The organism is Pseudomonas fragi (assembly GCF_002269505.1).
GTDB lineage: Bacteria > Pseudomonadota > Gammaproteobacteria > Pseudomonadales > Pseudomonadaceae > Aquipseudomonas > Aquipseudomonas fragi_D.
Map to the genome: position 1 here is coordinate 1 of NZ_NQKQ01000023.1, position 83,539 is coordinate 83,539.

Genomic DNA, 83,539 nt, shown 5'->3' on the forward strand with positions numbered 1-83,539 from the left:
CATGATTAATACCTGTAAACGATGTACCCGGTCTTAAACGTAAACGATGTACCCGGTTTCTACCCACCCTGGCCCTCCCCCATAGGGGGAGGGTTGGGGTAAGGGCCAGGCCAGACACCCTATGTAAATCCCGGGCAAAACCGTCTTTACCAAACCTTTACCCACGATTGACAGCGATTGACCTTGATCTCCCTAAACTGGGCGCATCCGGAATTACCGGAATCCAAATTCAAAGGAGACACACCATGCGTAAGACTCTTATTGCTTTGATGTTTGCTGCAGCACTGCCAACCGTCGCAATGGCCATGCCTGGTGGTGACGGCCAGATGGGCCCTCGTCACGGCGGCGAGCACCACGGTCGCGGCGACGCCCCTTATAGCCAGCTGGACCTCACCCGCGAGCAGCGCCAGCAGATCGGCAAGCTGATGGGCGAGCAAATGCATGATCGCAAGCAACTGGTCGAGAAATACCTGGAAAAACTGCCAGCAGCCGATCAGAAAGCGCTGAAAGACGAGATGAAGGCCAAGCACGACAAAACCCAGAGCGATATCCGTGCCTTGCTCAAACCTGATCAGCAAAAACGCTTCGACGAAATGCAAAAGAAACGCGCCGAGCGTCAGGCCGAGATGAAAGAGTTCAAAGACTGGAAAGCACAGCAAGCGCCAAAAGCGCAATAATCTGCGCACCCGCCAAGCCCAACGGTTAACGCCGTTGGGCTTGGCTCGTTTCTCTTCATTACCAGCGAGGAATTACCGTGCGATCACTGTTTTGGCGCATTCTGGCCAGCTTCTGGCTGGCCATAGCCTTGGTCGCAGGGCTGTCGATCCTGCTGGGGCACATGCTCAATCAGGACGCATGGATTCTCAGCCGTCATCCCGGCATCGCCAATCTGGCGCAGCAGTGGACCGAACGCTACGAAACCCAGGGCGCCGATGCGGCGCAGGATTTCCTTGAACGGCGCAAGCGCCGTTATCACATCGACGTGCAAGTGCTCAACGAAAGTGGCGACCCGCTGGTACGCGGCACCTTCCCGCGCCGCGCCGCCGCCTGGGAGGCCCGCCAGCAACCCGGCCAGCAGGACCTGCCCTGGCGCCGCCTGACGGTCGAATACACCAGCCCGAAAACCGCCGAAACCTATTTGCTGATCTACCGCATCCCTAACCCCGAGCTGGAGGCCTGGCACCGCCAGAGCCTGATCTGGCCGCTGAGTGCACTGGGGATTGCGCTGGTGGTGCTGACGCTGTTCAGCTTGCTGGTGACACTCTCGATTACCCGTCCGCTCAAGCGCCTGCGGGTCGCGGTGCATGATCTGGGTCAAACCACTTATCAACAAAACAGCCTGGCGCGGCTGGCGTCGCGGCGTGATGAATTTGGCGTGCTGGCCACCGACTTCAACCGCATGGGCGCACGCCTGCAAAGCTTGATCGGCAGCCAGCGCCAGTTACTGCGCGATGTGTCCCACGAGCTGCGCTCGCCCCTCGCCCGCCTCAAGATCGCCCTGGCCCTGGCTGAACGCGCCGGACCTGAAGAGCGTGAAAAATTGTGGCCACGCCTGACCCGTGAGTGTGACCGGCTGGAATCGCTGATCAGCGAGATCCTGGCCCTGGCCCGGGTCGATGCTGATCAGGCCAGCGCTGAACAGGTCAATCTCAATGCGCTGCTCAACACCGTGCAAAAAGACGCCTCGCTGGCAGCCCCCGAACAGCCTGTAGTCTTGCAAGATGAACCGGGGCTGAGCCTCAATGGCTGGCCGACGATGATCGAGCGCGCCGTGGACAACCTGTTGCGCAACGCGCAGCGCTTCAACCCGGCGGGTGAACCGATCGAGCTGAGCGCGGTGCGCGAAGGCGAACACATCACCATCAAGGTTCGCGACCACGGCCCCGGGGTCGCTGAAGAGTACCTGGCGCAACTGGGGGAGCCGTTTTTCCGCGCACCGGGCCAAACAGCGGCCGGGCATGGGCTGGGGTTGGCCATTGCCCGCCGGGCGGCAGAGCGCCATGGCGGCCGGCTGGTGCTGGGCAACCACCCGGATGGCGGATTTGTTGCCACCCTGGAGTTGCCGCTGGAGCCCAATGGAGCGCTGTAGATACTCTTTTGCCGGTCACCCCTCCCTGTGGGAGCGAGCCTGCTCGCGAACAACCTTCGCGAGCAGGCTCGCTCCCACAGTCGATGTTTCCTTCAGACCTTATGGCCGCTGAGGAGCGAAGCGAGGCTGCGATCGGCGGCTACAGACGTACTCAGTTAACCGGCCACGCCTGCACAAACTCGGCGCTATCAACCTTGGGTGCGACCCGCAATTCGTTCTGCGCCGTGCCCAGGTACAAAAACGCCACGACCTCTTCACCCTCACCCAGCCCCAAACCCTTGGCCACATGCGGCGCATACGACAGCTCACCTGTGCGCCATACCGCACCAATGCCCTGGGCATAAGCCGCCAGTTCAATGGCATGGGCCGCGCAACCTGCGGTAATCAGCTGCTCAGCCTTCGGCACCTTGAAGTGGTCCTGCAAACGGGCAATCACTACCACCACCAAAGGGGCACGCAAAGGCATGGCGCGGGCCTTGTCCAGGGCTGCCTGGGTCACATCGCCGCCCTGGGCCTGCACGGCCTCGGCGAGGATTTCGCCCAGTTGGTTACGCGCTTCGCCTTCGACCGTCAAAAACCGATAAGGGCGCAGTTGGCCGTGGTCCGGCGCACGCAAGGCGGCGGCGAAAAGTACTTCACGTTGCTCAGCCGTTGGCGCCGGATCGAGCAGGCGCGGGGCAGAAACACGGTTGAGCAAAGCGTCGAGAGCCTCCATTGGCCACCTCCTGAAGAAAATGTGCGGCTATTCTAACGGTATCTCCCGAAGACCTGGCGGTTTACATAACCCGGACCACAGGTAGAATGGCGCCCCTCTTTCATCCCCGAGCTGACTTCATGGCGTTGCCGACCTTACGCATCATCGGTTTTATTATCGGCATCTTCCTGATTACGCTCGCGATCAGCATGGCCGTGCCCATGCTGACCCTGGTGATTTACGACCACCTGGGCGACCTGCCGTCCTTTTTGTGGGCCAGCCTGATTACCTTTATCGCCGGCCTGGCGCTGGTCATCCCGGGCCGCCCCGAGCAGGTACACCTGCGCCCCCGGGACATGTATCTGCTGACCGTGTCCAGCTGGGTGGTGGTGTGCATCTTCGCAGCCCTGCCGTTCTTGCTGACCCAGCACATCAGCTACACCGATTCGTTTTTCGAAAGCATGTCCGGCATTACCGCCACCGGCTCCACCGTGCTGAGCGGCCTGGACACCATGTCCCCCGGCATTCTGATGTGGCGCTCGATGCTGCACTGGCTAGGCGGCATCGGCTTTATCGGTATGGCGGTGGCGATTTTGCCCTTGCTGCGCATCGGTGGCATGCGCCTGTTCCAGACCGAGTCTTCCGACCGCTCCGAAAAAGTCATGCCGCGCTCGCACATGGTGGCCCGCCTGATTGTCGCCACTTACGTCGGCATCACCATTCTGGGCAGCCTGGCATTCTGGTGGGCGGGCATGAGCGTGTTTGATGCGATCAACCATGCCATGTCAGCCATTTCCACTGGCGGTTTCTCGACCTCCGACCAGTCGCTGGCCAAGTGGTCGCAACCGGCGGTGCACTGGGTCGCCATTGCCGTGATGATCATGGGCAGCCTGCCATTCACCCTGTATGTAGCCACCCTGCGCGGCCATCGCAAAGCCCTGATCAAGGATCAGCAGGTGCAAGGATTGCTCGGGTTGCTGGTCGTCACCTGGTTCGTGCTCAGCATCTGGCTGTGGTGGACCACCAACATGCCGTGGTGGGACGCCTTTCGCCATGTCGCGCTCAACGTGACCTCAGTGGTCACGACCACGGGCTTTGCCCTGGGTGACTACAGCTTGTGGGGCAACTTCTCGCTGATGCTGTTCTTCTATCTGGGCTTTATCGGCGGCTGCTCGGGCTCGACTGCAGGCGGGATCAAGATTTTCCGCTTTCAGGTTGCCTATATCCTGCTCAAGGCCAACCTTAATCAACTGATCCACCCGCGAGCGGTGATCAAGCAGAAGTACAACGGCCACCGCCTTGATGAAGAAATCGTACGTTCAATCCTGACCTTTTCGTTCTTCTTCGCCATCACCATCTGCGTGATCGCGCTGGCCCTGTCGCTGCTGGGGCTGGACTGGATGACCGCCCTCACCGGCGCTGCCAGTACGGTGTCCGGCGTTGGGCCGGGCCTGGGCGAGACCATCGGGCCGTCCGGCAACTTCGCCAGCCTGCCGGATGCGGCCAAGTGGATTTTGTCATTGGGTATGTTGCTTGGGCGCCTGGAGATCATTACCGTGTTCGTACTGTGCATTCCGGCATTCTGGCGCCACTGATCCAGGCACACCTCTAATCAACTGCGGGAGCCTCATGGAGCAAATTCTGTCACTGCGCCATTACCGCCACGACCTGATTGCCCATAGCCATGAGCATGCGCAAGTGGTGATCAGCCTGTCGGGCAAGCTCGATTTCGAAGTCGAGGGCCGGCCCAGCCTGCTGCGCCAGCAACAGTTGATGGTTGTGCCCGCAGGCGCGCACCACACCTGCGGCAGCCCGCAAGGCAGCCACTGCCTGGTGCTGGATGTGCCCGGTGACAACTGGCTGGGGCAGTCCTTGGGCGAGCATGCCGATGCCAGCCGCCGACTGCTGGACAGCGCCGGGCACGTGCCCCTTGATCCGAAACAGCAGCAATTGGTGAACTGGCTGGCGACCAGCCCGGTGAGTGACCCGCTGATTGCCCGCCAGGGTGCGATTCTGCTGCTGGCCAGCCTGAACAACATAAGCCCGGAACGCACTCAACCCCGGCGCCTGCCTTATGCCGCGATGGATACCCATATCGATCGCAACGCTGCCTACCCTTTGCAGGTTGCGGATCTGGCGCAAATTGCTGGTTTGTCCTGCGCCCGCCTGCACAGCCGGTTTATCAGTGAGTGTGCGCAAACACCGATGGACTACATCCGCCAACGGCGTTTGCGCAGTGCCCTGAGGCTGTTGCGCAACAGCCGTCTGCCCATCGGCGAAATCGCCAGCCGCGTTGGCTACAGTTCGCAAAGCGCATTTGCCGCAGCCATGTTGCGCGAATTCGGCGCCTCACCGTCGGTATTGCGCCGCGAGCCTGGCGACAATTGACGCCAGCCTCTCGACAGACAACCCCGACTCAAGCCCCGTAGACTGCATCCCTTGCCCGTATTGACTCAAGGATTGCAATGACTCCGCGTACCGCTTTGGGCGCCCTGCATATTGGCGCTTTAATGTTTGGCCTGACCGGAGTGTTCGGCAAGCTCGCAGCCGCTTCGGCCTCAATCATCGTGTTTGGCCGTGCCGCCTTCGCGGTACTGGCACTGCTGTGCTTCGCGGGGCTGGCCAAACGCAGCAGCTGGTACCGCTTGACCCTGCGCGACGCCCGCAACCTGCTGATGAGCGGCTTGCTGCTGGCCGGGCACTGGGTGAGTTTTTTTGTCTCGGTAAAAATCGCCGGGGTCGCGATCGCAACCCTGGGTTTTGCCAGCTTTCCGGCGTTCACGGTCATTCTAGAGGGGCTGATTTTTCGCGAGCGCATTCGCCTCAACGAAATCGTCCTGGTGGTTCTGGTCAGTGTCGGACTGATCCTGGTCACCCCAAGCTTTGATCTGGCCAGCCAGGCCACCGAAGGGCTGTTGTGGTCAGTTGCTTCCGGGTTGCTGTTTTCGCTGCTGTCGCTGAACAACCGCGCCAACTCGGGCCGGGTGCCTGCGGTGCAGGCGGCCATGTGGCAAAACACCGTGGTCGCATTGTGCCTGCTGCCGTTTGCCGCACCTGGGCTTGTCTCGGTGCGCCCGCTGGACTGGCTGTGGATCGGCCTGCTCGGGGTATTTTGCACCGGCGTGGCGCACAGCCTGTTTGTCGCCAGCCTGGCCGTGATCAAGGCGCGCACGGCTGCGGTGGTGTTTGCCCTGGAGCCGGTCTACGGCATCACCCTGGCCTGGCTGCTGTTTCACGAAACGCCGTCGCTGCGCATGTTGCTGGGCGGTGTACTGATCATTGTCGCCATTGTGGTGTCGAGCCGCATGGCCAGCGGCCCGACACCGCGCAAGACGACACTGGACGCCGCCGCTCACTGAACCCGGTCGTTGTGCCCCAGATCACGCTGCGGGTCGATCTGGTCGCGAACCCGCTGCTTGAGCACCTTGGCCTCGGGAAAACCGCCATCAGCCTTGCGCTCCCAGATCTGCACACCGTTACAGGTGATGCGAAACACCCCGCCGGTACCCGGCTCCAGCGCGACCCGACCCAGGTCTTCGGCAAAAGTACTGAGCAGCTCCTGGGCCAGCCAGGCGGCGCGCAGCAGCCACTGGCATTGAGTGCAATAAGTGATGACAATTTCTGGTTTGCTGGACGACATGATTTCAAAGGCTCTTGAAAGGAAGGCGCCGCTATAATAGCCGCCTTTCTCGCTTGCCCAGAGATTCATGATGCGCCGCCTGCTCAGTTGTTTGTTCCTGTGTCTTTGCCCCCTGATGCTGTTTGCCGCCGAAGCCGCCAAACCCAAAGTCGGCCTGGTGCTGTCCGGCGGTGCGGCCCGTGGCCTGGCCCATGTGGGCGTACTCAAGGCCCTGGAAGAACAGGGCATCCATATCGATGCCATTGCAGGCACCAGCATGGGTGCGGTGATTGGCGGCCTGTATGCCTCCGGCTACAAGATCGATGAGCTGGAAAAACTCGCGCTGGGCATCGACTGGCAAGAGGCCTTGTCCGACGCGCCGGAGCGTGAAGACGTACCGTTCCGGCGCAAGCAGGATGACCGCGACTTTCTGGTCAAGCAACAACTCAGTTTCCGCGACGATGGCAGCCTGGGCCTGCCATTGGGCGTTATTCAGGGCCAGAACCTGGCATTGTTGCTCGAAAGCCTGCTGGCCCACAGCAGCGATATCCGCGACTTCGACAAACTGCCAATCCCGTTCCGCGCCGTGGCCACCGATATCGTCAACGGCGAAAAAGTGGTGTTTCGCAAGGGCCACCTGCCCCAGGTGATCCGCGCCAGCATGTCGATCCCGGCGGTATTCGCCCCGGTCGAGATCAACGGCCAACTGTTGGTCGATGGCGGTATGGTCGACAACATTCCGGTAGATGTGGCCCGCGAAATGGGCGTGGACATCGTCATCGTGGTGGACATCGGCACGCCGCTGCGCGGGCGCAAGCAACTCAATACCGTGTTCGACATCCTCAACCAGTCAATCACCCTGATGACCCGCAGCAACTCCGAGGTGCAACTGGCGTCGTTAAAGCCTGACGATATCTTGATCCAGCCCGCCCTGGCCAGTTATGGCGCGGCCGATTTTGGCCGCTCACTCGACATCATCAATGCCGGCTACCGGGCCACCCAAGTGCTTGAAAAACGCCTGGCCGTCCTGCGCCAGCCTACGGATGTGCAGTTGGCCGAAGCCCGCACCGCCGAAGAACGAACCCCGGTGATTACCGCGATCAAGATCGAAAACGACTCCAAAATCGGCGATTCGGTGATCCGCTACTACATTCGCCAACCTATCGGCGAGCCCCTGGATCTGGGCCGCCTGCAACGGGACATGGGCACCCTGTACGGCCTGGATTACTTCGACCAGGTGCAATACCGCGTGGCACACAAAGGCAAGGAGCGCACGCTGGTGATCAGCGCCCGGGGCAAGCGCAGTGGTACCGACTACCTGCGCCTGGGGCTGAACCTGTCGGACGACATGCGCGGCGACAGCGCATTCAACATCGGCGCCAGTTATCGCATCAACGGCATCAACCAACTGGGCGCCGAGTGGTTGACGCGGGTGCAACTGGGCGACAAGCAAGAGCTGTACAGCGAGTTTTACCAGCCACTGGATGCCGGCTCGCGCTACTTCGTCGCGCCCTATATCAATGCCCGTTCACAAAACGTGGAAGCCATTCTCGATAACGATCCGATTGCGGAGTACCGCCTGGAACGTTACGGTTTTGGCCTCAATTTTGGTCGTCAAATCGGTAACAGTGGTGAGATTCGTGTAGGCGTTGGTGAGGCCTGGGGTGAGGCCAATGTAAGAATTGGCGATCAGAATCTGCCAAGCACCAGCTTCAATGAAGGCTTCTACGACATCAAATACTCGTTCGACTCACTGGATAATGTGTACTTCCCCCATTCGGGCGAGGACATCGCCCTGAGCGTGCGTCAGTTCGAACCAGGGCTGGGCTCGGACGAGCGCTATCGTCAATGGGAATTCAAACTGGACAAGGCCCTGAGTTCGGGCCCCGACACCTGGATTCTGGGCGGACGCTACGGGCGCACGCTGGACACGGCCAATGTGGTGACATCGAGCTTCCTGCTGGGCGGCGCACGGCAGTTGTCGGGGTTCCGGGAAGACGCGATTTCGGGGCAGAACATCAGCCTGATGCGCGCCGTGTACTACCGCCGACTGACCCCGCGCTCGTACCTGCCATTTGACTTCCCGCTGTATGCCGGCGCCTCGCTGGAACGAGGGCGGGCGTGGAACAACGACAACGAATTCGACAGCGGCTATATCAATGCGGCGAGCATTTTTATCGGCTTTGACACCCCGCTAGGCCCGCTGAACTTCAGTTACGGCTTCAACGATGATGACCAGAAGGCGCTGTACCTGAACCTGGGCCAGACGTTCTGACGGCTAAAAACAGACTACTGTGGGAGCGAGCCTGCTCGCGATGCTGGCAGCGTGGTCTTTTAGACAGGCCGCAGTGATGCCATCGCGAGCAGGCTCGCTCCCACAACAGGGATGTGTGAGATCAGTTCTTTTCGAGGTTATCCAGAATAAGCTTGTGCACCCGCAGGCAAATACGCGCTTCTTCTTCGTCAATGCCTACAAACAGCTCCTGGCGCAACGCAGTGGCGATGGCTTCAATCTGTTCAATCAGGGGGCGGGCGGAATCACTCAGCACGATCTTTTTGGCGCGCCGGTCTTCGACCACCGAATGACGCTGCACCAGTCCCTGAGCCTCAAGGCTGTCAAGCAGACGGGCCAGGGTCGGACCTTCAACGCCAACGCTTTGCGCCAGTTCGCGCTGTGTGGGCGCTTCGTCAAAACGGGCCAGATGCAACAGCACCAGCCAGCGCGCCTGGGACAACCCCAGACCCGCAAGACGACGATCCAGCTCGGCACGCCAGCCACGCGACATTTGGGCCAGTTGCATACCAAAACGGTGTTGATCGGTTAACGGCATAAAAAACTCAATGTTTAGACTGAAAATAGAGTGCAACCAATTATTAGTCAGCTAAGCATGCCGCTTGCTCATAGGCAAGGCCTATAAGTCAATCAATCGTTACATAATCCCCGACCTGGCTAGATTTCAAACTCCGACTGCAACGCCGCGCGTACGCAATACAGCACACCTTCAGGCACCCGGCCCTTGAACTGTTCAGCGATGCTGGCCACGCTCGGCAGCTCGCCTTCACCATCCAGGAAAGCGTCCTGCACTTCTTCCATCAGCTCTTCAGGCAAGTCCAGCGCCTGCTCCAGCGACAGTTCCTGGCGACCTATGGCTTCGGCAAGCATGGTGTAGACGTTCTTTTCCGAGCATTGCAATTGCCCGCTGATCTGCAGCGGGGTCATGCCGGCACGGGCCAGACTGATCAGCTCGTGACGGATATCGGCCACCACTTTCGGGGTTTCGCCCTGCCCGCCCAGCACTTCGAGGAAGGCTTCGCCGTAACGCTCCAGCTTGCGCGCGCCGACACCGCTGACCTTGGCCATCTCGGACATCGAGGTGGGTTGGCTGCGCAGCATTTCGAGCAAGGTGGAATCGGGGAAGATGACATATGGCGGCACACCGTGCTCTTCGGCCAGTTTGCGCCGCAGGGCACGCAGGGCTTCCCACTGTTCGCGCTCTTCGCCGCGCACCAATTGGCTGGCCGGGCTTGCGGAGCTGCTCTTCACCGAGGTCTGCGGCTTGAGCTCGCGGCGCAGTTCCAGCGTCACTTCGCCGCGCAACAACGGCCGGCAGCTGTCGCTCAGGCGCAGGCCGCCGTAGCCTTCGATATCGATGTCAGCCAGACCACGGGCCACCAGTTGGCGGAACAGCGTGCGCCACTCACCTTCGGCGCGAGCTTTACCCACACCAAAAACGGACAGATGTTGATGGCCAAAGCTGCGGACCTTTTCGTTTTCGCGGCCCAGCAACACGTCGATCAAGTGCCCGGTGCCATAACGCTGCCCCGTACGATAAATGGCTGACAGCGCCTGGCGGGCCGGTTCGGTGGCGTCCCAGGTCTGCACGCCGTCCACGCAGTTGTCGCAATGCCCGCAAGGTTGCGGCATTTCTTCATCGAAGTAAGCGAGAAGCGTCTGACGGCGGCAGCGAGTTTCTTCGCACAGCGACAGCATGGCGTCGAGCTTGTGGTGCTCCAGACGCTTGTGTCGCTCATCGCCTTCGGAGTTTTGCAGCATTTGCTTGAGCATCACCACATCTTGCAGGCCGTAGGCCATCCAGGCGTCCGCCGGCAGACCGTCACGGCCTGCGCGGCCGGTTTCCTGGTAATACGCCTCAAGGGATTTGGGCAAATCCAGATGCGCAACGAAGCGCACGTTGGACTTGTCGATGCCCATGCCGAAGGCGATGGTGGCCACCATGATCAGGCCTTCCTCGTTGAGGAAGCGCTTCTGGTTGGCGGCCCGGGTGTCGCTTGGCAAACCGGCGTGATACGGCAAGGCCGGGAAGCCCTGGTCGCAAAGGAACTGCGCCACTTCATCGACTTTTTTACGCGACAGGCAATACACGATGCCTGCGTCGCTGCGCCGCTCCGACAAGAACGCCAGCAACTGCTTGCGTGGCTGCTCTTTGGGCACGATGCGATAAAAGATATTGGGACGGTCGAAGCTCGACAAAAAGCGCTCGGCGTTCTGCAAATGCAGGCGCGTAACGATTTCTTCGCGGGTGCGCTTGTCAGCCGTGGCCGTCAGGGCGATACGCGGCACATTGGGAAACACTTCGGCCAACTGGCCCAGTTGCAGGTATTCCGGGCGGAAGTCGTGGCCCCATTGCGATACGCAGTGAGCTTCGTCGATGGCAAACAGGGCGATATCCAGGCTCTGCAAAAACGCCATCATGCGCGGCTGCACCAGACGCTCGGGGGCCAGATAGAGCATTTTGACCTCACCGCGCTTGATGCGGTTGGCCAGATCACGCTGCTGCTCGGCGCTGAGGGTCGAGTTCAACGCCGCTGCGGCAACCCCGAGCTCTTCAAGGGTCGCAACCTGATCGTCCATCAAGGCAATCAGCGGTGACACCACTACGGCCAGGCCATCGCGCAGCAATGCCGGCACCTGGAAGCACAGGGACTTGCCGCCGCCGGTGGGCATCAGCACCAGGGCGTCGCCACCACTGGCCACGCGCTCAATAATGTCACCCTGGCGGCCACGGAAACTGTCGTAGCCGAAGATGTCTTTGAGTACGCGTTGAGCCTGTTCGAGCATAGAAACTCCAGAAATCGCCGAAACACCCCTGCGCCAGCGCGATCCGCCGCGCCCGCAAGCCTTTCACAGGCTCGGGCACAGGCCACCGGTACGCTACAATTAACGCAGGGCATCACAAAACGCGGCAGTATACCCGAGCACTCCCCTGCTGCGGGGGGTGTAATTGCAACACCGATAACCGGGAACTGATGGCAAATGTGCCCTGCGACTGGCTTGGAAGCTCAAGAAAGCCTAGAATTCACTATCGTTTATTTACTAGGTAACACTTAATGTCCTTCGCTGAGCAACTAACCCGCCTGCAAGCCTTCCTCGACGCCGACGAGCTGCATGACGAGGCGCTGGACTACGTGGCCACCCACGGTTATCTGACGGCCCTGTCCATCTGCTCCGAGGAAGTGCCTGAGCGCGAGTGGATCGACGCGATCTTCTCTGAAGCTCCGCATTACAAGGATGACGCACAACGTGCCGAAATCGAAGGCACGCTGATCCAGCTCAAGGCTCACATCGCCCGTCAACTGGCGTCCGATGAAGAGTTCGAACTGCCATGCGACCTGGACCTGGGTGACGAGCCGGATGATTCCGACCTGCGCGGCTGGTGTGTAGGCTTTATGGAAGGCGTATTCATGCGCGAAGCTGCCTGGTTCGAAACCGCAGAAGAAGAAGTCAGCGAAATGCTCCTGCCAATCATGGTGGGTTCGGGTCTGTTTGATGATCAGCCTGAGTTCGAAGACATCGCTAAAGATGCCAACCTGATGGACGACATGATCGTTCAGATCCCGGAAGCGCTGACTGCCCTGTACCTGCTGTGCCAGGCACCGGACGAGAAGCCTGCGATCCTCAAGCCGCGCCACCACTGATCCTTTAGTGGTTCCGCCCTCTCTCGGCAACCGCCCGCGGTTGCTGCGCTACGCACTGTTTGCCATCGGCTGGCTGAGCGTAGCGCTGGGGGTGGTCGGCATATTCCTGCCGGTACTGCCTACAACCCCCTTTCTGCTATTGGCTGGCGCATGCTTTGCGCGCAGTTCGCCGCGTTTTTATCAATGGCTGGTCGAGCACCCGCAGCTCGGGCCGTGGATACGCGACTATCTGGACGGTAATGGCATTCCGCTCAAGGGCAAGGTCTACGCCATTGGCCTGATGTGGCTGAGCATTGGCGTGTCCTGTTACCTGGTGCCTTTGCCGTGGGCCAGGGGCTTTATGCTGACCAGTGCCGTGCTGGTGAGCATTTACATCCTGCGGCAAAAAACCCTCGAAAAACCCTGAACCCCTTGTGGGAGCGGGCTCGCTCGCGATCGCATCAACTCGGTTTCCCTGACATACCCCGCCGACTGCATCACGAGCAAGCCCGCTCCCACAGATTACGACTTGTCCCCGTGATTTTTCAGATAGGTATCGGCGCCCATCGCTTCGATCTGCCCTTCGATCAACGCCTCGAACGGGCGCAGCAGCGCCGTGAACGAAGTCGCAGGCTCCAGAATTTCCAGCGCCTGCACAATCGCTTCCAAAGTAGACAGGGCTCCCGGCCCCGGCGCCTTGCGCAACCGGTAACGTGACACTGCCCCCTCGGGCAACGTCACCCGCGGCAATTGCGCCAGCAACGGATTAAGGTGCAGCAACTTGCGCGCCTTGCGCCAGGTACCGTCCGGCACCACCAACAGCAACGGCAGCTGTTGATCGCCAACAGTGTCAGCCTCGATCAATTGCGCATCGTCACCGGGAAACAGCAACCGCGCCCGATACCCCGGCGGGTTGAGCAAGGTCGCCAAATCTTCGAACACCTCGCCCACCACCAATTGGGCATTGGTCAGCCCCAGGGCTGCAAGACGAGCGGTGTTCAGTGCGTGATTGACCTCACTGGGGTGCTGCAACAGCAACACGCGGGTATGGCTTGCAAGTTGCGGGATAAGTTCGCACAGGCAGTGGGTTTGCGGGCGCATGCAGCGCGAGCATTGGGCTCGGGACATAGAGTAAACAGGCTCGTTCAAGGTTTATGAAGCTGTGCTTTGAGCAGGTCGCGAAAAGTCTGGATCAAGGGTTCGCGGCTGCGACCACGGCGCACGATCATCGAGAACGGCGCCTGATAACCAAAGGTCGCGGGCAGCAGCACGCGCAGGTCGCCCTTCTCCACCCAGGGCTCGGCATAGTGCTCGGGCAAGTAACCGATATAGGCACCCGATAGCACCAGAATCAGTTGTGCCTCCATGCTGTCCACCGTCGCCGCGCTGTGCTTGAAGCCGTGGCGCGCCAGCTCGGCCTGGCTCCAGTAACCGCGCCCGACCATGCGTTGCTGGGTAATCACCGGCCCGGGGATGCGCCGCTCGCTAAACAACGGATGGCGGCTGCTGCAATACAGCCAGTGCTGCTCGCGGTACAACGGCTGATAGACCAGCCCGCTCATACGCGTGGAAAACGCACCGATGGCCAGGTCCAGGCGGTTGTCCTGCACCCCGAGCTGCAGTTCATACGGGCTCATCACCGATAAATGCAGGTGCACCGCCGGGTGCTCCTGGCTATAGGCACCAATGGCCTCGGCAAAGGGCAAAGCCTTGTCGTTGACCGTCGAGTCGATCACGCCCAGGTTCAGGGTACCGCGCAGCTCACCCTTGAGCGCCGCCGCGTATTGTTCGAAACCCTCCAGTTCGCCCAACAGGCGCAAGGTTTCCTGATGGAACAACTCACCCTTGCTGGTCAGGCTGAATCCGCCACGACCGCGATGGCACAGCACCAACCCCAGATTGGCTTCGAGCTGGCTCATATAGGTGCTGATGGCCGAGGTCGAGAGGTTAAGCGCCTGCTGGGCATTGGCGAACCCCTGGTGTCTGACCACACTGGCAAAGATTCGCAATAGTTTCAGGTCGGGTAAAGCGTTGGCCATGAGGGTTCCGAGTTTCTGGTCGGTCGATGGTGGCGCGAGCCCTCACCCCAACCCTCTCCCGGAGGGAGAGGGAGCTGATCTGCGCAGATTTCAAGTTCCCGCACGGTCCATGGCCAGGGTGAGGGCCTGGGGGCACAGTCTATCTCTAGCCCGCCCATTAGTTTAGAAAAACCTGAACTAAGTATTTGCCCGCAGCGATTCTTCCCGCCTCGCACCTTTCGCAGAATCGAGCGCCATAACCACAACAAACGACGAGGCCTTACCCGTGGACAAAATTCTTCATCAACCACTGGGCGGTAATGAAATGCCGCGCTTCGCCGGCATCGCCACCATGATGCGCCTGCCGCACCTGCAATCGGCCGCTGGCCTGGACGCCGCTTTTGTCGGCGTACCCCTGGACATCGGCACCTCGCTGCGGGCCGGCACCCGTTTCGGGCCCCGCGAGATTCGCGCCGAATCGGTGATGATCCGCCCTTACAACATGGCCACCGGCGCCGCGCCCTTTGATTCACTGTCGGTTGCCGATATCGGCGATGTGGCGATCAACACCTTCAACCTGCTGGACGCCGTGCGCATCATCGAAGAGGCCTACGATGAAATCCTCGAACACAACGTGATCCCCATGACTCTGGGCGGTGATCACACCATCACCCTGCCGATCCTGCGGGCCATCCACAAAAAGCACGGCAAGGTCGGCCTGGTGCATATCGATGCCCATGCCGATGTAAACGATCATATGTTCGGTGAGAAAATCGCCCACGGCACCACCTTCCGCCGTGCCGTCGAAGAAGGCCTGCTGGACTGTGATCGCGTGGTGCAGATCGGTCTGCGCGCCCAGGGTTACACCGCCGAAGACTTCAACTGGAGCCGCAAGCAGGGGTTTCGAGTGGTGCAGGCCGAAGAGTGCTGGCATAAATCCCTGACGCCCTTGATGGCCGAAGTGCGCGAGAAAGTCGGTAACGGCCCGGTGTACCTGAGCTTTGATATCGACGGCATCGACCCGGCCTGGGCGCCGGGCACCGGCACCCCGGAAATCGGCGGCCTGACCACCATCCAGGCCATGGAAGTGATCCGCGGCTGCCAGGGTCTCGACCTGGTCGGCTGCGATCTGGTAGAAGTCTCGCCGCCGTACGACACCACCGGCAACACCTCGTTGCTGGGCGCGAACCTGCTGTACGAAATGCTGTGCGTGCTGCCCGGTGTTGTACACCGATAAGGACATCTCTGCGGTGCCAGCAAGCCTTGTGCTTATGGCACCAAGCCACCGTGCTTTAGCTGCATCCATAAAAAAAATAATCGGAGATTCGCCATCATGGCTCTAGATCTACTGGTCGTCCTTATCTACGCAGCGGCAATGCTGGTGCTCGGTTACTACGGCATGCGCAAGGCCAAAACCCACGAAGACTATCTGGTTGCCGGGCGCAACCTGGGCCCCACGTTGTACATGGGCACAATGGCCGCCACCGTACTGGGCGGCGCATCCACCGTGGGCACCGTCCGCCTGGGCTATGTGCACGGGATTTCCGGCTTCTGGCTGTGTGCCGCACTGGGTTGCGGAATCATCGCGCTAAACCTGTTTTTGGCCAAGCCGCTACTCAAGCTGAAAATTTTCACCGTCACTCAGGTGCTGGAAAAGCGCTACAACCCGATGGCCCGCCAGGCCAGTGCGGTGATCATGTTGGCCTACGCGCTGATGATCGGCGTGACCTCGATCCTGGCCATCGGCACCGTTCTGGAAGTGCTGTTCGGCCTGCCGTTCTGGATCTCGGTACTGGTCGGCGGCGGCGTGGTAGTGATCTACTCCACCGTAGGCGGCATGTGGTCGCTGACCCTGACCGATATCGTGCAGTTCGTGATCAAGACCGTCGGCCTGATGTTCGTGTTGCTGCCCATCTGCCTGTACCGCGTAGGTGGCTGGGACGAACTGGTGAGCAAATTGCCGGCCTCGAACTTCAGTTTCACCAGCATTGGCTGGGACACGATCATTACCTACTTCATGATCTACTTCTTCGGCATCCTCATCGGCCAGGACATCTGGCAACGGGTGTTCACCGCTAAAACCGCCAAAGTGGCCAAGTATGCCGGCACCTTCGCCGGGTTCTACTGCATCCTCTACGGTCTGACCTGTGCATTGATCGGCATGGCCGCCCATGTGCTGATTCCTGACCTGGACAACGTCAACAACGCCTTTGCCGCCATCGTCAAAGTGTCGTTGCCAGATGGTATTCGCGGGCTGGTGATTGCCGCAGCGCTGGCAGCCATGATGTCCACCGCCAGTGCCGGCTTGCTGGCAGCCTCCACCGTACTGACCGAAGACCTGCTGCCAAGGCTGCGCGGCGGCAAGCAGTCGAGCCTGCGGATCAACCGCCTGTTTACCCTGCTGACGGGCATTGCCGTACTGGGCATCGCACTGGTGGTGTCTGATGTAATCAGCGCCCTGACCCTGGCCTATAACCTGCTGGTGGGGGGCATGCTGGTGCCATTGATCGGGGCGATTTTCTGGAAACGCGCCACCACTGCGGGCGCCATAACCAGCATGAGCCTGGGGTTTGTCACTGCACTGGCATTTATGATCAAGGACGGCCTGGATGCCAACACGCCGATCTACTACAGCCTGGGTGTGGCACTGGTCAGCTTTGTTGTGGTCAGCCTGCTCGACCGACGCCCGGTTGCGGTAGCCAGCGTCGCCTGACAAAGGTTGTCTTCAGCGGGTACGACGTCGCAGGTCGTGCCCGCTTTTTCTTCCGATCCATTTTCCTACGATAGCGAACACCAATACCCCGCCGATACAGCGCCTTGTCGCTGCCAGCCCATGAATCAGCCCAACTACGCTTGAAAAGCGGCGACACGGGATGTTGCCGCACAACTTCATGCAATCCGTGACTGATTAAATGGACTTAACATCATGACCCTCTTCAGCAAGTACCTGATCACCGCCATTGCGGCCGTCACCGCGACGCTAACCGGCGTAAACGCTCACGCAGATGTCACCACACTGACATTCGAAATCGTCAACAACACCTCGGGACCACTCAAACTCAACCGTTCGAACTGGAACCTGGCACTGGCCGAGCCGGGGTTCTTTGATGTGGATGCGTATAGCAAACACTCATATGAAGCGAACTATAAAACCAACTTCGGTTACCCACGCAAAACCCCTGCGACACTGCGCGAAGTCATTTCATATGCCAATGGCAATCGGGAGTGCACCTTTACTACAGTGCTGCGGGTTACCCAGTCATTCGGCGTATTCAGGCCAACGCTCGAAGCCACGCGTTCAGCCAGTGCAACCTCAACGGGTATGGATGATGTGAAATGTGAAGCGCGGGTCACAGCCAAAACAGACGAAGCGCCGCTGGATTACAGCGTGCGCTTTACCATGGGCTGAAAAGCCCTGAAGGGAGGGGGCAGCTCACACTGCCCTTTGCATACTTGCAGCCCTTGGCCCTGTGCCGGGCGAACCGCAAGCACAAGGCAATCAACCTGCCAGCAGTACTGACGCGCCCTTAGCGGCGGCGTTGCGGACGGCGGCGCGGATCCTCGACGGGAATCGGCACGGGTTGCATTGGCGGCTCGATCAGGCCGAGAGCCACACCAAGGTCATGGAGCCAGGTTTGCAGTTTGTCTTTCATATATCCCCCTTGGGGTCACTCTGGCGACGGGAATTCAGTGGTCGCTTCGTACAGATAATAGTCCTAACTCCTACAAGATGCTTGCTTAAGGTCAATGAACTTTAGGCTAAGCCCTGCACCTGTATGATTCAGGCCGGCACTGGAAGTTGCAGCGATAATTCAGAAATGTGCGGCGAATGGGCCTGTTGCAGCTCTATCCAGGCATTCAGGTTTGCCCCCGTCATGCCTTTTCGCCACATCAACCATGTTGTGGCACTGGCAAAAGGTTGTTTCAAGGGGTGTACGCTTACATTTTCTCGCCCCGGCAAACTGGCCAACATCGACGCAGGCATCAACGCGACCCCCGAACCGGCCACCACACACGCCAGCATCCCTTGATAGGACTCGATCTCCATCACCCGCCCCATAGCCGCCCGATCACTGGCGTACCAGGCTTCCAGCCGCGCCCGGTATGAACAGCCCTGACGAAAGGTGAACACTTCACGACCCTGAACATCCCTGGCGCGGGTTATCGGTGGATGATCCAGATCACTGATCAGCACCAGACGCTCTTCGCAGAACTCCACGCCATCCAGTCCGGCCAGCTCCAGCGGGCCATCCACCAGCGCAGCGTCCAGGCGCCCGGTCAACAGGCCTTCGAGCAGTTCCCCACTGGGGGCCGATTGCACATGCAGATTCACTGCCGGATAAGCGCGGTGATAGCGAGCCAACAGACTCGGCAAATGAATCGCCGCTGTGCTGTACATCGTCCCCAGCGTGAACTTGCCCGCAGGTACCCCGCCTTGCACTGCGCCCAGCGCTTCATCATGCAGGGCGAATAGACGTGCGGTGTAGTCCAGCAGCACCTGCCCTGCCGGAGATAGCTGCAAGCGCTGGCGCTCGCGCATAAACAACTCAACTCCCATCTGCTCTTCCAGCTGTTTCAGGCGGGTCGACAAGTTGGAGGGCACGCGATGCAAACGTTCAGCCGCACGGGTAATCGAACCCTCTTCGGCCACGGCCTGAAAAATACGCAACTGACTGAACTCCACAACATTCTCCAAAACAGAACAAGTAGCTCACTATTATTCATTTTTAAGGAAAGTCAATTCACTCTAGCCTGACGGTCATTGTTCTCCCTCAGGAATCCGCAACATGTCGCCCCTGATCCGCATTCTCGCCAGCTTTATCGCGCTCATGATGGCAATGGGCATAGGTCGTTTCTCCCTGACCCCGCAACTGCCGCACTTGATCAGCGAAGGCCAGATCGACCTGACGGGTGCCGGCCTGATCGCCGCCGCCAACTATCTGGGTTATCTACTAGGCGCACTGGACGCCATGCGCGCCAGACGCCCCGAGCAGGTGCGCGCCCGCTTGCACACCGGCCTGTGGCTGTGCGTTGTACTGACCCTGATTTCGTATTGGGCCTACGGGTTCTGGCCGCACCTGCTGCTGCGCTTTGGTGCGGGTATCGCCAGTGCCTGGGTGATGGTGATGATTACCGCACTCAGTCAGCACATAGCCATTACGGCCAATCGCCCACGTCTGGGCGCCCTGGTGTTTGCTGGCCCCGGAGCAGGGGTGATGCTGACCGGGCTACTGGCCCTGGCAGCCAATATCAGCGGGCAGGGTTCCGCCACACTGTGGATGATCTATGCTGTGGCGGCACTGCTGATGCTGCTGGTGATTCTGCCTGCCCTGCCGCAACCTGCCCCGCCAGCCACCCGGCCCGCAGGGAACCAGGCCGAAGGCCGCCAACCCGGTATTGCCCGCCTGGGAGCGATTTATGGCCTGTATGGCCTGGGCTACATCATCCCGGCGACGTTTTTGTCACAGATGGCCAGCGCACGCTTCCACGGTCAGTGGCAAGCGGACCTTTTCTGGCCTGCATTCGGGCTGTGCGCGGCGACGGGCGTGGTATTGATCAGCTTTCGCCGCCCCCGGCCCACCACCACAGGCTTCTGGCTGATGGGCGGGTTGTGGATTCAAGCGCTTGGTGTACTGGCCTGCCTGCTGCCCGGCGGTACCGGGCTGGCTCTGGGGGTGATCCTGTGCGGCACGCCGTTTCTGGCCTGCATGCCGCTGGTCATGCAGCGCTCACGGGACCTCGCGCCCCACGCTACAGCGCGCAACGCAGCCTTGCTGACCGCCTGCTTCGCCGTGGGCCAGCTCTGCGGCCCATTGCTGGCAGCATTGAGCAGCCATTTCAGCGGCGGCTTGCAACCGGCATTGATCATCGCGGCCAGCGGGCTGCTGCTGGCCGGGGTACTGGCGTGGCAGTCGGTCAGTTCCCCAGCAGAGCGCGAACTTTGCGCCGCACCCACTGCTCGGCGCTGACAAAGGTAATGCCGCACAGCACCAGCACCGCGCCCACCACAAAGTTGATGCTCAGCGGCTCATGCAGCACCAGCACGCCAAAGGTCACCCCGAAGAGCGGGGTCATGAACGAGAACACCGCCAGGTTGGAAGCCATATAGCGCTTGAGCAGCCAGAACCACACCAGATAACTGAAAAACGACACCACCAGCCCCTGAAACAGCACGCTGGCGACCGCCACGGTGGTCAGGCTGACGTGGCCGATCTGGCCGCTGAAAGCGGCTATCAACAGCAGGCCGACAAAACCGACAATCAATTGATAGAACAGGGTCAGGGTCACCGGTGCTTCTGACAACCGCGAGCCGCGCACCACCACCGTGGTCGCGCCCCAGGCCATACCGGCCAGAATGGCGTAGGCATCGCCCAGCAGCACGTTGCGATCCATATCGGCAAATGACATGCCGCCCGCGAATGAGAAAGCGATCCCGGCAAACGCGAGCAATATCCCCAGCCATTGCAAAGGCCGCAAGCGCTCGCTGGGCAACAGCCAGTTAATCCCCAGCGCGGTAAAAATGGGTGCGGTATAGAGAAATACCGACATATGCGCCGCGCTCGTCAATTGCAGGCCTTCGGAGATAAAGAAAAACTCCAGGCCGAACAGGCTACCCGCCAACAAACCGCCACGCCAGGTGGCAGGCACCTGGCTCCAGCCACCCTTCCAGCAGATCAGCAACCCAACCAACAGAGCTGAAATGCCGGAGCGCATGGCGGCCTGCATAACGGGTGCAATATCTGGCGCCGCAAGCTTGATGATGACCTGTTGTACACCCCAGATCAGGCACAGCCCCAACATGACTTGCAGAGCGAAAGCATCCGTTGCTCGCCGCGAAACACTCATAGTTCACCCGAAAAAAAGCCATGCCAGAAACGGTCAGGAACAGCACAGAGATTGACGTGTTGCAGAAAGAGTCAGGACGCCCGCTTGCGTGCCGTCCAGTAGCCTGACAGCGCGGCAAGGCAGGTCAATAACCCGCCCCACGCCATGTCCATCAACGCCAACTGGGCCGACCAGCCTTGCAGGGTCGCCCAGTTGGTCATGTCATAGGTGCCGTAGGCCACCAGCCCGAAGAACGCGCCGCTCAATGCCGCTCTGCGCGCACTGCCACGGGCCAGTGCCGGCAACACTACAAAAAACACCACGCCCAGCACGTACAACAGATAAAACACGATGGCAGGCCCCCACTTGGGTTGAGCCAGCATCAGCGTACCCAGCAGTTCTTTGTAAGTAGAACTCATGAGCACGCCAAGCCACAGGCCGTCGAGCACCAGAAAAGCCAGTAACGCACCGATATACGCCCACACTGCCTTGCTCATGTCGCCAGCCCCTCGTGTTGGATCAGATCAGTTCGATGCGGTCCGCGTGGATCGCAATCTTGCCTTCCTTGTACAGCGCGCCAATGGCTTTTTTGAAGTTGCCCTTGCTCACGCCAAAATGATTGCTGATGACTTCAGGGGCACTTTTGTCGCTGACCGCGAGCACACCGTTGTTGTCGCGCAACTTGCTGAGGATCTTGGAGTTCAGGCTGCTGGCAGCTTCCTGACCGACCGGTTGCAGGCTGAGGCTGATCTTGCCGTCAGCACGGATTTCCTTGATGTAGCCTTTTTCCTGCTTGCCCGCACGCATGAACTTGAAGATTTCATTCTTGTGGATCAAGCCCCAATGCTTGTTGTTGATCACGGCTTTAAAGCCCATGTCCGTGGCCTCGGCCACCAACAGATCAACTTCCTGGCCGACCTGGTAATTGGCCGGGGTTTTGTCCAGGTAGCGGTCCAGACGGGCAGTCGCGGTGATGCGACGCGTGTGCTTGTCCAGGTAGACGTGCACCACGACATACTCGCCGGCAGTCATCTGACGTTTTTCTTCGGAATACGGCAACAGCAAATCTTTTGGCAAGCCCCAATCGAGGAATACACCAATGCTATTAACTTCAACCACTTTCAGGCTGGCGAATTCGCCAACTTGAACTTTTGGTTTTTCGGTGGTGGCAATTAACTTGTCAGCACTGTCCAAATAAACAAAGACGTTGAGCCAGTCTTCATCTTCGCTGGGAATATCTTTGGGAATATAACGATTGGGCAACAGGATTTCACCGTCGGCCCCGCCGTCCAGATACAAACCGAAGTTTGTATGTTTAACCACTTGCAAACTGTTGTAGCGACCGATTAAAGCCATGTCCAATACCCTCATTACGTAGGCGGCATTCTACCCGAGTTTAGGGGGGCAAATTGGAGCGCCGCAGCCCGGTATCCAAAAAATCTGCGAAAGGTTTGATTTATCAGGATTTTCCGTTACCCCTAGGGTGCCATTCGTCAGCCTGCCGGGGGTAGATCGCCCACCTGCGAACCTCTGAATTCACTTCAAAACCCTACGCTGTTATGAATTAAAACAGCGAGTTAGCGGATCTTTATGCAACTGGCCGAGCCGTATTGCAAAGCGGCCCTATTATTTTACGAAGATATTTAACAAGCAATTGTCAAGTATTTCAGGTACTATCGCTGGCCAAGTTATTTTCTACAGGTCAATAGCCGCCATGCGTGTAAAAGCATCCGCCAGCAAAGCAAAGCCAGCTCCCGCTGTTGAAACCAGTGATTCCATCAATGCTCAAATCGAAGCATTCCTGAAATCCGGCGGCGAGATTCAGCAAATCAACAAAGGCGTTAGCGGCCAAACTTTTGGCCCGTCCAAGCAAATCACGCTCGGCAAAAAGTAACACCCCCTCGCGTCATCTGGTCCTTATGCGCTTTGCCCTTCAAGGCGCTAGGACTATCGATTTATCCCCTTTGTTCCCCTGCTGCTCCCCTGACTCGAATCGATAAATCGACGAACGGAATTTTATTGCCGATTTTCCTGCGTATGCTCCGAAGGCTCTGAATCAAGCCTTTGAGCCCAAATAGGGAGCCGATCATGCTGACACGGGCGGTTTTGCTGGCCGGCACGCTGCTGACCAGCACCATTGCGGACGCACAGGTGTTCTCCCGCGAACTGGGCGACTTCGACCTCAAGCTGGCCACCCAGCCCAGCCGTAGCATGGCCCAGGGCCTGGTCAAACCCACAAGTGCAGGCTCGACCTTTCATGGCGGCCTGGACCTGACCCACGACAGTGGCTGGTATGTCGGCCAATGGGCGCCCACCATGGGCATCAAGCCAGGCAGCAATCTTGAAGTGGATTCGTACCTGGGCTACAAGCACCCCTTCGACCAGACCCTGAGCTATGAGCTGGGAGTCATCCATTACAGCTACCCCAAAGTCGATTCACTGGACAGCCAGCAGATCTTTGCCGGCCTCACCGTGCTGGGCACGCGCTTTGGCGCTGCTTTCAGCAATGACCCGAACCGCCGCGACAGCACCCTGTTTGCCGACCTTGGCGTCAACCAGCCGTTCGGTATCGGCGTGAGCATGAAATACACCACCCACCAATTGGGCACACCGGTGTCGATTGCCGAGGGCGGCAGCGTGCGTGCATTCAATGACTGGTCGATCAAGTTCTCGCGCCCCTGGATGGGCATCGACCTGAACCTGATCTACAGCGACTCCAGCCTGGACGGCACCGACTGTTCCGCCTATTCAGGGCAAAACACCCAGTGTGATGGGTTGCTGACATTTAAAGCCGAGCGGACGTTCTATTGAACGTCCCGCTCCCCCGGCGCATCGAATTTGAGGCAACAAAAAACCCGGCGCAGGCCGGGTTTTTTGTGAGCCATGCCAGCGATTTACTCAGCCGCTGGTGCTTCTGGCTTGCGGCGCTTGAGCGGCGCCATGCCGTCTTTGCTGACCAGCGACAGGGCGTCGGTCTTCGGGCGGTTGGCAATCTTGCGCTTGGTCGGTGCCTTGGCAGCCGACTTCTTCTTGACGCCCTTGGCGTCGGTCTTTTTCTTCTTCACGCCAACAGCCTTACCCGAAGCCTTGACGTTTTTCGGGCCGCCGTAGGTACCTTTGACTTCCTTGATGGTACGGCGCTCGAAGCTTTGCTTCAGGTAGCGCTCGACGCTGGACATCAGGTTCCAGTCGCCGTGGCAGATCAACGAGATGGCCAGGCCATCATTGCCCGCGCGGCCAGTACGGCCAATACGGTGAACGTATTCGTCGCCGCTGCGTGGCATATCGAAGTTGATCACCAGATCCAGGCCGTCAACGTCCAGGCCACGGGCCGCCACGTCGGTAGCTACCAGAATCTTGACGCCGCCCTGCTTCAGCCGATCAATGGCCAGCTTACGGTCCTTCTGGTCTTTTTCACCGTGCAAGACAAACGCTTTGTAGTCCTGAGCCACCAGACGACCGTAGATACGGTCAGCCATAGCGCGGGTATTGGTGAAAACGATCGCTTTTTGATACGTCTCGTTTGCCAGCAGCCAGTTAACTATTTGCTCTTTGTGCTGGTTGTGGTCAGCGGTGATGATTTGCTGACGCGTGGTAGCGTTCAGCTGGCTGACCTGATTGAGCTGCAAGTGCTCGGCATTGTTCAACACCTTGCCGATCATCTCGCGCAGACCCGAACCACCGGTGGTGGCCGAGAACAGCATGGTCTGCTGGCGATTAGGACACTCGTCGACCAGACGCTGGACGTCTTCGGAGAACCCCATGTCGAGCATGCGGTCGGCTTCGTCGAGCACCAGCACTTCAACTTCTTTCAAGTCCAGGTTGCCAGCGTTCAGTTGCTCCAGCAAACGGCCGGGGGTGCCGATCAGAATGTCCGGAACCTTGCGCAGCATGGCGGCCTGGACCTTGAAGTCTTCACCGCCGGTGATCAGACCGGACTTGATGAACGTGAACTGCGAAAAACGCTCAACTTCTTTCAGCGTTTGCTGTGCCAGCTCGCGGGTCGGCAGCAAAATCAACGCTTTGATGCTGACGCGGATTTTAGCTGGACCAATCAGACGATTCAGAATCGGCAGTACGAAAGCGGCAGTCTTGCCACTCCCGGTTTGAGCTGTAACCCGCAGGTCACGCCCTTCGAGCGCGAGCGGGATGGCCGCTGCTTGCACAGGCGTAGGCTCGACAAATTTAAGCTCGGCCACAGCTTTAAGCAGGCGTTCGTGCAGGGCGAAATCGGAAAACACGGGTGCTACCTCGAAGAAATACAAAAAATCAGCGGCATAGAGTAACGGTTTCGAGCGCCAAGGCCGAGATACTTTGCACGAACGGCATGAAACAAATGGTTTTTTAGGGTCTTTAGTCCAATCAAGGCCCACAAATCGCCCTGAAGTGCTCTAATCCCATGGCCATTTATCACTTGGATAACGTTTTAGCTTATGGATACTCAACCTCTCTGGAGCCAAATCCAGGACCTGTGGGCCAACCTGGATCAACATCCGTGGGTCTCGGCCATGCTGGGCCTGATCGTTCTGGTGGGCGTAGCCCTGCTGGCCGGTCACATTGCACGCATTATTGTCCTGCGCGTGACCAAAATGCTCGGTCGCCAACCGGCCCTGCACTGGATCAATGATTTACGCGAACACAAGGTGTTCCATCGCCTGGCGCAACTGACTCCCTCACTGATGGTGCAGTTCGGGCGCAATCTGGTGCCGGACATGAGTGACAACGGTCGCCACTTCCTCGGTAACCTGGCGCTGGCCATTACCATTTTTGTCCTTACCCGCGTCATCAGCTCGCTGCTGGACGCCTTGCTCGATATCTATTCGCGCACCAATTACGCCAAGACCCGGCCGATCAAGGGCTACATCCAGCTGACCAAAATGCTGCTGTATGTGTTTTCAGCCATCATCATTGTCGCCACGCTGATCGACCGTTCACCGATGTTGCTGCTGTCAGGGCTGGGGGCGATGTCGGCGGTGATCCTGTTGGTCTACAAGGACACTCTGCTGTCGTTCGTGGCCAGCGTGCAGTTGACCAGCAACGACTTGCTGCGGGTCGGCGACTGGATCGAGATGCCTCAGGTAGGCGCCGATGGCGATGTAATCGATATCACCCTGCACACCGTCAAGGTGCAGAATTTCGACAAGACCATTGTTTCAATCCCGACCTGGCGCTTGATGTCCGAGTCGTTCAAGAACTGGCGCGGCATGCAGCAGTCCGGCGGCCGCCGGATCAAACGCAGCTTGTTTATTGACGCAAGCGATGTTGCGTTCCTGACCGATGAGCAGGAGCAGCGTCTGGAAGGCGTGCGCTTGCTGAGCGATTACCTGCATCGCAAGAAAGCCGAACTCAAAAGCTGGAATGAAGCCCAGGGCAACGTGGCAGCCATGTCAGCCAACCGTCGGCGCATGACCAACATCGGTACTTTCCGCGCCTATGCCCTCGCCTACCTGAAAAGCCATGCCGATATCCAGCCAAACATGACCTGCATGGTGCGCCAGATGCAAACCACGCCTCAAGGCGTACCACTGGAGGTGTACTGCTTTACCCGGACCACGGTGTGGGACGAATACGAGCGCATTCAGGGCGATATCTTTGACTATCTGCTGTCAGTGCTGCCCGAGTTCGGTTTAAGCGTGTACCAGCAACCCAGCGGCAACGACCTGCGCAAGGGGTTGTTGAGCAGGATACCGATCGAAGAGTGATGTGCCTAGTCGGCGGCTGAAGGGTACGGGATGCGTAGCAAGCTGCCGAAGGCTGCGTTCGGCGTGGTGCGGCACCCCGACGAAGCCGTCGTCAAATCAAGCGACTCGGTGTATCCGCGATATTGAGTGCTCTGGTTTGACGACGGCTTCGCCGCCGGACGCAGCCTCGTTCATACGGCAGCTGCTACGGGCGGCTACAGGCTCAAGCCTGCTTGAACTGCGGGTCGCCAGTGAGTTTGAACAGCAACTCGATGCCCTGCGGCCAGGCGCCGTAGCCACCATCGCCATTGATATGCCCGGCATTCTCCAGCCACACCAGTTCACTGCCCCAGGCCTGGCTGAACGCCTCGGCACGCTCGCGGCTTACGTAAGGATCGTTGGTACTGGCTACGGTGATCGCATCAAAAGGCAGGGGATTGAGCGGCATGGGGCTAAAGCCAGTGGTGCCGGCCGGGTAACTTTCGGCCTCGGTATCACTTGGCGCCACCAGCAGCGCCCCACGTACGCGCCTTGCCTCCTTGGGGTGCTGCTGGGCCCAGCGGGCTATCAGCGTGCACGCCAGGCTATGCCCCACCAGCACCACAGGGCGCTCGCTCTTGGTGATCTTTTTATGCAGGTTCTGCACCCAGTCAATACAGACCGGGGTTTCCCAATCATCCTGCCTGACCCGGTGCAAACCGCTGTAGCGCTGCTCCCAGTGAGATTGCCAATGCTCTGTTCCTGAGTTGAACAGGCCCGGCAAGATCAACACCCTGACTGTCATTCCGACTCTCCCTTAAGGCGATAGATGGACTGAGGTTGACCTTAGACCGTCACAGCCCTGCGGTCTAGCCGGCTTATCCAGACGGCAATCAATATCACCAGCCCGCCCAGGAACAACCGCCCCAGAGGCTCGTGCTGATTCCAGATCAACAGGCTGAAAAACAGCCCCACCGGCACATGCACGTTGTTCATGACCGCCAGGGTAGCGCCACTGACCATGCACGCCCCCTTGTTCCACCAGTACAAGCCAAGCGCAGTGGAAACCAGCCCCAGAAACACCAGTACACCCCACTGCAAGGGGGCTTCAGGCCAGAAATCGGCTTTGCCGAACAGCACAAAAGCAGGCAATACCACAGCCAGCGCACCGAGATAAAAGTAGCCAAAGCGCCGGTAATGCGGCAAGTCGCTTGGGTAGCGTGCAACCAGATGTCGGTACATGACCTGACCGGCGGCATAAGTGAAGTTGCCCAGTTGCAGGAGCAGGAAACCCTTGAAAAAGTCTGGGCTGATGCTGTCAAAGCGAATCACCGCGGCGCCCATTACAGCCACCAGCGCCGCCACCAGCGCCCAGGGGTTGAAGCGACGGTTGATTGCATCTTCGATCAGTGTCACGTGCAGCGGCGTCAGGATGGTGAACAGCAACACCTCCGGCACCGTAAGCACACGAAAACTCAAGTACAGGCAGACGTAAGTGATGCCGAACTGCAGCGCCCCGATCAACAGCATGCCACGCATGAAACCGGGTTCGACCTGGCGCCAGCGCGTCAGTGGAATAAACACCAGCCCCGCCAGCACCACACGCACCAGCACCGCGAAATAGCTGTCGACGTGCCCCGCCAGATACTCGCCGATCAGGCTGAAAGAGAACGCCTGGATCAGGGTGACAAATAACAGATAGCCCATGTATCTCTCGCTCAGAAAACCTTAGTCGCTTGCTCGTTCACGCCGCGGCGAGCCCGATGGAATGCGCGACCTTAGCGGGTTTGTCCTGGAAGTAAAATGCTGGTTTTGTAATCTTGTCTGTGTAAGCGGGATTGAAGGCTTGGTATGCATCGCGCTAGAAATCAGTCAGGCGCTTCCATTCCTGCAACGCATCCGGGCCCAGCGGCCTGAACAACGCGGGATCGTGAAAGAGCGCCTGCTGGATATCGACTTCGCTCATGGTTGCGCTTTGCCCCATAAATGGCACCAACTGCCCGTGCCACAGGGCTCCGTCCGGGGTGAAATAACCACTTTTGTAGGGCCGTCCGGGGTAAATCTGCGCGTAGATTTTCTCGGCAAAATAATCCACCACACTTTCGTCATAATTGACCTCCGCGCCCGATATGGCCTGCAGACCGGCCCTGCGGTGGGAAGCGGCATGGACATACTCATGCACTACCGTCGAGCGCACCTTGTCGGCATCCACAAGACCGTTTACCACATAATCCGGATGATCCGTGGCGATGTGAATCTTGCCTTGTGGCGAGGTCCAGGCAACCGGGCTGGATTTTGCAGAAGTGGCATCGTAGGGAATGCCCATTTTGACCGCCAGATCACTGGCCGTTGTCGATATAACCTCAACCCCTTCCAGTTCGACGTTGAACCGGGTGCGAATTTCCTGCTCAATTCGCTTGAAATCGATGCCACTCGCAACTTTCCAGGGAGTGCTCGCTGGCAGGTTGTTCAGGTTGCGGTAAAGCTGCGGTCCGTCCGGTTCCGGAGTGAACAGGATTTCAGGGGCGGTCTCCCATTTCGATCTTGGCTTGGGTTGCAGGGTGATCTCCGGGGCCAGTTCCCAAACACCCGTGTTCTGGCCCTGAACGGGCCTGTAGGCAACAAAAGGGCCAGCCTGTTCGCCATCTGCATGCAACTGCCAGAATCTGTTTCTGACCCTTACTACCTCATAAAGCTCAGGCGGATCCCCAGCCGCGATATAGGATCTGTTGTCGAAGGTATGGACGCCAGCTGTCGTGTCGGGCTGCCGCCCTTGCAATGACACGTCGCTGCGCCGATAAACAGTCATGTCCTCCAACACCGCCAGCTTCCCTTCGCCATGCAGATTCCAGGTTTGCAGGCTGGCCGTTTCAAACACTTCATTTCCCCCGCCCTTGATCCCTCTTCGTTTCCATAACCCCGCCTCATCTGCTTCAGGCCTGGCGATTATCCCGCTGCTGAGCAGTTGCGAAGGATTGTGAGGATTTTTGACTCGCAACAAATAGTAGCCATCAGGGAGATCAGGGCTGGCAGAAACGAAGAATTGTTGCCGATTGAAATGTACGGCCCGGGCACCAGAAGTCAAACGCGGCCCGTAGGGGAGATTGGATACAGGATCAAGCAGGCGGTAGTCATTGGCAGTGGCGCTACCCATATTACGGACCTGTACACCCTGGACGTCGTTGACCCTGCGAAGCTCATCGCCTTGAACCATCGGTTTCCAGATCTCCGTATCCGTGACAGTCGCCAGCCCATGCTTGATTTCATGGCGCGCCACGCTTGAGAGCCTGGCCGTTTGCCTCAAGTGCTCGAGCCCTTTATCCGCCAGATTAGCACCGCCCTTGAACACTTTGCCGCTAGTCCACTTGAGCAACTGGGGCAGGCCATCCAGGGGGTTAAGCTCCTGGATCAGTGACACCACCAGCGTTCTGGCCAGTTTCCCCAGCCGGGGCAATACCGCTTTGAAACCGATCTTCCCGGCCGTGTTAATCACACGTGCTGCGCCCCCGGCAAATCGTACGACGGGCAAGAAAAACAACAGATCCAGAAGTACTCCAAATTTCCCCGATGCTCGGCGCACCTGATCATCGGAGAGCAAGTCGTCGATAGAACCCCAAAAAGGCGTAATTGCCTTCAAAAATGACAGCCCGGGATGCTCATAGTCGAAAGCTGTTACTCCTCGGGCAGCCGCACGGGCTTGATCCTTGTCGACATAAAGCGGAATCAGTCTGGCGATCTGTTTGCTGCGCGAGGAATTGAACGTATCGGGCAGAAGACGGCTCGTCTCGTCTAACGCAAGCAAACTGCCAAGCTCCTCGACAATTAACCTGGATCGGGAGATACCATTGGGCACGGGCTTCTGCCCGGTCCGGTAAGCATTTTCATCAAGATTCAAAACCGTGCCATGCCGGAAGTTGTGAATCCAGGTATGAATACCGATTTTTTTTGGAGCTATTACTCCCCCTACCAGCAACGGCTTGAGCCTTGGGCTCTCATGTATGTGAAGCGCCCTCGGGAAAATCTCGTAAATATCACAGGTTTGCGCTTTGCATACTTCGAGAATAAACCCCTGACGCAACATCAGTGAGTCCGTGATTTTGGGGGAGTCCTCCCTGACACTGCCCATACTTTCCGCTCTGACGCGCAACACCCTGATAGGACAGCACTCGATGTCCTGGCGCTGTTGCGTGGGCAGACTGTCCAGTAAAAACCTGACCACTGTCTGTTGTGCTGCTATAAGCGCAGCCTCATGAGCATCGTACTGCCGGTTGAACTCGTGCTCGATATCCACCGGCAACTTCTTTAGCCGTGAGAACAGCTCGGCACTTGCACGGATCTCTTCGGCACTTGGCATGGTTGTTGACGTGTGCGGGGGGAAATCAAGCTGCAGATGCTTGCCGGCTGCGTAAAGTTCAAACAGCGGAACGCTGCCCCTCGCAGCCGTGAACTTGCTGATATCGGGGTTCAGGCCGTGTTTGACCAGCTCTTTTTTTGCAATTTCAAGCCTTTCGGGAGCTGGTTTGAACAGGTCATTGGTTGCTTTAAGAATTGCGTGTTCATACGCATCCAGAGCCTTTACTGCTTGCTGAATCTCCACACTGGAATAGGCACCCAGTGCCATTTTTGGCACAACGCCATGCAGAGCAGCCCAGGCCAACAGTGGTGGCAGGCGCAAGGCAAGAATGGCGGCAGACTTTTCGCGAACCCCGGCCTGCTCCTGCCCGGTTGCCTTGGCGGGAAAAATCAGCCCCGGCCCTTGCTGGCCAGGCAACAAGATAACTTCCTGAAAGGTCATGCGCTGTGTCGAGCCTGGCTCGATGGCATGCGCCAGTTCGGCACCATGGCGCAAGTTGACCCAACTGGCCGAGCCGTAAGTCAGTTCGGCGGGAATATCGCGCACACTGAATTCCGCTGGCATGGCCGTTTGCAATAACCGCGCAAGCAGCGCTGCAAATGCTGGCGAAGTGGCTTGTCGTGAAGAGAGCAAATAGCTCTCAAAATCGCTGAGGATCCATGGGTAAGTCCTGCCCCATAGACGTTCCGAGTGCATATCGTAACCGGCGACTTCACCAGCCTGTGAGTAACGAAGCACAAGAGCCTTCCAGACCAGTTGGGTACTAAGCGTCACCAGACTGGACTCGCCATCGCCGGCGCCATACCACCCCAGGGTCTTAATCAATTCACGGCCCAGCCACTGACCGCCTTCTGAAGAGAGTAACTGTTGCAACGCGACTGCAGGTTGGGTGCCTGCGAAACGGGCAGGGTCAAAACCGGGAAAATAATGCGCCAGTACTTCCAGCGGCGGCAGAGCGTTAACACCTTGTGAGGGCTGCCGGGCCGATATAAATGCCTTGACGGCATTCAGGAGCTTTCGCTCCTGAGCGGCATTGAGCAGGCTGTCAATCAAGGGAGTGCCCCGCTCCATGCTCAAATACCGGACTGCATACTGTTCTTCAAGATCGCTCAGTGCATGCAGCCTGTCAGCCGCCGTAGTCGGGTCAGGCGGCATGATACGGTAGTACTTCAGCATTTCCGGGAGGGTTACGGACTCGCCGTAATCAAAAAGATAGGTTGGCCTGTCATTCTGCAAATAAGTTTCCAGATGTCTGCGCAGCCTGCCAGGAAGTGTTCCGGCAAGCGGCAAGCGCTGATACAGCACCTGCACGGCCTCACCACGCCACTCATCCTTGAACAACTGAAACTGGCGGCATACCTCGCTGATGGCGCACTGCAGTGCTGAATGCATGGCTGGCCGCAGCCTGCGCGAAGTAGGCACGTCAGCCTGCTTCAACATTTCGGACATTGCCTGCAAGTCCGCCAGGGTAGCTTCCGCCTGCTGTTTGAACGTATTTATGGGCGCATCGGGCACCGGCTCGGATTTTGTAGGCAATTGGTACTCAACAGCGATGTATCTCAATGGCCGGACAACGGCCTCCATGCTTTGAAGAAACTCCGGCACTGCCAATTCGATGCACTTCTCGCCTGCACATATGTAGAGCAGATCTACTTGAGCAGAAACGCTGAATGCCTCGCGATCAGCGGCCATCTCGCGCAGCACATCGCCGAACGGTCTGGAACTGACCAGTTGCAGATGCTCGGGATTGATCTTCCCGGCTGACAAATCGGTGATATGGCTGTCATCGCGGTAACCATTGAGGCTCAGGCTGTCCAGATCCAGGGGAGAAACCAGCGACTGGATCCGGGGGAATGTCTGCAGCAGTCCTTCAATCAAGGCGGCATCCCTCAACGGTTGCGCGGCGTGTTTTCCCTGCAGTGCCGCCTCACGCACCTGCAACACATGTCCGACACGGAATCTGGCTTTCAGATCAATTGCCTGCTCCAGATATAAGGGCTCTACCGCGCCAGAACGGATCAGGTGTGCACAACTGTCTTGCTGCCAGGCCAACAGCGTTGACATGCAGTGGGTAAAGGCAGCTTCGCTGGCAACGGCCGGATAGTCCGCTAGAGCCCGGGGGCTATGGGCAACAACAGCTTCCCGATGATTCAAGGCGACCCCGGCCAGCAACCAGGGATGGTTTTGCGGCTGATCCAGCCACAGGGTCATGGACTGATTGAACTCACTGCCCGAGGAAAACTCGATCAGCCCCTGACCAGGAATCAGCAGGATGACACCCGCAGAACTGTGAACGGGCGAGTCCCAGGGGCTACTGGTAAGAATCAGACATCCCGCCACCCGGGCCTCGATTCCAGGCACCCGCAGAATCAGTTCATAAACACCGGGGCTGTGCGTATCAACCACATCACCTGAGACTCTGGTTATCTGCTTGAGCATGGCCCCTCCTTCAGCCGTCAAGGTGCCATCGCGCATCCGCATATTGGCTTCAGCGTTCCTTTGTCTGGCCATTGCTTGTACCAGCCACACCTTGAGCGGCTGGTTCATCGGCAAGTCACGGGCGTAGCGATTGTCGGCGTCCTGCAGCAGCCTGCGCAGAGCACCCGGTTTCTCCAGACCGGAGTGACTGCGATAAGGATGGCCCGCAGTGGCCGAAGGGTATGTCCAGGTAGTCATTTGCCCGTCCGTGTTCATGTCTCCCGGATGCGCGGCCAACTTACCGCTCTCCCTGTAGGTCGTGAACAGCTGGGTAATGCTGCGGCTCTCCCACTCATGCCCGGATGCCCCAAGAACACCGAATACGAGTCGCTGCGGATCGACACCTGCCAGCTCATGGGGCGAGGCCAGGGCCATGGCAGACTTGAGCCCATCCAGCGGATTCCCGCTGTAATAAGCCACGATCTGACGCTGGCAGTGCGTGTAAGCCCGCGCCGCCACTTCCTTCAGCAAGGCTGTAAGCTGACTGGCGGTGTTGTCGTCGCCAACAATGCGTGCGCCTAGATCCCCATCGCTTCCTGCCTTGTCGAAAATCCCGACCATCCCCTGATAAACCGGCAGTTCACGGCTCGCCAGATATCGATTCAATTCCTCACTCAGACTCCGGGAACTGGCGGGCCTGGCAATCTGCTCTGTCTGATTCTGGTTCCACGCAAGCCGATAATCGGTGACATGCATCGCATCCAGATCAAACGCTTGCGAAACAAACGCAAATCGCCGGTGTAACGTTGTGCGAAACAGATCTCTGGCGGCAGCCAGAAACGTCGGCTGCCTGTCGAGGTGGCCAGCAATGGCGGCCTCCTCTTTATACAGTTGCTCTTCAGGCCGGGACGAAACAATGGACATGGTGCATCTGCCTCAATCAGTGACGTTTTGCCATGGGATAAGTCCCCGCACAAAACAACCGATGAGCAAACTAGCAGAGCGCGGCGGGATAAAAAGATAGATATGTAAGGCACCCGAGCCATCTCGAAATGCTTGGTGCCTGTACAAAATAGCCGGGCAAAAAAAACCCGATCTAGCGCACGGGCTGATCGGGCATGAGCACTCAAAAAAGTGCAAAGGGAGGTTCGATGCGCGAACCGCTTGCTTGAAGGAGCAATAAAACAATTAAGCCATCGGGCGATTATCTGTCGATTAACAGACTAAGCGATGGCAGTCAGCCTGGCCTTGGCCTGATTCAAGCCTTTCTCCTGGAAGTCACCGCCCAGGTTCAGGCCTTCGGCATGGATAAAGGTCACATCGTGAATGCCGATAAAAGCCAGGACTTGCCGTAGATAGGGTTCCTGATGGTCCGAGGTGCTACCCGCATATAGCCCGCCGCGTGCGGTCAGCACGTATGCTTTCTTGCCGGTCAAAAGCCCCTGCGGCCCGGTTTCGGTGTACTTGAAGGTTACGCCGGCCCGCAACACGTGATCCAGCCAGGCTTTGAGCGTGCTCGGTATCGCGAAGTTGTACATGGGCGCCGCCAGCACCAGCACATCAGCGCCGAGTACCTCATCGGTCAACTCGTCGGAACGCTTCAGGGAAGCTTGTTCGTCTGCACTGCGTTGCGCTTCGGGCTTCATCCAGCCACCCAACAGGTTGGCATCAAGGTGCGGCACCGGGTTCAATGCAAGGTCACGTACGGTGACCTGATCAGCTGGACGGGCCGCTTGCCACTGGCTGATGAACTGCCGGGTCAACTGACGGGAAAAAGAGCCTTGTTGGCGGGCACTGCTTTCAATGATCAGAACATTGGACATGGCGGATAAGCTCCATCTGTAAATGCTGTAAGACGATGGAGCCAAGGTTAGAGAGCATTGCTTCGATAAAAAAGCGCAATTACCTGCTACAACCTATCTATAAACCTGTTTGTTTAGCGGTATCCTGTAGCCACTCCAACACCAGAGGAATTCATCGTGAAAGCGCCCCGCGTGACCCTTGATCAATGGCGCACCTTGCAGGCGGTGGTTGACCACGGTGGCTTCGCCCAAGCCGCTGAAGTACTCCACCGCTCGCAGTCGTCTGTCAGCTACACCGTGGCCCGCATGCAGGATCAGCTCGGCGTGCCGCTGCTACGCATCGACGGGCGCAAGGCGGTGCTGACCGAAGCGGGCGGCGTGTTGCTGCGCCGTTCGCGGCAACTGGTCAAGCAGGCCAGCCAGCTTGAAGACCTCGCCCATCATATGGAGCAAGGCTGGGAGGCCGAGGTGCGCCTGGTCGTCGACGCTGCCTACCCCAACGCCCGGCTGGTGCGTGCCCTGACAGCCTTTATGCCGCAAAGCCGGGGCTGTCGCGTGCGTCTGCGTGAAGAAGTGTTGTCCGGCGTCGAGGAGGTGCTGCTCGAAGGCGTGGCAGATCTGGCCATCAGCAGCTTCAATATTCCCGGCTATCTGGGTACCGAATTGAGCACCGTGGAATTTGTCGCCGTGGCCCACCCCGACCACCCGCTGCATCGCCTGCAGCGCGAGTTGCACTTCCAGGATCTCGAAAGCCAGTTACAAGTGGTGATTCGTGATTCCGGGCGCCAGCAGCCACGCGACGTCGGCTGGCTGGGCTCCGAACAGCGCTGGACCGTGGGCAGCCTGGCCACGGCGGCCGCCTTCGTGAGCAGCGGGCTGGGGTTTGCCTGGTTGCCGCGGCACATGATCGAGCGGGAGCTCAAGGAAGGCGTGCTCAAGCCACTCCCCCTCAACCAGGGCGGCAACCGCCACCCGGTGTTTTTCCTGTACGCCAACAAGGACAAACCATTGGGCCCGGCGACACAGATTCTTGTCGAATTGTTGCAAACTTTCGACACGGCGCCGCTGGATGCGCCTTTCGCCGCGCCGCAGCAAGCGTGAACAGCAGTGGGCAGGAACCTGATTCGAGAATATCCTGTCCAACACCCGCCGCCCGTGAACATCTGCCATTGCAAGATGTGGCACGGGCACTGGTTCAATGCCCCCGGTGTCACTGCCGGTGTGGCATTGAACGGTCACCCAACTTTTCAGGATCACTGAACCATGCTTAAAAAAATTGCTCTTGCCGCTGGCGCCCTGCTGTTCGCTGCCAACCTTATGGCGGCTGACGCTGCCAAAGCGCCTCATGTGGTGCTGGAAACCAGCTTTGGCAAGATCGAAATCGAACTGGATCCGGTCAAGGCTCCAATCAGCACTGAAAACTTTCTCAAGTATGTCGACAGCGGTTTTTACAGCAACACCATTTTTCACCGTGTGATCCCGGGCTTCATGGTGCAGGGTGGCGGTTTTACCTCGCAGATGGTGCAAAAGCAGACCCGCGACCCGATCAAGAACGAAGCCAGCAACGGCTTGCATAACGTTCGCGGGACCCTGTCGATGGCACGCACCTCGAACCCGAACTCGGCCACCAGCCAATTCTTTATCAACGTGGCGGACAATGCGTTTCTGGACCCGGGCCGTGATGCCGGTTACGCCGTATTCGCCAAGGTGGTAAATGGCATGGATGTGGTTGACCAGATCGTCAACTCGCAAACCACCACCAAACAAGGCATGCAAAATGTGCCAATCGATCCGGTATTGATCAAGTCGGCCAAGCGCGTCGACTGACAGTTAGCAGACTGCAGGGAGCCTTGACCGGCGCCCCGTAGCAGCTGCCGAAGGAACGAGGCTGCTCCGCTGCACCGGTCACACCACTAAAGGAGAGCCCGCATTGCGGGCGTCAGTGCCAATGCTTTATCGTCGTTTCGAAAAACTGATCGATATTTTTCGTGAAGCCCCGACTCCGGCCCCTCCAAGCACTGTCTGGGCGTTTTATCTCTACTACCTGCGCCAGGTGTGGCCCGTGTTCGCCGCCTTGCTGGTGGTCGGGCTGATCGCGGCACTGATCGAAGTATCGTTGTTCAGCTACTTGAGCACGCTGATCGACCTGACCCAGGGCACGCCCAACACTGACTTTTTCAAGGTCCACAGCGGTGAGCTGATCTGGATGGCCGTGGTCGCGCTGATCATACGCCCGGTGTTCTTCGGCCTCCATGACCTGCTGGTGCACCAGACCCTGAGCCCAAGCATGACCAGCATGATCCGCTGGCAAAACCACAGTTATGTGCTCAAGCAAAGCCTCAACTTTTTCCAGAACGATTTTGCCGGGCGCATCGCCCAGCGCATCATGCAAACAGGCAACTCCCTGCGAGATTCGGCAGTTCAGGCCGTCGACGCGCTGTGGCACGTCCTGATCTATGCCATCAGTTCGCTGGTGCTGTTTGCCGAAGCCGACTGGCGCCTGATGATCCCTCTGCTGACCTGGATCCTGTGCTACATCGGCGCCTTGTATTACTTCGTGCCAAGGGTCAAGGAGCGCTCGGTGGTGTCTTCCGATGCGCGCTCCAAACTGATGGGGCGCATCGTCGACGGCTACACCAACATCACCACCCTCAAATTGTTCGCCCACACCAACTTCGAGCAGCAGTACGCGCGCGAAGCCATTATCGAGCAAACCGAAAAAACCCGCCTGGCCAGTCGCGTCGTCACCAGCATGGACGTGACAATCACCAGCTTGAATGGCCTGCTGATCGTCAGCACCAGCGGCCTGGCCCTCTGGCTGTGGAGCCAGTCGCTGATCAGCGTCGGCGCCATTGCCCTCGCCACCGGCCTGGTGATCCGTATCGTCAACATGTCCGGCTGGATCATGTGGGTGGTCAACGGCATATTCGAAAACATCGGCATGGTCCAGGATGGCCTGGAGACCATCGCCCAACCTGTCGCCGTAACCGACCGCGATCAGGCCCCGCGCCTGATCGTCAACTGTGGCGAAGTGCGCTTTGAACACGTCGACTTCCACTACGGCAAGCGCAGCGGGATCATCAGCGACCTTAACCTGGTGATTGAACCCGGTGAAAAAATCGGCCTGATCGGCCCCTCGGGTGCCGGCAAGTCAACCCTGGTGAACCTGCTGCTGCGTCTGTATGACCTGCAGGGCGGTCGCATCCTGATCGACAATCAGAACATAGCCGAAGTGACGCAGGAAAGCCTGCGCGAACAGATCGGAATGATTACCCAGGACACCTCGTTGCTGCATCGTTCGATCCGCGACAATTTGCTCTATGGCAAACCGGACGCCACCGACGAAGAACTCTGGGAAGCCGTGCGCAAGGCCCGTGCCGATGAGTTTATCCCGCTACTGTCTGACGCACAGGGCCGCACCGGCTTCGATGCCCACGTGGGCGAGCGCGGCGTCAAGCTGTCCGGCGGGCAACGCCAGCGTATTGCCATTGCTCGCGTGCTGCTCAAGAACGCTCCGATCCTGATCATGGACGAGGCCACCTCGGCACTGGACTCCGAAGTAGAGGCCGCGATCCAGGAAAGCCTGGAAACCCTGATGCAGGGTAAAACCGTGATTGCCATCGCCCACCGCCTTTCCACCATCGCACGCATGGACCGCCTGGTGGTCCTGGAAAACGGCCATATCGCCGAAACCGGCACCCACAACGAACTGCTCGCCAAAGGCGGTTTGTACTCGCGGTTGTGGCAGCACCAGACTGGAGGTTTTGTCGGCATTGACTGAGCGCCTGTAACGCCAGTGAAACTCAACGCCAGCGCCCGGTTTTAAAAGGGTCTGGCGTTTTTTATGGCACTGGCTAAAAATCCGGAGAGTGCTGTACTGAAAATAGGATTCGGGAGAATTCTGCTGTGAACCGCAGGAAGCGACGCTGCTTCAATTGCACGATAGATTTATCTATCCGGGATCGCTTCCATGACCTTATTCAAACGTTCTGTAACTGAGTTGCTGGGTACTTTCTGGTTAGTGCTGGGCGGTTGTGGTAGTGCCGTACTCGCTGCCGCGTTTCCTGATGTCGGCATCGGCCTGCTGGGGGTCGCGCTGGCATTTGGCCTGACCGTGGTGACCATGGCCTTCGCCATCGGCCATATCAGTGGCTGCCATCTCAACCCGGCCGTGTCGTTCGGCTTGTGGGTGGGCGGGCGTTTTCCTGCCAAAGAACTGCCTGCGTATATCATTGCCCAAGTTCTGGGCGGCGTGATTGCGGCCGGGCTCCTGTACATGATTGCCAGCGGCAAGCCCGGCTTTGACCTGGCGGCAAGCGGGCTCGCAGCCAACGGTTATGGCGCGCACTCCCCAGGCGGCTATTCGATGGTTTCGGGGCTCATCTGTGAAATCACCATGAGCGCCATGTTTATCCTGATCATCATGGGCGTCACTGACAAACGGGTGCCTGCTGGGCACGCGCCTCTCGCCATCGGCCTGGCGCTGACGTTGATCCACCTGATCTCGATCCCGGTAACCAACACCTCGGTCAACCCGGCGCGCAGCACAGGCCCGGCGCTGATCGTGGGCGGCTGGGCACTTCAGCAGTTGTGGATGTTCTGGTTGGCGCCGATGGTGGGCGCGGCCATTGGTGCAGTGGTCTATCGCTGGCTGGGCAAAGAAGACAGCTGAACAGCCAGAGTCAGGGGTCAGGCCTGCCGATAAGGCAGCGCCGACCTCGCCTCTTCGGCATACGCCAGCACCCCAACCCGCTCACGCTGCAAAAAGTCACTCACGGCCGCCTTCAGGCCCTGATGGCGCAGGTAATGCCAAGAATGAGTGATCACCGGCTCAAAACCGCGGATCAACTTGTGTTCGCCTTGAGCCCCTGCATCAAAACGCCGGATACCGTGGGCGATGGCGTAATCCATGCCCTGGTAGAAACACGCCTCGAAATGCAGGCGGTCAAACTCGCCAAGGCATCCCCAATACCGACCATAGAAACTGTCGCCACCGATCAGGCTAAAGGCCATAGCAACCGGAGTTGCCCCCTGTTTGGCCAGCACGACGCGAATCGATTCCGGCATACGCTCGGCCAGCAGGCTGAAAAAATCCCGCGTCAGATATGGCGTTTGCCGACGCACAGCGTAGGTGTTGGCATAGCAAGCGTAGACAAAATCCCATTGCGCTTCGCTGACTTGCTGGCCTTCCAGCCATTCAAACTCAAACCCCTGCCCCGCCACTTGCTCGCGCTCTTTGCGCATCTGTTTGCGCTTGCGTGAACTCAAGGCATCGAGGAAATCCTGAAAATCCCGATACCCGCGGTTCTGCCAATGAAACTGACAGCCCAGCCGTTGCATCCAGCCGGGCTGTTGCGCCAACGCCCTATCGGCCAGCGGATCGGTAAAATTGATGTGGGCGCTGGACAGCCCTTCGATCTGCAGATAACCGGGCAAGGCTGCCAGCAGCTCGAGCCCATCCTCGGCACGGGCGGCCAACAGCCGTGGGCCGCTGACCGGGCTGAACGGTACCGCCGTGAGCAACTTGGGGTAGTACTCGATGCCTGCCCGCTCGCAGGCCTGCGCCCACTCATGATCAAACACGTACTCTCCGTAGGAATGCCATTTGCGATAACTGGGCAGCGCCGCCTGCAACTGCCCATTTTCGTAATGCAGCAAATGCTCGGGCTGCCAGCCGGAATGAGGCCCAAGGCTGGCACTGTCTTCCAGGGCACTGAGAAAGGCATGCCGCAAAAAAGGCTGGGCCACCGGCACCAGCGCATCCCATTCATGGGCGGGGATGGCGGACAGGCTGTCGAGTCGTTCAAGCGGCATTAATAGTCCTCAAGGCGCGGCGTAGACGCGATGGTATCACCCAACCAGTGAATCGCTTCACTGTCACAGACTTGCTATCACTCTGCCACTTTTCTGTCATATCCACCCGCGATACTGACGCCGCTTCTTAGAACACGGGGTTATGAGCGACCTGTTTGCCAACACGCTCATGACACACCAAGCCTCGTTAACGTGAGCCCGTAAAGGGCCGATTTTTCTTGGGGTGGCTAGGGCCATCTCAGCACTGGGAGATTCATAATGCGTCTTGTATCTACACGGGTTGCTGCGGGACTGTGTGGCGGCCTGGTATTGGCCATGAGCGTTCCGGCCAGCGCTGCGGTCGATGCCAAACTGCTCGAAATGCTTAAAGCCAACGGCTCCATTTCGCCTGCACAATACTCCGAGCTGCAAACTGAACTCGCCAGTGAGAATCAAGCCAAGCAAGAAGCTGCCGCCGATCAGGTGAAGAAATCCGATCTCAGTGCCTTCGAACAGAAAGTCGCCTGGGCCGCCAAAACCGAACTCAAGGGCGATGTCCGGGTTCGTCAGGAAACCGTCAAAATCGACGGCGAATCCGACGGCAAGAACAAGGACCGTCAGCGTATTCGTGCCCGTCTGGGCGCCTACACCGAAATCAACCCGCAGGTGAACACCGGTATCCGTATCGCTACTGGTGGCGGCGATGATGCACGCTCCACCAACCAGGACCTGGACAACTACTTCGACAAGAAGCAGCTGTGGCTGGACATGGCCTTCATCGACTACCACCCGACCGCCGTCAAGGACCTGCACCTGATTGCCGGCAAGATGCCACAACCGTGGGTCAACATGGGCGATGTGATCTGGGATAGCGATATCAACCCGGAAGGTCTGGCCGCCACTTACAAGCACAACCTGGGCAACAGCGGCGTCGAGATGTTTGGTAGCGCCGGTTACTACACCCTCAAGGACAACGTTGACGGTGAAGGCGTGCAATTCAAACACGACCTGAGCCTGTATGCCGGCCAGTTGGGTGCACGTTTCGCACCAACCGACAGCCTGAAAGTGACCTTGGGCGGTAGCGTTTACAGCTACAACAACGACAAGGACAGCAAGTGCCCGACTACCGGGACCAAGACCACTCCTTGCGCGCTCGCCGTCAACGGCAACAGCACCGACGAGTTCCGTCTGTACGAAGGCTTCGGTCAGGTCGATATCGCCAACCTGCCATTGCCGCTGTCGCTGTACGGCCAATACGTGCACAACGCTGCCACCGACAGCGATCAGGACGATGCCTGGCTGGTGGGTTTCAAATCCAAGCTCAACGCCTTCAGCCTGGACTACAACTACCGCGATATTCAGCGTAACGCCGTGGTCGGCGCGTTCACCGACTCTGACTTCGCCAACGGTACTACCGGTTCTCGCGGTCACAAGTTCAAAGTGGGTTACGAAATCGACAAGAACTTCGGTGTCGGCGTGACGTACTTCCTGACCAAGGCCGACTACGCGACCTCCACCCAGAAAGATGCCAAGGCCAACACCTTGCAACTGGACCTGGAAGCCAAGTTCTAAAAGCAGGTTTCATGCAACAGACAACACGCTGGAGTCGTCCAGCGTTTTGTATCTCAAAAGCACAGCGAGGATGGCGTCGGCCCCCATCACATCCACCGCCGCCTCCTCGCTCATGCCCCGCCTTTAGCGCGACCGCTCGCGCATCATCCACTCGACCGTTTGCTCCAGATCCGCCGGTGGCGGCTCGGGAAGCTTTCTCAAGGTGGCGCTCAGCACACGCATTTGCTTGATAAAACGTCGGCAGTTCGGACAAAACAGCAAATGATGGCGCACTAGCAGGCGCTGACGAAAACTCAGCTGGCCATCCAGATAATCACTTGAACGCGCTACTTGCTGTTTACAGCTCAACATTCGCCGGTTTCCTCGAAATGCTCCACGGTCGCAAAGACTTTAAGTCGGGCGCGATGTATCAGCACCCTGACATTAGAGAGCGATATCTCAAGAATATTACAAATTTCTTCAAGCTCCAGCCCCTGGCGCTCGCGCAACACCAGCACACTGCTCTGCAACTGCGGCAGGCTGAGGAGCGTGTGCTCAAGGCACTCGCGCAGTTCTTCTTCGGTGAGCAAGGCGTCGGGGGTGTCCTGATGCCAGGCAAAAGGCGCCAGCAACCAGTGGCCATCGCTGGAAAACCGGTCATCGTCGACAGTACCGTGAGGCGAGGGTAAATCGTCGAGCAGCACTTCACGACGATTTTGCTTGTAGCGGTTTTTGGCCGAATTGGCGGTGATGGTCAGCAGCCAGGTTTTCAGGCTCGAGCGGCCCTCAAATCCGGACAGGTTACGCACCACTGACAGCCAGGCGTCCTGCACGATTTCGTCGGCATGGCGATTGCCGACGATCGCATAGGCCACGGCGCGCATGGCACTCTGGTAGGTGGTGACCAGCTCGCGAAAAGCCTGCTGATCGCCGGCCAACAGACGCTTGAGCAGTTCTGAGTCGTCGGCAGTTGCCATGCAGGTCTCCGCAACCGGAAAGTGATTTTTCTGTGTGAGAGCGGGCCAGCTATGACCTTAGCGCTTACGCAAAATCACGCTGCCAATCGAGTAGCCGGCACCGAACGAACTGAGCACTGCCAGCGAACCGCTTGGCAAGTCGTCCTGGTACTTATGGAAGGCGATCACCGAACCGGCCGAACTGGTATTGGCATAAGTGTCGAGAATCACCGGGGCTTCTTCGATCGAGGCTTCGCGGCCCAACAACTTGCGCACGATCAGATGGTTCATGCTCAAGTTGGCCTGGTGCAGCCAGAAACGCTTGACCTGGGCCACGTCCAGCTGGCTTTCCTGCAAATGCTGGCCGATCAACTCAGCCACCATCGGGCATACGTCACGGAAGACTTTGCGCCCTTCTTGTACGAACAGTTTGTCCGGGCTGTCAGCCGGCTCGTCAGACGCGCGGTTGAGGAAGCCGAAGTTGTTGCGGATATTGTTCGAGTAAGTGGTCAGCAGTTTGGTGCTGACGATGTCGAACTGGTGTTCGGACGTTGCCAGATCAGCACGTTCAACCACTACCGCGGTTGCCGCATCGCCAAAGATGAAGTGGCTGTCACGGTCACGAAAGTTCAGGTGGCCGGTGCACACTTCAGGGCTGATCAACAGCACTGCGCGGGCCTGGCCCAACTGCACACTGTTACTGGCGGTCTGAATACCGAAAGTCGCCGAGGAGCAGGCTACGTTCATGTCAAAGCCAAAGCCCTGGATGCCCAGCGCGTGCTGCACTTCGATAGCAATGGCAGGGTACGGGCGCTGCAGGTTGGAGCAGGCCACGATCACCCCGTCGATGTCAGCGGCGCTTTTACCCGCACGCTCCAGCGCCTGGTTGGCAGCGCCTACGGCCATTTCGCAGAGCACCGACATTTCGTCGTTGCTACGTTCAGGCAAGCGCGGACGCATGCGCTGAGGGTCAAGGATGCCGTCCTTGTCCATCACAAAGCGGCTTTTGATGCCCGAAGCCTTTTCGATAAAGGCTGCACTGGACTCGGCCAGAGGCTGGATGTCACCTGCCTCGATAGCCGCAGCGTGGTCCGCGTTGAACTGTTGCACATAGGTATTGAAAGACTGCACCAGCTCTTCGTTGGAGATGCTGTTGGCCGGGGTATACAGGCCGGTGCCGCTGATGACGACGTTATGCACGGTCGTTCCTCTATTCTGTTCAAGCAGAAGAAATTGAAATCGTTTCAGGTACTGATAGCCGCGAAGTTTGCCATAAAAGGCAGCATTTGGCGTTATTTACGGATCTTGCAGTGATCCCCCGTGGGAGCGGGCTTGCTCGCGATTGCAGCAACACGGTGCAAATGAAGGACCGCGTCACCTGCATCGCGAGCAAGCCCACGCTCACAGAACTGCAGGCTCAAGCGTCTACCAAACTCCACTGCTTACTCAGGCGTTTGTCCGAAATCGGCACCTTGGTCCCCAATTGCTGGCCGAACAACGACACGCGATATTCTTCCAGCCACCAGCGGTACAACTCAAGTTGCGGATCGCGCTTGCCTTCCTGCGCATGTTTGGTCGCACGCGCCTGGTACTGCGTCCACAAACCACTCAACTCACCACTCCAGACCCGGTCTTTTTGCACCTGGCCCGGCAGTTTTTCAAGGCGCATTTCTATCGCCTTGAGGTAGCGCGGCAGCTCTTTAAGCCACACAGCCGGGGTTTCACGGACAAAACCCGGGTACACCATATGGCTTAACTGCTGCTTGATGTCATTCAAGGCCACCGCCTGAGCCAGATCGATCTTGCCCTTGAAGCGTTTTTGCAGACCATGCCACAGCTTGAGGATGTCCAGGGTCAGCCTGGCCAGCTTTTCGGCGTGCTCGGTCCAGGCTCCGCGCTTGCGCTCGGCAAGCGAGGCCAGCCCGGCGCCATCACGGGGCAGTACCGCCTCGCCTTCCAGGATGCAGCTGTCCAGGCTGGCCAGCAGAATGTCCTCCACCAGACTCTCGACCCGGCCCAGCTCGCGGTACAAAAGGCCAAGCTCAGTCAGCCCTGGCAACTTGCCGCGCAGGAATTTCGCCGGCTCCGCCAGTTGCTGCATCAGCAAACGCTGCAATGCACGGCGATGCTGGTACTCGGCCTCGGCCGGGGTCGAGAAACGACCCTCCTTGACCGTATTGCCCTCTTCCACCAGCGCCGGGTAAACCGTCATCGACAGCCCGGCGATCTTCTGCTGGGTTTTCTCGGCGACCGGGGCAAACACCTTGGCTTCGACCGGCTGCTGGTTTTTCGCCGTTTGCGGCACGGCCAGTGCTGCCTGGCTGGCCTGGGCAAAGCGTGCCGTCAGCTCGGCAAGATCACGTCCCTCGCCGAGGAACTTGCCGTCTGCGTCGACCACCTCGATATTCATCTTCAGGTGACTTTCAACCTGCTGGGCCGCTTCTGCCCACGCCTCATCTCTGACCCTGGCGCCGGTCATGCGCAGCAATTCGCGGCCCAGTGTTTGTGGCAACGAACCTTGAGCAAACTCCATGCGCTGCAAAGCGGCCTTGACGAAGTCCGGCACCGGCACGAAGTTTTTGCGTAACGCTTTAGGCAGGCTGCGCACCAGAGCGATGCACTTGGCTTCGATCATGCCAGGCACCAGCCATTCCAGACGCTCGGGCGGCAACACCGGCAGCAGCGGCGCAGGCACTTTGACTGTCACGCCATCACGGGGATGGTTGGGTTCAAAGTGATAGCTCAGCTCCAGGGTCAAATCCCCCAAGTGCAGCGTATCGGGGTAATGTTTGGCCGTGATTTCGGTCGCTTCGCGGGCCAGCACGTCTTCTTCGCGCATGATCAGCAACTGCGGATCTTTCTGGCTGTTGACCCGATACCAGCTGTCAAATGTCGCGGTTTGGTGAATCTCGGCTGGCAGGCGGGCGTCATAAAACGCGTAAAGGGTTTCTTCATCCGCCAGAATGTCACGGCGCCGAGCCTTGGCCTCAAGCTCGTCGAGTTGTTCCAGCAACTGCGCATTGGCCGTCAGGCACTTGGCCCGCGACTGAATTTCGCCACGCACCAGGCCTTCGCGGATAAACAGCTCGCGTGCCAGCACCGGGTCAATCGGCCCATAATGCACGGCACGGCGCCCGACTACGATCAGACCGAACAGGGTGATCTGCTCATAAGCCACTACCTGGCCGCGCTTCTTCTCCCAATGGGGCTCGAAGTAGTTCTTTTTCACCAGATGCCCGGCCAGCGGTTCGATCCAGTCCGGCTCGATCTTGGCCACCATCCGCGCATACAGCTTGGTCGTTTCTACCAGTTCGGCAGTCATCAGCCATTGTGGGCGCTTTTTGCCAAGCCCCGAGGAAGGATGGATCCAGAACCGGCGCTGGCGCGCGCCCAGGTAGTCGCCCTCCTCGGTTTTTTGCCCGATCTGGCTCAGCAAGCCCGACAACACCGCCTTGTGCAGTTTCGGGTAGTCGGCCGGTTCCTGATTGACCGTAAGCTGCATATCGCGACAGATCAGGCTCAATTGGCGGTGGGAATCGCGCCACTCGCGCAACCGCAGATAGTTGAGGAAGTTCTTGCGGCACCAGTTGCGAAGCGGGCTGGCTGTCAGCGCCTGGCGCTGCTCCTCGAAACCGCGCCAAACGTTGATCAGACCGGCAAAGTCGGAGTCGACATCCTTCCATTGCGCGTGGGCCTGGTCCGCCGCTTGTTGACGCTCGGGCGGACGTTCACGCGGGTCTTGCACCGACATCGCACTGGCGACTATCAATACTTCCTGCAAACTGCCGAGCTTGGCGGCTTCAAGGAGCATGCGGCCCATGCGCGGGTCCACCGGCAAACGCGCCAGCTGGCGACCCAGCGGCGTAAGCTGGTTCTCGCGGTTAACCGCAGACAACTCTTGCAAGAGGTTGAAACCGTCGGTAATGGCCTTGCCATCTGGCGGTTCAATAAACGGAAACGCGGTGATTTCACCCAGACGCAGGTGCAGCATCTGCAAGATTACTGCCGCAAGGTTGGTACGCAAAATCTCGGGATCGGTAAACTCCGGGCGACCGTTAAAGTCTTCTTCGGCATACAGGCGCACGCAGATACCCGGCTCGACCCGGCCACAGCGGCCCTTGCGCTGGTTCGCACTGGCCTGGGAAATCGCCTCGATCGGCAGGCGCTGGACCTTGGCCCGGTAGCTGTAGCGACTGATGCGCGCAGTGCCGCTGTCGATCACATAACGAATGCCTGGCACAGTCAACGAGGTTTCCGCCACGTTGGTGGCCAGCACCACACGGCGGCCCGGGTGCGACTGGAAAATCCGCTGCTGCTCGGCAGGCGACAACCGCGCATACAACGGCAGGATTTCGGTGTGCTTGAGCTGCGCTTTGCGCAGCATGTCGGCGGCATCGCGGATTTCCCGCTCGCCAGGTAAAAACACCAGCACGTCACCGGGGCTTTTACGCTCACTGCGCTCGAACGCCGCAATCTCGTCCAGGGTCGCAATAATGGCCTGATCGACGCTCAGGTCTTCCTCGACGTGATTGCCCTCTTCGTCCTGCTCGGAAGTCAACGGCCTGTACCAGGTCTCGACCGGGAAGGTGCGGCCCGACACTTCGACGATAGGCGCGTCATTGAAGTGTTTGGAAAAACGCTCCAGATCGATGGTCGCCGACGTGATGATGACTTTCAGGTCGGGGCGACGCGGCAGAAGGATCTTCAGATAACCGAGCAGAAAGTCGATGTTCAGGCTGCGCTCGTGGGCTTCGTCGACGATGATCGTGTCATAGCGTTCGAGATAGCGGTCGTGCTGGGTTTCGGCCAGCAATATACCGTCGGTCATCAGCTTGATCAGGGTATTGGAATCGCTCTGATCCTCAAACCGCACCTGATAGCCGACCAGCGCTCCCAGCGGCGTGCCTAGCTCTTCTGCCACCCGGCTGGCAACACTGCGGGCCGCGATGCGGCGCGGTTGGGTGTGGCCAATCAGGCCGTGCTGCCCACGGCCGATTTCAAGGCAGATCTTGGGTAACTGGGTGGTTTTGCCCGAACCGGTTTCACCGGCCAGGATCAGCACCTGATGCTTGAGCAGCGCGGCCTTGATCTCGTCCCGCTTGGCGGCGATCGGCAGATTTTCGTCATAGCGAACCTGCGGCACACTGGCCGCCCGCGCTACCACCTGCGCACACGACGCCTGCACCCGTTCGGCCCAGGCTGCCAGCTTGGCGTCGTCAGGCTTTTTGCGCAGCTCATGCAACTGCCGGCGCAGCTTATGGCGGTCGGCAATCATGGCTTGATCGAGGTTTTTCAACAGTTGGTCGATAGCAGGCGATTCGTCAGTCATCAGGTGCGCAGAATTCTTCGTAAATGCAGGGGGCGGATTGTCGCAGATTTGGGCGCTCATGCACGAATCTGTAGGAATTTGCGCGTTGTCTTGTCCGCTGCATCCCCTACACTGCCCGCCTTGAAACTTGTAAGGAAAATCCCGTGAGACTTGTCGATTTGCTGCGCATGCTGTCGCTGGCAGGCATTTGGGGCGCCAGCTTTCTGTTTATGCGGATCATTGCACCGGTACTTGGGACCATTCCGACGGCTTTTTTTCGGGTTTCCATCGCCGCCACCGGCCTGGTGGTGATATTGACGTTGATGCGCGTGCGCTGGGATTTCGGCGGCAAACTCAAGGTGATACTGATTCTGGGGGTTATCAACTCAGGGGTTCCGGCCACGCTGTATTCGGTAGCGGCCCAGGTGTTGCCTGCCGGCTACTCATCGATCTTCAACGCCACCACGCCGTTGATGGGCGTGTTGATCGGCGGTCTGTTTTTCAGTGAAAAACTGACCCTGACCAAAATGGCCGGGGTGTTTCTCGGGCTGCTCGGTGTAGGCATTTTGACCCGAGCCGGGCCGGTCGCTTTCAATCTGGACTTGCTGATGGGTGCCCTCGCCTGTTTGCTGGCCACCACCTTTTATGGCTTTGCAGGCTTTTTGGCGCGCCGTTGGCTGGATCAGCAAGGCGGTCTCGACCCTCGTCTTTCGGCGCTGGGGAGCATGTTCGGGGCCACTTTGTTCCTGTTGCCGCTGTTCGGGCTGAGCGTGATCAATCAGCCACCGGCCAACTGGGGCGGGATGAGTGTCTGGCTGTCGTTGCTGGGTCTGGGGCTGGTGTGTACGGCGTTTGCCTACATCCTGTATTTCCGTTTGCTGACCAGCATTGGCCCGGTCAAATCCATGACCGTGACCTTTATGATCCCACCGTTTGGCGTGCTGTGGGGTGCGTTGTTTCTGGGCGAACCGCTGTCGATGGCGCACCTGTACGGCGGTCTGCTGATTGCCGTTGCGTTGTGGCTGGTGCTTAAGCCCGGGGCGGTAGCCAAATAACGGTTCCCACAACCCGCGCACGACATTAAATGCAACGACTCAACAGATTAAAAACACGCCAGAGTCGAGTAAAACAGTGGGCTTCATGCCCACTTAGTCAACGCCATGCCAAAACCCAGAACCGGGCTCAAACACCAACTGCTGAAATCTCGTGCCAGAGCATCTGCCAGCTCAGTATTGGCCAATGCGCTGCCAACCCCGGTAGCGTTCAAGTCCATTGATAGCCAAGCCCTTGAAGCACTGAATGACTGGGGAGATGACGTTCATTCTTTATGGGAAGAGGTGCCCATCTGGAAGGCCAAAGAGCCTTGGTCATTTGACGTATCGATCTGGTGCGGCCCGCAGCTCTGTGGGCTGTGTTTCGCCAATCCGAACCAGAGCCGCTTGCGTACCAGAATTGTCAGGCTCGAAGGCAAACCTGACAGCCGGCACCCTTTGAAAAACCGCATAGCCGCCCTTGCCATGTTTGCAGTCGAACAATACGCACGCCAGGTGGGGAGCCAGTGGCTGGAAATTCAAGAGCCGGCTCCGGGAGCCATGAAGGTCTACCAGGAACTCGGGTTTCAATTTGATGCATTTGGCCGCCTTGTTATCGCTTTAAAGAAGAGCTAGCATCGGTTTCAGTGCTCAATTAACAACCAAAACGGTGGCAAAATGCCGATTGTGATCACCACACCTGCCCCCTCCAGCGCCAAGCCCAACAGCGAAAGCAAACGTCTGTGCTCGCCTGTTTCGGCCTCTCAGCAACGCTTTTTGAGCGTTGCACTCAATGGCAGTAAAGCCGTTGAACCTGCCGGTGTTTTAGCGGGTAACTGATAAAAAAATTCAAAAAAAAACCGCTCTCGACAGAGCGGTTTTTTGTGTCTGTTGCAATCAGCCGAACAACCAGCGCCACAGCACTATTAGCACCAGCACCGCCAATATCGGCCGGGCAATACGGTACAGTTTGGGATTGCGACGTTTCCATTGCTTGACCACGCCACTGAAGCGGTCGCTGAAGCTTTTGCTCCAGGCATAGGCCTTGTTGATCCCGCCAACGCGTTCGTCGTCCAGGTTCTGCGGCGCAGTGGCCTTGCCCAGTTGCGCGCTGACCCAGCGATTGATCCGGGTCATCAACGGGCTGGTCAGTGGCCGCTCGATATCGCAGAACAGGATCACGCGGGTGATGTCGGTTTCGTTTTTGACCCAGTGGACGTAAGTCTCGTCGAACATCACGTCTTCACCATCACGCCAGGCGTATTCCTCGCCATCGACGAAGATGCGACAAGCATCGGAGTTGGGGGTAGACAGGCCGAGGTGGTAACGCAGGGAACCGGCAAACGGGTCGCGGTGCGGGTTGAGGTGGCTACCGCCAGGCAACAGGGCAAACATCGCACCCTTGACGTTGGGGATGCTGTTGACCAGCTCTACGGTCTTGGGGCATAGCAATTCGGCCGATGGCAGCGCCTTGTCGTACCACTTGAGGTAAAAACGCTTCCAGCCTTTTTTGAAGAACGAACCAAAACCTGCGTCGTTATTCTTTTCTGCGGCGCGAATATAGCCCTCGTCGAACAAGTGCATGGCTTCTTCGCGGATCACCTGCCAGTTGTCCTTGAGCACATCCAGCTCGGGGAACTTGCTGCGGTCCAGGTACGGCTTGGACGGCACACCGGAAAACAGGTACATCAAGGCGTTGTAGGGCGCAAAGAACGCAGAGTGGTTGACGAACTGGCGCAACACCGGCAACCGCGCCTTGCCACGCAAGTGCACGTAAAGGATGCTGCCGACAAACAGCAGTATGAGCCCTGCCTTGATGGCGAAGGATAAGGTCATGCAACAACTCCTCGAAAATACCGTGCGGCACCAATAGCCCGACGTGGCAGCCAGCCATGATAAACACTACCGGCGCAGGACAAAACCCGCGTGTCTAAACAATCAGTATTAAGTCGTACGTAACAACAGGCTGATTATGCAGAAACAAGGGCATTAGCCGCTTGATTTGAGTCAGTTGCACAGATTCGACGAGAGCCGGCGCACCAGCTCCCGCCCCACCCTGTTACTGGTGCAGTTCCTGCTCGCTGAACAGGTCGCTGAACAGGAAGCTCGACAGGTAACGCTCACCCGAATCAGGGAGGATCACGACGATGGTCTTGCCCTGCATTTCCGGGGTTTCTGCCAGGCGCACGGCCACGGCCATCGCAGCCCCGCAGGAGATCCCGCACAAGATGCCTTCTTCCTGCATCAGGCGCAGGGCCATGGCTTTGGATTCGTCATCGCTGACCAGTTCAACCTTGTCGACAATCGACAGATCAAGGTTTTTCGGTACGAAACCGGCGCCGATACCCTGGATCTTGTGCGGTGATGGCTTGATTTCTTCGCCTGCCAAGGCCTGGGTGATTACTGGCGAAGTGATGGGCTCGACGGCCACCGACAGGATCGGCTTGCCCTGGGTGTGCTTGATATAACGCGAAACCCCGGTAATCGTACCGCCGGTGCCGACGCCAGAAACCAGTACGTCAACGCCACCATCGGTGTCGTTCCAGATTTCCGGGCCGGTGGTTTTTTCGTGGATCGCGGGGTTGGCCGGGTTCTCAAACTGCTGCGGCATGAAATACTTGGCCGGGTCACTGGCCTGAATTTCTGCGGCCTTGTCTATCGCACCCTTCATGCCCTTGGCCGGCTCGGTGAGAACCAGTTCGGCGCCCAGCGCCTTGAGTACCTTGCGACGCTCGATGCTCATCGATGAGGGCATGGTCAGCATCAATTTGTATCCGCGCGCTGCTGCGACAAAAGCCAGGCCGATCCCCGTGTTCCCCGACGTGGGTTCGATAATGGTCATGCCCGGCTTGAGCACGCCGCGGCTTTCGGCATCCCAGATCATGTTGGCGCCAATCCGGCATTTAACCGAATAACCGGGGTTACGGCCCTCGATCTTGGCCAGGATGGTCACGCCACGCGGCGCAATGCTGTTGATCTGGACTAAAGGCGTATTGCCGATGGATTGGGCGTTGTCTGCATAAATGCGGCTCATGGCGGGGTCCTTGTGCACCTTTTGGGAAGATCCCAAGGGTAGGCCTCACGCTGACATGCGTCCAGTCATGGCGTGACGCCTCATTCAGGGACTGAATGGCGCGTCTGCGTTCACCTCGGGCGGGCAGCGCGTTATAGTCGGACATACTTTTCAGTTCTCCCGCCCTGCCCTTTGCAGGGCCCGGGTCATGGTTTGAGGAATTGCAGATGAAGTTTGAAGGCACACGCGCCTATGTGGCCACCGATGACCTGAAGCTGGCGGTCAACGCGGCCATTACCCTGGAGCGTCCGTTGCTGGTCAAGGGCGAGCCCGGCACCGGCAAAACCATGCTTGCCGAGCAACTGGCCGAGTCCTTTGGCTGCAAGCTGATCACCTGGCACATCAAGTCCACCACCAAGGCCCACCAGGGCCTCTACGAGTACGACGCGGTGAGCCGCCTGCGTGACTCGCAACTGGGTGTCGACAAGGTTCACGATGTGCGCAACTACCTTAAAAAGGGCAAGTTGTGGGAAGCCTTCGAGGCCGAAGAACGCGTCATCCTGCTGATCGACGAAATCGACAAGGCAGACATCGAGTTCCCCAATGACTTGCTGCAAGAACTCGACAAGATGGAGTTCTACGTTTACGAGACCGATGAGACGATCAAGGCTAAGGTGCGTCCGATCATCATCATTACCTCCAATAACGAGAAAGAGCTGCCGGACGCCTTCCTGCGCCGCTGTTTCTTCCACTACATCAGCTTCCCGGACCGCACCACGCTGCAGAAAATCGTCGATGTGCACTTCCCCGACATCAAGAAAGAGCTTGTCAGCGAGGCGCTGGACGTGTTTTTCGACGTACGCAAGGTTCCGGGCCTGAAGAAAAAGCCCTCGACTTCCGAGCTGGTGGACTGGCTCAAGCTGCTGATGGCCGACAATATCGGCGAAGCGGTTTTACGCGAACGCGACCCCACTAAGGCCATACCGCCGCTAGCGGGTGCCCTGGTGAAAAACGAGCAAGACGTGCAATTGCTTGAACGCCTGGCGTTTATGAGCCGTCGTCCCAATCGCTGATTTTTCCGGAAGGCGATAAGCATGCTGCTTAATCTGTTCAATGAAATGCGTGCGGCCAAGGTGCCGGTCTCGGTGCGTGAACTGCTGGACCTGATCAACGCCCTGAAAAACCGCGTGACCTTCGCCGACATGGACGAGTTCTATTACCTGGCCCGAACGATTCTAGTGAAGGACGAGCGTCACTTCGACAAGTTCGACCGGGCGTTTGGCGCCTATTTCAATGGTCTGCAAAACCTCAACGAGCACCTTGAGGCCCTGATCCCCGAAGACTGGTTGCGCAAGGAATTCGAACGCTCGCTGAGCGACGAAGACCGCGCCCAGTTGCAATCACTGGGTGGGCTGGACAAGCTGATCGAGGCGTTCAAACAACGTCTTGAAGAGCAAAAGGAACGCCATGCCGGGGGCAACAAATGGATCGGCACCGGCGGCACCAGCCCGTTCGGCTCGGGCGGCTATCACCCGGAAGGCATCCGCGTGGGCGATGCCGGGGCGCGCCAGGGCAAGGCGGCCAAGGTCTGGGAGCAACGGGAATACAAAAACCTGGATGATCAGGTTGAACTGGGCACGCGCAATATCAAGGTCGCGCTGCGCCGCCTGCGTAAATTCGCTCGCCAGGGCGCGGCGGACGAGCTGGATATCGATGGCACCATCGACCACACCGCCCGCGATGGCGGCCTGCTGAATATCCAGATGCGCCCGGAACGGCGCAATAACATCAAGCTGCTGTTGCTGTTCGATATCGGCGGTTCGATGGATTCCCACATCAAAATTTGCGAAGAACTGTTTTCGGCCTGTCGCACCGAGTTCAAGCATCTTGAGTACTACTACTTTCACAACTTCATTTATGAGTCGGTGTGGAAGAACAACCAGCGGCGCCAGGTTGAACGCATCTCGACCCAGGATTTGCTGAACAAATACGGTGCCGATTACAAAGTGATTTTTATCGGTGACGCGGCAATGGGGCCCTACGAGATCACCCATGCCGGTGGCAGCGTTGAGCACTGGAACGAAGAGCCGGGCTACAAGTGGATGCAGCGCTTTATGGAAAAGTACAAAAAGCTGATCTGGATTAACCCCTACCCCAAGGACACCTGGCACTACACGGCCTCGACGGGAATTGTGCGTGACCTGATCGAAGACCGCATGTATCCCCTGACCCTGGACGGGCTGGAAGAAGGAATGCGCTTTTTGGCGAAGTGATGGCGCTGCCTGAACTTACACGCCGCGCAAGGCGTTAAATTCAGCAAGCGCCCGATTGTTCCGGCTAAAGCTTTTCGGGAGCTACTTCCCGAACCAACCGAATTTGAGAAAACAACGGGCAAAGGCTTTGACCAGATCTGAATCTTCCCGGTCCACCTTATTGTTATTGTTCACATCAAAGTTGATGGCTTCGCCTTCACCAGTACCATCGCCGTTGGTATAAAACGAAGCCCCGTAGGCGATGGTCTCATCACGGGGGTCACCTTCGCCCTGATGAAAATGCATGCGCACTGTATCCGGGTTGCCATCGGCATCAAAATCCTCTGCGCTGATCTTCAAGTACTTGTCGAAGGGAGCATCAACGCTATACCAATTGAATAGAAGGAACATCTGTGCCAATTCAATCGCCAGGTTATCGTCCTTTCTATCGATAACGCCATCACCGTTCATATCGTCCGCGATCACCCAGTCGAGCTTTCCATCTTCGGTAATGTCGAAAGCAACGGCTCGCTTTACTCGCGTGTGCGGGGAGCTGCTGTCGTCATAAAAATCCAGATAAATCGTATCGGGTGCATTATCGTCCAGAACGTCTTGGGCATGTATTTTCAAATAGCGCATTGGCAAGGCTCCGCAGAAAGAGCTGTCACGATAGATATTTCCCCAGTGTCAATCGAGTCAACAAATAATCCGCGAAGTGTGAGAATCCTTACTTTAAGCAGACGAATCTCTTCATGTAGCGCAGATGCTGTTCATGAGCCATTTCTTGCATTACGGGCACCATACGCACAGCTTCACCTGGTAAAGACTGTGCCAGGCGCGCCATTGCCAGCGGTGTCAGAGCCCCCAGCCGCGGGTAGCCGCCAATAGTCTGGCGATCATTGAGCAGCACGATCGGCTGGCCATCGGGTGGCACCTGAATGGCACCCAGCGGTATCCCTTCAGAAATCATCGGGGCTCCCTGATAAACCAGCTCCGGCCCAAGCAAACGAATGCCCATGCGATCTGCACGACTATCGAGAGTCCACGGCAGGTTGAAGGCATCGAAGGTACTCTGCCCCGTGAAATCACCGATTTGCGCCCCAAGGATCACGTCCAGCCGCGGGTTCGCCGCAAACACAGGAACATGTTCGCGAGGTATGTCACGCAGCGCTTGAACAATGCCGTGATAACGCAGCTCGTCGCCGGCAACCAATCCGCGACCAAAACCATCCGGCCCACCGAGCTGCTCGCGGGCGACAGTCGCGCAACTGCCCAGTACTTGCGGCGCAACAAAGCCTGCGGGCGCAGCCAGATAAGCCCGGGCACCGCTCAGCGGCCGGGTAAATGCCAGGGTCTGGCCTTGCTTCAGGGCAAAACTGCGCCAGGGCTTGAGCGGTTGCCCGTCGATGGTGGCCGCCAGGTCCGCGCCCGCCAGTGCCAGAGAGCAATCGGCCTTGGCAACCACGCTCAGGCCACCCAGAGTGACTTCGATAACCGCCGCATCCGGCGAATTACCCAGCAGCCAGTTGGCCCATGCCATCGACAGCCAGTCCGCGGCACCGCCCTGGGTCACGCCCAGATGGCGCACACCAAAGCGTCCGGCGTCTTGCAGCAGGCACAACGGGGTGCTGGCCTGAATCAATAAATGGCTCATGCCAGGGCCTCCTGAGGCGTGTCATCACCGCCCAGACGGATGAATTCAGCGTGGGTAATGGGTGCAAAACGCACGGTATCGCCGGGCTGCATCAGGCTGTAGCCCTCGCGCTCGCGATCAAACAGCGCACTTGGAGTGCGGCCGATCAGGTTCCAGCCGCCGGGGGATTGCGCCGGGTAAGCAGCCGTCTGACGCTCCGCAATCCCGACGCTGCCGCTGGCAACGCGCTTGCGCGGGGTGTTCAGCCGCGGTGCGGCCAAAGACTCTTCAACCAGCCCCATAAAGGCGAAGCCCGGAGCAAAACCCAGGGCAAACACCTGGTATTCGTGTTCGCTGTGACGGCGTATGACCTCGCTCACCGAGCAGCCCGCACGCGTGGCCAGCAAGCTGAGTTCCGGGCCAACGCTCAAGTCGTACCACACCGGCAGCACATGGCACTGGCCACTGTTTCGAGTTCCCGGGCGCAAGTCGGTCAGAGCCTCGGCGATCAGCTCACGGGCCTGGGCCGGGCTTAGCACCAGCCCGTCGTAATGCACCATAAGCGTCGTGTAGGACGGCACCAGATCGATTAACTGTCCGGCAAAGCTGGCCCGTAGCCGTTCACTCGCAGCCAGCATCCACGGCATGTTGCTTTCGGCAATTTCATCGAACAGACGCAGCATCAGGCAGTCGATAGCGACCACTTCGATACGCGGCTTCATGCATGGGCCTGCTGGTCCAGAGCCTCGCGTATACGCTGCACGGCAGCGACCGAACTGGCGTTGTCGCCATGCACGCACAGGGTATTGGCGTGCAGATGCAAGGCGCTGCCATCACTGGCTACCAGGGCCTTGCCCGATGCAATGGTCAGGGCCTGCTGCACGATAACGTCTGCCTCATGGTGCACGGCACCCGGCAATTGTCGCGAGACCAACCGCCCGGCGCTGTCGTAGGCGCGGTCGGCAAAGGCTTCAAACCACAGGGTGACACCGAACTCATCGCCGATCGCCTGGGCAGCACGGTTGTCGCGAGTGGCCATCAGCATCAGCGGCAAGCTCGCATCGTAAGCCGCCACGGCCTGTATTACTGCCCGCAACTGTGCCGGGTTGGCCATCATGTCGTTGTACATCGCGCCGTGGGGTTTGACGTAACTGACCTGCGTGCCCTGAGCACAGCAAATACCGTCCAGCGCGCCGATTTGATAGTGCAACAGGTCTTGCAGCTCTTGCGCCGAATAGCTCATGGAGCGGCGGCCAAAGCCGGCCAGGTCCTGATACGCCGGGTGCGCGCCGATTTTTACGTTTTGCGCCACGGCCAGTGCCACGGTTTTGCGCATGATGCCCGGGTCGCCGGCGTGGAAGCCGCAGGCGATGTTGGCGCAATCGATAAACGGCATGACTTCGGCATCCAGGCCCATGGTCCAGATGCCGAAACTCTCACCAATGTCGCAATTCAATAACAGGCGGCTCACGATGATGCTCCTGTGGTCTTTTTATAAATTAGAGGTGAGGCATTTTTCGACAAGCACAGGTCATTCGTCCAACTAATAAAAGCCGGACACGCACATAAGAAAAATTTGATTGCTTCTGTGGGAGCGAACTTGCTCGCACCCACAGTTCAGAGGTGGGTCAGTAACTGCGCTCGCGGCGGGCAATCCGTTCGCGCTGGCGTTTGCCGCCAAGCACGACCCAGTCCACCAGCCGCACGAACCCCTCGATGATAAAGGAGAACAACAAGGCGCCCGCCATGGCCCAGCCAATAGCACTCGGCGACAGCAATACCTGGTAGGTATAGGCGTTCAGGGTTTCTTCGCGAATGGCCGGGTCAGCCGCATAGGCTACCTGCAGGGCGCGCATGTACCACGGGCCCTGCATGGCCTGGAACTGCTCATCGAGCAGGCGCTGACGGCTGAGCAAGGTACCGAGGCTGCCGGCATCACTGCGAAACACCGGGTCGTCACTGGCCTGATAATGGGCGACCAGGGCTTGCAGGTCGCCCTTGAAAAACTGGTTGGCGGTGTTCTGGAAACCCGCCAGTCCGGTTTGCGCCTCGATCAGATGAGCTTCGACGCGATTGGCGTAATCATTGATAAACCCCGGCACTTGCACACCGATCAACAGGCCCAGGGTAAACAGCACCAACCGCAGGTAGCTCAAGAACATACACGCCCTTCCTTATTCGGTTGTGCCCTGGCTGACGCATTCACCACGTCGCCACAGGCTCCATTGGCCCGGCTCGTAGCGCGTCCAGGTTTCGTTTTCAGTCAGAGGCTCGGTGGCAATCACGGTGACTACATCGTTGGGCGTGGTTTCTGCCTGAAAATCGACGATAACGTCGACATCTTTCAGGCGCGCCGGGCCAAACGGGGCTCGCCGGGTAATTTGCGCCAGCTTTGTCGAGCAATAGCAAAATAACCAGTCGCCATCACTGAGCAGGCAATTGAACACGCCTTTGCTGCGAAACTCGGCGCAGGCCTCAACCAGCACCGGCAGAATGCGTTCGACGTCAACCGGCTCCGGGAAGGCTTCGCGGACCCGGTTGAGCAGGTCACAGAACGCCGCTTCGCTGTCAGTGTCACCAACAGGGCGGTAAAAACTCGTGCTCGGAGAAAAGTCGGCCAACTGGCCGTTGTGCGCAAAACACCAGTTGCGCCCCCACAGTTCGCGAACAAACGGGTGGGTATTGGACAGGCACACCTTGCCCACGTTGGCCTGGCGGATATGGCCAATCACCACTTCGCTTTTGATCGGATAACGCTGTACCAGCAGGGCGACTTCGGAGTCGCAACTGGCGGCAGGGTCCTGGAACAGACGCAGGCCACGGCCTTCATAGAAGGCAATGCCCCAGCCATCGCGATGCGGGCCAGTACGCCCGCCGCGCTGCATCAAGCCGGTAAAGCTGAACACAATATCAGTCGGGACGTTGGCGCTCATGCCCAATAATTCACACACGCTCGCACTCTCGCATTCGGGCTGGACGAAACAACATTACAACCGCGGCTCGACCCGGGATGGGCCCGATGCACGCGGCGCACTCTTTGGCGCGTAACGATCATCACCGGCCGAGCCAAACGGCTGGTCGTCTTCAGGATCAAGACTACGCGCCTTGGCGACCGCGTCTGCTTGCGCCTTGCGAGCCTTGCCGGCACGCTCGATCGGCCAGCGGATCAGCACAAATACGGCATAAACGCAGAGCGCAATAATGGCGTACATCAGCAGGTCAGAGACCGCGCGCCAGGCGTTGTCGCCCACTTTGAAGGCCAGATCCAGCGCGGCAATCGCCACTGCCGGAGCAAATTTCTCTTTGACCGGGTCAATAATAGTGGGGCTAAACAGCAACACGGCCATCAATACACGCAGCGGTTCACGCAACCAGCGCCACATGAAGCGGGTCAGGCGGCACCACACGAGCAGGCAGCCCAAGGCAGCAAAGGCGTAAAGGCCCCAGGCGATCAGATAGTCGTTCTCGGTCATGGTATCCATGGTCGGCAGGCAATGAGACGCTATGATAACGACTTTTAGGCAGTGCGGCTGCAACGCCGTCAGCGTCACTTCTTTTTAATGCAGATTTCAGAGCACACTCAATGACCGAATCAGCCTACCCAAACAGCGCACCTATCGCACACAAGACTGAGGGTTCAGACCCTTACTCGTGGCTGCAAAACCGCGACAGTGATGAGGTTTTGGACTACCTGAAAGCCGAAAACAGCTATCAGGAGGCACAGCTCGCCGACCAGGCCGCATTGCGTGAGACGCTGTTTCAAGAGATCAAGGGGCGGATTCGCGAAACTGATCTGTCGCTGCCCTCCCCTTGGGGCCCGTATCTGTATTACACGCGCACCAACGCCGGCGATGAATACGCCCGCCACTACCGTTGCCCGCGCCCGGCCGATGACAGCCAGCAGGTGGACGAGAACGCCGAACATTTGTTGCTGGACCCCAATGCATTGGCCGATGGTGGCTTTATTTCTCTGGGGGCGTTCAGCATCAGCCCAGATCACCAGCGCCTGGCCTACAGCCTGGATACCAGCGGCGAAGAAACCTACCGCCTGTTTGTCAAAGAGCTGGGCAGCGGCACGGTCACCGAGCTGCCGTTTGAAGACTGCGATGGAAGCATGACCTGGGCGAATGACAGCCAGACCCTGTTTTTCGCCGGGCTGGACGACACCCATCGTCCGCACAAGTTATTTCGCCACACCCTCGGCGAAACAGCTGCCCATGAAGTCTTCCATGAAGCGGACGGGCGGTTTTTCCTGCACTGCTACCGCTCAAGCTCCGAGCAACAACTGATTTTGTTGCTTAACAGTAAAACCACCAGCGAAACCTGGGTACTGGACGCCAACCAGCCGCGCCAACCCTTCAGCTGTCTGGCACCACGGGTTGAAAACCACGACTACAGCGTCGATCACGGTCTGTTTGAAGGCCAGTGGGCGTGGTTTATCCGCACCAATCAGGATGGCATCAACTTTGCCCTGTATTACGCCTTCGGCGAGGTGCCGTCACGCAATGACTGGCAGCCACTGATCGCCCATAGCGACAGCGTGATGCTGGAAGGCATGACCCTCAACGCCCAAGCCTTGTGCCTGAGTCTGCGCGAGGGCGGCTTGCCCATTATCGAAATCCGTCCTGAAGGCCTGGCGCCATATCGCGTGCAACTGCCGGACGCGGCCTACAGCCTGTATGTGCAAGACAGCCTGGAATTTGACAGCAAGCACATTCGCCTGCGCTACGAGGCGCTGAATCGTCCGGCGCAAGTACGCCAACTGACACTGAGCACCGGCAAACAAAGCGTGCTGAAGGAAACTCCGGTATTGGGGGCGTTCAATGCCGATGACTACGTCAGCCATCGCCTGTGGGCTACCGCACCTGACGGCACTCAGGTGCCGATCAGCCTGGTGGTCAAACGCGACGTGCTGGGCAAGCCCGTGCCGCTCTACCTGTATGGCTACGGCGCTTATGGTGAATGCCTCGATCCGTGGTTTTCCCATGCCCGCCTGAGCCTGCTCGACCGCGGTGTGGCATTTGCCATTGCCCATGTGCGCGGCGGTGGCGAGCTGGGTGAAGCCTGGTATCGCGCCGGCAAGCAGGAACACAAACACAACACCTTCAGCGACTTTATCGCCTGTGCCGAACACCTTATCGACCAAGGGCTGACCCGCAGCGAACAGTTGGTCATCAGTGGTGGCAGCGCGGGCGGCCTGCTGATTGGCGCGGTCCTCAACCAGCGGCCAGAGCTGTTCAAGGCAGCCATTGCCGAAGTGCCGTTTGTGGATGTGCTCAACACCATGCTCGACCCGGACTTGCCCTTGACCGTTACCGAATACGACGAGTGGGGCAACCCGCAAGAGCCGCAGGTGTATGAACGCATCAAGGCCTACGCGCCGTACGAAAACGTCACTGCCCAGGCCTACCCGGCGATGCTGGTGATTGCCGGCTACAACGACAGTCGCGTGCAATATTGGGAAGCGGCCAAATGGGTGGCCAAACTGCGCGCCAGCAAAACTGACAACAACCTGCTGCTGCTCAAGACCGAGCTGGAGGCGGGCCATGGCGGCATGAGCGGGCGCTATCAGGGTTTGCGCGACGTGGCGCTGGAGTACGCATTTGTGTTCAAGGTACTGGAGATTCAGTAACGTCCGACCACCCGCCTGCGGCCCTGTAGTCGCTGACGAGCGGAGCGAGGCTGCGATAAGGTCTGAAGGTCGCAAGCCCAACGCAGCCTCGCTCCGCTCGTCAGCGATTACAGAGCCACGGGCCTCAATCCTGGGCTGGCCTGGCTTTTACGTCCTTGATTTCAAGCCCCGGCAGCGGCTGATCCTTGGGCGGCTGCGGCAAGTCGATCGGTGGCAGTGGTATCAGGCTGCTGCCGGCCACAGGCTTGGGCACGGCGCGCGGGGTGATTTGCGGGTACGGGGTTGGCGTGGCGGTGCCCGGCGAACCCGGTGCGGGCGTCACGGGGGTACTCGGGACTGTAGTTAATTCCGCTGCCTGGGCTGCACTTATCAAGAGCGCGTACCCTGCAATGGCCGTTAGAATAGTGCGTTTCATCAATCACTCCGTTGCCAGACCGGCTTGTCTGCCCTCAGGCTACTCGTAACCTGCGGTTTTTGCCCCCTTCAATGAGATTTCCATGAAACGTTTTGTTTTGCTCGACACCACCCCGATCCCCGAAAACGGCGGTGCCTTGTGCCTGTTCGAGTATGGCGAAGACTTCGTGATCAAGATTCAGGGCGGCGATGGCGGCCAGCTGATGAACACCCGCATGCACGGTTCCGAAGACGCGCTGGCAGAAATCCCCTGCCGCAAAGTCGCCGGTCGCCCGCAATCGCGGGTACTGATCGGCGGCCTGGGCATGGGCTTTACCCTGGCCTCGGCGCTCAAGCACCTGGGCAAAACGGCTGAAGTAGTAGTTGCCGAGCTGGTACCCGGCGTTGTGGAATGGAACCGCGGCCCGCTGGGCGAAAAATCAGGCAATCCATTGCAAGACCCGCGCACCGTGATTCGCTTGGAAGACGTGGCCAAGGTGCTGCAAGCCGAACCCAACGGCTTTGACGCAATCATGCTCGACGTCGACAACGGCCCCGAAGGCCTGACCCAAAAAGCCAATAGCTGGCTGTATTCGGCCGGCGGCCTGAGTGTCTGCGCCAAGGCCTTACGCCCCAAAGGCGTACTGGCGGTATGGTCTGCCAGCGCCGACAAACAGTTTTCGGACAAACTGCGCAAAGCCGGTTTCAAGGCTGAAGAAGTCCAGGTGTTTGCCCACGGCAACAAGGGCACCCGACACACCATCTGGATTGCAGAAAAAATCAAAGGCTGATCAACAGCTAAACTTAACGACATAACCGTCATTAGTCTTACAAGGTGAACCCATGAGTTCGGCGAATCCACCCTCCAACACCGCCAAGCTGGACCGTATCCTGGCCGATGCCCAGCGTGACCGCGAAATGGGCTACCGCGACAAGGCCCTGAAAATGTACCCCCACGTGTGCGGCCGCTGCGCCCGTGAATTTGCCGGCAAGCGCCTGAGCGAGCTGACCGTTCACCACCGCGACCACAACCACGACAACAACCCGCAGGACGGCTCCAACTGGGAGCTGTTGTGCCTGTACTGCCACGACAACGAACACTCGCGCTATACCGACCAGCAGTACTTCTCGGACAGCTCCACCAGCAGCCCGAAAATCGCCAAGGCCACCCACAACCCGTTCGCCGCACTGGCCGGGCTGATGAAGAAAGACGAGTAGCCTTGTGCTGTAGTCGCTGGCGCAGGCTGCGAATGGTTGCGGAGCAACCCGTTTCTTGGAGCCCCCACAGATCCCTTCGCAGCCTGCGGCAGCGACTACAGATAGCAGCCCACCCTGTACCAATGCCGTATACTCGCGTCTTTTTTCGCAAGGGCTCGGGCACGTGGCAAACAAACGGTACAGCTGCATTGGTTTGTATAACCCCAAATCACCGGAAAACGTCGGCTCGGTGATGCGTGCGGCTGGTTGCTACAACGTGGCGTCAGTGTTTTACACTGGCAAGCGCTATGAACGCGCCCGCGACTTCATCACCGATACCAAGAAGGTCCATCAGGACATCCCGTTGATCGGTATCGACGATCTGAAAAAAATCATCCCGCTGGGCTGCATTCCCGTCGCCGTAGAAATGGTCGAGGGCGCACGCCCTTTGCCCGAGTACACCCACCCCGACAGGGCAATTTATATCTTTGGCCCGGAAGACGGATCGCTGGGCAAGGATGTACTCGAATGGTGTGAGGACGTGATCTACATCCCCACCACCGGCTGCATGAACCTGGCAGCAACAGTCAACGTGGTGCTCTACGACCGCTTGGCCAAGGGCAACAATACCCGTTCCGGACCCAAGTTCGGCTAGGTCAGACCTTGCCTCTGTTCTGCTGGCTGGCACTCCAGTCCACCAGCAGGCTGTAGGCGATGGCGAGCAAGGTGGGGCCAATAAACAGGCCGATAAAGCCAAAAGCGATCAACCCGCCGAATACGCCCAGCAGCACGATCACCAGTGGCAGGTTACCGCCCCGGCTGATCAGGTAAGGCTTGAGCACGTTATCGACACCGCTGATGATCAGCGTGCCCCATATACCGAGAAAGATCGCCATCCCGTAGTCACCCTTCCAGGCCAGCCAGGCTGTGGCCGGCACCCAGATCAGCGGCGGCCCCATCGGGATCAGGCTGAGCAGGAACGTGGCCAGCCCCAACACCAGCGCCCCCGGCACACCGGCAATCAGAAAGCCGATCAGCGCCAGTAATGCCTGCGCCGCTGCGGTGCCAATCACACCGTTGACCACGCGCTGTACCGTGCCCGCCACCAGCTCCTGATAATAATCCGCGCGCTCACCGATCAGGCGCTCCAGCAGCCCGTGAACAAAACTCGCCAGCCGCGGCCCGTCACGATAGAAAAAGAACACAAAGACAATGCTCAGCGTCAGTTCCAGAATACCGCTGCCGATCTGCGCACTGCGCGCCAGCAGCCAGTTGCCGACCTGGCCCAGGTAAGGCTTGATGGCCACCAGCATGGCAGCGCCCTGCTCGTCGATAGTGTTCCAGATACCCACCAGACGCTCCCCCACCAGCGGCAGACCGGCCAGCCAGGCCGGAGCCTCGGGCAACCCCTCAAGCTGTACATCCTTGACGAAGGTAGTGGCATCGCGCACATGATCTGCCAGGTTCAACCCCAGCCACACCAGCGGCCCGGCCACCAGCAGCATCCAGCCCAGGGTCAGGATGCTGGCAGCGAGCGACTCGCGACCGCCGAGCAAACGTGTCAGCAAACGCATCAGGGGCCAACTGGCAAATGCCAGCACCGCGCCCCAGAACAAGGCCGACCAGAAAGGGGCCATCACCCACAGGCTGGCACCGAACAACACCAGGAGCAAAATCTGCACCAGCAGGCGATCGTTATTGAGCATGTGTGTTCCACAGAAAATTCAGAAATCAAAGAAGGACGACGACTACGCAGAGTGTAGTCGTCGTTTGCACAGGTTTAACGCAACAGTTCGATGCGCAACCCTTTGGCCTGGCCGTCACCCAGTTCCAGGCGCGATGCCCGTACACCGTTAGCGATCAGCGCATCGCGCCAGGCGCCAGCCTTGGCCCCGGTCAAACTGACCCTGGAGGTCGCGTCAAGGTTCAGCGCCCGGGAAATCAATGGCAGCCACTGTGCGTCCGGCTCACCTACAAGCTTGGGGAAATCCAGCTCGCCCGTGCTTTTGAGCTGGCGTTGCAGGGTGGCCGGGGTTGGCAATAGTTCACCCAGGTCGGCGCTCGCCTGCATCTGTTCAACCTGCAGGTAGGCTTTGCGATTGCCCCGATTGATCCCATACAGGGCAACCAGCTGGTTCTGGTCCGGGGCGGCACGGCGCAGCAACAAGTACGACTGCTGTTCGTCGGAGCCTACCAGCTTGGAGTTGCCGAACACTTCATTGGCCCACAGGCTGCTTTCGCCGCAGTCACGGGCCTGGCACCAGAACAGCAGCTCGGCACCCTGTTTCTGCAGGGCCTCACGGGCTGCGGTAAAGGCTTCGGTGGCCGAATGTTCGGCAGGCAACTCATAGGTGACAGCCGTGGTCTGGCCACGGGCAGTAACCTGCCCCTCAAATCGCAAGCGGCCGCTGATCTTGCGGATCGAGCCCATCGGGTAGATACGTTCAACATCAGGCCGCACGCTGTAATCGACAATCTGCGCGTCGGCAAGGCGCGGTACATCCGGCAAATCACTGCTGCCAGGCACATCGCTGGCCCAGAGTAACGGGCTCAGACAGCCCAGGCCCAGAGCCAGGATAAATCGGCTGGGTATATTCATCGGCGTACTTCACCGGGTGATGACGTGTGGCTCAGCATCCTCACGATAGAGACCGGGTGGCCTTTCGGGGTCGCAGCGGTGTAGAGATCTATCATGGTTGTCTCCCATTTCAACCCGCCAAGCCTCGACAGTTGGTAGCCGCAAGTCAAGGAACAGCGAAGAACCGATTGAAACAGTCTGCAACAAGGATTGCTCCCGCCTCGTCATTCAGGTGCAAATGATGGCCACCTGGCAACCGTTCCAGGTTGAAGGGTAGCCGATCCAGCAGCTCGGGGTGGCTTGCCAGCATGCCCTGCTCCGCCACCACCAGCGTCGTCGGGCAACTCACCCGGTGAACAAAGGCCATCGCCTGCTCATCACTCAGGCGCAAGGGCGATGGCAAGGTCAGCCGACTGTCGCTGCGCCAGCTGTAGCCTCCGGGCACCGGCATCAGGCCGCGCTGGGCAAGCAGTTCGGCGGCCTCGCGGCTGACCGCGACCAGACCTTTCATCCGCGCTTCGACAGCCCGGTCGAGTGTCGGATGCACCGACTTGCGCTTGTGCTCAAGATCCAGTTGCGCCTGCAGGGCCTGGCCCATGCGCTCGGCCGCATCACCATCGGGGCCGCTGCGCGCGACAATGCCATCAATCAAAGCCATACGCGTCACGCGCTCCGGGAACGACCCGGCAATGACCACTGACACAATTGCCCCCAACGAGTGACCGAGCAGGGCAAAGCGCTGCCAACCCAGTTGCTCGGCCACGCGCAGCACATCAAAGGCGTAGTCGGCCAATGCGTACCCGGCCCCGCGCGGGCGGTGATCGGAATGGCCATGCCCGGCAAAATCCAGGGCCACGATACGCAAGCCCGCAAGCTTTGGCGCCAGCCTGGCGAAGCTGTTGGCGTTATCCAGCCAGCCATGCAGGGCGATCACGGGCAGACCGTCCTCGGGACCGAACAGATGAGCAGCCAGTTCAATATGCGGCAGGCTCAGACGAATTTCTTCAACCACAGGGCTCATGCAAAATGCTCGTTAAAGGCCGGGATGACGCAGTTCCCAGCGGGCAAAAATCTGTTTCAGCAGGCTGGCGGTATCCTGCGGCTGTTCGAGCGGGAACATGTGCCCGCCCGGCACACTCAGTGCCTCACCGTTGGGCATGCGCGCAACCGCCCTGGCATGATGGTTCATGACCACGCGGCTGTCGCGCCCACGCACCACGGTCAGCGGCACCTGCAATTTGAAAGCATGCCCGGGACTGGTATGCGGCACGCTGCGATAGATATCGATTTCGGTGGCCGGGTCGAAACTCAAGCGCAAGCGCTCATTCACAGGCTGCAAACCGTGCTCCAGATAGGCCTCGAAGCAATCGGGGTCAAAGCTGCGAAACAGTGATTTACCGGCAAAGTAGGCACGTGCAGCTTCACGGTCGGCAAACTCTTCCCGGCGCCCTAACGTGCGACCGGCCGGAGTCAACCGGTCAATCAGGCCAAACCGTTTGGCCGCACGGATCACCCACTGATCCGCACGCGTCAGCACCGGCGAGTCCAGCATGACCACGCCGCGATACAGTTGCGGGCAGCGGATCGCTGCATGCAGGTGCAACATGCCGCCCAGGGAGTGCCCCACGCCCAGCACGGGTTCGGCTTGCTGCTGCAGGTGATGGATCAGTTCATCGACCAGGTTGTGCCAGTTATTGTCCACCGGGTAACGCGGGTCATGCCCGTGCTGTGACAAGTGGGTCACATGAAAATCCGGCGCCAGGGCACTGAACAACTTACCGTACGTGGCCGAAGGGAAGCCGTTGGCATGGGCGAAAAAAATCTGCCGAGACATACAAGGCGTCCAGAAATAGGAAATATGCCTTATTGTCTGCAGGAAGATTCCCCATATCAATGACCGTATGCGCCATGAGTGACGACACTACGGCCATTATCTGACCATTTGATCACCGCACTGGCGGTGTTTCACCCAGAGGCACAACGGCGATGGTCAGGCGGGATATGCAGTTGATTTTGCCGCTGTCATCGCTCAGGCGGATATCCCACACATGGGTGGTGCGACCGATATGAACCGGGCGTGCCACTGCACTCACCCGGCCGCTGCGTACACCACGCAAGTGATTGGCGTTGACCTCAAGGCCCACGCAATAGAATTTTTGCGTATCGATGCACATGAAGCTGGCCATCGAGCCCAGTGTTTCCGCCAGCACCACCGACGCACCGCCATGCAGCAAGCCGAAGGGCTGGTGGGTACGATGGTCCACTACCATGCTTGCGGTGATGGAGTTGTCGTCAAAAGCATCGAACGTGATGTCCAGCACATCGCAAATGGTGTTTTTGCGCATTTCATTGAGGCGTGCCAGATCTGGGTGGGTCGTCCACAAGCTCATGTGGTCATTCCTTGGTCAGTGAATGTGGGTGGCTGAGCCATTGGCCTTCAACCTTGAGATTAAAAAGCCAGTAACTCGCCCCCAACTATCTTTCACTACACCCGGACTGTGCAACGGGCGTAATGGTCAGGGGTGATGTGCATTGAGCAATGTCATGCTGCCCGCCAGCGGCCACTCACCTTCAAGCTCCACCAGACTGGCCGTATGCATGGGCTGCGGTTGACGCATGTGACCGTGCAGCAACAGGCTGATCAAGTCGCCCACAAACGGCTGATGGCTGACCAACAGCACATTGCCGCTGTCCGGCAATTGGCTGAGCGCATACTTGGGTTCACTCTCGGGCGTCAGCCACGGAACGGTGATCGGCGGGGATGAAAAGCCCAGGGCCTGGCAAACCAGCGCGGCAGTTTGCTGGGCGCGCACATAAGGGCTGACCAGGATGCAGTCCAGCGGCTGGCCGATCAAATACGCAGCGCTACGCAGCACCTGCTCACGTCCGTGGGCAGTCAGTTCACGCTCGGCATCACGGCGGGCATGGGGCTCGGCTTCGCCATGACGCAGAATCCATATTTTCATGGCTTGGTCTCTTCGCCCTTGGCGCCTGGCGTGTAGGGCGCTTCGCCTTCAGGTGCCCGAGGCGTTGGCCAGTCGGCAAACGGCCAGGGCTTTTGTTCAGTGTGGAAACTGCCGAAACGACCGATCTGCGCCAGGTAAAGGCTCAGGCTGTCACCAAAGTTCATCAAGCCGCCATTGGGCGCCCCGTAAACCAGACGGTAAATCAACTGCACCAGCACCAGCCCGCCCAGCACCAGTTGCGCGACCTGCCAGACCAGCAGGAAAACCAGCATCCACAGCACGCGCAAAACAAGCGACTCGTACTTGGGTGCGTTTTTAGTGTCGTTCATGTGCTGCTCCTGTGGTGCTCAGTTAAAACCGCTGGTGGAGATAAAGTCGACATCGGTCTTGGGCTCGCCGCGCATCAATTGCCCGATCACCTGCTCCAGGGTGTAGCCCTCGAACAGGATCGCGTGCAAGCCGGCAACCAATGGCATGTAAACGTTCAGTTCCTGCGCCTTGGCCTTGAGTACCTTGAGCGTATTCACGCCTTCGGCCACTTCACCCAGCCGGGTGACCGCATCTTCGAGGCTCAACCCCTGGCCCAGCGCAAAGCCGACCTGATAGTTGCGGCTTTTGGGCGATGAGCAGGTAACGATCAAGTCGCCTACCCCTGCCAGTCCGAGAAAGGTCATGGGGTTGGCACCCTGGCTGACGGCAAAGCGGGTCATTTCTGCCAGGGCCCGGGTAATCAGCATGCTCTTGGTGTTCTCGCCCATGCCCAGCGCCACGGCCATGCCGGCGATGATCGCGTAGACGTTTTTCAGGGCCCCGCCCAGCTCAACCCCGAAGCGGTCGGCACTGGCGTAGACACGGAACGTGCGGCCATGCAACGCCGCCTGCACGCGGCTGCAAAGCTCTTCGTCGGCGCTGGCGACCACCGTGGCGGTCAGCGCATGTTCGGCCACTTCGCGGGCAAGGTTGGGCCCGGACAGCACACCGATACGCGCCTGCGGGGCGATTTCCTCAAGGATTTCGCTCATCAGCTTGAAACTGTGGGCCTCAATGCCTTTGGTCAGGCTCACCAGCATCTTGCCGCTCAGGCGCCCGGCATGCTCCGCCAGCACGCTGCGCAAGGCGCTGGATGGCAAGGCCACAAAGCACAATTGGCAGGCATCGAGCGTCGCCTGCAGATCAGTGACCGGCTCGACCCCGGGATGAATCTTGATACCTTTAAGGTAACGAGGGTTTTCACGATTGAGGCGAATGGCCTCGGCTTGCTCGGGGTCGCGCATCCACTGATGCACTCGATGACCGTTTTCTGCCAGCAAGTTGGCCACGGCGGTGCCAAAGCTTCCGCCTCCCAAGACCGCAATAGCGTGCTGTTCAGTCATATGCAATCCCGTTATCCATCTAGCAGTGGCAATACCGGCATTATACGGAGCGCATCCCCCGCGACCAGCCCCACAGCATATAGATGGCCATGACTGAAAAAGAACATGACCTCGGTTACCATGCCGCTCTGGTACTCACACCCAAGAGGCAGCATTGCTGCACTTCAAATGAACAACTGCAGGTCAAGGATGACAATGGACAGGGGAGATGGACTGACGCACTGGCGCCTTGCTGAGGGAGCCGCGTTGCCATGATGACTCGCAGCCGGTGGGACATCCACACCCGCACGCAGATGATGAGCCTGGGCCCGGCCTTGCTGTTGACGCTGTTGCTGATCAGCTTTTTTACCTTCGTACGCATTCAGGATTTGCGCCAGGAACTCAAGCACACCGGCCAGTTGATCGCCAATCAGTTGGCCCCCGCCACCGAGTACGGAATCGTGACGGGTAACGGCGATGTGCTAGAAACCCTGATCAATGCCTCGCTGAACATCCCCCATGTTCAATTCGTACAGGTGCAGAACCGTGCCAACGATATCCTGGCCCACGCCGAGCACCCGACCACCGATACGGACAAAGGCTCGCAGGTTGAAGTGTTCCAGGCGCCGGTCAGGTTGCAAAAAAGCCCTTCCGGGGATTATTTGTTGCTCAGTAGCAATAAGCAGCCACCAGCACTCACCGAAGACTATCTGGGCCGGGTGCTGGTCGGCATGTCCGGAGAAGCGTTCAGCACCCGCCAACAGGAAATCCTGCTCAAGGCCGTCATTCTTGCCTTGTTTGCCCTGGGCTTCACTTATCTGCTGGCCAGGCGCCTGGCGTCCAACCTGTCCAGACCCATCAGCGACATGAGCAAGGCGGTCAAGGCCATCCAGCACGGCGATTTTAAAACGCCCCTGCCCGTGGTCGACGATGGCGAACTGGGCACCCTTGCCCAACACATCAACAACCTGGCCACCGGCCTGGAACAAGCCAGCCGCGAGCAACAATCAGCCATTGCCCAACTGATCCAGACCCGCGAAGAGGCCGAGCGTGCCAACCGCGCGAAAACCGACTTTCTGGCCATGATGAGCCATGAACTGCGCACGCCCATGAATGGTGTACTGGGCATGCTGCAGCTACTGGAAACCACGCAGATGACCGAGGAACAGGCCGAATATGCCGCCCTGGCGTCGGAATCCACCGAGCACCTGCTCAAGGTCATCAACGACATCCTCGACTTCTCGCGCATCGAGCGTTCCGCACTGGAGCTGGAGCATATCCCTTTCAACCTCGCCGAACTGGTCAGCAATTGCGCCCAGGCATTCCAGCACAGCGCCGTGCAACGAGGCTTGCAACTGCATCTGACAATCCCCGAGGGCATGCAGGACTTGCATGTGCTGGGCGACCCGACCCGCATCAGGCAGATCCTGGTCAATCTGATCGGCAACGCCCTGAAATTCACTGAGCGCGGCCAGGTCAGTATCGAACCGCACTGGCAACAACTGGACCACGAACTGATCTGGTTTACCTGCGCCGTGCGCGACAGCGGCATAGGCATCAACAACGAAAAACTCGACGCCATGTTCACTGCCTTCCAGCAGGCCGACAGTTCGATTTCCCGACGTTATGGCGGTACCGGCCTGGGTCTGCCCATCGCCCGCACACTGGCGGAGCGCATGGGCGGTACGTTGCACGGCAAGAGTGAAGAGGCGCAGGGTTCGGTCTTTACCCTGGAGATCCCCCTGGAACTGCACCAACCCGTCACGCTCAGCCAGAGGCCGCTGCTGGAGCCCGAAGCCAGCTGTGCGCCCGGGCGCAAAGTGCTGCTGGTGGAAGACAATCAGGTCAACCAGACCGTCATCGAGGCCATGCTGAGCAGCCTGGGGTATGAAGTGACGATGGTCAGTGACGGTGCACAGGCCATTCACTTTGCCAACACGGAGCGCTTCGCCGCGATCTTGATGGACTGCCGGCTGCCGATCATCAACGGCTATGAAGCCACCCGGCAAATCCGCCAGTTGCCCGGTTGCCGGGCCCTGCCCATCATTGCCCTGACCGCCAACGCCCTGCAGGGCGACCGGGAGACCTGCCTGCAGGCCGGAATGAACGATTATCTGGCAAAGCCGTTCAAACGCGCGGATCTGGAACAAATTCTGCTGCGCTGGGTCCAGTAACTTATGGCTAAAAGGCCACCTGCGACTGGCGTAAAAGACAAAAGTGCGGCAGTCTTAGGCACCCGAATGGGCCACTGAACCGGCCCGATTTAAATTTTCAGTGCACAAGTGTACATTCTTGTCCTTTGCGCTGTGACTTTCACTACAACGCAATAGTCTATGTGTAGGCTGGCGAACTGAAACACCTGTGTTTCAGTTGGTCGGGAAGATTTGCCCCACCCGCCGCATGGGATTATTGAGGAGCTCGCATGACCAAACAAAACGCCTTTACTCGGGAAGATCTGCTGCGCTGTAGCCGCGGCGAACTGTTCGGCCCGGGTAACGCGCAACTGCCCGCCCCTAACATGCTGATGGTGGATCGCATCACCCATATCAGTGAAGAGGGTGGCAAGTACGGCAAAGGTGAATTGGTCGCCGAGCTGGATATCACCCCGGACCTGTGGTTCTTCGCCTGCCATTTCGAAGGTGATCCGGTAATGCCAGGTTGCCTGGGCCTTGACGCCATGTGGCAGCTGGTCGGCTTCTACTTGGGCTGGCAGGGTCTGCCGGGCCGCGGTCGCGCCCTGGGTTCGGGCGAAGTGAAGTTCTTTGGCCAGGTCTTGCCGACCGCCAAAAAAGTCACTTACAACATTCAAATCAAGCGCGTCCTCAAGGGCAAGCTGAACCTGGCCATTGCCGATGGTTCGGTCACTGTCGACGGTCGCGAGATTTATACTGCCGAAGGCCTTCGGGTCGGCGTATTCACTTCCACTGACAACTTTTAAGGGTTATCCGCATGCGCCGCGTCGTTATCACTGGTCTGGGCATCGTTTCGTGCCTGGGCAATGACAAAGAGACCGTCTCCGCTAACCTGCGTGCAAGTCGCCCTGGCATCCGATTCAACCCGGAATATGCCGAAATGGGTCTGCGTAGCCAGGTTTCCGGCTCCATTGACCTGCCTCTCGAAGAGCTGATCGATCGCAAGATCTATCGCTTCGTCGGCCACGCAGCGGCTTACGCCTACCTGGCCATGAAAGACGCCATCACTGATTCGGGCCTGACCGAGGAGCAAGTCTCCAACCCGCGTACCGGCCTGATCGCCGGCTCCGGCGGCGCGTCGACCCTGAACCAGATGGAAGCGCTGGATATCCTGCGTGAAAAAGGCGTCAAGCGTGTTGGCCCGTACCGCGTTACGCGGACTATGGGTAGCACCGTTTCTGCCTGCCTGGCCACTCCCTTCAAGATCAAGGGTGTGAACTACTCGATCTCCTCTGCCTGCGCCACCAGTGCTCACTGCATCGGTACTGCCGTCGAGCAGATCCAGCTGGGCAAGCAGGACATCGTCTTTGCCGGCGGCGGCGAAGAAGAACACTGGAGCCAGTCGTTCCTGTTCGACGCCATGGGCGCCCTGTCCACTCAATACAACGACACGCCTGAAAAAGCGTCCCGTGCCTACGACAAAAACCGTGATGGCTTCGTCATCGCTGGCGGCGGCGGCATGGTTGTTGTTGAAGAACTGGAACACGCCCTGGCCCGTGGCGCCAAGATCTACGCCGAAATCGTCGGCTACGGCGCGACCTCTGACGGCTATGACATGGTTGCACCAAGCGGTGAAGGCGCCATCCGCTGCATGCAGATGGCAATGTCCACCGTTGACGGCCCGATCGACTACCTGAACACCCATGGCACCTCTACTCCGGTAGGCGATGCCAAGGAAATGGAAGGTGTGCGTGCGGTATTCGGCGACAAGGCCCCAGCCATCAGCTCGACCAAAAGCCTGTCGGGTCACTCCCTGGGCGCCGCAGGCGTTCACGAAGCGATCTACTGCCTGCTGATGATGGAAGGCAATTTCATCGCTGGCTCGGCTAACATCGAAGAGATCGATCCGGTCGTTGCTGACATGCCGATCCTGACCAAAACCCGCGAGAACGTCACGCTCAACAACGTGATGAGCAACAGCTTCGGCTTCGGTGGCACCAACGCCACTCTGGTCCTCAAGCGCTGGACTGGCAAATAAGCCACCCGCTCGCGACATGAAAAATGCCCCGACTGGTTCGGGGCATTTTTTTGCCTGAGGGAACGTACAAGCTCCAGCATGCTCTATAAAGATCAGGATGTTTAATCACTCCACGCTGAGGTTTGCCATGACTGTTACCGTTAATACCGTGTCACACGAAGGTTTTCGTCACAGCATCAAGATCGACGATTACGAAGTGTTCACCGATCTGCCCAAAACAATGGGCGGCGAAGGCAGCGCGCCTACCCCCCATGACTATTTCGATGCCGCCCTGGGTGCCTGCAAGGCGCTGACCCTGAAACTCTACGCGCAAAAGAAAGAAATCCCCCTCACCGGCGTAACGGTTGAGGTCAAGCACGACGCCAGCGAAGAGCAAAAGGGCAAGTACGCCCTGCACGTCAAACTGACCCTTAAAGGCGTATTGACCGATGCCCAGCGCGACGAACTGCACAATGTGGCAGACAAATGCCCCGTGCATAAACTGATGACCACCGCCGAGGTCACCATCGAGACCCACCTGTCTGAAGGCGCTTTCAGCCAATAACGGTCTGCAGTCTGGAGCAGCGCCGGGTTATGCTCGGCGCTCCTCCATTGCAGGGCCAGCACCATGCGCACACTGACTGTGATCCGACCTCGGGCCGAGGACGTAGAAGGCCAACCGATTTTGCGCCCCCTGCCCTCGGCAAAATGCCGCAGCGTGGGGCCATTTGTGTTTTTCGACCACATGCTGCTGACGCAATATCCACCCGGCAGCGGGATGAATATCCGACAGCATCCGCATATCGGTCTGTCTACGCTGACATACTTGTTTGAAGGCCATATTCAACACAAAGACAGCCTGGGATCTGACCAACTGGTGGGGCCCGGTGATGTCAGCTGGATGACAGCCGGTGCAGCCATTGCCCACATTGAACGCACACCCACCCAGTTGCTGGGACAAGGTTCGGCATTACACGGGCTGCAAGTGTGGCTGGCCTCGCCCAAGGCCCATGAACAAGGTGCGGGCCATTACAGCCATCATCCCGCCCACACCCTGCCGGTCAGCGACAACCTCGGCGTACAGATCCGCCTGATAGCCGGGACAGGCTTTTGCCTGACATCACCGGTGCCGGTGCTCACGCCTACCCTGTATGCCGACGTGCACATGCAAACGGCCACCACGCTGCTGGTCCCGACTGACCACCCGGAGCGCGCGCTGTATGTACTGGAAGGTGACGTGCAACTGGATGGCCTGGCCCTGGAGCCCCACAGCCTTGTGGTGCTGGAAGCAGGCGAAGAGGTGACGCTGAGCGCAGACAGTGACTGCCACCTGGTGCTGATCGGAGGAGCACCGCTGGATGGCCCGCGACGCATGAACTGGAACTTCGTCGCCAGCGACCCGGCCCTGATCGAACAGGCCAGAGCTCGCTGGGCGGCAGGCGACTGGCCGACCGTTCCCGGAGAAATCGGCCGGATCGAACTGCCTTGAAACCCGAGCCTTACAAAACCATCGCTGCTACCCAGCCAAAGGCCAGCAGTGGCAGGTTGTAATGCAGGAATGTGGGCACCACGGTGTCCCAGATGTGGTGATGCTGACCGTCAATGTTCAGACCGGAGGTCGGGCCCAGGGTAGAGTCCGACGCTGGCGAACCGGCATCGCCCAGAGCGCCTGCCGTACCGACGATACAAACGATGGCCATGGGGCTGAAGCCCAGTTGCACACACAGCGGCACAAAAATCGCCGCCAGGATCGGCACCGTCGAAAACGACGAACCGATGCCCATGGTCACCAGCAAACCCACCAGCAACATCAGTAGCGCGCCTACCCCCTTGCTGTGGTTGATCCAGCCGGCAGAGGCCTCTACCAGCGACTTGACCTCGCCTGTGGCCTTCAGGACCTCGGCAAAACCCGAAGCCGCGATCATGATGAAACCGATCATGGCCATCATTTTCATGCCTTCGGTAAACAGGTCGTCAGTTTCGCGCCAACGGACGATCCCCGACGCCGAAAAAATCAGAAAGCCTGCCAGTGCACCGATGATCATGGAACCCAGCCACAGCTGAATGATAAACGCCGCGGCAATGGCCACACCGGCCACGAGCAGGGTGCGCGGGTTATAGCTGATGGCAACCTGCTCGACCTGCTCGATCTTGCCCAGGTCATACTCGCGCTTTTTCCGATAGCTGATAAATACTGCCACCAGCAAGCCGAACAACATCCCCAAAGCCGGGATTGCCATCGCGTGGGTCACGTTGACAGCGCTGATATCCACGCCACTTTTACTGACGTTGGCGAGCAGGATCTGGTTAAGGAAGATATTGCCAAAACCCACCGGCAAGAACATGTACGGCGTGATCAAACCGAAGGTCATGACGCAGGCGATCAGGCGACGGTCGATTTTCAGTTTGGTCAGCACATACAACAGCGGCGGAACCAACAGCGGGATAAAGGCGATATGGATCGGCAGAATATTCTGCGATGAAATAGCCACCACCAGCAGCAAGCCGATCAACAACCACTTGACCCGATTGCCACCCACGGCCTGCTGCTTGTTGACCATGCGCAGTGCTTTGTCGGCCATGGCATGTGCCAGGCCCGACTTAGCAATGGCTACAGCGAAAGCGCCCAGCATCGCGTAGGACAAAGCGACCTGAGCACCACCACCCAAGCCGCCATTAAACGCATTGAGCGTCGCCTCGATACCCAGCCCGCCGACAAGGCCACCCACAAGGGCACCCACAATCAGTGCGATAACCACATGCACACGGGACAAACTGAGCACCAGCATGATGCCGACCGCGGCAATTACTGCATTCATCATTACAACCTCATAGCGCGCGCCACGATAAAAACACCGTAAAGCGGAAAATTTCGGGCAAAAGAAGACTGTTCCAATCGCAGGATCTGGAAAGGTGGACATATTTGGGGGCGCACACTTTGCAGCACCATCAGCGCCTTGTCAAAGCGCATGCCAAAGGCCACCGGGCAATCTGTTTGAAACGGCCTTAACCCTAGTATTTAAAGGGCTAAATCGATTTTTTAAAGTCCGGGTAAAACGTTAAAAACTGTGGTTTTGGCGTAAAGAAAATTCCATAGCAGCCGCTAACAGACAAAGCCTCTTTTTAGGATGTCTCCATGTCGCTCAGACAGCTTTCCATTCAATGGAAAATCACCCTTCTTGCCGGACTCAGCCTGATCGGCGTTGTCACGCTGCTGGTGGGGCTTTCTCTCTATCGCATGAATCACACTGCCGATCTGGTGGAGGCATCCAGCTCACAGATGCTCAATGAGGCTGCACAGGCCCGCATTGAAGCGCAGGGTGAAGCCCAGGCACTGGCAATCAGCCGCCAGTTTATGGACGCCTACCAGTACGGAAACGGCTTCGCCCGCCAAGTCCTGTTTTTGCGTGAGCAATCGGAAAAACGCTTTCTGGATGCTTTCGACCTGCGTGAAGACCTGACCCGCCAGGTCAAGGCCGCGCTGCAAGCCAATCCGGACTTGCTGGGCCTGTCGCTGGTGTTTGAAGCCAACGCGCTGGATGGCAAGGACCAACTGTTCGACCATCAAAAAGAGCTGGGCAGCAACGACAAGGGCCGTTTTGCCTTGTACTGGTCGCAACCGACGCCAGGCAAACTGACCTCGATGGCACTCCCCGAGTCAGACATGGCCGATACCAGCACCGGGCCCAGCGGTCAGGCCAACAACACATGGTTCACCTGCCCCCGCGTCACGCGCAAACCGTGCATTATCGAGCCTTACTTTTATCAAATCGACGGGCAGAACGTACTGCTGACCAGCATCGTTTTCCCGCTGATCGTCGATGGTAAAGTCATCGCCTCGCTGTCGGTAGATATCAACCTCAACAGCTTGCAGGCTATCAGCCTGCACGCCAGCCAGAAACTCTACAACGGCGAAACTCGGGTGGGCATTATCAGCTCGGCCGGCATTCTGGCCGGTTTCAGCGCCGATGCCAGTAAACTTGCCCAACGTCTCGATCAGGTCGACAGCAACGATGGCACGGCCCTGATCCGGATGATGGCCAGCGGTGATCAGGTACAAAGCATCCGCAGCCAGCAACGCCTGAAGGTGCTCACGCCCTTCCTGCCAATTCCGGGCAGCAAGCCGTGGGGCGTGCTGCTCGACGTACCTGAGAAGGTTCTGGTCGGCCCGGCCCGGGCGTTGCAAGCCGAACTGGACGAGCGCAACAAAGCCGGGGCCTTGACCGAGCTGGCCTGGGGCTCACTGGCCGCAATTATCGGCTTGCTGCTGGTGTGGATGCTGGCTCGCAGTGTTACCCGGCCAATCCTCGGCGTGGCCAATATGCTGGAAGACATTGCCAGCGGTGAAGGCGATCTGACCCGCCGCCTGGCCTACGATAAGAAAGATGAATTGGGACAACTGGCCAGCTGGTTCAACCGTTTCCTCGACAAACTGCAACCGACCATTGCCGAAGTGAAACGCTCGGTACAGGACGCACGCAGCACAGCCGACCAGTCGGCAGCCATTGCCACCCAGACCAGCGCCGGTATGGAGCAGCAATACCGCCAGGTCGACCAGGCCGCTACAGCTTCCCATGAGATGAGCGCAACGGCCCAGGATGTCGCCCGCAGCGCTGCCCAGGCGGCCCAGGCGGCCCGTGATGCCGACCAGGCTACACGCCAGGGTTTGACCATCATCGATCGCACCACCAGTAGCATTGACCACCTGGCTGCCGACATGAGCGTGGCCATGACTCAAGTCGAAGGGCTGGCCGCCAACAGCGAAAAAATCGGTTCGGTGCTGGAAGTTATTCGTGCAATCGCCGAGCAGACCAACCTCCTCGCCCTCAACGCGGCCATCGAAGCCGCACGTGCAGGGGAAGCCGGACGTGGTTTTGCGGTGGTAGCAGATGAAGTTCGCAACCTGGCACGTCGCACTCAGGAATCGGTTGAAGAAACCCGTCAGGTCATCGAACAACTGCAAGCCGGCACTCAGGAGGTGGTCAGCTCCATGAGCAACAGCCATCGCCAGGCCCAAGACAGTGTCGAGCAGGTGGGGCAAGCGGTCACGGCCTTGCAGCAAATCGGTGATGCGGTGACCGTAATTACCGACATGAATCTGCAAATTGCCAGTGCGGCAGAGGAACAGAGTGCCGTCGCCGAAGAGATCAACAACAACGTAGCCACCATTCGCGATGTAACGGAGTCTTTGTCGGAACAGGCCAATGAATCTGCGCGGGTCAGCCAGTCCCTCAACTCGCTGGCCAACCAGCAGCAAAAATTGATGGATCAGTTCCGCGTTTGATTGTCAGGGCGATGCCGGCTTTACGCCGTCGTCGCCCTTTGCTTATGCGCCGGTAGCTTGATTCTCACCAGCAACCCGCCCAACTCACCCGTCTCAAGCTGTAACGCCCCACCCCACGCATCGACAATGTCGCGCACGATCCCAAGACCCAGACCGTGACCGCTGGCTTGCTCGTCCAGGCGCGTCCCACGGCTGAACACCTGAGCTCGCTCCGCTTCAGGGATGCCCGGGCCATCATCCTGTACTTCAATCAAAAACCCGTCGATGGTTTGGCAAATACTCAGTTCAACCCGGGAGTCCGCCCATTTACAGGCGTTATCCAGAAGATTGCCGAGCAACTCGAGCATGTCTTCCCGATCCCAGGGCAACAGCAGCCCCGGCGCAACGTTGTGCGTCAGTTGCAGATGCTCGCCGTGAATCATCCCCAGGGTCGACAGCAGCCCCGGCAACTCTGCATCCGCATCGAATTGCGCACCCGGCAAGGCATCACCCGCAAGTCGCGCACGGTTGAGCTCGCGGCTCATGCGTTGCTGTATCTGCTCCAACTGCTCACGCAATGTGGTTTGTATCTGAGGATAAGCTGCAAGCCGCGGATCGTTGACCAAGCTGATCAACACCGCTAGCGGCGTTTTAAGTGCATGCCCCAGGTTGCCCAGCGCGTTGCGCGAGCGCTTGAGGTTGTCTTCGGTATGGGCCAGCAAGTGGTTGATCTGCGTCACCAGCGGCTCAAGCTCAATGGGCACCCGTGCATCCAGCTGTGAACGCTGTCCAGACTGAAGTTGAGAGATTTGTTGGCGTGCCCTTTCCAATGGGCGCAAGGCACGACGGACAGTGACACGCTGCAGCAGCAAAATCACGATCAGGGCCAAAACCCCCATGCCAAGGCCGATCCTCTGAACTTGACGAAAGCTTTCTCGTATCGGCGTGTAGTCCTGAGCCACCGTAATTGAAACTGCCTGGCCAAGTCGCTGATAGTCACTGCGCAAAACCAGCAGCATCTGCCCTTCCGGGCCAGGTTGTAACTCTCGGTTCAAGCCCGGCTGATCGGGGCGCGGCAATTGCGCGTCCCACAGCGAGCGTGAACGCCAGTGAGTGTCACCGAATTCAATACTGAAATAGTGCCCCGAAAAAGGCCGTTGATAGGCTGGCGACAAACGCCGCTCATCCAGCTGCAAGCCTTGGGGGCCACGGCTCAAGGCAATCAGCAAGTTCTCGCTGTCGTTTTGCAGGCCTGACTCCAGATAACGTTGAAGGCCATTTTCAAACAACCAGAGACTGACCTGACCTACCACCAGGCCGGCAATCAAAAGCACGCTGACCAACCCCAGGCTCAAGCGCCTCTGAATGGATTTCACTGACTGACCGCGCCGAACATATACCCCTGACCACGGCGGGTTTCGATGACTGTGCGCCCAAGTTTACGACGCAGATGGTTCACATGAACCTCAAGCACATTGGAGTCACGTTCGGTCTCGCCGTCATAGAGATGTTCAGCCAGGTGGCTTTTGGAAAGGATCTGTTGCGGGTGCAACATGAAATAGCGCAACAGCCGAAACTCGGCAGCGGTCAGCTGCACCTCTGCCCCGTCCTGAATGACACATTGACGACCCTCATCCAGTTGCAGCCCGGCAGACTGCAATAAAGGCTGATTCGACTGCCCGTGGGAGCGACGCAACAACGCCTGCACCCGTAACTGCAGCTCTTCAGGATGAAAGGGTTTGGTCACGTAATCATCAGCGCCGGCTTTAAGCCCGTCTATGCGCTCTGACCATGAACTGCGTGCAGTCAGAATCAGTACAGGCGTGGCCAGGCCTTGTGCTCGCCACTGCTTGAGTACTTCGATACCAGGCATTCCGGGCAAGCCCAGATCAAGAATAATCAGGTCATACGGCTCACTCTGCCCCTGATAAAGGGCATCACGGCCATCGGCCAGCCAATCAACTGCGTAGCCCAGACGCGTCAAACCGGCCATCAACTCATCTGCCAAAGGAACGTGATCTTCAACCAGCAGCAACCGCATTAATCATCCACCTCGTCTTTGAGCAACTGGCCATTACTGGCGTTTAGCTTGATCTCGCGCACTACGCCACTGGTCGTCAGCAACTCAACCTCGTAGACATAAATATCGTCATCTTCCTCCAGTTCTACCTCCAGCAACTTTGCGCCAGGGTGTCGCTCCAGGGCTTTTTGCAGCAGTTGCTCCAGGGGCTGAATAAGTCCTTGCTCCCGCAAACGTAATGCCTCGTCTTGCCCCAGGTCTCGCGCAATGGCCAGGGAGCAGAAAGCACAGAGCACAAGTACGACAAATCCGCCAACTCGAAGGTTCACTGTCATCACTTACCTCTATAGCCTCCGTTGCGCGTCATTCTTGCGATATCAAAAGGTCGGAGCATAACGCCACTGGCTTAATTGAAACTGAATTGGCTGTCACGATACCGCATGGCTGGAGGTATACACCTGCTGCGGGCGTTAACTGTTAAACTGCGCCCCTGCATTTATCGCTCAGGCGATAGTCACCTTTTCAGAGCTATAAATATTGTGGAAATTTTCAAAGAGTTTACCTTCGAATCTGCGCACCGCCTGCCTTACGTTCCTGAAGGCCATAAATGCGGCCGCCTGCACGGTCACTCCTTCAAGGTTGCTATTCATCTAAGCGGCGACATTGACCCGGCAACGGGCTGGATCCGTGACTTTTCGGAAATCAAAGCGATTTTCAAACCGCTTTATGAGCTGCTTGATCACAACTACCTCAACGACATTCCTGGCCTGGAAAACCCGACCAGCGAAGTTCTGGCCAAGTGGATCTGGCAACAGCTCAAGCCTTTGCTTGCAGAACTGTCGGCAATTCGTATTCATGAAACCTGCACCAGTGGCTGTATTTACTACGGCGATTGAGTCCCAGGCTCTAAAAAACCACCTTGCGAGGTGGTTTTTTTTGCCCTGATGAAAGCAAGGGCAGCGGATAAATGGCCACAGAATGCGCCGAAACTTTTCTCGGCGCAAAAACAAACCCCCTGTCTGCGTTAGCAGACAGGGGGTTTGGAATTTAATCTTGA

General features: G+C 58.6%; 79 protein-coding genes and 1 pseudogene. 37 read left to right on the forward strand and 43 right to left on the reverse strand.

Features of this window, described 5'->3' with window-relative positions:
- The first annotated feature begins 245 nt into the window (after positions 1–245).
- Both CJU81_RS17925 and CJU81_RS17930 read left to right on the forward strand, forming a co-directional pair.
- The gene (locus CJU81_RS17925; RefSeq protein ID WP_095002644.1) at positions 246–677 is read left to right on the forward strand and encodes a Spy/CpxP family protein refolding chaperone; all 432 of its coding nucleotides are present in this window, start codon (positions 246–248) and stop codon (positions 675–677) included.
- Between the two features lie 77 nt (positions 678–754).
- The gene (locus CJU81_RS17930; protein WP_095037698.1) at positions 755–2,089 is read left to right on the forward strand and encodes a sensor histidine kinase; all 1,335 of its coding nucleotides are present in this window, start codon (positions 755–757) and stop codon (positions 2,087–2,089) included.
- Positions 2,090–2,240: 151 nt separating this feature from the next.
- Here CJU81_RS17930 and CJU81_RS17935 read toward each other — a convergent pair whose 3' ends face one another.
- Positions 2,241–2,804, reverse strand: coding sequence for a nitroreductase family protein (locus CJU81_RS17935; RefSeq protein ID WP_095037699.1), 564 nt, complete (start codon positions 2,802–2,804; stop codon positions 2,241–2,243).
- Positions 2,805–2,923: 119 nt separating this feature from the next.
- Here CJU81_RS17935 and CJU81_RS17940 point away from each other — a divergent pair, with 119 nt between their 5' ends.
- From CJU81_RS17940 to CJU81_RS17950, 3 genes are all read left to right on the forward strand, one after another.
- Positions 2,924–4,378: a TrkH family potassium uptake protein gene (locus tag CJU81_RS17940; RefSeq protein WP_095028774.1), complete on the forward strand. Its 1,455-nt coding sequence runs from the start codon at positions 2,924–2,926 to the stop codon at positions 4,376–4,378.
- Positions 4,379–4,412: 34 nt separating this feature from the next.
- Positions 4,413–5,171, forward strand: a complete 759-nt coding sequence (locus CJU81_RS17945; RefSeq protein ID WP_095037700.1) for an AraC family transcriptional regulator — start codon at positions 4,413–4,415, stop codon at positions 5,169–5,171.
- Positions 5,172–5,248: 77 nt separating this feature from the next.
- A complete protein-coding gene (locus CJU81_RS17950) occupies positions 5,249–6,142 on the forward strand; it encodes a DMT family transporter (RefSeq protein ID WP_095037701.1) in 894 nt (297 codons plus the stop codon).
- Here CJU81_RS17950 and CJU81_RS17955 read toward each other — a convergent pair.
- A complete protein-coding gene (locus CJU81_RS17955) occupies positions 6,136–6,423 on the reverse strand; it encodes a SelT/SelW/SelH family protein (RefSeq protein WP_095028847.1) in 288 nt (95 codons plus the stop codon). The two genes, CJU81_RS17950 and CJU81_RS17955, sit on opposite strands and share 7 nt — an antisense overlap.
- Before the next feature lie 70 nt (positions 6,424–6,493).
- Here CJU81_RS17955 and CJU81_RS17960 point away from each other — a divergent pair, with 70 nt between their 5' ends.
- On the forward strand, positions 6,494–8,677 hold the full coding sequence (locus tag CJU81_RS17960; protein WP_095037702.1) for a patatin-like phospholipase family protein: 2,184 nt from the start codon (positions 6,494–6,496) through the stop codon (positions 8,675–8,677).
- 121 nt (positions 8,678–8,798) lie between these two features.
- On the opposite strand, the gene CJU81_RS17965 is transcribed toward CJU81_RS17960, so the two are convergent.
- Both CJU81_RS17965 and recQ read right to left on the reverse strand, forming a co-directional pair.
- On the reverse strand, positions 8,799–9,233 hold the full coding sequence (locus CJU81_RS17965; protein WP_095037703.1) for a MarR family transcriptional regulator: 435 nt from the start codon (positions 9,231–9,233) through the stop codon (positions 8,799–8,801).
- A 119-nt stretch (positions 9,234–9,352) separates the two neighbouring features.
- Positions 9,353–11,482: a DNA helicase RecQ gene (gene recQ, locus CJU81_RS17970; protein WP_095037704.1), complete on the reverse strand. Its 2,130-nt coding sequence runs from the start codon at positions 11,480–11,482 to the stop codon at positions 9,353–9,355.
- A 269-nt stretch (positions 11,483–11,751) separates the two neighbouring features.
- On the opposite strand from recQ, the gene CJU81_RS17975 reads away from it, so the two are divergent.
- Positions 11,752–12,339: a UPF0149 family protein gene (locus CJU81_RS17975; RefSeq protein WP_095002653.1), complete on the forward strand. Its 588-nt coding sequence runs from the start codon at positions 11,752–11,754 to the stop codon at positions 12,337–12,339.
- A 7-nt stretch (positions 12,340–12,346) separates the two neighbouring features.
- Entirely contained in the window at positions 12,347–12,745 is a 399-nt protein-coding gene (locus tag CJU81_RS17980; RefSeq protein WP_176464871.1) for a YbaN family protein, read from the forward strand.
- A gap of 95 nt (positions 12,746–12,840) precedes the next feature.
- On the opposite strand, the gene CJU81_RS17985 is transcribed toward CJU81_RS17980, so the two are convergent.
- Both CJU81_RS17985 and CJU81_RS17990 read right to left on the reverse strand, forming a co-directional pair.
- Positions 12,841–13,446 carry a tRNA-uridine aminocarboxypropyltransferase gene (locus CJU81_RS17985; protein ID WP_095037705.1) on the reverse strand — a complete coding sequence of 202 codons (606 nt, stop codon included), beginning with the start codon at positions 13,444–13,446 and terminating at the stop codon, positions 12,841–12,843.
- Positions 13,447–13,463: 17 nt separating this feature from the next.
- Entirely contained in the window at positions 13,464–14,357 is an 894-nt protein-coding gene (locus CJU81_RS17990; RefSeq protein ID WP_095037706.1) for a LysR family transcriptional regulator, read from the reverse strand.
- A gap of 265 nt (positions 14,358–14,622) precedes the next feature.
- Between CJU81_RS17990 and speB the strand changes: the two genes are divergently transcribed.
- The 3 genes from speB (at position 14,623) to CJU81_RS18005 (ending at position 17,745) form a co-directional block, all read left to right on the forward strand.
- A complete protein-coding gene (gene speB / locus CJU81_RS17995; RefSeq protein ID WP_095037707.1) occupies positions 14,623–15,573 on the forward strand; it encodes an agmatinase in 951 nt (316 codons plus the stop codon).
- Positions 15,574–15,669: 96 nt separating this feature from the next.
- A complete protein-coding gene (locus tag CJU81_RS18000; RefSeq protein WP_095037708.1) occupies positions 15,670–17,049 on the forward strand; it encodes a sodium:solute symporter in 1,380 nt (459 codons plus the stop codon).
- Positions 17,050–17,262: 213 nt separating this feature from the next.
- Complete coding sequence (locus CJU81_RS18005; RefSeq protein WP_095037709.1) at positions 17,263–17,745, forward strand: hypothetical protein; 483 nt, start codon at positions 17,263–17,265, stop codon at positions 17,743–17,745.
- Positions 17,746–17,863: 118 nt separating this feature from the next.
- On the opposite strand, the gene CJU81_RS24285 is transcribed toward CJU81_RS18005, so the two are convergent.
- Positions 17,864–17,989, reverse strand: coding sequence for a PA1414 family protein (locus CJU81_RS24285; RefSeq protein WP_254924894.1), 126 nt, complete (start codon positions 17,987–17,989; stop codon positions 17,864–17,866).
- A gap of 128 nt (positions 17,990–18,117) precedes the next feature.
- Entirely contained in the window at positions 18,118–19,020 is a 903-nt protein-coding gene (ptrR, locus tag CJU81_RS18010; RefSeq protein ID WP_095037710.1) for a putrescine utilization regulator PtrR, read from the reverse strand.
- 103 nt (positions 19,021–19,123) lie between these two features.
- Between ptrR and CJU81_RS18015 the strand changes: the two genes are divergently transcribed.
- A complete protein-coding gene (locus CJU81_RS18015) occupies positions 19,124–20,305 on the forward strand; it encodes an MFS transporter (RefSeq protein WP_095037711.1) in 1,182 nt (393 codons plus the stop codon).
- Here the strand turns inward: CJU81_RS18015 and CJU81_RS18020 are convergent.
- The 3 genes from CJU81_RS18020 to CJU81_RS18030 form a co-directional block, all read right to left on the reverse strand.
- Entirely contained in the window at positions 20,253–21,182 is a 930-nt protein-coding gene (locus tag CJU81_RS18020) for a DMT family transporter (protein ID WP_095037712.1), read from the reverse strand. The genes CJU81_RS18015 and CJU81_RS18020 overlap by 53 nt on opposite strands.
- 71 nt (positions 21,183–21,253) lie before the next feature.
- Positions 21,254–21,658 carry a DUF2177 family protein gene (locus CJU81_RS18025; protein ID WP_095037713.1) on the reverse strand — a complete coding sequence of 135 codons (405 nt, stop codon included), beginning with the start codon at positions 21,656–21,658 and terminating at the stop codon, positions 21,254–21,256.
- A gap of 22 nt (positions 21,659–21,680) precedes the next feature.
- Positions 21,681–22,517, reverse strand: a complete 837-nt coding sequence (locus CJU81_RS18030; protein ID WP_095028788.1) for a CvfB family protein — start codon at positions 22,515–22,517, stop codon at positions 21,681–21,683.
- Between the two features lie 358 nt (positions 22,518–22,875).
- Here CJU81_RS18030 and CJU81_RS18035 point away from each other — a divergent pair, with 358 nt between their 5' ends.
- Together CJU81_RS18035 and CJU81_RS18040 are read left to right on the forward strand one after the other, a co-directional pair.
- Positions 22,876–23,055: a hypothetical protein gene (locus CJU81_RS18035; protein ID WP_003441690.1), complete on the forward strand. Its 180-nt coding sequence runs from the start codon at positions 22,876–22,878 to the stop codon at positions 23,053–23,055.
- A 194-nt stretch (positions 23,056–23,249) separates the two neighbouring features.
- On the forward strand, positions 23,250–23,972 hold the full coding sequence (locus CJU81_RS18040; protein ID WP_095037714.1) for a TorF family putative porin: 723 nt from the start codon (positions 23,250–23,252) through the stop codon (positions 23,970–23,972).
- Between the two features lie 83 nt (positions 23,973–24,055).
- On the opposite strand, the gene CJU81_RS18045 is transcribed toward CJU81_RS18040, so the two are convergent.
- Complete coding sequence (locus CJU81_RS18045; protein ID WP_095037715.1) at positions 24,056–25,402, reverse strand: DEAD/DEAH box helicase; 1,347 nt, start codon at positions 25,400–25,402, stop codon at positions 24,056–24,058.
- A 192-nt stretch (positions 25,403–25,594) separates the two neighbouring features.
- Here CJU81_RS18045 and CJU81_RS18050 point away from each other — a divergent pair, with 192 nt between their 5' ends.
- Positions 25,595–26,863 carry a mechanosensitive ion channel family protein gene (locus tag CJU81_RS18050; RefSeq protein ID WP_095037716.1) on the forward strand — a complete coding sequence of 423 codons (1,269 nt, stop codon included), beginning with the start codon at positions 25,595–25,597 and terminating at the stop codon, positions 26,861–26,863.
- Positions 26,864–27,065: 202 nt separating this feature from the next.
- On the opposite strand, the gene CJU81_RS18055 is transcribed toward CJU81_RS18050, so the two are convergent.
- The 4 genes from CJU81_RS18055 to CJU81_RS18070 all read right to left on the reverse strand — a co-directional run bounded on the left by CJU81_RS18055 (position 27,066) and on the right by CJU81_RS18070 (position 35,416).
- Complete coding sequence (locus tag CJU81_RS18055; protein WP_095037717.1) at positions 27,066–27,626, reverse strand: RBBP9/YdeN family alpha/beta hydrolase; 561 nt, start codon at positions 27,624–27,626, stop codon at positions 27,066–27,068.
- 41 nt (positions 27,627–27,667) lie between these two features.
- Complete coding sequence (locus CJU81_RS18060; RefSeq protein WP_095037718.1) at positions 27,668–28,528, reverse strand: DMT family transporter; 861 nt, start codon at positions 28,526–28,528, stop codon at positions 27,668–27,670.
- A 154-nt stretch (positions 28,529–28,682) separates the two neighbouring features.
- Positions 28,683–34,517, reverse strand: a complete 5,835-nt coding sequence (locus CJU81_RS18065) for a hypothetical protein (RefSeq protein ID WP_095037719.1) — start codon at positions 34,515–34,517, stop codon at positions 28,683–28,685.
- Positions 34,518–34,816: 299 nt separating this feature from the next.
- The gene (locus CJU81_RS18070) at positions 34,817–35,416 is read right to left on the reverse strand and encodes an FMN-dependent NADH-azoreductase (protein ID WP_095028795.1); all 600 of its coding nucleotides are present in this window, start codon (positions 35,414–35,416) and stop codon (positions 34,817–34,819) included.
- 156 nt (positions 35,417–35,572) lie between these two features.
- Here CJU81_RS18070 and CJU81_RS18075 point away from each other — a divergent pair, with 156 nt between their 5' ends.
- The 4 genes from CJU81_RS18075 to aqpZ all read left to right on the forward strand — a co-directional run bounded on the left by CJU81_RS18075 (position 35,573) and on the right by aqpZ (position 40,067).
- Complete coding sequence (locus tag CJU81_RS18075; protein WP_029611509.1) at positions 35,573–36,496, forward strand: LysR family transcriptional regulator; 924 nt, start codon at positions 35,573–35,575, stop codon at positions 36,494–36,496.
- A gap of 162 nt (positions 36,497–36,658) precedes the next feature.
- On the forward strand, positions 36,659–37,222 hold the full coding sequence (locus CJU81_RS18080) for a peptidylprolyl isomerase (RefSeq protein WP_095037720.1): 564 nt from the start codon (positions 36,659–36,661) through the stop codon (positions 37,220–37,222).
- Positions 37,223–37,343: 121 nt separating this feature from the next.
- Complete coding sequence (locus CJU81_RS18085; protein WP_095037721.1) at positions 37,344–39,176, forward strand: ABC transporter ATP-binding protein; 1,833 nt, start codon at positions 37,344–37,346, stop codon at positions 39,174–39,176.
- 189 nt (positions 39,177–39,365) lie between these two features.
- Positions 39,366–40,067, forward strand: a complete 702-nt coding sequence (gene aqpZ, locus CJU81_RS18090) for an aquaporin Z (protein WP_095037722.1) — start codon at positions 39,366–39,368, stop codon at positions 40,065–40,067.
- Positions 40,068–40,084: 17 nt separating this feature from the next.
- Here the strand turns inward: aqpZ and CJU81_RS18095 are convergent, their stop codons facing one another.
- The gene (locus CJU81_RS18095; protein WP_095037723.1) at positions 40,085–41,209 is read right to left on the reverse strand and encodes a GNAT family N-acetyltransferase; all 1,125 of its coding nucleotides are present in this window, start codon (positions 41,207–41,209) and stop codon (positions 40,085–40,087) included.
- Positions 41,210–41,467: 258 nt separating this feature from the next.
- Between CJU81_RS18095 and CJU81_RS18100 the strand changes: the two genes are divergently transcribed.
- A complete protein-coding gene (locus tag CJU81_RS18100) occupies positions 41,468–42,760 on the forward strand; it encodes a putative porin (RefSeq protein WP_162939307.1) in 1,293 nt (430 codons plus the stop codon).
- Positions 42,761–42,883: 123 nt separating this feature from the next.
- Here CJU81_RS18100 and CJU81_RS18105 read toward each other — a convergent pair whose 3' ends face one another.
- The 4 genes from CJU81_RS18105 to hrpA all read right to left on the reverse strand — a co-directional run bounded on the left by CJU81_RS18105 (position 42,884) and on the right by hrpA (position 49,024).
- Entirely contained in the window at positions 42,884–43,111 is a 228-nt protein-coding gene (locus CJU81_RS18105; RefSeq protein ID WP_095037724.1) for an anti-sigma factor family protein, read from the reverse strand.
- The gene (locus CJU81_RS18110; protein ID WP_095037725.1) at positions 43,105–43,716 is read right to left on the reverse strand and encodes an RNA polymerase sigma factor; all 612 of its coding nucleotides are present in this window, start codon (positions 43,714–43,716) and stop codon (positions 43,105–43,107) included. Before CJU81_RS18110 ends, CJU81_RS18105 begins: the two co-directional genes overlap by 7 nt.
- Positions 43,717–43,773: 57 nt before the next feature.
- Positions 43,774–44,895, reverse strand: a complete 1,122-nt coding sequence (locus CJU81_RS18115; protein WP_095037726.1) for a beta-ketoacyl-ACP synthase III — start codon at positions 44,893–44,895, stop codon at positions 43,774–43,776.
- A gap of 217 nt (positions 44,896–45,112) precedes the next feature.
- Positions 45,113–49,024 carry an ATP-dependent RNA helicase HrpA gene (gene hrpA, locus CJU81_RS18120; protein ID WP_095037756.1) on the reverse strand — a complete coding sequence of 1,304 codons (3,912 nt, stop codon included), beginning with the start codon at positions 49,022–49,024 and terminating at the stop codon, positions 45,113–45,115.
- A gap of 143 nt (positions 49,025–49,167) precedes the next feature.
- Here hrpA and CJU81_RS18125 point away from each other — a divergent pair, with 143 nt between their 5' ends.
- From CJU81_RS18125 to CJU81_RS24105, 3 genes are all read left to right on the forward strand, one after another.
- Positions 49,168–50,058 carry a DMT family transporter gene (locus tag CJU81_RS18125; protein WP_095037727.1) on the forward strand — a complete coding sequence of 297 codons (891 nt, stop codon included), beginning with the start codon at positions 49,168–49,170 and terminating at the stop codon, positions 50,056–50,058.
- A 177-nt stretch (positions 50,059–50,235) separates the two neighbouring features.
- A complete protein-coding gene (locus tag CJU81_RS18130; protein WP_369679448.1) occupies positions 50,236–50,670 on the forward strand; it encodes a hypothetical protein in 435 nt (144 codons plus the stop codon).
- A 42-nt stretch (positions 50,671–50,712) separates the two neighbouring features.
- Complete coding sequence (locus CJU81_RS24105; protein WP_176464872.1) at positions 50,713–50,874, forward strand: hypothetical protein; 162 nt, start codon at positions 50,713–50,715, stop codon at positions 50,872–50,874.
- Positions 50,875–50,931: 57 nt separating this feature from the next.
- On the opposite strand, the gene CJU81_RS18135 is transcribed toward CJU81_RS24105, so the two are convergent.
- Positions 50,932–51,870, reverse strand: a complete 939-nt coding sequence (locus CJU81_RS18135) for an aspartyl/asparaginyl beta-hydroxylase domain-containing protein (RefSeq protein ID WP_095037729.1) — start codon at positions 51,868–51,870, stop codon at positions 50,932–50,934.
- A 223-nt stretch (positions 51,871–52,093) separates the two neighbouring features.
- Complete coding sequence (gene cysK / locus CJU81_RS18140) at positions 52,094–53,068, reverse strand: cysteine synthase A (RefSeq protein WP_095037730.1); 975 nt, start codon at positions 53,066–53,068, stop codon at positions 52,094–52,096.
- Between the two features lie 206 nt (positions 53,069–53,274).
- Between cysK and CJU81_RS18145 the strand changes: the two genes are divergently transcribed.
- Both CJU81_RS18145 and CJU81_RS18150 read left to right on the forward strand, forming a co-directional pair.
- Positions 53,275–54,120 (forward strand): AAA family ATPase, encoded by an 846-nt coding sequence (locus CJU81_RS18145; RefSeq protein ID WP_016781663.1) that lies wholly within the window; start codon positions 53,275–53,277, stop codon positions 54,118–54,120.
- Positions 54,121–54,141: 21 nt separating this feature from the next.
- Entirely contained in the window at positions 54,142–55,320 is a 1,179-nt protein-coding gene (locus CJU81_RS18150) for a vWA domain-containing protein (protein WP_095037731.1), read from the forward strand.
- A gap of 81 nt (positions 55,321–55,401) precedes the next feature.
- Here CJU81_RS18150 and CJU81_RS18155 read toward each other — a convergent pair whose 3' ends face one another.
- From CJU81_RS18155 to CJU81_RS18185, 7 genes are all read right to left on the reverse strand, one after another.
- Positions 55,402–55,938 carry a hypothetical protein gene (locus tag CJU81_RS18155; protein WP_095037732.1) on the reverse strand — a complete coding sequence of 179 codons (537 nt, stop codon included), beginning with the start codon at positions 55,936–55,938 and terminating at the stop codon, positions 55,402–55,404.
- 88 nt (positions 55,939–56,026) lie between these two features.
- Complete coding sequence (locus CJU81_RS18160; RefSeq protein WP_095037733.1) at positions 56,027–56,953, reverse strand: biotin-dependent carboxyltransferase family protein; 927 nt, start codon at positions 56,951–56,953, stop codon at positions 56,027–56,029.
- Complete coding sequence (locus tag CJU81_RS18165) at positions 56,950–57,654, reverse strand: 5-oxoprolinase subunit B family protein (protein ID WP_095037734.1); 705 nt, start codon at positions 57,652–57,654, stop codon at positions 56,950–56,952. Before CJU81_RS18165 ends, CJU81_RS18160 begins: the two co-directional genes overlap by 4 nt.
- Positions 57,651–58,403 carry a 5-oxoprolinase subunit PxpA gene (locus CJU81_RS18170; protein ID WP_095037735.1) on the reverse strand — a complete coding sequence of 251 codons (753 nt, stop codon included), beginning with the start codon at positions 58,401–58,403 and terminating at the stop codon, positions 57,651–57,653. The genes CJU81_RS18165 and CJU81_RS18170 overlap by 4 nt, the downstream gene beginning before the upstream one ends.
- A 157-nt stretch (positions 58,404–58,560) precedes the next feature.
- Positions 58,561–59,094 (reverse strand): DUF2937 family protein, encoded by a 534-nt coding sequence (locus tag CJU81_RS18175; RefSeq protein WP_095037736.1) that lies wholly within the window; start codon positions 59,092–59,094, stop codon positions 58,561–58,563.
- Between the two features lie 12 nt (positions 59,095–59,106).
- Positions 59,107–59,883, reverse strand: coding sequence for a class II glutamine amidotransferase (locus CJU81_RS18180; RefSeq protein WP_095037737.1), 777 nt, complete (start codon positions 59,881–59,883; stop codon positions 59,107–59,109).
- 36 nt (positions 59,884–59,919) lie between these two features.
- Positions 59,920–60,414 carry an MFS transporter gene (locus CJU81_RS18185; protein ID WP_095037738.1) on the reverse strand — a complete coding sequence of 165 codons (495 nt, stop codon included), beginning with the start codon at positions 60,412–60,414 and terminating at the stop codon, positions 59,920–59,922.
- 101 nt (positions 60,415–60,515) lie between these two features.
- On the opposite strand from CJU81_RS18185, the gene CJU81_RS18190 reads away from it, so the two are divergent.
- A complete protein-coding gene (locus tag CJU81_RS18190) occupies positions 60,516–62,564 on the forward strand; it encodes a S9 family peptidase (protein ID WP_095037739.1) in 2,049 nt (682 codons plus the stop codon).
- Between the two features lie 124 nt (positions 62,565–62,688).
- Here the strand turns inward: CJU81_RS18190 and CJU81_RS18195 are convergent, their stop codons facing one another.
- Entirely contained in the window at positions 62,689–62,979 is a 291-nt protein-coding gene (locus tag CJU81_RS18195) for a hypothetical protein (RefSeq protein ID WP_095037740.1), read from the reverse strand.
- Positions 62,980–63,061: 82 nt separating this feature from the next.
- Here CJU81_RS18195 and CJU81_RS18200 point away from each other — a divergent pair, with 82 nt between their 5' ends.
- From CJU81_RS18200 to CJU81_RS18210, 3 genes are all read left to right on the forward strand, one after another.
- Positions 63,062–63,748 carry a spermidine synthase gene (locus CJU81_RS18200; RefSeq protein ID WP_095037741.1) on the forward strand — a complete coding sequence of 229 codons (687 nt, stop codon included), beginning with the start codon at positions 63,062–63,064 and terminating at the stop codon, positions 63,746–63,748.
- A gap of 52 nt (positions 63,749–63,800) precedes the next feature.
- Entirely contained in the window at positions 63,801–64,175 is a 375-nt protein-coding gene (locus CJU81_RS18205) for a YajD family HNH nuclease (protein ID WP_095028817.1), read from the forward strand.
- A 163-nt stretch (positions 64,176–64,338) separates the two neighbouring features.
- On the forward strand, positions 64,339–64,809 hold the full coding sequence (locus CJU81_RS18210) for an RNA methyltransferase (protein ID WP_016781674.1): 471 nt from the start codon (positions 64,339–64,341) through the stop codon (positions 64,807–64,809).
- Between the two features lies 1 nt (position 64,810).
- Here CJU81_RS18210 and CJU81_RS18215 read toward each other — a convergent pair whose 3' ends face one another.
- The 8 genes from CJU81_RS18215 to CJU81_RS18250 all read right to left on the reverse strand — a co-directional run bounded on the left by CJU81_RS18215 (position 64,811) and on the right by CJU81_RS18250 (position 71,071).
- Positions 64,811–65,860, reverse strand: coding sequence for an AI-2E family transporter (locus tag CJU81_RS18215; RefSeq protein ID WP_095037742.1), 1,050 nt, complete (start codon positions 65,858–65,860; stop codon positions 64,811–64,813).
- A 74-nt stretch (positions 65,861–65,934) separates the two neighbouring features.
- A complete protein-coding gene (locus tag CJU81_RS18220; protein ID WP_095037743.1) occupies positions 65,935–66,753 on the reverse strand; it encodes a DUF4892 domain-containing protein in 819 nt (272 codons plus the stop codon).
- A gap of 145 nt (positions 66,754–66,898) precedes the next feature.
- Positions 66,899–67,753: an alpha/beta hydrolase gene (locus tag CJU81_RS18225; RefSeq protein ID WP_095037744.1), complete on the reverse strand. Its 855-nt coding sequence runs from the start codon at positions 67,751–67,753 to the stop codon at positions 66,899–66,901.
- A gap of 12 nt (positions 67,754–67,765) precedes the next feature.
- On the reverse strand, positions 67,766–68,566 hold the full coding sequence (locus tag CJU81_RS18230) for an alpha/beta fold hydrolase (protein WP_095037745.1): 801 nt from the start codon (positions 68,564–68,566) through the stop codon (positions 67,766–67,768).
- Positions 68,567–68,678: 112 nt separating this feature from the next.
- Positions 68,679–69,122: a hotdog fold thioesterase gene (locus CJU81_RS18235; RefSeq protein WP_095037746.1), complete on the reverse strand. Its 444-nt coding sequence runs from the start codon at positions 69,120–69,122 to the stop codon at positions 68,679–68,681.
- 126 nt (positions 69,123–69,248) lie between these two features.
- Positions 69,249–69,698, reverse strand: coding sequence for a phosphohistidine phosphatase SixA (gene sixA, locus CJU81_RS18240; protein WP_095037747.1), 450 nt, complete (start codon positions 69,696–69,698; stop codon positions 69,249–69,251).
- On the reverse strand, positions 69,695–70,027 hold the full coding sequence (locus tag CJU81_RS18245; RefSeq protein WP_095028824.1) for a DUF4389 domain-containing protein: 333 nt from the start codon (positions 70,025–70,027) through the stop codon (positions 69,695–69,697). Before CJU81_RS18245 ends, sixA begins: the two co-directional genes overlap by 4 nt.
- 18 nt (positions 70,028–70,045) lie before the next feature.
- A complete protein-coding gene (locus CJU81_RS18250; protein ID WP_095028825.1) occupies positions 70,046–71,071 on the reverse strand; it encodes an NAD(P)H-dependent glycerol-3-phosphate dehydrogenase in 1,026 nt (341 codons plus the stop codon).
- 251 nt (positions 71,072–71,322) lie between these two features.
- On the opposite strand from CJU81_RS18250, the gene CJU81_RS18255 reads away from it, so the two are divergent.
- The 5 genes from CJU81_RS18255 (at position 71,323) to CJU81_RS18275 (ending at position 76,688) form a co-directional block, all read left to right on the forward strand.
- Entirely contained in the window at positions 71,323–73,224 is a 1,902-nt protein-coding gene (locus tag CJU81_RS18255; RefSeq protein ID WP_095037748.1) for a response regulator, read from the forward strand.
- 248 nt (positions 73,225–73,472) lie between these two features.
- Positions 73,473–73,988: a 3-hydroxyacyl-[acyl-carrier-protein] dehydratase FabA gene (gene fabA, locus CJU81_RS18260; protein ID WP_003210552.1), complete on the forward strand. Its 516-nt coding sequence runs from the start codon at positions 73,473–73,475 to the stop codon at positions 73,986–73,988.
- Between the two features lie 11 nt (positions 73,989–73,999).
- Complete coding sequence (gene fabB / locus CJU81_RS18265; RefSeq protein WP_095028827.1) at positions 74,000–75,220, forward strand: beta-ketoacyl-ACP synthase I; 1,221 nt, start codon at positions 74,000–74,002, stop codon at positions 75,218–75,220.
- Between the two features lie 127 nt (positions 75,221–75,347).
- Entirely contained in the window at positions 75,348–75,764 is a 417-nt protein-coding gene (locus tag CJU81_RS18270; protein WP_095028828.1) for an OsmC family protein, read from the forward strand.
- Between the two features lie 63 nt (positions 75,765–75,827).
- Entirely contained in the window at positions 75,828–76,688 is an 861-nt protein-coding gene (locus tag CJU81_RS18275; RefSeq protein ID WP_095037749.1) for a pirin family protein, read from the forward strand.
- 10 nt (positions 76,689–76,698) lie between these two features.
- Here the strand turns inward: CJU81_RS18275 and CJU81_RS18280 are convergent, their stop codons facing one another.
- Entirely contained in the window at positions 76,699–78,018 is a 1,320-nt protein-coding gene (locus CJU81_RS18280; protein ID WP_095037757.1) for a Na+/H+ antiporter family protein, read from the reverse strand.
- Between the two features lie 1,457 nt (positions 78,019–79,475).
- On the opposite strand from CJU81_RS18280, the pseudogene CJU81_RS24455 reads away from it, so the two are divergent.
- A pseudogene (locus CJU81_RS24455) lies at positions 79,476–79,625 on the forward strand (HAMP domain-containing protein); the annotation flags it as partial.
- A gap of 102 nt (positions 79,626–79,727) precedes the next feature.
- Positions 79,728–80,483: a methyl-accepting chemotaxis protein gene (locus CJU81_RS24460; protein ID WP_441007422.1), complete on the forward strand. Its 756-nt coding sequence runs from the start codon at positions 79,728–79,730 to the stop codon at positions 80,481–80,483.
- A gap of 20 nt (positions 80,484–80,503) precedes the next feature.
- On the opposite strand, the gene CJU81_RS18290 is transcribed toward CJU81_RS24460, so the two are convergent.
- The 3 genes from CJU81_RS18290 to CJU81_RS18300 are packed head-to-tail and all read right to left on the reverse strand — an operon-like array spanning position 80,504 to position 82,817.
- Entirely contained in the window at positions 80,504–81,838 is a 1,335-nt protein-coding gene (locus CJU81_RS18290; protein ID WP_095037751.1) for an ATP-binding protein, read from the reverse strand.
- Complete coding sequence (locus CJU81_RS18295; protein ID WP_095037752.1) at positions 81,835–82,503, reverse strand: response regulator transcription factor; 669 nt, start codon at positions 82,501–82,503, stop codon at positions 81,835–81,837. Before CJU81_RS18295 ends, CJU81_RS18290 begins: the two co-directional genes overlap by 4 nt.
- Positions 82,503–82,817 (reverse strand): PepSY domain-containing protein, encoded by a 315-nt coding sequence (locus tag CJU81_RS18300; RefSeq protein WP_095037753.1) that lies wholly within the window; start codon positions 82,815–82,817, stop codon positions 82,503–82,505. The genes CJU81_RS18295 and CJU81_RS18300 overlap by 1 nt, the downstream gene beginning before the upstream one ends.
- A 204-nt stretch (positions 82,818–83,021) precedes the next feature.
- Here CJU81_RS18300 and queD point away from each other — a divergent pair, with 204 nt between their 5' ends.
- Complete coding sequence (queD, locus tag CJU81_RS18305) at positions 83,022–83,378, forward strand: 6-carboxytetrahydropterin synthase QueD (RefSeq protein WP_095037754.1); 357 nt, start codon at positions 83,022–83,024, stop codon at positions 83,376–83,378.
- Positions 83,379–83,539 lie beyond the last annotated feature (161 nt).

Excerpts from the sequence above, each read along its gene's own strand:
- CJU81_RS17925 (WP_095002644.1), top strand. The coding sequence starts at position 246 with ATGCGTAAGACTCTTATTGCTTTGATGTTTGCTGCAGCACTGCCAACC.
- CJU81_RS17935 (WP_095037699.1), bottom strand. The coding sequence starts at position 2,804 with ATGGAGGCTCTCGACGCTTTGCTCAACCGTGTTTCTGCCCCGCGCCTG.
- CJU81_RS17940 (WP_095028774.1), top strand. The coding sequence starts at position 2,924 with ATGGCGTTGCCGACCTTACGCATCATCGGTTTTATTATCGGCATCTTC.
- CJU81_RS17945 (WP_095037700.1), top strand. The coding sequence starts at position 4,413 with ATGGAGCAAATTCTGTCACTGCGCCATTACCGCCACGACCTGATTGCC.
- CJU81_RS17950 (WP_095037701.1), top strand. The coding sequence starts at position 5,249 with ATGACTCCGCGTACCGCTTTGGGCGCCCTGCATATTGGCGCTTTAATG.
- CJU81_RS17955 (WP_095028847.1), bottom strand. The coding sequence starts at position 6,423 with ATGTCGTCCAGCAAACCAGAAATTGTCATCACTTATTGCACTCAATGC.
- CJU81_RS17960 (WP_095037702.1), top strand. The coding sequence starts at position 6,494 with ATGCGCCGCCTGCTCAGTTGTTTGTTCCTGTGTCTTTGCCCCCTGATG.
- CJU81_RS17965 (WP_095037703.1), bottom strand. The coding sequence starts at position 9,233 with ATGCCGTTAACCGATCAACACCGTTTTGGTATGCAACTGGCCCAAATG.
- recQ (WP_095037704.1), bottom strand. The coding sequence starts at position 11,482 with ATGCTCGAACAGGCTCAACGCGTACTCAAAGACATCTTCGGCTACGAC.
- CJU81_RS17975 (WP_095002653.1), top strand. The coding sequence starts at position 11,752 with ATGTCCTTCGCTGAGCAACTAACCCGCCTGCAAGCCTTCCTCGACGCC.
- CJU81_RS17985 (WP_095037705.1), bottom strand. The coding sequence starts at position 13,446 with ATGTCCCGAGCCCAATGCTCGCGCTGCATGCGCCCGCAAACCCACTGC.
- CJU81_RS17990 (WP_095037706.1), bottom strand. The coding sequence starts at position 14,357 with ATGGCCAACGCTTTACCCGACCTGAAACTATTGCGAATCTTTGCCAGT.
- CJU81_RS18000 (WP_095037708.1), top strand. The coding sequence starts at position 15,670 with ATGGCTCTAGATCTACTGGTCGTCCTTATCTACGCAGCGGCAATGCTG.
- CJU81_RS18005 (WP_095037709.1), top strand. The coding sequence starts at position 17,263 with ATGACCCTCTTCAGCAAGTACCTGATCACCGCCATTGCGGCCGTCACC.
- CJU81_RS24285 (WP_254924894.1), bottom strand. The coding sequence starts at position 17,989 with ATGAAAGACAAACTGCAAACCTGGCTCCATGACCTTGGTGTGGCTCTC.
- CJU81_RS18015 (WP_095037711.1), top strand. The coding sequence starts at position 19,124 with ATGTCGCCCCTGATCCGCATTCTCGCCAGCTTTATCGCGCTCATGATG.
- CJU81_RS18020 (WP_095037712.1), bottom strand. The coding sequence starts at position 21,182 with ATGAGTGTTTCGCGGCGAGCAACGGATGCTTTCGCTCTGCAAGTCATG.
- CJU81_RS18025 (WP_095037713.1), bottom strand. The coding sequence starts at position 21,658 with ATGAGCAAGGCAGTGTGGGCGTATATCGGTGCGTTACTGGCTTTTCTG.
- CJU81_RS18030 (WP_095028788.1), bottom strand. The coding sequence starts at position 22,517 with ATGGCTTTAATCGGTCGCTACAACAGTTTGCAAGTGGTTAAACATACA.
- CJU81_RS18035 (WP_003441690.1), top strand. The coding sequence starts at position 22,876 with ATGCGTGTAAAAGCATCCGCCAGCAAAGCAAAGCCAGCTCCCGCTGTT.
- CJU81_RS18040 (WP_095037714.1), top strand. The coding sequence starts at position 23,250 with ATGCTGACACGGGCGGTTTTGCTGGCCGGCACGCTGCTGACCAGCACC.
- CJU81_RS18050 (WP_095037716.1), top strand. The coding sequence starts at position 25,595 with ATGGATACTCAACCTCTCTGGAGCCAAATCCAGGACCTGTGGGCCAAC.
- CJU81_RS18055 (WP_095037717.1), bottom strand. The coding sequence starts at position 27,626 with ATGACAGTCAGGGTGTTGATCTTGCCGGGCCTGTTCAACTCAGGAACA.
- CJU81_RS18060 (WP_095037718.1), bottom strand. The coding sequence starts at position 28,528 with ATGGGCTATCTGTTATTTGTCACCCTGATCCAGGCGTTCTCTTTCAGC.
- CJU81_RS18065 (WP_095037719.1), bottom strand. The coding sequence starts at position 34,517 with ATGTCCATTGTTTCGTCCCGGCCTGAAGAGCAACTGTATAAAGAGGAG.
- CJU81_RS18070 (WP_095028795.1), bottom strand. The coding sequence starts at position 35,416 with ATGTCCAATGTTCTGATCATTGAAAGCAGTGCCCGCCAACAAGGCTCT.
- CJU81_RS18080 (WP_095037720.1), top strand. The coding sequence starts at position 36,659 with ATGCTTAAAAAAATTGCTCTTGCCGCTGGCGCCCTGCTGTTCGCTGCC.
- CJU81_RS18085 (WP_095037721.1), top strand. The coding sequence starts at position 37,344 with ATGCTTTATCGTCGTTTCGAAAAACTGATCGATATTTTTCGTGAAGCC.
- aqpZ (WP_095037722.1), top strand. The coding sequence starts at position 39,366 with ATGACCTTATTCAAACGTTCTGTAACTGAGTTGCTGGGTACTTTCTGG.
- CJU81_RS18095 (WP_095037723.1), bottom strand. The coding sequence starts at position 41,209 with ATGCCGCTTGAACGACTCGACAGCCTGTCCGCCATCCCCGCCCATGAA.
- CJU81_RS18100 (WP_162939307.1), top strand. The coding sequence starts at position 41,468 with ATGCGTCTTGTATCTACACGGGTTGCTGCGGGACTGTGTGGCGGCCTG.
- CJU81_RS18105 (WP_095037724.1), bottom strand. The coding sequence starts at position 43,111 with ATGTTGAGCTGTAAACAGCAAGTAGCGCGTTCAAGTGATTATCTGGAT.
- CJU81_RS18110 (WP_095037725.1), bottom strand. The coding sequence starts at position 43,716 with ATGGCAACTGCCGACGACTCAGAACTGCTCAAGCGTCTGTTGGCCGGC.
- hrpA (WP_095037756.1), bottom strand. The coding sequence starts at position 49,024 with ATGACTGACGAATCGCCTGCTATCGACCAACTGTTGAAAAACCTCGAT.
- CJU81_RS24105 (WP_176464872.1), top strand. The coding sequence starts at position 50,713 with ATGCCGATTGTGATCACCACACCTGCCCCCTCCAGCGCCAAGCCCAAC.
- CJU81_RS18135 (WP_095037729.1), bottom strand. The coding sequence starts at position 51,870 with ATGACCTTATCCTTCGCCATCAAGGCAGGGCTCATACTGCTGTTTGTC.
- cysK (WP_095037730.1), bottom strand. The coding sequence starts at position 53,068 with ATGAGCCGCATTTATGCAGACAACGCCCAATCCATCGGCAATACGCCT.
- CJU81_RS18145 (WP_016781663.1), top strand. The coding sequence starts at position 53,275 with ATGAAGTTTGAAGGCACACGCGCCTATGTGGCCACCGATGACCTGAAG.
- CJU81_RS18150 (WP_095037731.1), top strand. The coding sequence starts at position 54,142 with ATGCTGCTTAATCTGTTCAATGAAATGCGTGCGGCCAAGGTGCCGGTC.
- CJU81_RS18155 (WP_095037732.1), bottom strand. The coding sequence starts at position 55,938 with ATGCGCTATTTGAAAATACATGCCCAAGACGTTCTGGACGATAATGCA.
- CJU81_RS18160 (WP_095037733.1), bottom strand. The coding sequence starts at position 56,953 with ATGAGCCATTTATTGATTCAGGCCAGCACCCCGTTGTGCCTGCTGCAA.
- CJU81_RS18165 (WP_095037734.1), bottom strand. The coding sequence starts at position 57,654 with ATGAAGCCGCGTATCGAAGTGGTCGCTATCGACTGCCTGATGCTGCGT.
- CJU81_RS18175 (WP_095037736.1), bottom strand. The coding sequence starts at position 59,094 with ATGTTCTTGAGCTACCTGCGGTTGGTGCTGTTTACCCTGGGCCTGTTG.
- CJU81_RS18185 (WP_095037738.1), bottom strand. The coding sequence starts at position 60,414 with ATGGATACCATGACCGAGAACGACTATCTGATCGCCTGGGGCCTTTAC.
- CJU81_RS18190 (WP_095037739.1), top strand. The coding sequence starts at position 60,516 with ATGACCGAATCAGCCTACCCAAACAGCGCACCTATCGCACACAAGACT.
- CJU81_RS18195 (WP_095037740.1), bottom strand. The coding sequence starts at position 62,979 with ATGAAACGCACTATTCTAACGGCCATTGCAGGGTACGCGCTCTTGATA.
- CJU81_RS18200 (WP_095037741.1), top strand. The coding sequence starts at position 63,062 with ATGAAACGTTTTGTTTTGCTCGACACCACCCCGATCCCCGAAAACGGC.
- CJU81_RS18205 (WP_095028817.1), top strand. The coding sequence starts at position 63,801 with ATGAGTTCGGCGAATCCACCCTCCAACACCGCCAAGCTGGACCGTATC.
- CJU81_RS18215 (WP_095037742.1), bottom strand. The coding sequence starts at position 65,860 with ATGCTCAATAACGATCGCCTGCTGGTGCAGATTTTGCTCCTGGTGTTG.
- CJU81_RS18220 (WP_095037743.1), bottom strand. The coding sequence starts at position 66,753 with ATGAATATACCCAGCCGATTTATCCTGGCTCTGGGCCTGGGCTGTCTG.
- CJU81_RS18225 (WP_095037744.1), bottom strand. The coding sequence starts at position 67,753 with ATGAGCCCTGTGGTTGAAGAAATTCGTCTGAGCCTGCCGCATATTGAA.
- CJU81_RS18230 (WP_095037745.1), bottom strand. The coding sequence starts at position 68,566 with ATGTCTCGGCAGATTTTTTTCGCCCATGCCAACGGCTTCCCTTCGGCC.
- CJU81_RS18235 (WP_095037746.1), bottom strand. The coding sequence starts at position 69,122 with ATGAGCTTGTGGACGACCCACCCAGATCTGGCACGCCTCAATGAAATG.
- sixA (WP_095037747.1), bottom strand. The coding sequence starts at position 69,698 with ATGAAAATATGGATTCTGCGTCATGGCGAAGCCGAGCCCCATGCCCGC.
- CJU81_RS18245 (WP_095028824.1), bottom strand. The coding sequence starts at position 70,027 with ATGAACGACACTAAAAACGCACCCAAGTACGAGTCGCTTGTTTTGCGC.
- CJU81_RS18250 (WP_095028825.1), bottom strand. The coding sequence starts at position 71,071 with ATGACTGAACAGCACGCTATTGCGGTCTTGGGAGGCGGAAGCTTTGGC.
- CJU81_RS18255 (WP_095037748.1), top strand. The coding sequence starts at position 71,323 with ATGATGACTCGCAGCCGGTGGGACATCCACACCCGCACGCAGATGATG.
- fabA (WP_003210552.1), top strand. The coding sequence starts at position 73,473 with ATGACCAAACAAAACGCCTTTACTCGGGAAGATCTGCTGCGCTGTAGC.
- fabB (WP_095028827.1), top strand. The coding sequence starts at position 74,000 with ATGCGCCGCGTCGTTATCACTGGTCTGGGCATCGTTTCGTGCCTGGGC.
- CJU81_RS18270 (WP_095028828.1), top strand. The coding sequence starts at position 75,348 with ATGACTGTTACCGTTAATACCGTGTCACACGAAGGTTTTCGTCACAGC.
- CJU81_RS18275 (WP_095037749.1), top strand. The coding sequence starts at position 75,828 with ATGCGCACACTGACTGTGATCCGACCTCGGGCCGAGGACGTAGAAGGC.
- CJU81_RS18280 (WP_095037757.1), bottom strand. The coding sequence starts at position 78,018 with ATGAATGCAGTAATTGCCGCGGTCGGCATCATGCTGGTGCTCAGTTTG.
- CJU81_RS24460 (WP_441007422.1), top strand. The coding sequence starts at position 79,728 with ATGGAGCAGCAATACCGCCAGGTCGACCAGGCCGCTACAGCTTCCCAT.
- CJU81_RS18295 (WP_095037752.1), bottom strand. The coding sequence starts at position 82,503 with ATGCGGTTGCTGCTGGTTGAAGATCACGTTCCTTTGGCAGATGAGTTG.
- CJU81_RS18300 (WP_095037753.1), bottom strand. The coding sequence starts at position 82,817 with ATGACAGTGAACCTTCGAGTTGGCGGATTTGTCGTACTTGTGCTCTGT.